The sequence below is a fragment of the Pseudoglutamicibacter albus genome (genome assembly GCF_022346425.1).
Taxonomy (GTDB): domain Bacteria; phylum Actinomycetota; class Actinomycetes; order Actinomycetales; family Micrococcaceae; genus Pseudoglutamicibacter; species Pseudoglutamicibacter albus.
This window is the reverse complement of record NZ_JAKRCW010000004.1, coordinates 57,672-164,791: the sequence shown is the minus strand read 5'-3', so window position 1 is coordinate 164,791 and position 107,120 is coordinate 57,672. Positions and strand designations below refer to the sequence as shown.

Annotated in this window: 94 protein-coding genes, 5 tRNA genes, 2 rRNA genes and 1 riboswitch (1 of these 102 only partly in view); of the genes, 63 read left to right on the top strand and 38 right to left on the bottom strand. The window is 59.7% G+C overall.

What is annotated here, in order from left to right; genetic code table 11:
* The 9 genes from MHJ63_RS04260 to MHJ63_RS04220 form a co-directional block, all read left to right on the top strand.
* Nucleotides 1–741: ribosomal RNA gene (locus MHJ63_RS04260) — 23S ribosomal RNA — on the top strand; the annotation flags it as partial.
* Nucleotides 742–941: 200 nt separating this feature from the next.
* A 5S ribosomal RNA gene (rrf, locus tag MHJ63_RS04255) occupies nt 942–1,058 on the top strand.
* Between the two features lie 244 nt (nt 1,059–1,302).
* The gene (locus MHJ63_RS04250; protein ID WP_239446247.1) at nt 1,303–1,791 is read left to right on the top strand and encodes an SRPBCC family protein; all 489 of its coding nucleotides are present in this window, start codon (nt 1,303–1,305) and stop codon (nt 1,789–1,791) included.
* 99 nt (nt 1,792–1,890) lie between these two features.
* Nucleotides 1,891–1,964 (top strand) — tRNA-Pro (locus MHJ63_RS04245).
* Nucleotides 1,965–2,169: 205 nt separating this feature from the next.
* Complete coding sequence (locus MHJ63_RS04240; RefSeq protein ID WP_239446246.1) at nt 2,170–3,855, top strand: FAD-binding dehydrogenase; 1,686 nt, start codon at nt 2,170–2,172, stop codon at nt 3,853–3,855.
* An 89-nt stretch (nt 3,856–3,944) separates the two neighbouring features.
* Nucleotides 3,945–4,820 (top strand): DsbA family protein, encoded by an 876-nt coding sequence (locus tag MHJ63_RS04235; protein WP_239446245.1) that lies wholly within the window; start codon nt 3,945–3,947, stop codon nt 4,818–4,820.
* A gap of 85 nt (nt 4,821–4,905) precedes the next feature.
* Nucleotides 4,906–4,979: transfer RNA gene (locus MHJ63_RS04230), tRNA-Thr, on the top strand.
* 31 nt (nt 4,980–5,010) lie between these two features.
* A tRNA-Val gene (locus tag MHJ63_RS04225) sits at nt 5,011–5,084 on the top strand.
* Between the two features lie 246 nt (nt 5,085–5,330).
* Complete coding sequence (locus tag MHJ63_RS04220) at nt 5,331–7,481, top strand: threonine/serine exporter family protein (protein ID WP_239446244.1); 2,151 nt, start codon at nt 5,331–5,333, stop codon at nt 7,479–7,481.
* A gap of 5 nt (nt 7,482–7,486) precedes the next feature.
* On the opposite strand, the gene MHJ63_RS04215 is transcribed toward MHJ63_RS04220, so the two are convergent.
* A complete protein-coding gene (locus tag MHJ63_RS04215) occupies nt 7,487–8,344 on the bottom strand; it encodes a uracil-DNA glycosylase (RefSeq protein ID WP_083285504.1) in 858 nt (285 codons plus the stop codon).
* A 148-nt stretch (nt 8,345–8,492) separates the two neighbouring features.
* Between MHJ63_RS04215 and MHJ63_RS04210 the strand changes: the two genes are divergently transcribed.
* The 3 genes from MHJ63_RS04210 to groL all read left to right on the top strand — a co-directional run bounded on the left by MHJ63_RS04210 (nt 8,493) and on the right by groL (nt 11,451).
* Nucleotides 8,493–8,852 carry a DUF3263 domain-containing protein gene (locus tag MHJ63_RS04210; protein ID WP_052048267.1) on the top strand — a complete coding sequence of 120 codons (360 nt, stop codon included), beginning with the start codon at nt 8,493–8,495 and terminating at the stop codon, nt 8,850–8,852.
* A gap of 7 nt (nt 8,853–8,859) precedes the next feature.
* Nucleotides 8,860–9,600, top strand: coding sequence for a LytR C-terminal domain-containing protein (locus MHJ63_RS04205; RefSeq protein ID WP_239446242.1), 741 nt, complete (start codon nt 8,860–8,862; stop codon nt 9,598–9,600).
* 225 nt (nt 9,601–9,825) lie between these two features.
* Nucleotides 9,826–11,451 (top strand): chaperonin GroEL, encoded by a 1,626-nt coding sequence (groL, locus tag MHJ63_RS04200; RefSeq protein ID WP_035754847.1) that lies wholly within the window; start codon nt 9,826–9,828, stop codon nt 11,449–11,451.
* A gap of 119 nt (nt 11,452–11,570) precedes the next feature.
* Here groL and MHJ63_RS04195 read toward each other — a convergent pair whose 3' ends face one another.
* From MHJ63_RS04195 to MHJ63_RS04165, 7 genes are all read right to left on the bottom strand, one after another.
* On the bottom strand, nt 11,571–12,584 hold the full coding sequence (locus MHJ63_RS04195; protein ID WP_239446241.1) for a permease prefix domain 1-containing protein: 1,014 nt from the start codon (nt 12,582–12,584) through the stop codon (nt 11,571–11,573).
* On the bottom strand, nt 12,581–12,916 hold the full coding sequence (locus MHJ63_RS04190) for a PadR family transcriptional regulator (RefSeq protein WP_070490108.1): 336 nt from the start codon (nt 12,914–12,916) through the stop codon (nt 12,581–12,583). Before MHJ63_RS04190 ends, MHJ63_RS04195 begins: the two co-directional genes overlap by 4 nt.
* A gap of 140 nt (nt 12,917–13,056) precedes the next feature.
* Nucleotides 13,057–13,995, bottom strand: coding sequence for a DUF4031 domain-containing protein (locus tag MHJ63_RS04185; RefSeq protein WP_070490106.1), 939 nt, complete (start codon nt 13,993–13,995; stop codon nt 13,057–13,059).
* A 75-nt stretch (nt 13,996–14,070) separates the two neighbouring features.
* Entirely contained in the window at nt 14,071–14,361 is a 291-nt protein-coding gene (locus MHJ63_RS04180; RefSeq protein ID WP_070490148.1) for a WXG100 family type VII secretion target, read from the bottom strand.
* Between the two features lie 212 nt (nt 14,362–14,573).
* On the bottom strand, nt 14,574–16,199 hold the full coding sequence (locus tag MHJ63_RS04175; RefSeq protein WP_338110373.1) for a sensor histidine kinase: 1,626 nt from the start codon (nt 16,197–16,199) through the stop codon (nt 14,574–14,576).
* An 11-nt stretch (nt 16,200–16,210) separates the two neighbouring features.
* The gene (locus MHJ63_RS04170; RefSeq protein WP_035754860.1) at nt 16,211–16,918 is read right to left on the bottom strand and encodes a response regulator transcription factor; all 708 of its coding nucleotides are present in this window, start codon (nt 16,916–16,918) and stop codon (nt 16,211–16,213) included.
* A gap of 141 nt (nt 16,919–17,059) precedes the next feature.
* On the bottom strand, nt 17,060–17,431 hold the full coding sequence (locus MHJ63_RS04165; protein WP_035754862.1) for a hypothetical protein: 372 nt from the start codon (nt 17,429–17,431) through the stop codon (nt 17,060–17,062).
* A 98-nt stretch (nt 17,432–17,529) separates the two neighbouring features.
* Here MHJ63_RS04165 and MHJ63_RS04160 point away from each other — a divergent pair, with 98 nt between their 5' ends.
* Nucleotides 17,530–18,165: a DUF3027 domain-containing protein gene (locus MHJ63_RS04160; protein WP_052048268.1), complete on the top strand. Its 636-nt coding sequence runs from the start codon at nt 17,530–17,532 to the stop codon at nt 18,163–18,165.
* A 133-nt stretch (nt 18,166–18,298) separates the two neighbouring features.
* Here MHJ63_RS04160 and serC read toward each other — a convergent pair whose 3' ends face one another.
* Together serC and MHJ63_RS04150 are read right to left on the bottom strand one after the other, a co-directional pair.
* Complete coding sequence (gene serC, locus MHJ63_RS04155; RefSeq protein ID WP_218078861.1) at nt 18,299–19,384, bottom strand: phosphoserine transaminase; 1,086 nt, start codon at nt 19,382–19,384, stop codon at nt 18,299–18,301.
* 154 nt (nt 19,385–19,538) lie between these two features.
* Nucleotides 19,539–19,901: a hypothetical protein gene (locus MHJ63_RS04150; RefSeq protein ID WP_035754866.1), complete on the bottom strand. Its 363-nt coding sequence runs from the start codon at nt 19,899–19,901 to the stop codon at nt 19,539–19,541.
* Between the two features lie 223 nt (nt 19,902–20,124).
* Between MHJ63_RS04150 and MHJ63_RS04145 the strand changes: the two genes are divergently transcribed.
* The 3 genes from MHJ63_RS04145 (at nt 20,125) to MHJ63_RS04135 (ending at nt 23,369) form a co-directional block, all read left to right on the top strand.
* On the top strand, nt 20,125–20,799 hold the full coding sequence (locus MHJ63_RS04145; protein ID WP_035754968.1) for a metal-dependent transcriptional regulator: 675 nt from the start codon (nt 20,125–20,127) through the stop codon (nt 20,797–20,799).
* 304 nt (nt 20,800–21,103) lie between these two features.
* Nucleotides 21,104–22,156 carry a M23 family metallopeptidase gene (locus MHJ63_RS04140; RefSeq protein ID WP_176744714.1) on the top strand — a complete coding sequence of 351 codons (1,053 nt, stop codon included), beginning with the start codon at nt 21,104–21,106 and terminating at the stop codon, nt 22,154–22,156.
* A gap of 129 nt (nt 22,157–22,285) precedes the next feature.
* Nucleotides 22,286–22,427: riboswitch (cyclic di-AMP (ydaO/yuaA leader) on the top strand.
* Between the two features lie 6 nt (nt 22,428–22,433).
* The gene (locus tag MHJ63_RS04135) at nt 22,434–23,369 is read left to right on the top strand and encodes a C40 family peptidase (protein ID WP_035754868.1); all 936 of its coding nucleotides are present in this window, start codon (nt 22,434–22,436) and stop codon (nt 23,367–23,369) included.
* A 176-nt stretch (nt 23,370–23,545) separates the two neighbouring features.
* Here MHJ63_RS04135 and MHJ63_RS04130 read toward each other — a convergent pair whose 3' ends face one another.
* On the bottom strand, nt 23,546–23,998 hold the full coding sequence (locus MHJ63_RS04130) for an NUDIX hydrolase (RefSeq protein ID WP_232219245.1): 453 nt from the start codon (nt 23,996–23,998) through the stop codon (nt 23,546–23,548).
* Nucleotides 23,999–24,030: 32 nt separating this feature from the next.
* Between MHJ63_RS04130 and MHJ63_RS04125 the strand changes: the two genes are divergently transcribed.
* Nucleotides 24,031–25,260: an ROK family transcriptional regulator gene (locus MHJ63_RS04125; protein ID WP_070507682.1), complete on the top strand. Its 1,230-nt coding sequence runs from the start codon at nt 24,031–24,033 to the stop codon at nt 25,258–25,260.
* A gap of 101 nt (nt 25,261–25,361) precedes the next feature.
* Here MHJ63_RS04125 and MHJ63_RS04120 read toward each other — a convergent pair.
* Nucleotides 25,362–25,435 (bottom strand) — tRNA-Arg (locus MHJ63_RS04120).
* 61 nt (nt 25,436–25,496) lie between these two features.
* Nucleotides 25,497–26,096 (bottom strand): hypothetical protein, encoded by a 600-nt coding sequence (locus MHJ63_RS04115; protein ID WP_070507680.1) that lies wholly within the window; start codon nt 26,094–26,096, stop codon nt 25,497–25,499.
* 117 nt (nt 26,097–26,213) lie between these two features.
* Between MHJ63_RS04115 and pcrA the strand changes: the two genes are divergently transcribed.
* From pcrA to MHJ63_RS04095, 4 genes are all read left to right on the top strand, one after another.
* Entirely contained in the window at nt 26,214–28,703 is a 2,490-nt protein-coding gene (gene pcrA / locus MHJ63_RS04110) for a DNA helicase PcrA (RefSeq protein WP_239446240.1), read from the top strand.
* A 213-nt stretch (nt 28,704–28,916) separates the two neighbouring features.
* Nucleotides 28,917–30,080 (top strand): ADP-forming succinate--CoA ligase subunit beta, encoded by a 1,164-nt coding sequence (sucC, locus tag MHJ63_RS04105; protein WP_035754873.1) that lies wholly within the window; start codon nt 28,917–28,919, stop codon nt 30,078–30,080.
* 22 nt (nt 30,081–30,102) lie between these two features.
* Nucleotides 30,103–31,002, top strand: a complete 900-nt coding sequence (gene sucD, locus MHJ63_RS04100; protein WP_239446239.1) for a succinate--CoA ligase subunit alpha — start codon at nt 30,103–30,105, stop codon at nt 31,000–31,002.
* A gap of 294 nt (nt 31,003–31,296) precedes the next feature.
* Nucleotides 31,297–32,754 carry an MFS transporter gene (locus MHJ63_RS04095; RefSeq protein WP_239446238.1) on the top strand — a complete coding sequence of 486 codons (1,458 nt, stop codon included), beginning with the start codon at nt 31,297–31,299 and terminating at the stop codon, nt 32,752–32,754.
* A 90-nt stretch (nt 32,755–32,844) separates the two neighbouring features.
* On the opposite strand, the gene MHJ63_RS04090 is transcribed toward MHJ63_RS04095, so the two are convergent.
* Nucleotides 32,845–33,420: a nuclear transport factor 2 family protein gene (locus tag MHJ63_RS04090; RefSeq protein ID WP_239446237.1), complete on the bottom strand. Its 576-nt coding sequence runs from the start codon at nt 33,418–33,420 to the stop codon at nt 32,845–32,847.
* Nucleotides 33,417–34,931 (bottom strand): PAS domain-containing sensor histidine kinase, encoded by a 1,515-nt coding sequence (locus tag MHJ63_RS04085; protein ID WP_239446236.1) that lies wholly within the window; start codon nt 34,929–34,931, stop codon nt 33,417–33,419. Before MHJ63_RS04085 ends, MHJ63_RS04090 begins: the two co-directional genes overlap by 4 nt.
* A 178-nt stretch (nt 34,932–35,109) precedes the next feature.
* Here MHJ63_RS04085 and MHJ63_RS04080 point away from each other — a divergent pair, with 178 nt between their 5' ends.
* The 6 genes from MHJ63_RS04080 to MHJ63_RS10030 are packed head-to-tail and all read left to right on the top strand — an operon-like array spanning nt 35,110 to nt 40,220.
* Nucleotides 35,110–36,282, top strand: coding sequence for an acyl-CoA dehydrogenase family protein (locus MHJ63_RS04080; protein WP_239446235.1), 1,173 nt, complete (start codon nt 35,110–35,112; stop codon nt 36,280–36,282).
* A 26-nt stretch (nt 36,283–36,308) separates the two neighbouring features.
* Entirely contained in the window at nt 36,309–36,659 is a 351-nt protein-coding gene (locus MHJ63_RS04075; protein WP_239446234.1) for a hypothetical protein, read from the top strand.
* A 29-nt stretch (nt 36,660–36,688) separates the two neighbouring features.
* Entirely contained in the window at nt 36,689–37,966 is a 1,278-nt protein-coding gene (locus tag MHJ63_RS04070) for an aromatic ring-hydroxylating oxygenase subunit alpha (RefSeq protein ID WP_239446233.1), read from the top strand.
* A complete protein-coding gene (locus MHJ63_RS04065; RefSeq protein WP_239446232.1) occupies nt 37,959–38,450 on the top strand; it encodes an aromatic-ring-hydroxylating dioxygenase subunit beta in 492 nt (163 codons plus the stop codon). Before MHJ63_RS04070 ends, MHJ63_RS04065 begins: the two co-directional genes overlap by 8 nt.
* Before the next feature lie 8 nt (nt 38,451–38,458).
* Entirely contained in the window at nt 38,459–39,220 is a 762-nt protein-coding gene (locus tag MHJ63_RS04060; RefSeq protein WP_239446231.1) for an SDR family NAD(P)-dependent oxidoreductase, read from the top strand.
* A gap of 49 nt (nt 39,221–39,269) precedes the next feature.
* Entirely contained in the window at nt 39,270–40,220 is a 951-nt protein-coding gene (locus tag MHJ63_RS10030; RefSeq protein WP_239446230.1) for a PDR/VanB family oxidoreductase, read from the top strand.
* Nucleotides 40,221–40,322: 102 nt separating this feature from the next.
* On the opposite strand, the gene MHJ63_RS04050 is transcribed toward MHJ63_RS10030, so the two are convergent.
* The 3 genes from MHJ63_RS04050 to MHJ63_RS04040 are packed head-to-tail and all read right to left on the bottom strand — an operon-like array spanning nt 40,323 to nt 42,653.
* Nucleotides 40,323–41,021 carry a response regulator transcription factor gene (locus MHJ63_RS04050; protein WP_239446229.1) on the bottom strand — a complete coding sequence of 233 codons (699 nt, stop codon included), beginning with the start codon at nt 41,019–41,021 and terminating at the stop codon, nt 40,323–40,325.
* On the bottom strand, nt 41,011–41,343 hold the full coding sequence (locus MHJ63_RS04045; RefSeq protein WP_239446228.1) for a hypothetical protein: 333 nt from the start codon (nt 41,341–41,343) through the stop codon (nt 41,011–41,013). Before MHJ63_RS04045 ends, MHJ63_RS04050 begins: the two co-directional genes overlap by 11 nt.
* On the bottom strand, nt 41,340–42,653 hold the full coding sequence (locus MHJ63_RS04040; protein WP_239446227.1) for an amidase family protein: 1,314 nt from the start codon (nt 42,651–42,653) through the stop codon (nt 41,340–41,342). Before MHJ63_RS04040 ends, MHJ63_RS04045 begins: the two co-directional genes overlap by 4 nt.
* Nucleotides 42,654–42,884: 231 nt before the next feature.
* Between MHJ63_RS04040 and MHJ63_RS04035 the strand changes: the two genes are divergently transcribed.
* Complete coding sequence (locus MHJ63_RS04035) at nt 42,885–44,087, top strand: flavin reductase family protein (RefSeq protein ID WP_239446226.1); 1,203 nt, start codon at nt 42,885–42,887, stop codon at nt 44,085–44,087.
* Nucleotides 44,088–44,205: 118 nt separating this feature from the next.
* Nucleotides 44,206–45,519, top strand: coding sequence for an MFS transporter (locus tag MHJ63_RS04030; RefSeq protein WP_239446225.1), 1,314 nt, complete (start codon nt 44,206–44,208; stop codon nt 45,517–45,519).
* Between the two features lie 91 nt (nt 45,520–45,610).
* Here the strand turns inward: MHJ63_RS04030 and MHJ63_RS04025 are convergent, their stop codons facing one another.
* The 4 genes from MHJ63_RS04025 to MHJ63_RS04010 all read right to left on the bottom strand — a co-directional run bounded on the left by MHJ63_RS04025 (nt 45,611) and on the right by MHJ63_RS04010 (nt 50,168).
* Nucleotides 45,611–46,753 (bottom strand): bifunctional 2-methylcitrate synthase/citrate synthase, encoded by a 1,143-nt coding sequence (locus MHJ63_RS04025; RefSeq protein ID WP_239446224.1) that lies wholly within the window; start codon nt 46,751–46,753, stop codon nt 45,611–45,613.
* Between the two features lie 56 nt (nt 46,754–46,809).
* Complete coding sequence (prpB, locus tag MHJ63_RS04020; protein WP_239446223.1) at nt 46,810–47,721, bottom strand: methylisocitrate lyase; 912 nt, start codon at nt 47,719–47,721, stop codon at nt 46,810–46,812.
* Nucleotides 47,722–47,723: 2 nt separating this feature from the next.
* A complete protein-coding gene (locus MHJ63_RS04015) occupies nt 47,724–49,256 on the bottom strand; it encodes an MmgE/PrpD family protein (protein ID WP_239446222.1) in 1,533 nt (510 codons plus the stop codon).
* A gap of 195 nt (nt 49,257–49,451) precedes the next feature.
* Complete coding sequence (locus MHJ63_RS04010) at nt 49,452–50,168, bottom strand: GntR family transcriptional regulator (protein WP_035754882.1); 717 nt, start codon at nt 50,166–50,168, stop codon at nt 49,452–49,454.
* 273 nt (nt 50,169–50,441) lie between these two features.
* Here MHJ63_RS04010 and MHJ63_RS04005 point away from each other — a divergent pair, with 273 nt between their 5' ends.
* Nucleotides 50,442–52,361, top strand: coding sequence for a propionyl-CoA synthetase (locus MHJ63_RS04005; RefSeq protein WP_239446220.1), 1,920 nt, complete (start codon nt 50,442–50,444; stop codon nt 52,359–52,361).
* 166 nt (nt 52,362–52,527) lie between these two features.
* Here the strand turns inward: MHJ63_RS04005 and MHJ63_RS04000 are convergent, their stop codons facing one another.
* Complete coding sequence (locus MHJ63_RS04000) at nt 52,528–53,202, bottom strand: biliverdin-producing heme oxygenase (protein ID WP_070490076.1); 675 nt, start codon at nt 53,200–53,202, stop codon at nt 52,528–52,530.
* Between the two features lie 233 nt (nt 53,203–53,435).
* Between MHJ63_RS04000 and MHJ63_RS03995 the strand changes: the two genes are divergently transcribed.
* From MHJ63_RS03995 to MHJ63_RS03980, 4 genes are all read left to right on the top strand, one after another.
* Nucleotides 53,436–55,742, top strand: coding sequence for an HtaA domain-containing protein (locus MHJ63_RS03995; protein ID WP_239446219.1), 2,307 nt, complete (start codon nt 53,436–53,438; stop codon nt 55,740–55,742).
* 154 nt (nt 55,743–55,896) lie between these two features.
* The gene (locus MHJ63_RS03990; protein ID WP_070507663.1) at nt 55,897–57,048 is read left to right on the top strand and encodes a heme/hemin ABC transporter substrate-binding protein; all 1,152 of its coding nucleotides are present in this window, start codon (nt 55,897–55,899) and stop codon (nt 57,046–57,048) included.
* Nucleotides 57,045–58,106, top strand: coding sequence for a FecCD family ABC transporter permease (locus MHJ63_RS03985; RefSeq protein WP_070490068.1), 1,062 nt, complete (start codon nt 57,045–57,047; stop codon nt 58,104–58,106). The genes MHJ63_RS03990 and MHJ63_RS03985 overlap by 4 nt, the downstream gene beginning before the upstream one ends.
* On the top strand, nt 58,103–58,957 hold the full coding sequence (locus MHJ63_RS03980; RefSeq protein WP_070490066.1) for a heme ABC transporter ATP-binding protein: 855 nt from the start codon (nt 58,103–58,105) through the stop codon (nt 58,955–58,957). Before MHJ63_RS03985 ends, MHJ63_RS03980 begins: the two co-directional genes overlap by 4 nt.
* 14 nt (nt 58,958–58,971) lie before the next feature.
* Here the strand turns inward: MHJ63_RS03980 and MHJ63_RS03975 are convergent, their stop codons facing one another.
* The 3 genes from MHJ63_RS03975 to MHJ63_RS03965 all read right to left on the bottom strand — a co-directional run bounded on the left by MHJ63_RS03975 (nt 58,972) and on the right by MHJ63_RS03965 (nt 64,929).
* On the bottom strand, nt 58,972–62,385 hold the full coding sequence (locus MHJ63_RS03975) for a DEAD/DEAH box helicase (RefSeq protein WP_239446218.1): 3,414 nt from the start codon (nt 62,383–62,385) through the stop codon (nt 58,972–58,974).
* Nucleotides 62,386–62,469: 84 nt separating this feature from the next.
* The gene (locus MHJ63_RS03970; RefSeq protein WP_420876131.1) at nt 62,470–63,654 is read right to left on the bottom strand and encodes a VIT1/CCC1 transporter family protein; all 1,185 of its coding nucleotides are present in this window, start codon (nt 63,652–63,654) and stop codon (nt 62,470–62,472) included.
* 78 nt (nt 63,655–63,732) lie between these two features.
* Nucleotides 63,733–64,929 carry an inositol monophosphatase family protein gene (locus MHJ63_RS03965; RefSeq protein ID WP_239446217.1) on the bottom strand — a complete coding sequence of 399 codons (1,197 nt, stop codon included), beginning with the start codon at nt 64,927–64,929 and terminating at the stop codon, nt 63,733–63,735.
* A 118-nt stretch (nt 64,930–65,047) separates the two neighbouring features.
* On the opposite strand from MHJ63_RS03965, the gene MHJ63_RS03960 reads away from it, so the two are divergent.
* Both MHJ63_RS03960 and MHJ63_RS03955 read left to right on the top strand, forming a co-directional pair.
* Nucleotides 65,048–66,139 carry an App1 family protein gene (locus tag MHJ63_RS03960; protein WP_035754892.1) on the top strand — a complete coding sequence of 364 codons (1,092 nt, stop codon included), beginning with the start codon at nt 65,048–65,050 and terminating at the stop codon, nt 66,137–66,139.
* A 113-nt stretch (nt 66,140–66,252) separates the two neighbouring features.
* Nucleotides 66,253–66,717 (top strand): acyl-CoA thioesterase, encoded by a 465-nt coding sequence (locus MHJ63_RS03955; protein ID WP_239446216.1) that lies wholly within the window; start codon nt 66,253–66,255, stop codon nt 66,715–66,717.
* A gap of 82 nt (nt 66,718–66,799) precedes the next feature.
* Here the strand turns inward: MHJ63_RS03955 and MHJ63_RS03950 are convergent, their stop codons facing one another.
* From MHJ63_RS03950 to MHJ63_RS03940, 3 genes are all read right to left on the bottom strand, one after another.
* Nucleotides 66,800–67,420 (bottom strand): isochorismatase family protein, encoded by a 621-nt coding sequence (locus MHJ63_RS03950; protein ID WP_070490060.1) that lies wholly within the window; start codon nt 67,418–67,420, stop codon nt 66,800–66,802.
* 71 nt (nt 67,421–67,491) lie between these two features.
* The gene (locus MHJ63_RS03945) at nt 67,492–67,887 is read right to left on the bottom strand and encodes a hypothetical protein (RefSeq protein ID WP_070490058.1); all 396 of its coding nucleotides are present in this window, start codon (nt 67,885–67,887) and stop codon (nt 67,492–67,494) included.
* Between the two features lie 74 nt (nt 67,888–67,961).
* Nucleotides 67,962–69,155: a YihY/virulence factor BrkB family protein gene (locus MHJ63_RS03940; protein WP_070490056.1), complete on the bottom strand. Its 1,194-nt coding sequence runs from the start codon at nt 69,153–69,155 to the stop codon at nt 67,962–67,964.
* Between the two features lie 205 nt (nt 69,156–69,360).
* Here MHJ63_RS03940 and MHJ63_RS03935 point away from each other — a divergent pair, with 205 nt between their 5' ends.
* The 4 genes from MHJ63_RS03935 to MHJ63_RS03920 all read left to right on the top strand — a co-directional run bounded on the left by MHJ63_RS03935 (nt 69,361) and on the right by MHJ63_RS03920 (nt 75,583).
* Entirely contained in the window at nt 69,361–70,806 is a 1,446-nt protein-coding gene (locus MHJ63_RS03935; protein WP_239446215.1) for a cell division protein PerM, read from the top strand.
* 19 nt (nt 70,807–70,825) lie between these two features.
* The gene (gene purN / locus MHJ63_RS03930; protein WP_070490055.1) at nt 70,826–71,419 is read left to right on the top strand and encodes a phosphoribosylglycinamide formyltransferase; all 594 of its coding nucleotides are present in this window, start codon (nt 70,826–70,828) and stop codon (nt 71,417–71,419) included.
* A 99-nt stretch (nt 71,420–71,518) separates the two neighbouring features.
* Entirely contained in the window at nt 71,519–73,195 is a 1,677-nt protein-coding gene (gene purH, locus MHJ63_RS03925; protein ID WP_239446214.1) for a bifunctional phosphoribosylaminoimidazolecarboxamide formyltransferase/IMP cyclohydrolase, read from the top strand.
* Nucleotides 73,196–73,360: 165 nt separating this feature from the next.
* Nucleotides 73,361–75,583, top strand: coding sequence for an NADP-dependent isocitrate dehydrogenase (locus MHJ63_RS03920; RefSeq protein ID WP_070490049.1), 2,223 nt, complete (start codon nt 73,361–73,363; stop codon nt 75,581–75,583).
* A 113-nt stretch (nt 75,584–75,696) separates the two neighbouring features.
* On the opposite strand, the gene MHJ63_RS03915 is transcribed toward MHJ63_RS03920, so the two are convergent.
* Nucleotides 75,697–76,218 carry a gamma carbonic anhydrase family protein gene (locus MHJ63_RS03915; protein ID WP_070490047.1) on the bottom strand — a complete coding sequence of 174 codons (522 nt, stop codon included), beginning with the start codon at nt 76,216–76,218 and terminating at the stop codon, nt 75,697–75,699.
* 45 nt (nt 76,219–76,263) lie between these two features.
* Nucleotides 76,264–77,202, bottom strand: a complete 939-nt coding sequence (locus MHJ63_RS03910) for an HNH endonuclease family protein (protein ID WP_239446213.1) — start codon at nt 77,200–77,202, stop codon at nt 76,264–76,266.
* A 54-nt stretch (nt 77,203–77,256) separates the two neighbouring features.
* Between MHJ63_RS03910 and MHJ63_RS03905 the strand changes: the two genes are divergently transcribed.
* Nucleotides 77,257–78,402 (top strand): methyltransferase domain-containing protein, encoded by a 1,146-nt coding sequence (locus MHJ63_RS03905; protein WP_239446211.1) that lies wholly within the window; start codon nt 77,257–77,259, stop codon nt 78,400–78,402.
* 82 nt (nt 78,403–78,484) lie between these two features.
* Here the strand turns inward: MHJ63_RS03905 and purU are convergent, their stop codons facing one another.
* On the bottom strand, nt 78,485–79,363 hold the full coding sequence (purU, locus tag MHJ63_RS03900; RefSeq protein WP_052048275.1) for a formyltetrahydrofolate deformylase: 879 nt from the start codon (nt 79,361–79,363) through the stop codon (nt 78,485–78,487).
* Between the two features lie 202 nt (nt 79,364–79,565).
* Between purU and glyA the strand changes: the two genes are divergently transcribed.
* Both glyA and MHJ63_RS03890 read left to right on the top strand, forming a co-directional pair.
* The gene (gene glyA / locus MHJ63_RS03895) at nt 79,566–80,855 is read left to right on the top strand and encodes a serine hydroxymethyltransferase (protein ID WP_239446209.1); all 1,290 of its coding nucleotides are present in this window, start codon (nt 79,566–79,568) and stop codon (nt 80,853–80,855) included.
* A gap of 8 nt (nt 80,856–80,863) precedes the next feature.
* Nucleotides 80,864–81,748 (top strand): bifunctional methylenetetrahydrofolate dehydrogenase/methenyltetrahydrofolate cyclohydrolase, encoded by an 885-nt coding sequence (locus MHJ63_RS03890; protein ID WP_070490039.1) that lies wholly within the window; start codon nt 80,864–80,866, stop codon nt 81,746–81,748.
* Nucleotides 81,749–81,878: 130 nt separating this feature from the next.
* On the opposite strand, the gene MHJ63_RS03885 is transcribed toward MHJ63_RS03890, so the two are convergent.
* Both MHJ63_RS03885 and MHJ63_RS03880 read right to left on the bottom strand, forming a co-directional pair.
* The gene (locus tag MHJ63_RS03885) at nt 81,879–83,336 is read right to left on the bottom strand and encodes a catalase (RefSeq protein ID WP_035754910.1); all 1,458 of its coding nucleotides are present in this window, start codon (nt 83,334–83,336) and stop codon (nt 81,879–81,881) included.
* Between the two features lie 43 nt (nt 83,337–83,379).
* Nucleotides 83,380–83,838, bottom strand: a complete 459-nt coding sequence (locus tag MHJ63_RS03880; RefSeq protein WP_052048276.1) for a Fur family transcriptional regulator — start codon at nt 83,836–83,838, stop codon at nt 83,380–83,382.
* Between the two features lie 134 nt (nt 83,839–83,972).
* Here MHJ63_RS03880 and MHJ63_RS03875 point away from each other — a divergent pair, with 134 nt between their 5' ends.
* From MHJ63_RS03875 to MHJ63_RS03850, 6 genes are all read left to right on the top strand, one after another.
* A complete protein-coding gene (locus MHJ63_RS03875) occupies nt 83,973–84,965 on the top strand; it encodes an ABC transporter ATP-binding protein (RefSeq protein ID WP_083285499.1) in 993 nt (330 codons plus the stop codon).
* The gene (locus tag MHJ63_RS03870) at nt 84,958–86,874 is read left to right on the top strand and encodes an ABC transporter permease (protein ID WP_239446208.1); all 1,917 of its coding nucleotides are present in this window, start codon (nt 84,958–84,960) and stop codon (nt 86,872–86,874) included. The genes MHJ63_RS03875 and MHJ63_RS03870 overlap by 8 nt, the downstream gene beginning before the upstream one ends.
* Nucleotides 86,875–86,941: 67 nt before the next feature.
* A complete protein-coding gene (locus MHJ63_RS03865) occupies nt 86,942–87,496 on the top strand; it encodes a hypothetical protein (RefSeq protein WP_239446207.1) in 555 nt (184 codons plus the stop codon).
* A gap of 105 nt (nt 87,497–87,601) precedes the next feature.
* Nucleotides 87,602–88,408: an exodeoxyribonuclease III gene (locus tag MHJ63_RS03860; protein ID WP_239446206.1), complete on the top strand. Its 807-nt coding sequence runs from the start codon at nt 87,602–87,604 to the stop codon at nt 88,406–88,408.
* A 75-nt stretch (nt 88,409–88,483) separates the two neighbouring features.
* On the top strand, nt 88,484–89,557 hold the full coding sequence (gene trpS, locus MHJ63_RS03855; RefSeq protein ID WP_275435893.1) for a tryptophan--tRNA ligase: 1,074 nt from the start codon (nt 88,484–88,486) through the stop codon (nt 89,555–89,557).
* A 53-nt stretch (nt 89,558–89,610) separates the two neighbouring features.
* Nucleotides 89,611–90,222 carry a 2'-5' RNA ligase family protein gene (locus MHJ63_RS03850; RefSeq protein WP_239446205.1) on the top strand — a complete coding sequence of 204 codons (612 nt, stop codon included), beginning with the start codon at nt 89,611–89,613 and terminating at the stop codon, nt 90,220–90,222.
* A 90-nt stretch (nt 90,223–90,312) separates the two neighbouring features.
* Here the strand turns inward: MHJ63_RS03850 and MHJ63_RS03845 are convergent, their stop codons facing one another.
* Genes MHJ63_RS03845 through sdhC form a run of 4 tightly spaced genes read right to left on the bottom strand, consistent with a single transcriptional unit; the run spans nt 90,313 to nt 93,758 of the window.
* The gene (locus tag MHJ63_RS03845) at nt 90,313–91,089 is read right to left on the bottom strand and encodes a succinate dehydrogenase iron-sulfur subunit (protein ID WP_070490029.1); all 777 of its coding nucleotides are present in this window, start codon (nt 91,087–91,089) and stop codon (nt 90,313–90,315) included.
* On the bottom strand, nt 91,089–92,876 hold the full coding sequence (sdhA, locus tag MHJ63_RS03840; RefSeq protein ID WP_070490026.1) for a succinate dehydrogenase flavoprotein subunit: 1,788 nt from the start codon (nt 92,874–92,876) through the stop codon (nt 91,089–91,091). The genes MHJ63_RS03845 and sdhA overlap by 1 nt, the downstream gene beginning before the upstream one ends.
* Nucleotides 92,877–92,910: 34 nt before the next feature.
* Nucleotides 92,911–93,363: a succinate dehydrogenase hydrophobic membrane anchor subunit gene (locus MHJ63_RS03835; protein WP_035754922.1), complete on the bottom strand. Its 453-nt coding sequence runs from the start codon at nt 93,361–93,363 to the stop codon at nt 92,911–92,913.
* Nucleotides 93,364–93,365: 2 nt separating this feature from the next.
* Nucleotides 93,366–93,758 (bottom strand): succinate dehydrogenase, cytochrome b556 subunit, encoded by a 393-nt coding sequence (gene sdhC, locus MHJ63_RS03830; protein WP_083289317.1) that lies wholly within the window; start codon nt 93,756–93,758, stop codon nt 93,366–93,368.
* Between the two features lie 278 nt (nt 93,759–94,036).
* On the opposite strand from sdhC, the gene MHJ63_RS03825 reads away from it, so the two are divergent.
* From MHJ63_RS03825 to ilvA, 14 genes are all read left to right on the top strand, one after another.
* Nucleotides 94,037–95,167 (top strand): mannose-1-phosphate guanylyltransferase, encoded by a 1,131-nt coding sequence (locus tag MHJ63_RS03825; RefSeq protein WP_070490024.1) that lies wholly within the window; start codon nt 94,037–94,039, stop codon nt 95,165–95,167.
* Nucleotides 95,168–95,215: 48 nt separating this feature from the next.
* Complete coding sequence (locus MHJ63_RS03820; RefSeq protein ID WP_035754925.1) at nt 95,216–96,415, top strand: amidohydrolase; 1,200 nt, start codon at nt 95,216–95,218, stop codon at nt 96,413–96,415.
* A gap of 29 nt (nt 96,416–96,444) precedes the next feature.
* Nucleotides 96,445–97,245 carry a DedA family protein gene (locus tag MHJ63_RS03815; RefSeq protein ID WP_239446204.1) on the top strand — a complete coding sequence of 267 codons (801 nt, stop codon included), beginning with the start codon at nt 96,445–96,447 and terminating at the stop codon, nt 97,243–97,245.
* Entirely contained in the window at nt 97,235–97,654 is a 420-nt protein-coding gene (locus MHJ63_RS03810) for a MazG nucleotide pyrophosphohydrolase domain-containing protein (RefSeq protein ID WP_052048280.1), read from the top strand. The genes MHJ63_RS03815 and MHJ63_RS03810 overlap by 11 nt, the downstream gene beginning before the upstream one ends.
* Nucleotides 97,655–97,734: 80 nt before the next feature.
* Nucleotides 97,735–99,015, top strand: coding sequence for a phosphopyruvate hydratase (gene eno, locus MHJ63_RS03805; RefSeq protein ID WP_035754927.1), 1,281 nt, complete (start codon nt 97,735–97,737; stop codon nt 99,013–99,015).
* 184 nt (nt 99,016–99,199) lie between these two features.
* Entirely contained in the window at nt 99,200–100,345 is a 1,146-nt protein-coding gene (locus MHJ63_RS03800; protein ID WP_239446203.1) for a septum formation initiator family protein, read from the top strand.
* 55 nt (nt 100,346–100,400) lie between these two features.
* The gene (locus tag MHJ63_RS03795) at nt 100,401–101,129 is read left to right on the top strand and encodes a DUF501 domain-containing protein (protein ID WP_052048282.1); all 729 of its coding nucleotides are present in this window, start codon (nt 100,401–100,403) and stop codon (nt 101,127–101,129) included.
* Entirely contained in the window at nt 101,130–102,080 is a 951-nt protein-coding gene (locus MHJ63_RS03790; RefSeq protein WP_070490012.1) for a Ppx/GppA phosphatase family protein, read from the top strand. It begins immediately after the preceding gene.
* Between the two features lie 47 nt (nt 102,081–102,127).
* Nucleotides 102,128–103,516, top strand: coding sequence for an NAD(P)/FAD-dependent oxidoreductase (locus tag MHJ63_RS03785; protein ID WP_035754932.1), 1,389 nt, complete (start codon nt 102,128–102,130; stop codon nt 103,514–103,516).
* A gap of 62 nt (nt 103,517–103,578) precedes the next feature.
* Nucleotides 103,579–103,651: transfer RNA gene (locus MHJ63_RS03780), tRNA-Leu, on the top strand.
* Nucleotide 103,652: 1 nt separating this feature from the next.
* Nucleotides 103,653–104,303 carry a peptidyl-tRNA hydrolase gene (locus MHJ63_RS10025; RefSeq protein ID WP_239446202.1) on the top strand — a complete coding sequence of 217 codons (651 nt, stop codon included), beginning with the start codon at nt 103,653–103,655 and terminating at the stop codon, nt 104,301–104,303.
* 120 nt (nt 104,304–104,423) lie between these two features.
* Nucleotides 104,424–105,428 (top strand): Bax inhibitor-1/YccA family protein, encoded by a 1,005-nt coding sequence (locus MHJ63_RS03770; protein WP_239446201.1) that lies wholly within the window; start codon nt 104,424–104,426, stop codon nt 105,426–105,428.
* A gap of 240 nt (nt 105,429–105,668) precedes the next feature.
* A complete protein-coding gene (locus tag MHJ63_RS03765; RefSeq protein ID WP_239446200.1) occupies nt 105,669–106,874 on the top strand; it encodes an AI-2E family transporter in 1,206 nt (401 codons plus the stop codon).
* A gap of 155 nt (nt 106,875–107,029) precedes the next feature.
* Nucleotides 107,030–107,120: the beginning of a threonine ammonia-lyase gene (gene ilvA, locus MHJ63_RS03760; RefSeq protein WP_035755019.1), read on the top strand. Its footprint extends 1,169 nt past the window's final position; 91 of the gene's 1,260 nt are visible here — the first part of the coding sequence; it begins with the start codon at nt 107,030–107,032; its stop codon lies beyond the right edge, outside the window.

The window sequence follows — 107,120 nt, the reverse complement described above, 5'->3', positions numbered from 1 at the left end:
CGTATCACTCTGACCGTATCGGATGTCTAACCTCGGCCCGTGATCCGGGTCAGGGACAGTGCCTGATGGGTAGTTTAACTGGGGCGGTTGCCTCCTAAATGGTAACGGAGGCGCCCAAAGGTTCCCTCAGCCTGGTTGGCAATCAGGTGTCGAGTGTAAGTGCACAAGGGAGCTTGACTGCGAGACTGACAGGTCAAGCAGGGACGAAAGTCGGGACTAGTGATCCGGCAGTGGCTTGTGGAAGCGCTGTCGCTCAACGGATAAAAGGTACCTCGGGGATAACAGGCTGATCTTGCCCAAGAGTCCATATCGACGGCATGGTTTGGCACCTCGATGTCGGCTCGTCGCATCCTGGGGCTGGAGTCGGTCCCAAGGGTTGGGCTGTTCGCCCATTAAAGCGGCACGCGAGCTGGGTTTAGAACGTCGTGAGACAGTTCGGTCCCTATCCTCTGCGCGCGTAGGAAATGTGAGAAGGGCTGTCCCTAGTACGAGAGGACCGGGACGGACGAACCTCTGGTATGTCAGTTGTACCGCCAGGTGCACCGCTGATTAGCTACGTTCGGGAAGGATAACCGCTGAAAGCATCTAAGCGGGAAGCCTGCTTCAAGATAACATTTCCAACCAAACATTGCTTTGGGAGAGGCCCCCAGCTAGACCACTGGGTTGATAGGCAGGAAGTGTACGCACGGACCATAGACGTGTTCAGCTGACCTGTACTAATAGGCCGATCACTTACACACAACACCAACATCCTCACTATTGAGGGGTTCGCGTCCACTAAGCGGTCACCACACCACAAACCCACCCCCACACACAGCACCACAACTGCTGTCGTGAAAGGGGGGCGAGGCGACACACCGATAACCACATACAGACACCACACACGTACACGTAACAGATTTCCCCGGCCAAGTAGCCACGCTGGTTAGGGGTGAGAGAGTTACGGCGGTTATAGCGTGGGGGAAACGCCCGGTCCCATCCCGAACCCGGAAGCTAAGCCCCACAGCGCCGATGGTACTGCAACCGGGAGGTTGTGGGAGAGTAGGACACCGCCGAACACACTATAGAAAGGATGTTGGTCCCGAAGCTCCCAACCCCCACCAAAGGGGGTTAGGTCGCAGCATCGGGACCAACACCCATTTAGACCACAAAACCAGGGATAACAGAAGAAGCACGGGTAGCTGCTGAGTGCCACAAGTGAACAGCGCCGTGTTAGGCCGCACTACGACAGTGCTATCTCAAGCCTCACGTCATCAGACCCCGGTAGCATCCCTACGGAAGCCGGCTCTATAGACTGAATCCATGACTGACATGCCGCTGTTCAGCCACGCACCACAAGACAAACCTGAAACCGACGCGCAACAGCCAAGCACGCTGGTACGCGTCGAAGCGATCGTTCCCGTAGACATCCTGAACGCGTGCGAAGGCCTCGTCGACTACACAGACCTCTGGTGGCCCCGCAACCAACGCTTGAGCACAGACCCGGAAGCCCAACTTATCTGGGACGAAAACAGCCTCTTTGAAATCGACGAACAAGGCAACGTCCACCTATGGGGACACAACCACGGAAGCGAACCACCGCTAAAGATCAGCATCCTGCTCGAAAACGAAGCGTTCCCACACCACATCGCAACCTTCACATTTACGCCACACGGAGTCCAAACAACACGCGTCGATATCCGTGCAGAAGCACCCCGGGCAAACCACCGGATCACGAGCAGCATCTGGCGGGACGTACTCCAAAGCTATTCAACCTTCATGGGCAACCGGGAGCGAGCTCAACGAACTTAGAATGACTGCATGCTGACAACTCAGGGCGTGTGACGTTACACGTGAAATCTCGATTATGTTCCTCAGATGCCTTGATGTAAGGTGTGAAGGTCTCGTCACCGGGGTGTGGCGCAGTTTGGTAGCGCGCGTCGTTCGGGACGACGAGGTCGCAGGTTCAAATCCTGTCACCCCGACGCAGAGGTTCTGGCCTGGAGCAAAAGCTCCAGGCCTCAACTGTTTAACCGGCTCTGCCTAGCTCTAGTGACGCTTACCCCCTTAACGTTCTGCTGGCCGTTAACCCTCTATTGAGCGGTTATGCCTAGTCGGGCCGCTTAATCTCAGATACTGTTACTCGAAAGCATGCCCGTAACAACGAATGATTCAACGAGAGCAGTATTCATGGACGCAGACCTCATTGTTGTAGGTGCAGGGCTGGCGGGACTCGTCGCTGCGAGAGAAGCGATTCGGGGCGGACTCTCAGTAGCTGTCCTGGATCAAGAGAACCGACAGAACCTCGGGGGCCAGGCGTTCTGGTCGTTCGGCGGAATGTTCCTGATCGATACACCACAACAGCGCCACCTAGGCGTCAAGGACTCGGCTGAGCTTGCGCACTCAGACTGGAGCGGAACCGCCGGCTTCGACCGACTCGATGACTCGGATGGGCTTGCCCAAGACCGGTGGGCGAAACGGTGGGCCTATGAATACGTCGAATTCGCTGCAGGGGAGAAAGCCTCATACCTGGCTGAACACGGCATCAAGTTCACGCCGGTTGTCGGTTGGGCTGAACGCGGAGGAACATCAGCGGACGGGCACGGAAACTCCGTGCCGCGCTTCCATGTCCCTTGGGGGACAGGCACCGGCATCGTGAAGCCATTCATCAACTTCGCACTGCAAGCAGAGAAAGACGGCAAACTCCGGTTCCACTTCCGCCACCGCGTTACCGGGCTTGTGACTGAAAGCGGGCGCGTCGTCGGTGTAGAAGGCGACGTCCTCGAGAACTCGGCGCGAGACCGCGGACGCAGCTCGACTCGTACGCGCACTGGAGGGTTCACAATCACCGCGCCTGCCGTCGTGATGGCGACCGGCGGTATCGGAGCCAACACCGAACTGGTACGTGCCAACTGGCCCGAACGCCTCGGGTCTGCGCCACGGAACATGATCTGCGGGGTTCCGGACTACGTCGACGGATCAGGCCTGATCGCAGCAGAAGCCGCGGGTGCACGATGGGTCAATAAAGACCGCATGTGGCACTACACGGAGGGGATCATCAACTATGATCCGGTGTGGCCGCACCACGGTATCCGGATCCTGCCGGGCCCAACGCCGCTGTGGTTCGATGCGCGCGGCAGAAGGCTCCCGCACCCTAACCTGCCCGGATATGACACCCTCGAGACCCTCAAGTACCTGCGCACAACGGAAGATATTAAGGACTATGAGCATTCGTGGTTCATCGTCAACGAACGGATCCTCGCGAAAGAATTCGCGCTCTCCGGCTCCGAACAAAACCCGGACATCACATCGGGGAAGATGGCCAGAGTGCTCGCCTCACGCTTGTCTTCCGGAATCTCCGGACCGGTGCGGCGCTTCCAACGCCAAGGCCAGGACTTCTTGACCGCCGAAACCCTAGAGAAGCTCGTGCCGCAAATGAATCAGTTGGTCGGGGAAGAGCTCATCGACGGCGATGAGCTGCGGGCGCAGATTCAGGCACGCGACCTGCAGATCGACAACCCGTTCTCGAAAGACGCCCAAATCCAGGGGATCCACAACTCCCGGGCTTTCCGCGGCGACCGGATGATCCGCACCACCAAGCCGCACAAGCTCCTCGACCCAGCGGCGGGGCCGCTTGTTGCGGTGCGGCTTCACATCCTCACACGCAAATCGCTAGGCGGCCTGCAGACAGACCTGGCATCACGGGTTATCGGAAGCGACGGCGAGGTCTTGCCGGGGCTTTGGGCGGCTGGCGAAGCCGCTGGCTTCGGCGGTGGAGGCGTGCACGGTTATCGAGCGCTCGAAGGCACGTTCCTGGGTGGTGCGGTGTTCTCGGGCCTACTAGCGGGCCGCTCACTCGTTGAAACGCTACATTGAGCTTGGGCTAAGCCCGGGCACGTATAATGTTTGAATTGAGTGCCGTGTAGGCAATACACAAAACCGATTCAATAAGGACGTTACTGAGCATGGCAAAGAATCCACCGCGTTCCTCGAATAATCAGGACCGTGTTCAGGCCGCCCGTGAACAAGCGGAGCAGCAGCGCATCGCAACGCAGAAGGCGCAGCGCCGCCGCGCTAACCTCATCAAGGCCGCTATTGCCGCTACCGTGCTGATCGTTGTCGCGGTAGCCGTGGTGATCATCATCGCCCTCAAGAACCAGGACGAAGAGCAGCATTCGGAAAGCTCATACCCTAAGACCGGTAACGAATACGGCGGTGTGGTGTTCACGAGCCCGAGCGAAGCGAAAGAATTCAACCTCAGCGGCACAGTCAAACGCCCGGAAGGGGACCCGCCTGCTCCTGCAGAGGACGTCAACATTAGTGGGGCTGACGCGAACGCTAAACCGGTTCAGGTGATCGTTTACGCTGACCCTGCGTGCCCGCACTGCTTCGAATTCGAGAGAGCTTTTGGCCCGCTGTTGAACCAGAAGCTTGAAGCGGGCGAGATCACGTTGGAACAGCGCATGGTCCCGTACCTGGACCGTGGCTCACCAAGCAACTACTCCTCGCGTGCCGTCAACATGCTCGCGTGTGTGGCTGACGCTAAGCCGGAGGCATACAACGCTGTTCTCAACGACGTGTTCGAGACACACATGAACCAGGGCGAGCTGAAGAACCAGGAGCTCATCGATCTTGCCAAGAAGCACGGCGTTGAAGGCAAGATTGACAGCTGCGTCACCGAAGGTCGCTTCCGCCCATGGATCGCAAACGCCGACCACCAGGCACGTAAAGATGGTGTGCGCGGCACCCCGAGCGTCTTTGTGAACGGCGAACGGTGGGATGGCGAAAAGGAACCAAGCTTCGAGAACTGGCTCCAGACCAAGATCGATAACGCCAAGTAGACACCTGCACGTGGCAAGCGAGTGTGTGTTTAGCCGGGGAATGTCGTAAGATTGGTTATCGTGCCTGAACGCACGGGCACGGTAAGCCTCCTTAGCTCAGCTGGCCAGAGCAACTGTCTTGTAAACAGTAGGTCGCCGGTTCGAATCCGGCAGGGGGCTCGAGGATATTACCGTAAAGGAATATCGTCTAGGATCCTTAGCTCAGCTGGTTAGAGCGTTCGCTTCACACGCGAGAGGTCGCTGGTTCGAGTCCAGTAGGATCCACTTAAAAGCCCCGAGTTCACTCACGAACTCGGGGCTTTTCCTGATATTTACGTGCACGAAATGCGTGCGTACGCGCCACGTCCTAAAGTGGTGAGAGGCGCAATACGCAACGTATGCAACAAAATGTGCACAGCAAGAACACTCAGGTGCACAATAAGACCGCATCAAAAAGACCGTGGGACGGCGACACGCATGAGGCTCGCTCTATTCTGCCGCGGCATCAATAGGTGAGGGGGAGACACCCGCATGTCTAACAGTCAGAACCCACGCCAACCCCAAAACGGCCGCGACAACAAGAACGTCCCCTCCTCGAACATGCCCTCCTCAAGGCCGCACCAAACAGGCAACGGGCCTTCCAGACAGTATCCGAGCACCTTCGACCTGAACATTCCACTGCCTGCCGTACCACCGCCATCTATACGCGGCATCCGAGCAGAGCACGAGGAACATTACAGCGAAGAAACTCACCTCGTAACCCGCGACGATGCCTGTGAAGAGGCAACGGACCCTACCCACGACTCAACCCACCGCGCCGACACATCGGCGACCTCCGTCTGGACCGTAGCGCAACGCCAAGGCTCCATTCTCCGTTCGCTTGAGGCCGCCCAAATCTCTGAAGAACAAACCCCCGCCGCAGGCACGGGCAACAACACAGACACCAGCAACAACACAGGCAGCGGCAACCCGACAGGCACCGCATCGCTCGGCACAGCCACCCCGGCAGACGCCCCGCAACCGCGCGGTATTTCACAACAGCACGGTGTCTCACAACAGCGCGGTGCCCTTGAAACGCATGGTCTCTCTCAGCCACACAAGAAGCGGGGCTCCCGCGGGCTCCGCGTGCCGCATCGCCGCGGGAAACCAGACGGTACAAAACCAGACGGCACGAACACTGACGCCCCAAGAACAACAGCCGAGAATCCGCACGGACGGAAGCACAAAACCAAGCCGCACTCGCCAGAACAGCACGCTGTAACAGCCCCACTCGTGCGGGGGCTGCGTGGCATGATCCAGGGTGAAGCACCAGCAACAACCACGTTCAACATTGTTGATAGGCTCATCGGCTCACCCTTTGAACAAGCTGCCGCCCGTACCGACCCGCAAGCTGAGGCGGAAAAGGAAGCCGAAAACGTACGACGCGCAATGCGGTTCGCGCTCGACATCGCCGAACTCATGCTGCGGTGGGGTTCCGGCGCGCAAGAAGTTGAGACCGCGGTCATCGCGGTAACCGCCTCGTGCGGGCTGCGGCACGTGGACATGGACATCACGAACCAGTCGATCCACCTCAACTGGACCCCACCAGAAGGCATGCCGGTCTCCGTGATGCGGGTGGTGCGTTCCTTCTCCGACAACTACAAGTCGCTTGCCGCACTGCACCAACTGGTCTCCGACATCTCCGCGGGCCGTGTGGAAATGGAAGCGGCCCAAGCGCGCATGCGTGCAATCCGCCGGTACAGGCACCCGTACTCGGCGAAGGTCACGTTCATCGGAAGTCTCGCGTTCGCGACCCTCTTCGTGGTCTTCATCGGCGGTGGTTGGCGCGCCGCAACCGCGGTGTTCTTCACCCAGGCGTTCATCACGACCGTCACCAGGCTCAACATCAAATGGCGAGTCCCGGAATTCTTCAACGTCGCATCCAGTACGCTGCTGGCGACCATCATCGCGCTCGTGCTCTATAACTACGAGATCATCAACAACCCCGAAATGGTGGTTGCCGGTGGGCTCATGCTGATCCTGCCCGCCGGCCGGTTCGTCTCCGCAGTGCAAGATGCGATCTACGGGTTTCCGCTCACCGCGGTCTCCAGACTGTTCTCAGCGCTCATCATCTACGCGGCGATCATCACCGGCGTCATGGCCGGCGCCTATGTTGCGGGCTTCTTCAACCTCAGCGAAATCGACCTCGCCCGGCCCCCTGCAGGCAACAACCTCCCGTTCTGGGTGCTCGCGCTACTCGCGGTCTTCGCAGTCCTGAGCGGGGCCGTCATCCAGCAGGTCGCGCCACGGCACCTCATCGCCATCGCGCTCGTTGTGCTCGCCGGCTACTCGACGTTCTGGATCTTCGCTAACACCCTCAACGTGGGGCCACGCGCAACCCCTGCGGTCGCCGCGACAGTCATGGGCCTGCTTGCACGCTTACTAGCTCAACGGCTTAACATTCCATCGCTGATCCTGATCGTCCCATCAGTGATCATCATTCTTCCCGGACTTGCGATCTTCCGCTCCATGTACGCGATGGTTCAACAAGCAGAAGGTATCTCCACGTCGATCGCAGGCATGGTCGTCTCGTTCTCGATCATCATGGCTATCGCCGTGGGTGCCGCGTTCGGTGACCTCCTAGCACGCCCCTTCACCTCCGCACATAACCGAGCAACCAAGCAGCGCTTCCGCCGCCGCTAACGCCGCTACACGGTCCAGTCGATGGGGTCATACCCCATCGAGACCAGGGCCTGATTCGCGCGTGAAAAAGGACGCGAACCGAAAAAGCCGCGACGGGCCGACAACGGCGAAGGGTGCGCGCTCTTGATCACCGGATGCTCCTGAAGCATGGGCTCGAAACTTTGGGCATGCCGGCCCCACAGTATGCAAACAGGAGCGCCCGCGCCGTATTGCCCCTGCGTCTGTTGCCCAGATCCGTAATGACCAGATCCGTAACGACCAGGTCCGTGCTGACCAGATCCTTGCCGACGTGCCCCGCGCCGACCCAGCTCCGACACGATCGCGCCCGTGACCTCGTGCCAACCGCAACGCGAATGAGAGCCAGCCTCGCCACGAGTCACCGTCAGCGAGGAGTTCAACAGCATCACGCCCTGAGCCAGCCACCGCGAAAGATCACCGTGCGCGGCCGGGGCGAGCCCCACATCGTCAGCAAGCTCACGGTAAATATTCACCAAGCTACGGGGAAGCGGCCGCACTGACGCATCACACGCGAAAGCTAGGCCGATCGGATGCCCCTCAGTCGGGTAAGGGTCCTGCCCAATAATCAGGACCCGGACGTCCTCCGGGGGAATAGACAAAGCACGGAACACATGTTGCGGAGCCGGCAGAATACGCTCGCCCGCGGCAAGGCGGGCAGCCAACTCGTCCCCCACACGCCCCAGCTGCGGACCCAAGCCAGCCAAAACATCACACCAGGCCGGTGCGACACCCCAGCTCAGCCACCGTTCACGCCAGCGCGGGAACCAACTGGAGGGATCAGCGGAGACCTCCGCGCTCGTCGGGACGATTACAGCAGGTAACGCATCAGCCGGTAATGCACTCATAAATCAATGCTGGCATGTGCGACGGTTAGAATGAAACACGCACCGCGGCGAAACTAGACGGCCACACCAGACGGACAAGCCCGAGGGGTAGGCCAGAAGGCTAGGCCAGAAGCGGGCCGCCGCATAGCACACCAAGCAAAGGAGCGCAGTGGCTGAAACACCTCAACCCCGGCACTCCTTGACCGAACCCAACTTGACCGATCCCAATCTTGAGTCAGAAGACTCTCCAGCGGGGGAGACCGCAGCGGGGGATGAAACCCTCCCCGAACTGCATCGCGGGATCCTCGACTTTGAGAAGAAGACCTATAAATATAGTGGCGCCAAAGAAGACGCGATCCGCGCCAACTTTGGACTCACAGCAACGCAGTACTACCAGATCCTCAATGGGCTCATCGACCAGCCAGTAGCCCGCCGCTATGCGCCCTACGTGGTGGAGCGGCTACAACAACAACGAGCCGCGCGCACGGCCGCCGCCGGCAACACCCGGGCAACGAGTATGGAGGGATAGGACAACCATGGCCAATCGATACCCCACCGACGAATTCGACTCAGTGCCCGAGACATCCAAACGGGTTGGCGCTCACAGGAACTGGGTTGAATTCCCGTCCCCAACTAAGCGGTTGCGGCCGCTTCTGATCGTTGGAGCGTTCGTGCTGGTGGTGGGGCTCGTGATGTACATCGTTGTGAGGCCGTGGGCCGCCGAAGCATTCGGCGACTTCAAAAAAGACGAGAAACAAACCGAGCAACCTCAAGCCTCGCCATCCACAACAGAAGAGGCGAGCGCAAGCGATACGGAATCTGAGGAACCGAGCCCGAGCGAGTCTGACACGGAAGGCTCGGGTGCCGACGGCGCTGAATCTGGAAGCGCGGACTCTGGAGGCTCCAGCTCTGAAGAAGCCGAAAGCGAAGAATCGAGCGAGTCGCCGGAGAGCAGCGGATCACCAAGTGAGGACGAGGAAAGTAGCGAGCCGGCTCGTGAAGATCGTGATGTGCCGTTGGCGGTCTATAACTCGACCAACCGTAACGGGATGGCGCGCGGTGCAGCCAACTACCTGACCCAGCAGGGCTTCCAGCCAAGAGTTGCTGGGCAGTGGAGCCGCCCCGAGAGCACGAGCCTCGTGTACTACAAGAATGAAGCTGACGCGCAGGTCGCAGCGAAGGTCGCTCGGAGCCTGGGGATCTCCGGGACGTATCAGCACCAGAACATCCCGAGCGACATCACCGTGGTGCTCGGAGCGGACTACACGCCTCGCTAGATTGCGCTGTGGGCGCACGCAAACGCATCTATCTTGCACTCTCGTGGTCAGAGTGCCAACATGGTATTAGCACTCGAGCGCGCTGACTGCCAGAAATGGTGGTTGTGTGTTTCGAGACCACTCGAGGACGTGAGGGGCGCTACGCCCCGTACCGTCGCGGGCGCGACCTTGAGATGGGACAGAAATGCTTTCACTAGACGTTTCCGGAAAGGAACATCTGAATCCATGGCAAAGACCATTGCATTCGACGAGGAAGCACGCCGCGGACTCGAATCCGGCCTCAACCAGCTGGCCGACGCAGTCAAGGTAACCCTCGGCCCACGCGGTCGCAACGTTGTTCTGGAGAAGAAGTGGGGCGCACCCACCATCACCAACGACGGCGTCTCCATCGCAAAGGAAATCGAACTCGAAGACCCATACGAGAAGATCGGCGCGGAGCTCGTCAAGGAAGTCGCTAAGAAGACTGACGACGTAGCAGGCGACGGCACGACCACCGCTACCGTCCTCGCCCAGGCTCTCGTGAAGGAAGGCCTTCGCAACGTAGCCGCTGGCGCTGACCCGATCGCTATCCGCCGCGGCATCGAGAAAGCTGTTGACGCGGTTACCGAGCAGCTGCTCGGCTCCGCTAAGGAGATCGAAACCAAGGAAGAGATCGCAGCAACCGCATCGATCTCCGCAGGAGATAAGCAGATCGGTGAACTGATCGCTGAAGCCCTCGACAAGGTGGGCAAGGAAGGCGTCATCACCGTCGAGGAGTCCAACACTTTCGGGCTCGACCTCGAACTTACCGAAGGTATGCGCTTCGATAAGGGCTTCATCTCTGCATACTTCGTCTCCGATGCCGAGCGTCAGGAGACCGTGCTTGAAGACCCATACATCTTGATCGTCAACTCGAAGATCTCCGCGGTCAAGGACATCGTCCCTGTCCTGGAGAAGGTCATGCAGTCCGGCAAGCCGCTGCTGATCATCGCCGAAGACGTCGAGGGCGAGCCGCTGGCAACCCTAGTTGTCAACAAGCTGCGCGGTACCTTCAAGTCCGTTGCCGTCAAGGCCCCAGGTTTCGGTGACCGCCGCAAGGCGATGCTCGCCGACATCGCGATCCTGACCGGCGGCCAGGTCATTTCCGAAGAAGTAGGCCTCTCGCTGGAGAACACGACGCTGGACATGCTGGGTACCGCCCGCAAGGTTGTTGTCACCAAGGACGAAACCACGATCGTCGAGGGCGCAGGCTCCGCCGAGGAGATCGCCGGCCGCGTTGCACAGTTGCGCGCCGAGCTGGACGCTACCGAATCCGACTACGACCGCGAGAAGCTCCAGGAGCGCCTCGCGAAGCTCGCAGGTGGCGTGGCTGTTCTCAAGGCAGGTGCCGCAACTGAGGTTGAGCTTAAGGAACGCAAGCACCGCATCGAAGACGCCGTCCGTAACGCAAAGGCAGCCGTCGACGAGGGTATCGTCCCAGGCGGTGGCGTCGCGTTGATCCAGGCAGGCGAGAAGGCGTTCGCTGGCCTCAACCTGGAAGGCGACGAAGCAACCGGCGCGAACATCGTCAAGGTCGCTATCGAGGCACCACTCAAGCAGATCGCTATCAACGCAGGCATGGAGCCAGGCGTTGTGGTTGATAAGGTCCGCGGTCTCGAGCCAGGCTTCGGCCTCAACGCCGCAACCGGCGAGTACGTCAACCTGCTCGAAGACGGCGTGAACGACCCAGTCAAGGTGACCCGCTCTGCACTGCAGAACGCGGCATCCATCGCTGGTCTGTTCCTCACCACCGAAGCCGTTGTCGCCGACATCCCTGAGAAGGCTCCAGAGATGCCAGGCGCTGACCAAATGGGCGGCATGGGCATGATGTAATGCCCGACTAACCGTGCGGTTCACCCGAACCAGCGGAACAGGGTAGCTCCTAGAACGGGGCAACCTACAGAACACAGTTGAGGCCCCGAACACGAAGCGTGTTCGGGGCCTCAACTGTTTCACCTTGGCTCTACTTTCACCTCTGCTCTAGAAGAGATGAGCGCGGCGATCAGCCCGAACAGGACACCTGCGATAGGCCAGATCACCCAAGCCGTGCTCCACGCGTCGAACGCGAACGCCCACACAAGGAAGACCAAAGTGGCAAAGCACCAGTAAGGGCCGGCGATCCGGTCGATCTTGCGGCGGGCCTCCAACTTCTCCGGCGCGTAGTCGCGCGTTGAGGTTAACTGGTTATAGGCGCTACGTTCAATCCCGCCGATAGTCAGGAAGCCAACACCAATACCAGTGAGTGGGAAGAGGATCATCAAACCGACCTGATGGAAGCGTTCAGGGGTTGTTGAAGCATCGGCTTCCGCGCCGCAAATAGCCATTGCAGCTACCGCCAGAATGATGAGCGCCACGCCAGCGCCCATCAAGAAGCTAGTGCGCGTTGAACGTTGCTTCTTCTCTCTTTCGTATGCGAGCAGAACATTCGGTTCAAGATCAACTGAGTCGAACTCGTTGAGACTGACTCCATTACGGGAAGAGCCAGATACGAAGAACAGGGCAACACCGATCGCCACGGAAACGAACAGGCCAGCCAAACCGACAGACAGTGGAGATAACGGGCCGGTATTCGTGAAGAACGCACCGCGCGGTGAATCATTGGCTATGCCGAACGTAGCGATGAAACCGCACCCCAGCAGGATGAGGAAGACCCCTACCGCGACGAAGCGAGCGGTGCGGCGGCGCTGACGTAAGAAGTTCTCAGCGTCCACTTTCGAAAGGTGTACCGAAGATTCTCGGGAGGTTTCGAATTCGGTGCGGATCCCCAGCTCATCAGCGAGTTCGTCCAGGTTGCCGAACTGCGTGATGACCTTACCCACGGCTTCGTTGTCGCTTGCCCCAGAATTACGAAGTTCTGTGTACCGGTCTTCGCACATCTGTAGCAGTTCGGATCGGGCCCGCCTGACCTCACGGGAATCAGGCAGTGCATTGAACATGTTTTCGATGTAGCTCTGGATTGCGTTCATGATAGCTCCTCATTCCTGATGAAAAGACTGACCATCTCGACGGTGGCAAGCCACTCTTGGCACCGTGCCAGGTAAAAGCTGTGGCCATCGTCGGTGATTCGGTAGTAGGTGCGGGGGCGGCCGGTCTCCGAAGCCCCTTTGAAGGATTCGAGAGAACCTGCGTTCTCTAGCCTGCGCATGGCCGAATACAGCGTGGTCTCCTTGATGCTGTAGCGCCCGGCTGCCCGGTTTTCGATGTGCTTGGATATCGCGTATCCGTATGAAGGTTCATCCCAGACGCATTCGAGAACAAGAATGTCGATCACGCCGCGGATGACATCTCCGCTGATCATGTCATCTCCGTTCCTCGTGTCTGATGTCTCACATCTGATCCTACACGTGACGTACTATGTCTGCCATAGTATGAGGGGTAAATTTTAGGGCGGACCAAGGAAAAGTCTCCTGATCCGCCCTCGTTGCGGTAGCGGTCTAGCTAATGATGGATGTTCAAGCGGGCCAGCTCTCCAGCGATATTAGACCTTGCTTTAGCTTCCCAGTTCTGTACCGCGAAATCCGTGATGTAGAGCTGCGGTGTTGCCAGCATTCCCTTCAAAATACGGGTTCGTCCCGCAACGAAATCCTCGTCAGGAACGTGCGCGTATTCGTTGCGGACATCCAAAACATAGCGCTGATAACCGGCGTGGGGGCGCGCCAGAACAGACAAATCCGCATCCAGCAACACGCTCACTCCTGCATCAACCTCGCCCCGCCCCTGAACTGCCTCCCGAGCGTAAGCGGCGTGATCAGCGGTTGCCAGGATCGCGCGATAAACACGGTGCACAACATCATGCTCCACGACACCCTGGAGCTGTTGAGCCGCTAATTCGGCTGATGCGTGTTCGTCCTCGCCAGGTTTGCCCTCGTAGACCGCGTCATGCCACCACGCGGCCAAACGCGCGGTACGCACGGCGGTTCGGCCACCGTGCATATCATCCATACCGGAAGATGTTGCGATCGTGTTGATGCTGGCGAGCACCTGATTCAAATGCCGCAGGTCGTGATAGCGGCGGTGCGGTTCCTTCCACCGCTCAAGCAACCCACGGCACAACCCTGCCTGCCCCGGCAAGAGGCGCTCGAATTCGCTCGCCAGGCGGGTTTCAATACGCTCGATGCGATCACGTGCTGGAACGCGCAAGCCTGAGTCACGCAACCTCCTAGTCAGCTCAGCAGCTGAGACTGGGACCGCGCCCAGTGCGATGAGGGAATCATAGACTCGCAGTGGGACGTCGTAATGGTCATGGTCGAAAGCCTGCTGAGGAAGACCCGCGCGCTGCGCAAACGCGTGAAGCTCCTCCAAAGACGTATCTGACACCACATGTGAAAAGTGGGTTCCGTGGGCCGGCCACACGGGAGGATCAATCAGAATCGTCATGCACCCCAGCCTAGAGGGCGCCGCCCGAGGTTGGCGGCACCACCGCGGCCGGGATACCTTCAGCGTGATGCAAGGCTACTGAGCGAACAAACTCATATTCGCCTGCTCAACCTGGTCATACTGTTCAGACGCACGCGTGAGAGCAACGGAAATCTGAGACAGTGACTCTTCAACGCGGGCCTGGGTGGCCCGCCACTGCGCAACGATGTTTTGAAAGTTAGCGGACGCCGAACCGCTCCACGTGCCCTGCAGTTCAGTGAGCGAAGCACGCATGCTATCGACCTCAGCACGTACACGTTCCGCGGTAGCCAAAACAGCTGCCGACTTCTGCCGCATGAGTCCAGTATCGGTTGCGAACATTGCCATGGTGAAAACCTCCACAAATCGGAATGGTGTTGATTCAGGTCCGTTCTTGGCCCTGGTCACCACGTTATGAAAACACCGACTCGACTCGGTCGCATCACCAAAAGATGTGGACAAGTACGGGAGTCTGAGCCCCTGTGAATAACGGGACGGCGCAGTTGGCGCTTCTGCAACCCTCACCCCGCTGCAACCCTCACACTACTGTTCCGAAGCTTCTAACTCTCTGGGGGAGGTGGCGGCATCAAGCGACCAGAAACCCCAGGCACGGCGTCGTTGCCGCTGTCATCCGGTCGGTCGCTGTCACCCAGGTTGCCGGTGTCACCCAGGTTGCCGCTGTCGTCGTCAGTGTCGTCATCGCTGTCGTCGTAGCTGTCTTCCATCTCTGAAAGCTCAATCCTCGGCAAGCGCAACTCGAGTGTGGCCCCACCACCGGGGGTATCAGTGATCACGACGCTGCCGTCGTGCTGCTTAGCGATCGCCGCAACAATCGCCAGACCCAAACCGGTGCCTCCGGTCTCACGGTCCCGGGACTCATCACCGCGATAGAACCGCTCAAAAATACGGTGAGCATCCTCCGGCTTAATACCTGGGCCATGATCCACGATCGCAAGAACCACGACGTCATGCCCCTCAACCACCGAACGGGAACCCACTGCAACCTCAATCGGGGAACCCTCCGGCGTATACCGCATCGCGTTCGTCATGAGGTTCACCAAAACCTGACGCAGCTTCGCCTCATCACCGCGCGTCGGCGCAGAAACAGGAGGCTCGCCATCGATCCCTACCAAACTGATGGTCCGATCAGGTGCGCTCACGCGGGCATCAGCCACCGCATCGTGCGCAAGAATCAGCAAATCTACTTCCTGCGATTCCAGCGGGCGTTCTTCATCCAGGCGAGCCAGCGTCAACAAGTCCTCAACCAACTGAGTCATCCGCTTAGCTTCAGACTCGACCCGGCCCATCGCCTGATCCAACGGCTCACCAACAGGGATGCCGCCGTGACGATACAGTTCCGAATAGCCGCGGATCGTCACCAACGGCGTTCGTAACTCGTGCGAGGCGTCCTGGATGAAGCGCCGCATCTTCTCCTCGGAAACCTGCTGTGCCTTGAACGCGGACTCAATCCGGGACAACATGACGTTCAAAGACTCCGAAAGGCTACCGACTTCGGTCTCCAGCGGGTACTTGGGCACACGCAATGACAAGTCACCGCCAGCGATCTTCGCGGCGGTCCGCTCAACATCGGACAACGGCTTGAAGGCCCGCGTTGTGATGACGTAGCCCACCAGCGACATCACCATGGTCGCGAGCGTGCCAGCAACCAAGATTGAGGCCGTCGCCTGCTCAACCGTGCGCACTGTATCCCGTAACGGCCACGCAATCACCATGGTGCCTGGACGGTCCGAACGCATCACGGCCTTGACACGCCAACCACGCGAGGTCGGGTCGGTGCCAGCCACCGTGAAAGGGCGCCGGTCATGCTCATGCACAACTTCAGCGGTGACCGAGGGGAGCGCTGGCTGATCCACCGTCCCGACACCCTTCGTCAGAACAGCCTCGCCGTTCTCGTCATACAGCTGACCAAAGAACGTCAACGCGTTCGGTGAAGTACCCGTCACCCGGTCCGAACCTGTACGTAACGCAACCTCGAGGCCCGTCTGCAGCTCACCTATGTTGGTTGCTAAGTCACGGTCCACCCGCTCCATCAACGCCGCTTGGGTTGTCTGCGCGGTGCCCCACGCCGTCACAGCGATGCCGGCCATCATGAGGCCAGCCATCATCGCAACGAGCTTAGACCGAAGCGAAATGCGGCGAAGAGTACGGCGAAACCAGTCCAGCAAAGAGGTAGAACCTATCGCTTTTCAGGGGTGCGCAACAAATAGCCGACACCCCGCTTGGTGTGAATCAGTGGCTCCCAATCATGCGGAGCATCCACCTTGCGGCGTAGATATGAAATATAGGATTCGACGATCGAGGCGTCACCGTTGAAGTCGTACTCCCATACGTGATCCAGAATCTGGGCTTTCGAAAGCACACGGTTCGGGTTCATCATGAGATAACGCAACAGCTTGAACTCGGTAGGGGAGAGGTCGATGGTCTCGCCACGGCGGCGAACCTCGTGCGCGTCATCATCAAGCTCAAGATCAGCCACCCTTAGGATCTCGTTCTCCATCTCAGGCTGGGTACGGCGCAACACGGCACGGATGCGGGCAACTACCTCATCCAGCGAGAACGGTTTGGTCACGTAGTCGTCACCACCGACCGTGAGCCCCGTGACTTTATCGCTCGTGTCATCACGCGCCGTCAAAAACACGACAGGGAAGTGCCGGCCTGTTTCACGTAGGCGACGCGTCACCTCGAAGCCATCAAGGTCAGGCAACATGACGTCCATGACCGCAAGGTCAGGTTCCTCGCGCTCTACCGCGGCGAGAGCCTCCTGGCCGGTGCCCGCCGCAACCACGTCAAAACCAGCGAAACGCAATGAGGTAGCAAGGAGCTCACGAATGTTTGGCTCGTCATCAACAACGAGCAACTTAGCTTCAGATGCGTTGGGTTTCATGGGCTTATTATGGCGCCGGAAGCTGGATGTTTGCTGAACGGTAGCAGGACGCCAGCCAGATGCTTGCTGGATGAAGAAGTGACCGCGTTAGGAATGCTGCAAGGAGTGAAGCGCGGCCGATGCTAGGGCGCTAGCGCATCGTTATTCTTCAGGATGTGAGTGCGCAACGCGGCGGTTCGCGCGGGAGCGTTCAACGGCACCCCACACAATCAGGATCATGACGCCAGCGAAAGCGGTAGGCAGGCCCCATAAACCAACCGCAGTGAAGTAACGGCCAAAGCCAAGACCTAAGAAGTAGTCGACCAAGATGCCGAGCAGAGCGAACAAGCTGACCACGCCGGCGATCGCCGTCATAACTAGGACGGCCGTCCACACTGGGCGGCTCGCTGTCTTCACATCGGCGGCTTGTTCGGGGGAATCCAGCGGTGCCTGAGCGTCCTCGGTGAATACTTCACCTGCGCCCTCGGCGGGGCTTTCGTGGCTAGAGTCTTGGCCAAAATTCTGCTGCGTCATCAGTGCAATGGTAGCGCTAAACGATGTCGTAGGCTTAAAAGTCAAGAACGTTGTGCACACGCGGCCATCCGGATCCCGTGTGACGCTAAGGAGGAAACGTGGCCCGTAAACCGAAACTCGATTCGGTGCTGGCGGAAGCCAAAACGCAGGCCCGCGACGCGTTGCTTGAACACGAGCCTGAAACGGTTGTGGGCGAACACCTGGAGGCGGTCGCGGAAGATTCCCGCGTGGTGACCCACTATTTTGAATGCACCCAGGACGGCTATGTGGGTTGGCGTTGGTACGTGACGTTGACCCGTCCACCCCGCGGGAAGACCCCCACCGTCAATGAGTCTGGCTTGGTTCCTGGCGACGGGGCTCTTTTGGCGCCGGATTGGGTTCCGTGGGAAGAACGGATGCGCGCGTATAAAGAGGAGCAAGCCGCTAAGCGGGAAGCCGAAGAGGCTGAAGAGCAAACGCGACACGGGGCTGAGGCCGATGAAGGCGCCAGCGAAACTGGAGACGACGCGGATGATGCTCCACGCCGCGCACACAGTGATGTGGCCGATGCGGAAGTTGAGGCAGAAGAAGACTCAGCTGCTGAAGACGCGACCGGCGATGCGGACGTTGAAGAAGACCTTACGGGCAAGGCAGCCGGTGGTGCTCCAGGGAACCGTGCGGCTCGTCGCGAAGCGTTGCAGCGTCGTCGCCGGCGCCGTCGCCGCCGTGGCCACCGGAGCAACAAGAAAAGCTAGGCACCAGGTTTTCGGTACCCGTGAACGGTAACGCGGGACACTGAACCAATAGCTGCAGTGTTAAACGTTGTTGGGACGAGGAAGATCCTCGCCCCAACAACGTTTAAATCCTAAAAAGGTTAGCTACCTCGGGTTAGCGGTTCTCCAGGATGAAGTCGATGGCTCGGGTGAGCTTACGGACATCCTCTGGCTCAACGTTGACGAACGTAGCGATACGCAGCTGGTTGCGTCCCAGCTTGCGGTACGGTTCCGTGTCAACAATGCCGTTGGCGCGCAGAGCCTTAGCGAGCCAGGCTGCGTCGACAGAATCATCGAAGTCGATGGTGCAGATCACCTGCGAACGGTCCTGAGCCCGTTCAACGAACGCGTTCGCGAGGCTGTGGGAATCAGCCCAGTCGTAGATGATCTGGCTTGACTCAGCGGTGCGGGCCGTAGCCCAATCCAAGCCGCCGTTCTCATTCATCCACTTCAGCTGAGCATCGAAAGACACCAACGTTGGAAGCGAAGGCGTGTTATAGGTCTGGTTCTTCGCCGAGTTATCCACGGCCGTCTTGAGGTTCAGGAACGCGGGAACCCAACGGCCAGACTCAGCGATCCGCTCCACACGATCGAGCGCGCGGGGCGACATGATCGCAACCCACAGGCCGCCATCGGAACCGAAGTTCTTCTGCAGCGAGAAGTAGTAGACGTCAGTTTCCTTGACATCCACCGGCAAGCCACCGGCCGCGGACGTGCCATCAACAAGCAGCAGCGCGTCCTCTGAGATCCCTGCCGGACGCTTCACTCCAGCCGCGGCACCAGTTGAGGTTTCGTTATGAGGCCACGCGTACACATCGGCGTCCGAGGCCTGAGCCTCCGGGACCGTACCGGGCTCCGACTCGATCACCTCAGAATCCTCCAGGAACGGCGCCGCCTGGGTAGCGGAAGCGAACTTGCCACCGAACTCCCCGAACACCAAATGCTGGGCCTTACGCTCAACCAAACCGAACACGGCGGCATCCCAAAACGCGGTAGCGCCACCGAGCCCCAACACCACCTGGTAGCCCTCAGGGATAGAGAAGAGCTGCGCGACACCCTCCTGGACCGACTTCACAAGGTTCTTCACCGGCGCCTGCCGGTGCGACGTCCCCAATAGGTCCTTATGATCAACAATGGCCTGAACCTGAGCATCACGCACCTTGGACGGGCCAGCGCCGAAACGGCCATCAACAGGAATCATGTCTGCAGGGATGCGGGGAAACTCGCTCACTCATACTCCTAGCTCGGGAACGTCAGTTTCGATTGGCAGCCGAAACCGTGTTCCTTCAGTCTCTCGCATCCCAGCTGGATTCCCCGGGTTCTGGTCAGCTTTATGACTCAGGCCGCTTCATGTCTCAGGCAGGTTGATCAGCGCCCGATGCGGTGTCCGGCTTGGTGACTTTATGTACAACAGCTAAAAGACCCCATAGCCCAGCGCTGAGGATTCCCAGGGTTGCTGTGGCCCAGTGAGGGACAGTCTCAGCGGCTGTGAGGACAAAACCAACCGCCAGCACCGAAAACACGGACGCGGCAACACCCACGGCAAAACCTCGTGTGGGGGAGTTGCGGGCAACCTCCGCTATGGCGAAGACTCCCGCCAACACTGCGCCGGCGGCGGCCGCCACGGCCACTAAAGGCAAGCCGTTCGCTCCAGTGAAAATGGAACCGAAAGCACAGCAGGCAGCGATGAAGATTTTCAGTCCGGTCGAATATTCCATCTCTTTCTCCACCTCCACACTGGGTTTAGTTCATTTAACGACATCGGAAACGAAAACGAAAGCACTGCTGGGAAGCGGAAACGGACTAGGGTTTAATACATGAGAGCCCCGCGGGGCCTGGTGGCGGGTTGGAGACGCTCACCATTGCCTGTGAGGTAACGCCACCACATGCGTGTGGGCAAACGTGTGTGGTGGGCTAATGCATAAGGAGCAGTTGCACGGCATGTCTGAACTCATCGATACAACAGAGATGTATCTGCGCACGGTTTTGGAACTTCAAGAAGAAGGCATCCCACCCATGCGTGCGCGCATCGCTGAACGTTTAGGCCACTCCGGCCCGACTGTGTCCCAAACCGTTGCCCGCATGGAACGCGACGGCCTCCTACTGCTGGACGAGCACCGGCATCTCACCTTCACCCCACTGGGCCGCGAACGCGCGATCTCCGTGATGCGTAAACACCGGCTCGCCGAACGGCTGTTAGCTGACGTGATCGGCCTTGACTGGGAATTCGTGCATGAAGAAGCGTGCCGTTGGGAGCACGTCATGAGTGACCGTGTGGAAGAACGCATCGCAGAAATCCTCGATGACCCATCCGTTTCCCCATACGGAATCCGCATCCCAGAAGCAACAGATCAAGGCGAGCCGCACATCTCAGGGACCAACCTGGAGAAAGCCGTCGCAGACTCCGGCACATATAAAGGGGAGGTCCTGGCGCTCGCCGAAACCCTCCAAGTTGACCCGGTCCTACTGGGACAACTGCGTGACGGCGGCATCAAACCGCAAGCACGCATCAGCGCAGACACCAAAGAGGATTACATTGTGGTGCGCGTCGATGGCGTGGAAGGTGCTTTAGAGCTTCCACCGGAAGTTTCAGCACACATTTTCGTAGCACAGTAGCTTCACAGCTCGCTGCTATAACGGCCGGGTAACGTCACACTTAATACTTCGGGTGATACCGGTCTGCTGGTGGCGAAGCGCTTGCATAAGCGTGGTCTAAATCGGCGCAGGCTTCCCGCTTTGTTATCAAATTGTAACTTTTGCCGAAAATCGTTACGATGATGAGCCAGGGGGAAGTCCTAAATTCACCCCCGCAAACCTCCTCAAGGGAAAAGGTGAGTGCTGCATGCATCAGCAGGCCATGCTGACGCCGACCAGGCGCCGGGCGCGCCGCGCAGCGATACCGGTTAAAAAAGCGCCCATCATGAAATCAAACGAGGCGCGCCGCTTCACAGGCTCGTCCCGCTACGGGTTCACCCCAAAGAGAGCCGCGCTGGAAGCATTCGAAGCGCGCGCACTGCAAGCCATGTTCGACGCTGAGGCGGAAGCTCCGCGCCCCGTCCGCGCCATGGCAGTCACCCGGGTGCACAGCACTCCCGCGCGGAACAGCAGCACGCCAACGCGCACTACTTCAGGCGCGCCAAAGCGCGTTACGCCAAGCACGCCAGAACGCGTCGCGCCTGGGCATCTCGCACGGCCCCGCGGCGCAGTACCTGCTGCATCGAACATCCGCGACTTTGAACCCCGCAGCGCACGCCGCTCTAAGAACGCACGCGCAGCCCGCAAGCTGAACGACTACAGCGGCGCAATCGGCAACATTCCGCAACGCGCCGCAGTGGCCGCAGCGTCCGCCGGCCTGGTCGCACTGTTGGTTATGCCAAACCACAGCGCACAGAAGAACAGTGAACTCAGCGTAGAGCGAACAGCGCAAACGCTTCCAAAGGTCGGTGACGTCACCGCACCGACCGTGCCGCAGACCTTCGCGCACGTACAGGCTCAGGCCGTGGCTCCGGAGACCCTGGCGGAAATCCTTGAAGCTGCCGGTGGTGCCAGCAACCTGACCACCGAACAGCGGCAGGGACTCTTGTCCCACCCTGTCAACCCAGTCCGCATCACGTCGCCATTCGGTAACCGCCCGGACCCATGGGGTAGCGGCCGCATCGTTGGCCACGTAGGTCAGGACTATGCGACCAGCTGCGGCCAGCCGGTATATGCAACCGGACCGGGAACCGTGGTTCAGGCTGAATCTGCAGGCCACTCTGGCATGCGCGTAACGATTGATCACGGTTACGGCCTTGAAACGGCGTACAGCCACAACACTTCCTTCAAGGTGAAGGTAGGCGACAAGGTGGATACCGGCGATGTGATCGCATTGGCCGGCAGCACAGGCAACTCAACGGCTTGCCACGTGCACTACGAAGTCATTGTCGACGGAGAATTCACTAACCCAGCCAGCTGGGTTGGCAGGCCAGAATAGGGCTCTTGTAGCCCTGTGATCACAAACCCGTGATCAAAATGTGACAATTCAATAACGATGCAGTATTGTTATGAAAGTCGGGTAGAGACATCGACTCGACAACAGCTCGGAGCCGAACACTGCCCCGGGCTTAAGCAAACCGAACACTCATAGGCAGTGGCGGGGGAACCAAACTTTGGGGCTAAGACGCTCCTAGGGGTAAAGCGGGAAACCGCCGAGAGACTCCCTCTCGAACCCGACAGCTCACTCCGCAGGCACAGGGAGAGGTAATTTAGAAGTGACCAAGCGTATTGACAAGGGACGCCACCGCGCGGCCGTATCCGCTAGCTCATTCGAGGTTCTTAGCCGTGCAGTTGCGTCCAACGCAGGTGCAATGGGTCGCCAGGCAGCAGTCGTTGCTGCAGCGAGCGGTCTCGTTGTAACCCTCGGCGTAACCGGCGCGAACGCCAGCAAGCAGGACGAAGCAGCAGCAACCCCTGAAGCGAACAAGACCCTCAACATCGAGCGCACCTCGGCTGTCAAGCCAGCTGACGTCGCTGCGGTCAAGGCACAGGGCAAGTCTGCTCCAGTCGCAACTGTCAAGGTAAAGGCAACCCCAGCCCCAGTTGTTGAGGAAGAAGCCCCAAGCACCGAAGAGACTCAGTCCTCGGCTAGCCAGGCCAACAACACTCAGGATTCGGCAAACCAGTCCCGTAACAGCCAGGCTGCATCCAACCAGACCTCGGCATCCCAGACTCGCGACGAGAACGGCCTGACTGAAGCTGACTACGCGGCACAGACCACCGCCAACGGCAGCACCGCAGCTCCAGCCGCACCAGCTCCTGCACCTAAGGCCACCAAGGCAGACGACTCGACCCCGAAGCCTTCCTCCGGCATCGCAGCAACCGCACTTTCCTACCAGGGTGCGCCATACGTTTGGGGCGGCAACACCCCAGCTGGCTGGGACTGCTCCGGCTTTGTCCGCTACGTCTACGCACAGCACGGCATCAACCTGCAGGGCCGCTCGACCCACGCGATGCTCGCATCCGGTCAGCTCAAGCGCGTATCCAACCCGCAGCCGGGCGACCTCGTATTCCAGAACGGCAACAACCACGTTGCTATCTACATCGGTAACGGCAAGGTCATCGGCGCCCAGAACCCTAAGGTTGGCACCGTGATTCGCCCAGCTAACTCGCCATACGGCCCACTCAGCGGCTACTACCGCGTAGGCTAAGAGGCTCAAGCTGAACGGCCCACGAAGCTATAACAGCGAAGGCCGTAACAATACCTAAACGAGAAGGGGCGGAACCTGAAAAAGGTTCCGTCCCTTCCGGCGTTTAAACCAAAAATCTAGGCGCTGCCCTCAACCGACGTTCACGTGCATCGAAGGTGAAGGTGGAGGGCTCGTCCCTAGCTGTTAACAATCCGTGGAAGAACATGCTCACGCAAAAGAGGAGCAATGCTCATATCTTCAAGCGCTTCGGCCGGATCCCGCCACGCGATCTCCGCGAGCTCCGCATCCGCACACACCGAGCCATCGACATCTTCGACATAATCAACATCAAACAAATAAGCTATCAATGGAGTATTTGCTTCATTCGCGGCCCAGCCTTGCCACACACCCCGGTGTGTAAACCTAGACTGGGGGAGGAACAAGCCGATCTCTTCGCTCAGCTCCCTAACTGCAGCCTCAACAGGTTGCTCGCCGGGTTCAGGCTTACCGCCAGGCTGCATCCACTTAGACGTACCCTTTTTACGAACTAAAAGGATCCGCCCGGACGTGTCAAGTACCCGGACGGCTGAAACAGTGATTGGCTTGTTAATAGAATCTTGATGTGTCGATGTCATATGAGTCGATGCCATGGCCACACGGGCATGAAGGAGAATGGTTTCTAATGAGTCCAGCGAACGGTCAGAGCCGCATTGCGGACTTTAACCAGGCTATGGTCCTAGCCGCCATCCGCGCTACCGACGAAGGTGTGTCGCGGGTAGAACTCGCAGAAAGCACAGGCTTATCCGCGCAAACCATCTCCAACGTGGTGCGCCGGCTCATCAATGACGGCTGGGCCCAAGAATCCGGCCGTGTGATCCACGGCCCGGGCAAGCCCCGCACCAAGCTACAGCTCGTACCGGACCGGTGCATCGCCGTCGGGATCCACGTAGATTTCTCCGCAGTCGAGTTGGTGCTCATCAACCTCCATGGTGAGGTCCTCACACAGCGCCGGGACCCTTTCGGGGAGAACTGGGCTTCCGTGGACGTGCAGGTGGCTGAAGTACAGCAGCACATTGCCGAAATGCTGGAGGCAACCGGCTTCGGGATGGACAAGCTACTCGGCGTGGGAATCGCATCCTCCGGTTACATCAACACAGAGACCGGCGTGATGTACCACCCGTACATCTGGGACGACGGTTACGCGATCGTTGAACCCCTCAAAGATGCACTCAACTGCCCGGTCTACCTCGTCCGAGACATGGTTGCCGCGACCGTAGCGGAGCGTTGGGTGGGGATCGGGCGTACAGATTCGCACTTCATGACCGTCTATGTTGGTGCAGGGCTCGGCGCCGGGTTCGTCTCTGACCACCACGTGGTGGTGGGACACCGCGGAAACGCCGGGGACTTCACCCACCTGGAAGTGCCATACACCCAAGAAGAGACCTGCCCTAAATGTGGGGCTAACAACTGCCTCTACATCAACCTTGAACCCCCAGCGTTGAAGCGGCTGTTCGCATCTGAAGGTGCCGAGCTGCCAGAGTTGGAAGGGATCCCACCGTATGCGGAAGCAGAGGTTCTGTTGGCGCAGATCACTGACGCCTCGAACGACTCGGAAGCCGTGAAACGTGTACGGGAGCACCTTTCAAAGCTGATCGGCGACTGCGTTGGCAAGATTGTAGGCCTGCTCGATCAAGACAAGGTAGTTGTTTCTGGGCCGCTGTGGGAACACGTCCGCAAAGACTACGGGGAAGGCGTAGCCGAACAAGTCCGATCCCGCGCCGAAGGCGTAGTCGGGGCGCCGGTTGAAGTTGTGCCGACCGAGCTCGGCCCAGGGATCGCCCCACTAGGTGCTGCTTGTGTAGTGCTCGATGCGGGACTCATGCCACGCTGCACGTTCACCGCAAAACGGTAAACAGGCAAACGCGCTGAGCGGTGCAAGCGGTTGCGGAATCGGTCGCGCCAACAGTCGCGCCACTTCTCAGTGCCGTTGTTGTCGGCGCTGCGACTATCTAGTGCCCCTGGCGGGATTCGAACCCACGGCCTTCCCTTTAGGAGAGGGACGCTCTATCCATCTGAGCTACAGAGGCTTACGTGTTCGTACGCATCGTGATGCACGGAAGCGACAACACGCCTTGTTCATTCTAGCGCCTACTGCGCGCCATCATAGTTCGGGTCATTCCAGCGTTTACGGAATTCGGTGATGAACCACACCACCGGCAGCACGATGACGCAGGCGGCGATGACGGCTAACAGTACCCAACGGATGAGGCCGATCACGGCGGTCGCGGTCACCAGTGTGGACCCTGTTGCTGAGAGCATTTCGTCGATCATGATGTGGCTTGCGATGCTGACCGGAATGAATGCGAGGCATGCCCAGATCAGTGTCTGCTTGAGGGCTTTGTTCGCAGGCCCCACGAGTGCCGCTACGGCGGCGCCTGCAGCAGCTGCGAAAACAGTGAACAGTGTGCCTGCTGCCATGTGTGCGCCCGAGAGCAACACGTGGTGGTCCTTGTTCATCGCAGAACGGATGCCATCCACGGTTGCCGTATCAAACCAGAACAAATGATCAGGTAGGACCACTCCGACAGCCTGATGCAGTTGCGGCAAGGTGTTCCCGTGGAAATACCACGTCAGTACGGCGGCGGCCACGACGAGCGCGATCACAAACGAACGCGGGCTCATGTTGTTGCGCGTGTCGTTGGGGTCAGCGCCATGAGGGCTGTGGTTCGCGGCAGAACGCTGGGGCACAGGGGCATTCTTACGGGCAGGGGAATGGCTCGGGCGACGACGTTTACGGGACATGCTTTCTATTATGGGCGACGCCGGGGGCGAAGGCTCAGTCCGCATCATTAGACTAGAAGCGCTATGGATGCCCTCTTCGATCCTTTCGGTTCCTCCCACTCCACCCGTTCCGCGCAACAGCCCGCGCAACGCGTATCGCCTGATGCGCTCGTGGACGGCCTGAATCCGCAACAAAAAGCCGCGGTCCTCCACCGGGGTGCGCCGCTGCTGATCGTGGCGGGCGCCGGCTCCGGGAAGACGCGCGTGCTGACCCACCGCATCGCGCACCTTCTCGCTACAGGTGAGGCACGCCCCGGTGAGATCCTCGCGATCACATTCACCAACAAGGCTGCAGCGGAGATGAGGGAGCGCGTCGGGCAGATCGTGGGGGAGCGGGCACAGAACATGTGGATCTCCACATTCCACTCCACAGCGGTGCGCATCCTGCGTAGGGAAGCCACGGCGTTGGGTATGAAGTCCAGCTTCAGCATCTATGACGCCCAGGATTCACTGCGGCTGATCACGATGATCGCTAAAGGCCTGGAACTGGACCCTAAACGGTTCGCGCCGAAGGCTCTACAGAACAAGATTTCCGCACTCAAGAACGAGCTCGTGGATCCAGAGGATTACGCGGGCATGATCCAGCAGAACAACCCGTTCGAAAAAGCGGTCTCCCAGGTTTATACCGAATACGCAGCGCGCCTCAAACAAGCCAACGCATTCGATTTCGATGACCTGCTGACACAACTGGTGTACCTGATGCGGGCGTTCCCCGAGATCCGTGATTCCTACCGCCGCCGGTTCCGCCACATCCTGGTCGATGAGTATCAGGACACCAACCACGCCCAGTACGCGTTCATCCGCGAACTCACCGCAGGCGAGTCCCCAGTTGAGGGCGCTGAACTGACCGTTGTGGGTGATACCGATCAGTCGATCTACGCGTTCCGCGGCGCCGACATCCGCAACATCCGGGACTTCGAAGAAGACTTCCCCGATGCGGTGACCATCAAACTGGAACAGAACTACCGCTCAACCCAGAACATCCTGGGTGCTGCGAACGCCGTGATCTCCCACAATTCACAACGGCAAGATAAATCCTTGTGGACCGCGTTGGGTGACGGCGAGAAAATCGTCGGCTACGTCGCCGAATCCGAACAAGCAGAGGCGAAGTTCATTGCCGATGAGATCCTGCGGCTCTCCGACGAAGACGGCATCCGCCCCGGCGACGTCGCGATCTTCTACCGCACCAACGCCCAATCCCGTTCGATCGAAGAACAACTCATGCGGGTAGACATCCGCTACACCGTAGTAGGCGGCACACGCTTCTATGACCGCAAAGAGATCCGCGACGCGATCGCCTACCTCCGGGTTCTGGTCAACACCGCAGACGACATATCGCTACGCCGCATCCTCAACGAACCGAAACGAGGAATCGGGGACCGCGCCGAAGGCGCTGTAGCGGCGCTCGCCGAACGCGACCGCATCCCATTCTGGGAGGCGCTCTTGCGGGCCGATGAAGCACCCGGGATAGCGACCCGCTCACTCAACCAGGTACGTGCCTTCACCGAGATGATGCAGCAACTCATCACCGTCGCGGAAGGCTCCGGCCCCACCGCCGCCCTCGAAGCGGTACTCGAACAGACCGGCTACCTGCACACCCTGCGGACCTCATCCGACCCGCAAGATGAATCCCGCGTAGAAAACCTCGCAGAACTCGTCGCCGTAGTGAGGGACTTCGAAAAGGAACACCCAGAAGACGGCCTCGCAGAGTTCCTCGAACAGGTCTCCCTGGTAGCCGACGCCGACTCGATCCCGGACCAACCCGACGACTCCGAAGGGGCCGCGCTCGCCGCCGCGGAAGGCCAGGTCACCCTCATGACCCTGCACACCGCGAAAGGCCTCGAATTCCCGGTTGTGTTCCTCACTGGGATGGAACACGGGATCTTCCCGCATCAGCGCTCCCTCACAGACCCCAAAGAGCTCGAAGAAGAACGCCGGCTCGCATACGTCGGCATCACCCGAGCCCGCCAGCGGCTCTATGTTACGCGCGCCGAATACCGTTCGATGTGGGGCCAAGCCCAATACAATCCGGCCAGCCAATTCCTCGAAGAAATCCCTGACGAACTCCTCGACTGGCAACGCGAAGGCACGACCCGCACGCCCGTCGGCGGAACCGGTTTCGCAACCAGCCGCTACAGCAACCGTTGGGGCTCCGACACCGCAAGCTGGGCAGTGCCAGGAGCCGGCCGCAACCGCGGCCGCATGAGTGGGGACCCAGAACCACACACCCTACGTACAGGCCCAGTGTCAAGCGGAAAACAAGCCGCGGTAGGCCCCTCCGTGACCAACTCCGGGCGGCCATACGAGCCGCGGGCCGCATCGGGCGCAAACCCCTCCGGCGACGGCGAAATCCTCGAACTCACGCCAGGCGAGAAGGTCATCCACGCGACCTTCGGAAACGGCACGGTCAAAGCCGTTGCGGGGCAAGGCCCTAAGACCGTGGCGACCGTAGTGTTCGACACCGCAGGAGAGAAACGACTCCTGCTGCGCTACGCGCCACTGAGCAAAGCCTAAGCCAGCGAAAACACCCTATTGTGAGGCGCATCACCACCGGGCTGAACAAGGCGGCCGGCACGCGGTATCCTGAAGAGTGGTGGCGCACGCCGTAGCGCCAAGCAAGGCCACGCCGGTCTTGCACCATCGGCTCACGAATCTAACAAGATCACGGATCCTGAGGTTCTGTGTGTCGATGCCGAAACACACTTCTTATAGGAAGAGGACAACACCGTGGACCTGTTTGAATACCAGGCGCGCGACCTGTTCGAAAAGCACGGCGTACCCGTGCTCGCCGGTACAGTCGCGACCACCCCTGAGGAAGCCAAGGCCGCAGCCGAAAAGATGGGCGGCGTCACCGTCGTCAAGGCTCAGGTCAAGGTGGGTGGCCGAGGTAAGGCTGGCGGCGTCAAGGTCGCAAAGAACGCCGACGAAGCCTACGAGCACGCCAAGGCAATCCTGGGCATGGACATCAAGGGTCACACCGTCCACCGCGTCATGATCGCCCAGGGCGCGAACATCGCCTCCGAATACTACTTCTCGATCCTCCTGGACCGTGCAAACCGCAACTACCTGGCAATGTGCTCGGTTGAGGGCGGCATGGAAATTGAGCAGCTCGCTGTAGAGCGCCCAGAAGCCCTCGCGAAGGTTCCAGTCGACCCGACCAAGGGCATCGACGAAGCCAAGGCACAGGAGATCGTTGAGAAGGCCAACTTCGACGCTGAAACCGCCGCCAAGGTCGTTCCAGTCATCCAGAAGCTCTGGGACGTCTTCGTGAAGGAAGACGCAACCCTCGTTGAGGTCAACCCGCTCGTATCCGACGCTGACGGCAACGTTCTCGCACTCGACGGCAAGGTCTCCCTCGATGACAACGCAGAGTTCCGCCAGCCAGAACACGCAGACCTCGTCGACGAGAAGGCTGAAGACCCACTCGAAGCGAAAGCCAAGGAACTCGGCCTGAACTACGTCAAGCTCGACGGCCAGGTAGGCATCATCGGTAACGGTGCCGGCCTCGTCATGTCCACCCTCGACGTCGTCGCCTACGCAGGCGAGAACCACGGCGGCATGAAACCAGCTAACTTCCTCGACATCGGTGGCGGCGCCTCCGCAGAGGTCATGGCTAACGGCCTCGACGTGATCCTCAACGACGAACAGGTCAAGTCCGTGTTCGTCAACGTCTTCGGCGGCATCACCGCGTGCGACGCTGTAGCATCCGGCATCGTGAAGGCCCTCGAAATCCTGGGCGACAAGGCAACCAAGCCACTGGTTGTCCGCCTGGACGGAAACAACGTTGAAGAAGGCCGCCGCATCTTGTCGGAGGCTAACCACCCGCTCGTGACCATGGCCACGGGCATGGACGAAGGCGCCGACAAGGCAGCCGAGCTGGCCAACGCCTGAGAAAAGGGAACTGAGAAAACTCATGTCGATCTTCATTAACAAGGACTCCAAGGTCATCGTCCAGGGCATCACCGGCTCCGAGGGCGCAAAGCACACCGCACGCATGCTCGCCGCAGGCACCAACATCGTCGGCGGTGTCAACGCGCGCAAGGCCGGCCAGGTCGTGACCCACGGTGACAAGGAAATCACCGTCTACGGCACCGTCAAGGAAGCAATGGAAGAGACCGGCGCGGACGTCTCCATCGCGTTCGTCCCACCGGCATTCTGCAAGGACGCAGCCGAGGAAGCCATCGAGGCTGAAATCGGTCTGCTGGTTGTCATCACCGAGGGCATCCCGGTACAGGACTCCGCAGAGTTCTACAACCTCTCCCTGACCAAGCTGGGCGAAGACGGTAAGCCGAAGACCCGCATCATCGGCCCTAACTGCCCAGGCATCATCACCCCAGGCGAATCGCTCGTGGGCATCACCCCGGCTAACATCACCGGCGCAGGCGGTGTTGGCCTGGTATCGAAGTCCGGTACCCTCACCTACCAGATGATGTACGAGCTGCGTGACCTCGGCTTCACCACCGCAATCGGTATCGGTGGCGACCCAGTCATCGGCACCACCCACATCGACGCCCTCGAAGCGTTCGAGAACGACCCAGACACCAAGGCGATCGTCATGATCGGTGAAATCGGTGGTGACGCTGAAGAGCGCGCTGCAGAGTTCATCAAGGAGAACGTGACCAAGCCAGTTGTCGGCTACGTCGCAGGCTTCACCGCCCCAGAGGGTAAGACGATGGGCCACGCAGGCGCGATCGTTTCCGGCTCCTCCGGCACCGCGCAGGCCAAGAAGGAAGCCCTCGAGGCCGCCGGCGTCAAGGTCGGCAAGACCCCATCCGAGGCAGCACGCCTGCTCCGCGAGGTCTACCCAGGCTAAGGACGTGTTCTGAGCGCAGCGTGCACGCGCTGACACTCGAACCCTCCACATAAACGTGTTGGTCCCGCACACTTTCTGAGTGTGCGGGACCAACGGGTTTAACCCTTGGAAGGGGAGGGTTTCTCTCTCTTTCCAAGGGTGCTGGTGCACGTAGTGCAGGGTTCAGAGCTCTACCAATGTAGGCCGTCAGTGTGGTAGGGCGCTGAACAACTGACTTGACCTGAATGGTTCCTATTGACTTCATGTGTTTGAGTGCAACGGTCTAAAGGTTTCTCTCATTGTGAGACACGTCACATGTCCGTAGGTTTTCATGCATGCGGCCTTCTCCGCACGTCACTTTGTATCCCGGACCACGAGGGACAAACAATGAGTAAAACGAACCCCAATATCATGAAGACCCACACCCCCTTCAACGGGGATAAAGGCAGTGGGCGAGCATGGCTACTCACCATCATGCTGGTGATTTTCCAAATTATCGCTTTTGCAGATAAGGCCGTGCTTGGTCTTGTAGCACCGTATGCGATTCCAGACCTAGGCATTACTTCAGTCCAATTCGGATTCATTGGTAGCGCGTTTTTCTTCCTCTACGCGATTGCATCGGTTGTAGCCGGTATCGCTGCGTCACGTTATTCAGCCAAATGGATTTTGTTCATTCTGGGTGTCATTTGGGCTGTGACACAGTTCCCGATGTGGCTCGGTGGGGGCGCACTTGTGCTTCTGATTACACGCATCATTCTGGGCGCGGGCGAAGGCCCTGCCACGGCGATGTCACTCACCTTTGTGCATGGGTGGTTTAAGCCTGAGCAGCGTGCACTGCCTTCAAATATGGTAGCGGTTGGTTCGACTTTGGGGCCAGTTATTGCCGCGCCGGTTCTAACTTTGATCATCGTCGGTTGGGGCTGGCGTTGGGCATTCGGAATCCTCGGCTTCGTGGGAATCGCTTGGCTCATTGCCTGGGCGATCATGGCGAAAGACGGCCCATACTCAAACACGAATATTCAAAAGACCAAAGAAACCCGCCCAACCGGCGACGAAGTCGACACCAAAGACATCGACGAACAAGCTCCCGTTTCCATCTGGAAAGCTCTTCTGAGCCTGACGTTTATCGCAGCTGTCATGGGTGGCGCTTCGAACTTCTTTGTTCAGGGCTTCCTGACAACATGGTTGCCTCAGTACCTCAACGGTGTGATTGGCCTAGACTTAGCGCAGGTTGGCGCAGTCACGATGTTGCCATGGATGTTGGGCGCAGCAGTTCTTTTGGTGCTTGGATTGATGGGGCACAAGATGATGAAGCGTGGCCGCAACGTACATCAGTCGATTGCAATGCCTTTCGGTATTTCCGCAGTGATCGCTGGCATAGCCTTCTTGTTGGTGCAGACTTCCACCGGTGCTGGCGCTATCGCCTTCCTCACTATTGGTGCTGGCTTCAGCTTGATTTACCCAATGACCGCCTCTGCTGTTGGATTCGCCGTGGGACCGAAGCAACGCCCAATTCTGATGGCAACCTTGGGAGGCGTGTCTTCTGTCGGAGCTATCTTCTCACCGACCTTGGTGGGCTGGCTCATGGATAAGGCTGGCTACCAGCCCGCTCCGAAGGGGGAACCTGTGCCACCTGCAATGGTTGATGCCATGGCAACAGGTATGCATCAAGCACTTACGATCACCGGCATTCTGCTGTTGATCGGCGGTACAATGTGTATCCTCTTCTTGCGACCTGAGAGGCTTGCTGCCAAGCTACGCAAAGCTGCTTGAGACTGAAATAAATGCTTGAGGGCGATCACCATAATTGGTGATCGCCCTCGAATAATTCTCGGTGTGTGGGCAACGGTCTCGGGGGGGGTATTAGCCCTTCGAGGAAGGATCTTCGGACATCAGGACGGAGTAATTGGCGTAGTTGCTTGCAAAGTGTGCAGGTAGTGGGGCAACGAACACATTCTCGGTACGGGTTCGGGTGATTTTCCATTCGTCACCTTCGAGCCGGAAAGCATTGAAGAGACGAGAAGAGCGAAGCAAAGCCGTTCCGTCTTCGTAAAGCCATGGTTGCATATGGATCCAGTGAGCCTCGGCCGTATTGCCCTTGACCGCGATTCGTTCGGTCGTGAGATAGTGAGCGTTGAGGCATAAAGCAGGGCTGTTTTCTGGGGCCCAGAACCGCCCGAAATGCGCCCGAATCTCATCGTGGCCTTGTGCTAGACCAAATTGCCCTTCGTAGTATTCACCGACGCCTTCCCACGTGGCGTCTTTGGTATAGAGCTCCATGATTTTTTCGATGCGTTCGGAGTCGTTTGAAACTTCAGGGTCGGGACAAGGGGTATCGCACAGCATCATGTAACGGGCCTGAATCTTGCGAATCTGCTGTTCTGCAGTGAGCTCGAAGACTTTTTCTTCCAGCTGTGCAATGCGTTCCTCAATATTCATGTTTGTTTTCCTTTCGAAAGTTGCGGACATTGTGGGTCTGCTGCGATCTGCGCTTGAGGCAATTCCATGCGAGCGATGGTGCCTTGGGGTTCCCGCAGTGTGTATTTGATGCAACCGCGATGGCGGTCCATGATCTGTTCAGAGACGATGAGTCCGATGCCAGCGCCGCCATCTTTCGCGCTAAATGCGCCGCGTGCAAGGCTGTCCTCAGCGTTGCGTTTGAGACCACGGCCGTAATCACCGATATTGCACCAGACGGTTGAACCTTCGAGCCCGGTCGATATCGTGATGGTTTTCTTCTGCACGGCGGGATGAGAGACCTCTTCGAGCGCGTTGAAACACAAGTTGAGTACAACCTGGCCAACAAGGGTCCTATCCACCTCGACAGGTAACTCTGCCTGTGTCAGCTCAACGTGTACAACGATGTTCAGATCCCGCGCTTTTAGCCTCACAAAGTACAGGCTCTCCTCGACCACTTCGTTGAAGTCGACCCTCGTAATGCTGCTCTCGATGCGTTTGACGTAATTGCGGGCGGACGTGACGATGCTTGAAGCGCGCTCAAGTTGTTTCTGGATCTGGTGTAGACCGTTGCGCACATCTTGTAACGGTTGATTAGTAGGTAGACGGTATGGGAGGGCAGTCGCGTAATTTCGTGCAGCGGAGAGCGGTTGGCCGAGTTCGTGGGACAGCAGGAGAGCCATGTCGCCCATCGCTTTGTAGCGGCTTTGATAATGCAACTGCGCCTGGTGATATTCACGTTCCTCTTCGAGCCGTTTTGAAGCGGTCCAGTCCCGAAGAATTACCAGTTTTGATACGAGCCCGTCATGTTGGTAGTTCTCTAGGAAACCCTTGAGGTACTTATCTGAGCCATCGTATGTTTCGACTTGAAGGAATAACTCAGTTGGCGATTCAGAATGCTCCAGGTCATCCTGCACACTGGGAAGCTCCAGCTTCGGTTTGCATACGCCTATTTCCCAAATTCTTCGTCCGATGAGTTGCTCAACAGGTAGGCCCAGAACCTCGAAAGTGGTAGGGGAGCAATGATCAATGCGATATTCGTCATCGAGAAGGAGGGTGGCTGCCCCGGTAAAAGCGAGCACTCGGTTGAGGGATGCGCTGGTTAGGTCTGGAGTGGCTGATTCCTGGTTGCTCTCATTCAGGATGTTGAACTGCACCATGATCACTGGTCCAGAATCGAATTCGACCGCTGTCGCCTCGGCATCGGTCAAAAACGGCCGTCCGTCTTTGCTGAGGTATTTCCACTGACGACGCGAGGAACCTCTGTCGACTGCTTCTTGAAGCCAGCCAACTCCGATAGCGCGGCGAAAGTTCTTCTCAGGACTACTCATGTGGTGGGCCTTGAGCGGGAGGAGCTCTTCGAGGGTGAAACCGAAAATCTCGCATGCTGCTTCATTGGCCCAGAGAATCGACTTGGTTTGGGCGTCATGAATCAAAATGCCAGTCCGGTTGGCTTGGCCCATCGTTCTGAAATCACTGTCAGTTGGCAGCATCTGCCCTCCCGGGTGTGGTTGTCTCGATTTCTATCAGCTTTCTGTTGTGCACCCTATAGGGGATGCCTTTACATGCTTGAGAGAACATCCCACTGTTGGTGTCCTTGCACGTTCCATAATCTGGAGGTCAACGAAGCAATGTGAGCTAGATCTCTTTTCAAGGAATGGAGTCAATAGGATGCCGAACGATTTCCTAGTCGACACCCAAGTTGCTGAACCAGCAGGGGAAGCTCGGGAAGCGGCTTTTGAATACGCTCTTAAGGTTCTAGAACAGCGACGCAATGAATTCTCTGAGCAGGGTTATGTTCCTAAAGACTTCATTCGCCTTCTGAAGAAGGCTGGTATCTACCGGGCCGCTACACCTGAGCGTTTCGGCGGGGAGCCAATGCCGCCGGCTGACTTCATGCGACGTATTGAACGTATTTCGAGCGTTGACCCGGCAACAGGATGGGTAGCGAGCTTCGGTTCGTCGCTGGTCTATCTGGCGGCCTTGCCAGAGGATACGCAAGCGAAAATCTATGCGAACGGCCCAGATGTCTGCTATTCCGGTGGCTTATTCCCTATGCAGGAAGCCGAGAACGAAGCAGGTGGCTACCGTGTGACCGGTGTCTGGCAGTTCGCTAGCGGTTGCAAAGGCGCAGACATTGTGGGTGTAGGCCTGAAGGGCGGGCCACAGTCTCAAGGGCGTCCGCTTACTGCTTTGCTCAATCCGGATGATGTGGAAATCGTGGACAACTGGGACGTCGCTGGAATGCGTGCCACGGGTTCGCATGCGATCAAGGTTGATGAAAAGTTCGTGCCGACCTCCATGACTTTTGTTCGCGGAGGCGAGCCGCAGATCGACGAGCCTCTCTACCGCTATCCGTCTCTTGCCTACGCTGCGCAGGTGCTATCCGTAGTTACGTTGGGCTCGGCCCGTGGTGCGCTCGACTTTTGCCGCGAAAGCGGAGCCGCCAAAACATCGATCGCTGGTGGCAACGCAAAGGGTGAACGCCCTACGTTCCAAGACGGATATGCACGTGCTGAAGCGCGTCTTGAAGCAGCCCGAGCCTACTTTTTCGACATGACAGAGAAGGTATGGGCTGACGTTACTGCAGGAAGAGAAGTTAGCCAAGAGACAGTCACGCTACTGCGGCTAGCTACCACCCACGCGGCACATGAAGCTCGCGAGGTCATCCTCGCAGCTTTTGATCTCTCAGGTACTGGGGCTATCTACAACTCGCACCCCCTGCAGCGCTTCTTACAAGACGGTTTGGTTCCGGCTCAGCATGCGATGTTGCAAGCGAACACTTACCAAGCTGCTGGGGCACTCCTTCTGGGATTCGACGCACCGATCCCAAGCTTCCCGTAAAGAACTAGTTGGAAATGAGGTTAGGCATGACCATGCGAGTCCTTTTCTGCTTCGGAAATAACCAGAATTTTTTCGACCTGCCAAAGGCTGAGATTGGCCCTGTATGGGAAGCGACCCAGCAACTACTGACTCAAATTAGCAAGACGGAAGGAATTAACGTCATCGGCACATTCGATGATGACTCCTTCATGGTGGGGCCGTCGTCGACGTGGCCGTGGACCTTCTACGTCATGGCTGATGCCGAATCAGCTGACGCAGTCAAAGCCGCATGCAACCTTTTGCGCACGATCCAAGTTGGCGAACATGCCCTATGGCGTTACTTCAAAGTTGAGGCACGGATGGGCCGTGAACTTACGATCCGCGACGACGTCAACTAAGACAACATTCATATCTGAAGGAGGAACAAGTGGAGAACGTTGATGCTGAGACTACCGACTACGCATCGCTGGTCGGTGAAGATCGCGTTGCTGGGCAACTCTACACTGACCCGGAAATCTTCAAAGAGGAAATGGAACGCATCTTCTATCGCACCTGGGTCTGGGTGGCGCACGAGAGTGAGATCCCAGAGAAGGGGTCGTTTAAGACAACCTATGTCGGCGACCAGCCTGTAATCGTTTCCCGTGACCGCAAGGGCAACTTCAACACTTTGCTGAACCGTTGCCGTCACCGTGGTGCTACGGTGTGTGACCAGCGTTCAGGTAAGGCTAACGGTTTCACCTGCCCGTACCACAACTGGTCTTATACTCTTGACGGCCGTTTGCGTGGTGTTCCATACCCAGACGGGTACGAAGGCGTCCTCGATAAGAAGGACTTTCCGCTTCAGAAGCTGCGTACCGAGAGCTACCTGGGGATGATATGGGCGACGTTCAACGAGGACGCTGAACCTCTTGAAGACTTCTTGGGTGACGCCAAGATTTGGATGGAACGCTTCTTCAAACAGACCAACGGTTTCCCTGCGAAAGTTATTGGCACCCATAAGTTCCGTTTCAAAGGAAACTGGAAGATCCAGCTTGAGAACACGACGGATGGATACCACTTCCCGATGGTCCACAAGTCTTGGATGGCGTCCGTCGATGCCGAAACGGCGAACATGATGTCCTTCATGGATGACCCACGTTCAGTAACCCACGCATTGGGAAACGGGCACAGCGTTGCCATCATGGCTTCGGACCACGCTGATCTCGATGTCGATGACGGCACCGAAGAGATTCAGCCGCGCTTCCAGCACCTCGTTGATGAGCTTGAAGAAGCAGGCGAAAGCCCCGAGCGTATCCGCCGCTACATGCGCTCGATGCACGGTTCCGGTTTCAATCTCAACACGTTCCCAAACGTTGCGATGTCTTCGTCTTTCTTCCGTGTATTGATTCCTATCTCGGCCGACGAAACAGAGATTTGGCACATGGCTATTGGCATGGACGGCGGGCCAGAAAACATCAACCGTGAGCGGCTCCGTATTCATGAACACTTCCAAGGGCCGTTCGGTTTCGGTAGCCCGGACGATGCAGAAGGCTGGGATCGTGTCCAGATTGGTGCACGGGGTAACCCGAACATGCCAATCATGGTCAACCGCGGTGAAGGGCGCGAGAGCATGAGTGAAGAAGGATGGCCAACCTCTCACGTTACCGATGAGACGGGTATGCGTGAGTCCTACGCGATGTGGAAGAAGATGATGCAGAATGACTAACTCGATTCTGAACGACCCGCGGGTCCAGCGCGCTATTGAGCTCATTTGGCATGAAGCAACTTTGCTCGATGACAAGCATTATGAGGCTTGGCAGGAACTATTCACCGAGGATGCAATCTATGTTGTTCCGATCGATCCGGAGACTGACGATTTCGAGACGAACCTCAACATGATCTACGACGACCAAAGGATGCGTAAGTTGCGTGTTGAGCGGCTTGTCCAGGGTTTTTCTCCCTCCGCGGTGGCAGCGGCGCGTACCGTTCGCGTGTTGTCGCGTTTTACTGTCAAGGAGATCTCCGAGAACGAGGTAACGCTACGTTCGGCTCAGATCATTAACGCGTTCAAACGTGAGAGTTTCACCACGCTCGGCGCTGATGTTGAACACCGCATTGTTTTAGATGGCGACGAGGCGAAAATTAAGCTCAAGGTTGTTCGACTCGTCGACAGTGAAGATGCTGTGAGCGCATCCGGATATCTCGTCTAAGGGGGACCATGGCACGCGATGAAGTATCAAGGGAACAGATTGCCATCGTCACGGGGGCTGGCGGCGGCATGGGGAAAAGTATTTCCAGAGTACTCCATGCCGATGGCATGAAAGTGTTGCTGACCGATATCAACGAGGACAGCATTCGAGAGTTCGCCGAGGAGTTATGTCCTCAAGGGGAAACCGCGTGGGCTCTTCAGCAAGATGCTTCACAAAAATCGGAGGCTGAACATGTGCTCGCCGAATGTACCGCGCGGTGGGGGACCCCGACCGTTCTCGTAAATAACGCTGCAGTGACTCAAACGGCGGACCCATTGACCATTTCACAGGAGGACTTCGACCGTGTAGTCCGGATCAATACGGATTCAGTCTTCTTCGGCTGTCAGGTGATAGGTCAAGCTATGGCTGAAGCTGGCTACGGCAGGATCGTCAACATGGGGTCACTCGCTGGGCTGAATGGTGGTACCGCAACCGGTGTGCACTACGCAGCCTCGAAGGGAGCGATTGGGACGATTACCAAGATCTTTGCAAAGCAATACGCGGCGCAGGGGGTGACCGTCAACCAGATCGTTCCAGGCCCCCATGACCTTCCGATCGTGTACGAAACCGTCCCAGAAGACAAACTGGAGGGAGTCATCGCATCGATCCCGGTTGGCAAGCTGGGGAGCCCTGACTTCATCGGTCAAACCATTGCGTTATTGGCTTCCGAGGAGGCCTACTTCGTTACGGGTGCCTCGTGGGATATCAACGGTGGTCTTTACGTCAGATGATCCCCAAGCGTCTCAGTCAGTCGTAGTGTGAGGATAGTAGGAGTAACAAGTGGCGTTAATCGACGTTAAAGTTACAAAAATCGTGGACGAAGCCCCTAACGTCAAGTCGTTTTGGCTCGAGCGGGAAGACGGAACGCCGCTAGGTCCGTATGTTCCAGGAGCACATATTGATGTTGAAGGCCCCACCGCCATCACACGTCAGTACTCGCTCTTTAGCACTCCAGAAGCCGGTGATAGTTTCGCAATTGCCGTCAAACGGGAAGAAGAGTCTCGTGGGGGTTCGGAGGCATTGCATGGCCTCAAGGTCGGCGATACCTTGCGAATTAGCGAACCTCGCAATCTTCTCAATATCGCCGAAGAGGCAGATTTCCATGTCTTGGTAGCTGCGGGAATCGGCATTACCCCGATGTTGAGCATGGCTCGCTATATGGATGTTCACGACATCCCGTTTCATCTTCACTACTTTGCCCGTAGTGAGGAAGAAGCGAGTTTCTTGCCTTTATTGACTGACCGTTGCCCCGAGAAACTCAGCGCGCATCTCGGTCTGGCTCGTCATGATCAGGATGGGGTGCTTGAGGAAGCTATCGAGAAGGCCCCTGAAGGCACTCACGTCTATGTTTGTGGCCCGGAAGGGTTCATGGACAAAGTCGTCGCCATTGCGGAACCACTCGTAGGCGAGAACTCAGTGCATCTGGAGAACTTCAAAGCTCAAGAACAGCCAGCTGCGTCCGAGAATTCGGCCTTCGTGGTTGAGCTTGAAGGTGAAGAATACGAGATCCCGGCCGATCGCAGCATCGTATCTGTGCTTGAAGAAAACGGAATCGATGTTGAAACGTCCTGTGAAGAAGGCATCTGCGGAACATGCATCATGCAAGTTCTCTGCGGTGAGCCAGAGCACCGGGACAATGTCCTGACGAAAAGTGAAAAAGAAAGCGGGGAGCTCATCGCGATCTGCGTTTCGCGTAGTAAGTCATCCAAGCTCGAGCTGGATTGGGATTAGTCACTGAGGCCCAGAGACACAAACTAAAATTTGTGGGACCAACAGCTGAAACTGCAGTTCAGATTGTTGGTCCCACAATTCGTATTTCTAACAGGGGCTGTTCTAGCTTGCTAGTGGATAAACCGCAGACTCGAGATTCGCGCGCAGAATGTCCCGAATCAATGTCTGAATGGTCGCAGACCCCGTTTTATGTGTGATGCGAGCTCGGTGCACATCGACAGTCTTGGTACTGAGGCCGAGCTTGCGAGCGATATTTTTGCTCGGGATTCCTTCGATCACTAGAGACAAAATCTCCCGTTCACGATGGGTCAACACGCCGATGCGATCAGTGACATCCTTTCGTAACGCGTGACCATTGAATCGTTCACAAGCCAGAGGGATCGAAGATTGCACACGTTCCAACAACTCTTGCGGGTTGTACGGCTTTTCAAGGAAGTCAGTAGCTCCCGCTCGTAGCACGGATACAGACAAAGGGATATCTCCGTGAGCAGAAACAAAAATAATGACGGCGTGAGGAGCGATTCGGTTGAGTTCTTGCTGTAGCTTCGGGCCACTCATATGCGGCATTCGAACATCCAAGATGATGCACGCTGGGGCGCTACCGTCGTATGCATTTAGCAACTCCTGAGCGCTTCCGCACAAGATCGGAGATAAACCGATGCTGCCTAGCAGCCACTGCGCAGACTCACGCACAGCTGGGTCATCATCAACAACAAAGACCGAGACGTCCTCCTCTGTAACTGCTGACCCGACTGAAACCGAACGTTCGAGCAATTTGTCAGCGAGAGGATTAGTTGTCATCAGACGTTGCATCTCCGTCTTCGTCAAAGGCTGCGTCGGCTGTCCAGTAGTTCATGCCGAAAGCGCTGACGTGGTGTTGCCATGGGGTCAGCCTACGGAGCGAAGGCTCTTCTCGACGTACTGATTCGTCGGCTGCTTCAGGTCCGTCGGCTTGGACTGTCCAGTGGACCCAGTTGACCTCGCGCCCAAACTCGTCATGAACAAAGAGATCTACGTGATGCCAGCCGTAGTTGAACGTGTCCTCGTAGCAGGTGAGGAAGGTTCGGGCATGGTTGAGTGGTCGTGGAGACTTGCGAACCGGTTCAGTTGAAGTGTTCGTCATAGCGATTCATTCCCTCCGTAGTACTCTATGAGTTTTTGTTCGAGCAGTTGCCCGATTGCGAATAGTTCAGCCTCATCACCGGGCAGGCTGATTAGTTGGAGCCCTAGGGGCAGTCCGCTTTCGTTGCGCGCGCCAGGAACAGTCAGTGCAGGATAGCCGAGTGCTTGCCAGGGCCGACTAAGAACTGGGTCGCCGGTGCTTTCGAGGCCGTAAGGGGCAGAATCCTGTGCAGCTGGGCCCAGGATGACCGTCCCAGGTTTGAGTTGAGCTTTGAATAGTTCATCAGTACGGCGGGTACGGGACAAGGCGTTCCAGTATTGCTGATTGTTGATGCCACGACCGGTAGTGAGCAAAGTGCGAAATTGTGGGCTGATTTCTTCCGGGAAGTCGTTTAGTAGGTGCCCATGTTTTTGGTGTGCCTCATAAGCCATGATGATGGGATGGTCCTGAACCAGGGTGGCCACATGATCTAGCAGGTCGAAAGGCGACGAGACAACACCGAAAGCGGCCAATTGGTCAGTTGCGGTACCGATGGCCCCAGACATGGGGGATGCGATGTCAGCGACATCTGAACCAGGCCACGTCAATACAGTGGCGTGGCTGATCTCTGTGGACAGGTCACGCCCTAAAAATGCAGATGTGGCGATGCGTAGATCTTCGGTTGTTTGAGTTAATAGGCCGAGGCTGTCGAGCGATTTTGCCATGCCGTCGACGCCAGTGGGATCAACGTCTTTCCTTGCCAACACAAAACCGGCTGTGCCGCAGTATGCCGCCGGGCGCGTTACCGAGCCAGCTGTTTGTGTGCCAAGCGCTAGCGGGACAGTTCCTGCCGCGACTGCTGCCGCTGAACCGCTCGAAGAGCCCCCAGGGGTATGTTCCGTGTTAGCTGGGTTGCGTGTTTTCGATGGTTTGAAGAAACCGAACTCGGTGGTGGTGGTCTTTCCGAGAACGATGGCGCCTAGACTTTCGAAGCGCTCTACACAGGCCGCTGTTGAAGACTTGTTAGCCGAATCCGTCGTAGGGGAACCACTGCGCGTTGGCATGCCGGCAACATCAATGAGATCTTTCACCCCGAAGGAAACGCCTGCTAGTGGCCCATCCGGTGAAGCACTGACCGAGTCAGGGGCCGATTCGTCGATGAGAACCCATGCTTGTAGCTCTTCTTCTCGTGCTTGAACGGCAGCGAGGTCGTCTGCAATGAACCGCTGAGCTTTTGCGGCATCAGCCTGGACAGCGGTGACTCGTTCAGCAATTGAAGGTACAGGTGTGGATTTCACGGTTTCGTTCCCTCGTAGCTCTCCATAGCTCAAATAACTTACATGTGTCCCCGGTCACAATTCTTGGCGACTTGTTCGCTATTTGAAAGTAAAGGTTTCCCCTCTATGGGTGAAAGGAAGGGTTGGCTAGCTTGCATATGTGAACGGTATGTGGCCTGGGTCACTCATATGACGGTAGGCCTTATTGCCCTCGCTAGACCTCTCGTGTCACTAGTGACTCAGAATTCAAAGATTCTGGTCAAGACAGTGGGAAAGGACCTTATTGTGACTCCGGAAGAGACTCCTCTCATTGACCCGCTCGTGTTTCGAGAAGTGATGGGTCATTATCCGACCGGCGTAGCGGTGGTGACGGGCATCGCCGAAGACGGTGAAGAGCTCGCATTGGTAGTAGGGACGTTTAGTTCTGTATCTCTTGATCCACCGCTTGTGTCATTCATGCCAATGAAGACGTCGAAGACGTTTGAGAAATTACGCAATCTGAAAACGATGTGCATCAATATCCTGGGGGAGGAGCAGGAAGACCTGGTCACAACCATCGCCCGCCGGTGGGAAAACAAGTATCACGGTGTGGACTCATTCCGTTCGCCGGCAGGCAATCCAGTTTTGGCGGGAAGCGTGGCCTGGGTTGATGTTGAAACTGACAATATCGTCGAAGCAGGCGATCACTGGATTGTTCTTTGCAGGGTCTTGGACCTTGCCGTGGTTAACGCGGGCTCACCACTGTTGTTTTTTCAGGGCGGTTACGGTGGCTTCTTGAGCACGTCACTGGCGGCACGTACCGATAAAGAGTTTGCGGACCTACTCGAGGAAGTCGAATCTACGCGAGGCATCCTCGAAGGGTTAGCAAGCGGAATCGGTTGCCAGGTGACCCTCTACCGCGCTGTAAGTCGTGATGAATTCGCCCAGGTGCTCTCCGCTACCGGCCCCGGAGTTGACCGGTCAGGAGGGGTTGGGCGGCGTCTTCCGATCGTCCCTCCCATCGGCGATACCTATATGTATGCCCAACCTGAGAGTGAACAGGAACGGTGGATCGCTAAAGCGCGGGGAGTCAGTGATGAAACTAAGGAAGTGTTCCGGCAGCGGATGGATTTTGTCCGCCGGCACGGTTATCTGGTCGCCTTCTTGCCTGACGACAATGAAGCGGCATATGACGACGTCAACGAAGCCACACGCCAGTATGCGCAAGGCCGTATGACACCAGCTGAGGAGCGCCGAGTTCGGGAGACAATCTTCAACTCCTCCGTAGATTACGAGCTCCGCGACATCGACCCGCACACTGCATACAGGATCGGCTCCATGGTTTTTCCTGTGCAAAGCCCAGAAGGAGGAGTGGAATACACACTCCGGCTCTCCCAATTCCCGGGACCTCGGCTGGGGCATCGAGTGCTCGACTGGATCGAACGAGGCAAGAGCGCAGTCAACCTCATCGAAAGCCTGATCGGCTTCTCACAAACACAACAGTCATAACTCGTTCGGAGTCTTTATCCGTTAACCCGAATCCGCAAACACTGGTAGTCGGAAGCGGTTCGAGGAGAAAACAATCGTGGGACAAGAGAGCTCGTTTCATAGAAAGTAGTCGTTAGTCATGAGCAAACAAGTAATGACTGCGGCCCACACCCCGCCGCAAGCTGAACCTCGCCAGGCCAGTACCACCAAATACGTTGTTGCTTCCCTGATTGGTAACTCACTTGAGTGGTATGACTTCTTCCTCTATGCGACTGCCTCGGCTGTGGTGTTCAACGTCCTCATGTTCCCTGCAGGTACAGACCCGCTAGTAGGTGCGCTTGGGGCATACGTTGGGCTAGCGGTTGGGTTTGTTGCTCGGCCGTTGGGCGGGGTAATTTTTGGGCATATCGGCGATAAAGTCTCGCGTAAAACCTCGCTCATCATCACGCTTGGGGTCATGGGGCTGGCCTCAACAGCGATGGGTCTGCTGCCAACGTATGCATCCATCGGTGCCGCAGCACCCATCATCTTGGTGTTGCTTCGTGTCGCGCAAGGGGTCGCTGCTGGCGGGGAATGGGGAGGCGCAGTACTCCTGATCAGTGAGAACTCTTCCCAGAAACGTAGAGGGATGCTCGCGGCTTTCAGCCAAAGCGGTGTGAGCCTCGGTTTCGTAACGTCGGCGCTAGCCTTTTATGCAGTCAAACAGCTACCTGAAGAACAATTTCTAACATGGGGCTGGCGCCTTCCGTTTTTGTTCAGCATCGTGCTGCTTTTCGTGGGCATCTATATTCGTAAGGGCCTTCCGGATGAAACTGTTGATGAGGCCGAGTCAGCGAGCAGTGATAACGAACGCATCCCGATGATCGAGGCTTTCCGGCGTTTCCCTGGCCAAATGCTCACCGCGATGGGCATGCGCATCGCCGAGAACGGCGGCTCCTATATCTTTATGACCTTCTCCGTTGTTTATGGCAAGCACGTTGGGGTAGATGACAGCTTGATCTTGCTGATTCTGGCGATCACTATGACGCTGTGTTTCTTCTCTTTCGTTTTCTTCGGCCATTTATCTGACGTGCTCGGCCGGCGTCGTGTCTACGCTTTCGGTGCGATAGGCATGATGATTGTTGCGGCTCCGTTCTTTTCTCTCTTGGAGACCGGTTCGATGCCGCTGATGTTGTTGGGGTTCGTTCTTGCTTTGGGTGTTTGCCACGGAGCAATGATTGGTACCCAGCCTTCACTCTTCCACGAACTGTTCCCGGCAGAGGTTCGGTATTCGGCGATCTCAATTGCACACGAAGTGGCTTCCGTTTTCGCCGGTGGCATTGCTCCGCTGATAGCGACAGCGCTGTTGCTCAAATTCGATTCCCCGCTACCTATCGTGATTTATCTGATCGGCATGTGCCTGATCACTCTGGTCTCGGTGGTTGCGTCCCGCAAGTATTCGGAAGAAACCTGAGGACAAACCGTCGGTGAACGGTGGATAACATCTAAGGGCGGCCAGACGATCAATCGTCTGGCCGCCCTGTTCTTGGCTAGAAACTAGCTACCTACCCTTCGATGTGGCGTTCGGCTGGGCCGTCGTATGCGGACAGCGGGCGGATCAATGCGTTGTTGGCGCGCTGCTCCATGATGTGTGCCGTCCAGCCCATGATGCGGGAGCACACGAAGATCGGGGTGAACATCGGGATGTCGAAACCCATGAGCCAATACGTTGGGCCCGCCGGGTAGTCGAGGTTCGGTTTGATGCCCTTCGCCTCATCCATCGACTTCTCCAACCCTCGATACAAGCCGAGCAGCTCGTGGCGGTCATAGTAATCCAGCATCCGGAACAACGCATCCTGCATGGTCGGTACACGCGAGTCGCCGTTCTTGTAGACACGGTGGCCAAAGCCCATGATTTTCTTTTTCTGAGCCAACGCATCATCCATCCAGGCCTTCGCACGGGCCTCCGCTGCCTCAGCCGACTCATCGGCCCTGATCCCGAGCTCCTCGAACGTGTGCATCACAGCCTCGTTCGCGCCGCCATGCAGCGGGCCCTTGAGCGCGCCGATCGCGCCACCCACAGCCGAATGCAGATCAGACAACGTGGACGTGATCACGCGCGCGGTGAACGTGGATGCGTTGAACGAATGCTCTGCATACAAGATCATCGAAACACGGAACGCATCCACAACCTCCTCCGCAGCTTCCTCACCGAAGGCCATCCACAGGAAGTTCTGCGAATAATCCAGGTCCTCACGCGGTTCCACAAGCTCAAGCCCGCGACGGCGGCGCTGGTCATAACAAACCACCGCAGGCATCAGAGCGAACAACTCCTGTGCCTTACGCAACTCAGCCTCAGGCGAGTTGTCCTCACCGTCTGGATGCGACGCGCCAATCACAGCGGCGGCGGCATGGCACACATCCATCGGGTGACACGTGGTCGGCAACTCATCAATCACGCGCTTGAGCTCCTTACTCAGCGCGCGGCCGGAACGCTCACGGCGAGTGAACTCCGCGAGCTGCTCCTCGCTCGGCAAGTCACCGTTCCACAGCAGTAGAGCGACTTGTTCAACGGAGCACTTCGCGGCCAGCTCCTGAACCGGGTAACCGCGGTAGAGAAGCGAGTTCGTTTCTGCGTTGACCTTGGAAATCGCGGTGGTGTCTGCGACAACGCCGGCAAGGCCCTTATAAATAGTTTGCTCAGTCATGACGCCTCCTTTAAGGCTTGGTTCGATGCCGTGAAAGCACCGATGCGGGGTCGGCTTTAGGTCAGCGGCTTGCCGGGGACTTCGAAATTGAACACGCCAGTGTCGAACTGGTTGTAGGCGTTGTAGTCAACAAGCTCGTACAACCGCGCGCGTGTAAGCATGTTGTCAACCTCTGATTCCTGGGTGCCTTGCGTACGAATCGCGCTGAGCACGCGTTCGATGGCGCCCATCGCTTGCCGCTGCAGCGTCACCGGATAGATGATCATGGACACGCCCGCGTCCTGAAGCTGCTGCTTGGTGAACAGCTGGGACTTACCGAATTCGGTCATGTTCGCAAGCACCGGAACATCAAGGTTGGAAGCCATCGCCTCGAACTCGGCGAGGTCCGCCATCGCTTCAGGAAAGATTGCGTCAGCGCCAGCATCAGCGAGCTTCTGAGCGCGTTCCAGGGCCGCGTCGAATCCGTCTACGCCGCGGATGTCGGTGCGTGCCATGATCACAAAGTTACTGTCCCGGCGGGCCTCGACTGCGGCACGGATCCGCTTGACCGCGGTCTCCTCGTCGACCACGCTTTTCCCATCGAGGTGACCACAACGCTTCGGGTTGAACTGATCCTCGATGTGGCAACCAGCCAAGCCTGCGTTCTCAAGCTCCTGGATGGTGCGGGCCACGTTCATCGGTTCACCGAAACCGGTGTCAGCATCAACCAGGCACGGCAGGTCCGTGGTTCGAGCGATCTGGCCTGCACGGGTCGCAACCTCAGTCAGGGTAGTGAGCCCAATATCCGGCAGCCCGAGCTCGTTAGCGAGCACCCCACCAGAAATATAGACGCCCTCGAAACCCTGCTCCTGGATGAGCTTGGTAGACAACGGGGTGAACGCGCCCGGGAACTGAGCCACCTCATCGGCCGCTAGCGCCTCACGGAACGCAACACGCTTTTCTTCGGCAGTGACGTTGGAATACAGCATTCTTAGAACACACCCTTCTGCGCTTCTTCAAGGTCAACGCTGGCCTCGATGTTGAGCTGATCCAGCTCGCCCACACCGAGTTCAGGCAAACGCTGAACCGCATCCAGGAAACGCTCGATCTCCTCCGGAGCGACCTTGCCTTCAGCCAGTGTGCGGAACTTGTTGATGTACTGCTCGCGAGCGAACGGACGAGCACCCAACGGATGAGCGTCAGCAACAGCGATCTCGTCAGCGATCACCGTGCCGTCCTTCAGGGTGATCTCAACCGAGCCGCCAAACGCCTTCTCCTCCAGATCCAGCGAGTGATAGCGGCGAGTCCATTCAGGGTCTTCTTCGGTGGTGACCTTGTGCCACAGCTCCACGGTGTCCGGGCGCTGAGCGCGCTCCGGTGCGTAGGAATCCACGTGATGCCACGCACCATCCTGCAACGCGACCGTGAAAATGTATGGGATCGAGTGGTCCAGGGTCTCCCGGGATGCCTTCGGATCGTACTTCTGCGGGTCATTCGCGCCCGAGCCGATCACGTAGTGGGTATGGTGCGAGGTCTTGATCAGAACCGACTCGACGTTAGCTGGGTCGGTGGCCTCAGGGTGTTCCTTGTTGAGCTTGCGCGCCAAATCGATCCACGCCTGCGCCTGGTATTCAGCGGAGTGTTCCTTGGTGTATGTGTCCAGTATGGCTCGCTTGGCTTCACCTGCCGCTGGAAGCGGGACGGTGTATTCGGCCTCCGGGCCGGAAAGTAGCCACGCGATCACGCCATCTTCGCCCTCATAGATCGGGACAGGGGAGGTCTGGCCGCGCATCGCACGATCCACCGCCTCAACCGCCATCTTGCCCGCGAACGCTGGCGCGTGGGCCTTCCATGTTGAAATCTCACCCTTACGGGACTGGCGGGTCTGCGTGGTGGTGTGCAGAGCCTGGCCGATCGCCTGGAAGATCGTCTCGGCATCCAAGCCGAGCAAAGTACCGATGCCGGCAGCGGATGCCGGGCCGACGTGGGCGATGTGGTCGATCTTGTGCTCGTGCAAGCAGATTCCCTTGACGAGGTTCACGTGGACCTCGTAGCCGGTCGCGATGCCGCGGATGAGGTCCTTACCGCTTGCCCCGGTGTGCTGGGCTACCGCGAGGATCGGCGGGATGTTGTCACCCGGGTGGGAATATTCGGCGGCGAGGAACGTGTCGTGGTAGTCGAGGTCACGCACGGCCACGCCGTTGGCCCACGCCGCCCAGTCAGGGGAGACGGCAGCGTTGTCCTCTGGCGCACCGAAGATGAGCGCGCCCTTGCCCGTGTAGCCACCGTCCGGGGTCACGCGGTGGGTGAGGGCCTGCCCGCGCGCCGAGACGATCGGGCCGCGGTTCAGCGACGCGATAGCTACGGAGGCGTTGTCGATGATCCGGTTGATGATCATCTCGGTGACCTCGTCATCGACCTCGACCGGGTCAGTTGCAACGAGCGCGAGCTTATAAGCCAGCTGCTCTTCGTGCGGCAGGTGCTCTGCCGATGGGTAGGTTCGTACCGTGTGGTTGACAGTCACGTTGTGCCTTCCTTCTGGGCGGTCGTGGCCGCGTGGTTGGGTTCTCAGTTCTACGTTCGATATTCAGTTCTGCTGCGTGGCTTACTCTGGATCGCGCCGCTTACGCTGAGGCGCGGTGCTTATGATGCTGCCCGGTGTTCACGATGCGGCGAGGTGCTTATGATGCTGCCCGGTGTTCACGATGCGGCGAGGTGCTTATGATGCTGCACTGAGGTGCCGTTTTTCTTCGGCTTGATGGGTTAGCTCTTTGGATGCCAGCGCGTTCTTGAGCGCATTGGATAGGTGGACGCGCGTGGTTGCGATCGCTAGTTGTGGTGAGCCGGACGCGATGGCCTCTGAGATGGCTCGGTGTTCGTTCGCGGCTGCGATGAGGCGATCGGGATTCGATGTGGATAGCCTGCGGACCCGGGCGAGCCGCAAGCGCACGCTTGCCTGGGCTTGAGTTAGATAAGGGTTGTCGGCCGCGTGGTCGATCGCGGCATCCAGCTGGTCGATGAGCTCGTAATAGCCCGGGTGGGCGGTGTGCTCAGCGCTGAGCTTTTGCGCGGTGTCAGCGAAGCTCTGCGCCAGCTCCGTGAACGTTGCAGCGCTAACACCCGCCGCCGTGTTCGCGCGTTGCGCGGCGTTGACGTGCTCTGCTGCGAGGGCAGCTGCTCGGGTGTCAAGCACGTCGCGTAGGTCATAGAGCTTGCGTACGTCATCTTCTGAGATGTGTGAGACGGCGAATCCGCGCCCGCCAGCGGGTTCCGCTAGGCCGTCTGCTACGAGGCGGGAGATCGCCTCGCGAACCGGTGTGCGGGATATACCGAGGCGCTCCGAGAGATCGACCTCGCCGAGGACTGCGCCTGGCCGTAGCCGCCATTGGGTGATGTCAGCGCGTAGTTTCCGGTAGGCGCGTTCGCTGGCTCGCATCGCGTCTCCCTTCCATTGAGAGTCCCGGTTCCAGTGAGTGTCCCGGCAGAGCGCTCCTGAGCGCCCCATGCTCGATTGTATACACAACTAAATGCTTGATGCGAGGAATCAAAGAAGTCTCCTGGATTTTCAGATTTATGTATACATAACTATTGATTTGCTTCACTCCGAGGGCTAGCGTGTGATTCACGCCACAGCCTGTGAGGTTGATCTTCGCGGGGTCTGTGACAACTGATCAGCAATCAGCAAACAGGCGAGTTGGGGAGAGGCATCATGACGGGAGAAAACTACCGCGAGGTATATGAACGCAGCATCAATGATCCGGAGGGCTTCTGGCTTGAGGCGGCCAGCGGCATCGACTGGGTCAGCCCACCGAATAAGGCGCTCGATGACTCGAACCCGCCGTTCTATAAGTGGTTTCCCGGCGCCGAACTGAACACGTGCTACAACGCCGTGGACCGTCACGTGGAGAATGGCCGCGGGGATCAGGCCGCGATCATTTATGACTCCGCGGTACTCGGCAAACAGGAGACGATCACGTACCAAGAGCTCCTTGAGCGTGTATCCGTGTTCGCAGGCGCTCTGCGCGACCAAGGTGTGGGCAAAGGAGATCGGGTCATGATCTACATGCCGATGGTCCCTGAGGCTTTGATCGCGATGTTGGCGACCGCTCGCCTCGGCGCCGTACACATCGGCGTCTTCGGCGGCTTTGCCGCCCGGGAGCTTGCCAGCCGCATCGACGACGGCACACCAAAGGTTGTGGTGACGACCTCCGGCGGTATTGAGCCTTCGCGCCGCATCGAATACATCCCGATCATCGAAGAGGGTATGAGCATCGCCGAGCACAAGCCGACTAGCGTGATTGTCTATGAACGCGACGGTTTCCATACCACTGTCGCGGAGGCTCGCGAGCGCGCCGCTGAGAGCAGGGGAGCGGCATGGATTTCATGGGACGATGCGGTAGCTGCCGCCCAGCCGGCTGACCCGGTCACCGTCAAGGCCACTGATCCGCTCTATATCCTCTACACCTCCGGAACCACGGGCAAACCGAAAGGTGTTGTGCGCGATAACGGCGGATACGCGGTAGCCGGTGTGTGGTCGATGAAGAACGTCTATAACATCAACCCTGGCGATGTTTCGTGGACCGCATCGGATGTTGGCTGGGTTGTGGGTCACACCTACATCGTGTACGCGCCGCTGCTTGCGGGCGCAACCACGATCGTCTACGAAGGCAAGCCGGTCGGAACCCCGGATGCCGGCGCTTTCTGGCGGGTTGTGTCTGAGCATAAAGCGAAGATCCTGTTCACCGCACCGACCGCGTTGCGCGCTATCCGGAAGATGGATCCGGACGGTGAGCTGAGTAAGAAATACGATCTCTCCTCGATGGAAACACTGTTCGCGGCAGGGGAGCGGCTGGACCCCGAAACCTATACGTGGGCCTCTGAACTGCTGAACGTCCCCGTGATCGATAACTGGTGGCAGACCGAAACCGGTTGGCCTATCTGCGCGAATCTGCGTGGGCTTGACCCAATGCCGGTCAAAGCCGGATCCCCAACCGTCCCGGTGCCCGGCTATAACGTGCAGGTGTTGGACCCGATCGGTGAACCGATGCCGGCAGGTCAGGAAGGCAACCTGGTGATCAAGCTACCGATGCCTCCAGGTACGTTGCAGACCTTGTGGGGTAACGATGAACGTTTCAGGTCCGCCTATCTGGACGCCTTCCCTGGCTTTTATGCGACCGGGGATTCGGGCATGGTCGATGAGGACGGCTACGTTTTCGTGATGGGCCGCACCGATGACGTCATCAACGTCTCTGGCCACCGGCTCTCCACCGGCCAAATGGAGCAGGTGGTAGCGGAGCATCCGGCGGTGGCTGAGTGCGCGGTGATTGGCGTTGCGGACCCGCTGAAAGGCCAGCGCCCTTCCGGTTATGTGATCCTCAAGCACGGCGTTGAGATCGATGAGCAGCAACTGCGCGAGGAGATAGTCGCCTTGGTGCGCAAGGAGATCGGCCCGGTGGCTGACTTCAAGCATGTTGCTGTGGTTGAGGCGCTTCCAAAGACTCGCTCGGGCAAGATTCTGCGCAAAACGATGCGGCAGATGGCCGACGGCGAAGACTACGTAGTGCCCTCCACCATCGAGGACGATTCGATCCTGGAGGCGCTTCATGAGGTGCTGACCCGCAAGAGCTAGGCAGGGGCAGAGGGTAGGGCCTCGCTGGGGCAGGCGCTAGGCTCAGCGGGGCAGAGAATGAGGGCCCGGAAGGGCGAAGGAAACGGCCTCGTGTGTCAACTGATGCGTTCAGTTGGCACACGAGGCCGTTTGACGTCGTGGCGCAGGTTTGCGAGAGGAGATGCGCTTAGACGTAGAGGTCTTTGTTGTCGCTGAGAGGAGCGCCCAGCTCAACAAAGAGGTTTCGGTTGAGTGCGAAGCCTAGGCGGGCTTCGTCAACGATTTCGGCCTGGTTCGCTTGTTGAGCGAAGTGATCCAGGTGGATTCGGTACGTGTCTTTGTAGATTTTCGGTTTATCGATGGTGGGGAACTTCCACATCGTGAGCAGTTCGCTCGGAATGTTGTAGTGGCGTGCCACGAGAGCGCCGATCGCTTGGCCGCCGGACAGATCGCCAAGGTAGCGCAGGTAGTGGTGTGCGATGAGCCGCTCAGGGGAGGCCATAGCGCCGACTTCGTGGATGCGCTGGGTGTAGAGCATCACGGCCGTGGTGAGGTCCGGCATCTGGATGCCGAGGTATTCGGTCAAGCCAGCTAGATCGTTGCGGATTGACTCGCTGCGTTCAAGTGCAGGGTCGAGCAATTGCCGGACACTGGACTCGCACCGCCATCTAGCGCAGGCCTTTTCAAGTGCCCTATAGAGCGGCTGATATTGAGCGAGCAGCCGCACGTAGTCCTCAGCAGAGAGCTTGCCTTCCATGAGGTTCTGGATGAACGAAGAGTGTTCCGCCGCGGTATGTTCAGCACGCGTTGCTGATTTCAGTTGTGCTGCGAAAGACGGTGCTTGGGTGGGTGGAGCAGTCATCGGTCTATCTTTCAGGAATCAGTGGCCTTGCGAATCAGTAGATCGCTTTTCTAAGGTCAACCTAACCATGCGATCTCGAGTTACGCAAGGGGTGTCTTGCGTTATTAGATAAATTAAGTTTAGGCTTGCCTGTGTTGCTTGACGGTGGCTGTGGGCACCACCCGAAATCACGACATCTCCGCATCTGCACCCGACGCCATTGGGGTGCCCATCAAGCAAGGATCGTAAAAGCTATGAAGCAGAAAACCACCCGTAAGCGAAGCGTGAGGAGGGTTCTGGGTACGATGCTGTCCTTCGCGCTGGCTGGCGCGATGGCATCGGTTCCAGTTGCCACTGCCCACGCGGACACCGGCTCTGCGGCAGAAACAAAGCCCACCATTACGGTGACACCTGCACCCGCTGAGGGCGGCGAAGTTACCGTTACCGGCAAGAACTTCTACCGAGGCGACGATAAGGGCGCCGCAACAGCAGGAATCTATCTGGGCTACGGCCCATCCGACGCCGCGGGCTTCTACCAAGGCGGGAGTCAGAATCCCGTATGGATCGCAGCTGGGAAGAAAGACGAAGACACCGCACGTGGACGCACCGCTCCGCTAAACGCTGACGGCTCGTTCACAGTCAAAGTCGACGTCCCCGCGCAGTCGCAGCAAAACCTCTCCTTCTTTACCTCCAAGGGCCACGGCAAGGGCATGAGGGACACTAGCCAGGACGCTAAAGCCCCCATTACCTACCTGGAAAAGGCCGAGCCTCAACCGGAGCGGCCTCAGCCTGAGAAGCCTGAACCTGAGCAGCCGGAGCCTCAGCCTGAGAAGCCAGCTCCACAGCCTCAGCCTGAGAAACCTCAGCCTCAGCCGAAACCTCAGCCAACGCCTGAACAGCCGAAGCCCGAACAACCGCAGCCAAAGCCAGCGCAGCCAAAGCCAGAGCAGACAAAGCCAAAGCCACGCGCGGCGAAGAAGCAAGCCGGCAAGGGCGGCCAGCTCGAGTGGGGCGTCAAAGAAAGCTTCCGTAAATACGTTGTGGGACGTATCGCTAAAGGTTCCGTCGTAACCGGTGGTGGTGCGGCACAGAAGCCAAACAACGGCACCTTCACCTTCCCCAACGGTAAGGGCGCATATAAGAATGGCAAGGGAACCGTGACCTTCGATGGCACTGTGACTTTCAAGGGACACGGCGGCCAGATGAACCTCACGATGTCTAAGTTCGCGGTCAACTTCACTTCCGGCACCACCGCACAGCTCATCATGACTGTCAAGGCGCCAAAGACCTCTGTCACGGAGGCTGTGGACTTGAAGAACGCGCGCGTTGCGAACCTCACGTTCCCCAAGAACGCCCTGAAGGTCAAGAACGGAAAACTCAGCCTTGCTAACGCTCGAGCGAAGTTGACCAAAGACGGCGCTGTAGCCATGGCTGGGTTCTACGAACCAGGAACCGAGATGGACTCGGTATCTATCAAGGCCGCATTGATCACGGGAAACAAGCCGGCACCTCTGCCTGCACCGCAGAAGCCAAAACCTGCGCCAAAGCCTGCGCCAGAAAAGACAAAGCCGGCACCTCTGCCTGCACCAGACAAGCCTAAGCCTGCGCCAGAGAAGCCGAAGCCGGGACCTAAACCAGCTCCGCAGAAGCCAAGCGTTGACGTGCAGACCCCAGGTTCACAGGGCCTGCAGGTGCAGGGCACCCAAACCCAGGGTGCTCAGGCCCAGGGGTCTGACACTCAAGGCTCTGGCGCTCAAGGTACTGACACTCAAGGCGCTGAGGCTGGCCAGGGTAAGAGCCCAGCAGCACCGATTTGCCGCATCGAGAAGACCCCTGGAACCCCGGGCGCTTCAACTCTTTCCTGGGGTGTTAAGAGTTCCTTCCGGAACTACGTCACCGGCGGTATCGCTAAGGGATCCATCTCTGCCGGCAACGGCGCGGCCCGCACCGCGAACGGGTTCACATGGGGCGCAGGTTCTGGAACTCTCACCTCCAACTCTGGAACCGTGTCCTTCCCCGGCAGCGTCCACTTCACCGGCCACAAGGGCATCCTCGACACCACCATCTCCGGGCTGCGCGTCAAGGTCACGGGACCTGGCAAGGGCCAGTTGATCGCAAACGTGAAGTCGCAGTCGATGGAAGGTAAAGACCTGTCCGGCAGCAACATCGTGTTCGCAACCCTCTCCTTCAGCGGCGATGCCTCCAAAGGCATCAAGAACGCGACGGTAACCCTCACTAAGGAAGGCGCGGCAGGGTTCGCGGGCTTCTACGATGCCGGCCTGGTGCTGGATCCACTCACCGTGACCGTGGGGTCTGCAGGCACGGTTGAAAAGGAGATCTGCACCGACCCAGTAACCGGTGAGGTTGTCTCCCCAGACGGAACCAACACACCGGGTGCAGGTAACGGCCCTGCAGGTGCAGGCTCCGCGTCCGGTGCTTCCGGCGGACAGCTTGCCGCTACCGGCTTCGGCAACGCCACCTTGGCGGGGACCGCAGGCATCCTGGCCCTCATCGGGCTGGTGCTCATGCGGGGCGTGCGCCGTAAAGACTCCGCTGCATAATCACGCCTCCTGGCGTAATTCTGCCCACTCATGCAGCGGAAACCGCGTGTGGTTGTAGCTCCTCCAACGGGCTACAACCACACGCCCTCCTTCATTTCTAACGTCCTCACTCCGACGTGCTCTTAACGTCGTGACAATGTAAAGCGATGGGATCATGACTCACAGCTCGCCCTTCGAGAAGACACCTTCCCGCACCACCCGTGTGGCCTTGTTCGGGGCAACGGGGCTAACACTTATCAGCTTGCTCGCAGGGTGCACGTCAGCGCCGTCCACAGCCGAATCGCCGAGCCCGCACGCAACAGCAACGGCGTCCAGCTCAGGTGAATCCAGCGGTAAAGATAGCAGCGCAAACGCGGCGGATGCACTGAAACTCACTGGCCCTGCCGAGGCACGCGACATCCCGGATATGAAACCGGTTCTATCCGGAGTGAAACCGGCGCTACCCACCACAGTGACCGATGCGCACGGTAAGGAAATCACGGTCACATCAGCCAAGAAAGTGCTTGCGTTGGATCTCAACGGAACCCTGACAGACACGATGGTCGGGCTGGGTTTGCACGACCGGCTGATCGGGCGCTCAAACTCCGATACGAGCGCGCTACTCAAAGACCTCCCCGTTGTCACCAAAGACGGTCACGACACCAACGTTGAGGCGATCCTGAACCTCAAACCGGACCTCATCATCACCACCGAAAACATCGGTGGGGCCGAGTCCTACCGCCAACTGGAAAACGCGGGAATCACAGTGGTGAGGCTCGAACCAGCCACCAGCATCGAGGGGATCCCGGACGGAATCCGCGCGGTAGGAAAAGTGTTCGGCGTGCCAGAAGCAGCAGAAAAACTCGCCAAAGAAACCAAGAAGAACCTCGATGAAGCGGCCGAATACGTCAAAGAACTGCGGTCTAAGACCCCGCGGGCACCGCGCGCCGCCGTGCTGTATGTGCGCGGAACTGGGGGAGTGTTCTTCATCCTCGGCAACGAACATGGCGCTTCCGACATCGTTGAGGCGCTCGGCCTGCAAGATACGGCACGGGAGAACAACATCGAAGGCGTGAAACCCGCTAACGCGGAAGCGCTTTTGAACCTCAACCCGGAGATTGTCTTCGCGATGAAACGCGGGATCGAATCCGCAGGTGGAATGGATGGTTTCCTCAAGCGCCCAGGTATGGCCGCAACAGTGGCGGGCAAGAATAAACGCATCATCACTGCGGCTGATGGCCAGCTTTTATCTTTCGGGCCACGCACACACGAGAACCTTAAAGCGCTCGCAGAAGCCGTATATCAGGACGGACAAGCCAAGAAATGACCCAGACCGTGGCGAGCAACCGTAGCGCGAGGGCACGCGCGGCTTGGCTCACCGGCATCGTACTGACCATTGCCGTGGTGTGTGTTCTGCTGATCTCGTCCGCGGCTGGCCAGTACGCGACAACACCCATAGAAGTCCTCAGTTCAATCAAGAGAGTCGCGTTCGATGGGGCCGAACCCACCGACAACCCGACCGACGCCGCGCTGTGGACGATCCGGTTCCCGAGAGCCCTGCTCGCAGCGGTCATCGGGGCGAGCCTCGCGTTAGCCGGCACCGTGATGCAAGGCATCTTCGCCAACCCGCTAGCTGAACCAAGCGTTGTAGGCGTCAGCGCCGGCGCGAGCGTCGGCGCGTGCCTCGCCATCGTCTTCGGATACACATCGACTGGCTCCTGGGTCCTGCCAGTCAGCGCATTCATCGGCGCGATGATCGCCACCGCATGCGTGTGGATGCTCGCCAAAGGCTCGGGTAAGGTCCTGGTACTCACGCTCGTGTTGACCGGTATCGCGATCAACGCAATCGGCGGGGCACTCACCAGCTTCCTGGTGTACCTGGGGGACACAAGCTCGCGCGAAGAAATCATCTTCTGGCAAATGGGATCCCTCGCCGCGGCCCGCTGGGAGCAAGTAGGCGTGTGCCTCGCCGTGCTCGCCGTGACAGCCCTATGCATCTGGCTCTATAGGAACAGGCTCGACGTTCTGGCACTCGGGGACGCCGCCGCCCACGGAACCGGAATCAACGTCGAACGGCTACGGTTCATCAGCGTGATCCTCGTCTGCATCCTGACCGGAACCGCGGTCGCGTTCTCCGGGATGATCGGATTCGTGGGGCTCGTCGTCCCCCACGCTCTACGGCTCATAGTGGGGCCCTCCCATAAATACCTCGTCCCGCTATCCCTCCTGGGTGGGGCAACCCTGCTTGGACTCGCCGACACCGCGGCCCGCACACTGATCCCGCTCAGCGACATCCCCGTCGGCGTCTTCACCGCACTCGTAGGCGGACCCGTCTTCATCGTCTTGCTGCGCGGAACCCTCAAAAAAGGAGGCATCAGGTCATGAACGCGCTCGAAGCCGAAGACCTGAACATCACCATCAACGGCGCAACGCTGCTCGACTCCGTAACAGTGTCTGTGCGGCAAGGAGCCGTGACCGGGATCATCGGCCCGAACGGAGCAGGGAAATCGACACTGCTGGCCGCGCTCGCCGGCTTCACCCACCCACGCCGAGGGGTAGTTCGGGTCAATGGGGTAGACATACACACGATCCCGCACCTGGAACTAGCCCAACAGCGTGCCGTCATGAACCAGAACTCGGATGTCGCCTTCCCTTACACGATCCGGGAAATAGTGGAGATGGGGCGCACCCCGTGGGGAACCAACCCAGCCAACAGCACAGCCGTTGAGCAAGCGATCGAGCTGACTGGGCTCAGCCACCTGCTCGATCGTGAAATCACGACCCTTTCGGGCGGGGAGCGCCAACGAACCGCGTTTGCGCGGGTCATCGCCCAGGCTTTCCCGATGTGCGCGGGCCGGGTCCTCTTGCTCGATGAACCCACCGCTGCGATGGACGTCGCCTACGCCGAACACACCCTGGCACTGACTCAAGAGTTCGCCGCCCAAGGTTCCGCAGTTGTGGTGGTGATCCACGACCTCGACGCCGCCGCATCCTACGCAGATGACCTCATCGTGCTCGACCAAGGCAGGGTCCGCGCCGCCGGAGCCACGGCGGAAGTCTGTGACGCGCGGCTGTTGAGCTCGGTCTACCGGACCTCACTCGAAGTGTTCGAAGCCGCCGGCCGCACACGCATCAGCCCCGTACGGCCCTGCCGGTTCCTGAAACCACGCGACACCCACAGTGTTAGCCACAACAGCGGCAGCGGCAACAACAGCGCCGGAATCACGGAAAGCTAAGCGCGAGGTGGGGCCTATTCGGCGAGCAGTTCGCGGATGTCGTCCGCGCTGAGCGCGGAACCGAATCCGTCGCCGCCGTCCATGACGGATGTGATGAGCTCGCGTTTGGCATCCTGCAGAGCCACGACCTTCTCTTCGATGGTTCCAGCAGAGACCATGCGGTACACCATGACGTTGCGGGTCTGTCCGATGCGGTGGGCACGGTCCACCGCCTGAGCCTCCGCGGCCGGGTTCCACCACGGATCCATGAGGAAGATGTAGTCAGCCTCCGTGAGGTTCAGCCCGAAACCGCCGGCCTTGAGCGAGATCAAGAACACCGGGGCCTCGCCGTCCTTGAACTCTTGGATTGCCTCTTCACGGTTGCGGGTAGCGCCATCCAGGTATGCGTAGTCGATCCCCGCCTCATCGAGTCGGGCACCAGCGCGTTTGAGGAAGGACGTGAACTGGGAGAACACCAGCGCACGGTGGCCTTCAGCCAGGAGCGAGTTCAGGTAGTCCAACAGAGTATCCAGCTTGGCTGAACCGACATCGGCGAACTCTTCCTCATCCACCAACGCGGGATCCAACGCCATGAGGCGCAACGTGGTGAGCGAGGTGAAGATCGTGAAACGGTTCCGGTTGATGTCCTCCACCAGATGCAGAACCTTCTGCCGCTCACGCTGCAGCCGCGTGTCATAGATCCGGCGGTGCTCATCCGAAAGGTCGATCGCCAGAACCTGCTCTTGCTTGCTCGGCAGGTCCGTCATCACTTCAGTCTTGGTGCGCCGCAGCATGAACGGACGCACCCTGCGGCGCAACCGCTCCAACGGCTCAACAGCACCCATCCGTTCGATGGGACGGCCAAACACTTCAGCGAACTTACTCGAGGACGGGAACAACCCAGGGGAAGTGATCGCCAGCAGCGCCCACAACTCCATAAGGTTGTTCTCAAGCGGAGTACCCGTGATCGCGAACTTCACACGAGCCTTCAACTCACGCGCCGTCTGGTGTGCCTTCGTGGATTTATTCTTCACGAACTGCGCCTCATCCAGGATCAGCGCCGCCCATTCCACGTCGTGATAAACATCCGAATCCAGACGGAACAGCGTATAGGAGGTCACCACCACATCGTTGTGCGCGGCGACCTCAGCCAGCGACTGAGCCGCTTTCGCCTGCGTATCCCGCACCCCGGCAACCCTCACGCCCGGGGCGAACCGGCGCAACTCAGCCAGCCAGTTAGGAACCACCGAGGTCGGCGCGACCACCAAAACCGGGCCGGCGCCGCCCATCAAGGCGGTGTGCGCGCTAGCATCCGATGCGGCGGCTGAGGCTGTGTCTGCAGCGTCCGATGCGGCAGGCAGGTCGGGTGCGCTCTGCTCCTCGCGCGTCCATGCTTCGCGCATGTGGACTAACAAGGTGATGATCTGCAGTGTTTTACCCAGGCCCATGTCATCAGCCAGGATCCCGCCGAGACCCTGCCGCCACAGCGAAGCGAGCCAACGGAAACCATCCACCTGATACGGGCGCAACGTGGCATCGACAGTGTCAGGGACCGGGGTTTCACTCGCTTTCTCCGAACCCGTCGCTAGACCGGAGATGGCCGCATACCAGGAATCCGGGCCGGACACCTCAGTCGCTAAACCGGCCAGCTCGTCCCACAGGTTCACTTGATAGCGGGTGATCCGCAACGGGTCTTTCGGGTTCTCTTTCAGCATGTTCGCTTCCTCGATGAGGCTGCGAAGCTGGTGGAAGAGCGGCTGATCAAGCGAGACGTAGGTCTTATCCGACATCAGCATGCGCTTCTGCCCGGCGGAGAGCGCCCGCAGAATATCGGCATAAGGGATCCGGCGGTCACCCACCGTGATCATCAAACCTAGATCAAACCAGTCGTTCTTATCCGACTCAACCGTGGTCACCGTGAGCTCGGGGGCCTCGGTAAGTTCCTTATAGACAGGACGCCTACCCACATCGAGCACCCGCACGTGCGGGGTCCGTTCCAAAGCAGGCAGGCCGCGGCGGACGAAGTCTACGGTGGCAAGCCCCTCGAGCGTATGCGAAACCAGGCCGCCGTTACTGCGATGGGGCTCGAGCTCATCCCAGCCGTGATTGACCAAAACCTTCAGCGCCGCGGAACGCAACTGCCCCTCAGCCTGCACATCGCGGGCGTAATCATCGAGTCCAGCGGCACCGTAATCGATCTCCGAATCGACGACCACCACATCGTCCGGTTGATACGTCGCAACAACAACCAACGACGGGGGAGTGATCTGCGGCAACGAAACCGAACCATCACGGGACACAAAAGAAACGCGGCGACCCAAACGCTGATACAGGCCCGAGAAGAACTGCCGCTGTTCACCAGCGGGGACCGTGATGGTCGACGGGCGGCGCACCAAGAAACGAGTCTCCGGCTCCAACGTGTGCTCCACCGGGGCGATCTCTATGGTGTGGCCATCCTCAGCCAACGCCCACACACCATGCCGACCCACACTGCCCGCCACGACGTCCTCACCTAGCGCGATAGTACGGGAGCCGATGTCCATCGTCGGAGTTAGCTCGAGACCCTCATCGCTGCGCTGCGCATCGAAATACACGCGGCCGGCATCAACCAGCTCGATACCGGAGATTTCACTGGAACCCACGAGTTCGATCCCCAGCTCGTGAGCCTCCTCAAGCAAGGAAAACACCAAGCCGGAGGCGAAATCATCGAAAATGAGCCAGTCGTTATCCTCGCCGAAATACAGCTCCCCATTAGCCCTATACAGAGGAACCAACTGACAGAACCACCGGTGCTGCTCCGGATCCAACGGCAAACCATAGGTCTTGAAAGAAATCGTGTTCCACCGCAAAGCAGAACGAATCCAACGGCCCTGCGGGTTACGGATCACAGGGCGGATCGCCAACGTGAACCGGCTACGCACACCACGCGCACCCACAGCCTTCGGGTTCTGCCCCGCGCCATACTGGCGCCTCGAGGCATCCCGGGAATCACGCAACTCAAACTGCAAACCCAGCGGCTGAATATCCTCAGGTTTCTGACCGTCACGGCCAGCACGCCCGCTCTCCACAATCCGGTACAGAGCCTGCTCCCACTCGGCGTCAACAGGCTGCAGAGCCTCCTCCGCCTCCCGCTCATCCTTCGCCTTCATATGGCGGGCATTCGAATCGATCAACACAGCGGCAGCATGCTTACAACCCGGCTCCTCGTCCGCGCTGCAGGTCATCTCACCAATCAAGAACCCAGACTGATCCGCAACCAACGTGACATGCGCGCGAGCCTCAACATCGTCATCGACCACTGTGCCAGTCAGCACCAACGCATCCGAATCCCACGAAAGCTCAGACAACTTACCCGCATCAACCAGCATTTTCCCGCGGGTAAAAGAGCCACCACCGACCTTCTTCAGGACCTCACGGGCATCAACCAAAGGAAACTTCGCAGAACTCATCACCGCATAGTTTCTCATCCTGAGGCAGGTGTCATGAAATCGGGGACGTCATGCCGAGGGGTTCTGCACCGCGTGTGGCGGGTTCTATAAGGCGACGGTGCCGAAAGCCAGACCCAGCCCGTAGGTCACAGCTGCGGCGCCCAGGCCGATGAACAGTTGCCGGAACCCACGCGATACCGGGGGAGAACCGGAGATCAGCCCCACAAAGCCCCCCGTGATGAGCAGAGCAGCGCTGACAAGCACGGTAGCCACGAGCACGGCGCCGAGGCCGGATATACCGAAGATGTAAGGGAGGATCGGGATGATCGCACCGATCGAAAACATCACGAAGGACGATGTCGCCGCACCCCACGCGCTGCCGTGCCCGTCGAGCTCCTCATCACCTGGCAGGGAACGCTCCTCATGCGGCAACGGCAGAGACGTAGACGGGTCGCAGTCGCAATCGAAGCGGCCCATGCGTTCAGCGGCGCGATGCTCAGCAGCGGCCTGGGACATTCCTCGTGCCAGATACACCAGCACAAGCTCGTTCTCGTCAATATCTAGGTGTGGGGCGGCATGCAAGGTTGCGTGCGTTGGCCGGGAGGCATCCAAAAGTTCCCGCTGGGAACGAATCGAAACGAACTCGCCAGCACCCATCGACAACGCGCCCGCGAGCAGGCCCGCGATACCCGTAAACATCACGATCGACGGCGCAACACCGGTCGCGCCGATACCTAACACGAGCGCGAAGTTAGACACCAAACCATCGTTAGCACCGAACACCGCGGCACGGAAATTACCCGAAAGCCGCATCCGGCCCTCTGTGGCGAGCCCGCGCACAACCTCCTCATGCACCAACTCGTCCGCGGCCATCTTGTCTGGAACATCCGAATCCTTCGCATACGGGTTATTGCCCTCGGCACGCTGGACCAACGCCAAAACGAAAATCGAACCGAAATGCGTAGCCAAAAAACGCAGAAGCGACCGCTGGACCGAAGGCCGCGACGGCTTAGCGTGCTCACCTAAAAGCTCACGCCAATGATCAGCGTGACGCTCCTCAGCTGCGGCGAGCCCCTTCAGAATGCGGGCATCCTCCGGGGACTTCACTTTCGCGGCGAGCGCCTCATAGATCGCGCCCTCCGTCAACTCATCAGCCAAATAGCGGCGCCAACGGCGGATCTGTGCGGGTGTTGGCTCCGGTCGTTGGGAATCCGGGCGCTGGGCTGGAGAGTTATCGTTGGGGTTTTGGGTGGGGGAGGGGCGGGCAGGCGAAGACGATGAGGTACTCACGGGCACCAGTTTAGAAAAACTTTCGACGCCGGTGCCGGGCAAAAAGTTATGCCACCTTTAATTCTCCGGAAGTTTCCGTTAGTCGTTTGGAAGCGTCCGGGCGATCATCTGGTTGAGGATCTTCCGCGCGGTCGGAACGCTCGCGCCGTTCGCATGCACCAGGAACATCGGCGCATCCAGAACACTGCCGCCGGAACCGGAGTCCGTGTCGCTGGCGCGTCGGGAACTGGAGTCCGCGTCGCTGGTAGAGGCAGCGCCGGAACAGGCGCTTGTGCCAGGGCCTGCGCCGCGGCTGAGCAGGGCAACGGGAGCTGAGGAAGGCCCCGGAATACCAGCGCGGCGGCCACCATAAAGCCACGTGGCCCCCGAACCCACTGCGATCAAAGCCGCGGCAGCGATATCCCACGGTTTCACGGCCGGGCCGAGCACTGCATCATGCACCCCCGAGGCCAGTCTGCACACATCCACCGTGGTGCACACATGTCGGCGCACCGTCGCGAAGGCCTGCACAAGGTCAGAAAACTCGCGTGCCGCATCGGGCGAGACCTCGAGGGCTTCAGGATGCGGGTGATCCGTGACCAGCGCGCATAACGATTCAGCACCGCGGCCAGAAGACGCGCATGGAACCCAAGCGTCCGCGCCGCCTGCAGAGTCAAAGGTGCGCTGCTGAAAGTCACGTTGCTGAGAGACCACGACCCCGTCCGCGCCGATCCACGCGCGCCACATACGCTCCAATGCAGGCGCGCGCACAACCCCGGCCACCGGGACACCATCCACGACCGCGGCAACCGAAATCCCAAAATCCGGGAGGCCGTGAACAAAATTACTCGTCCCGTCGATCGGGTCAATAACCCAGCACACCACTCCTGCGGCGGGAACGCCGGCCTTGTCGACATCGGCGCCGGCCCCGCTGTCGGTACCCGGTCCGCCCTCACCAGCGCCATCCTCGCCAACGCCATCCTCACCAGCGCCTTCTTCGCCGAGGAACACGGCCTGCGGGGTCCGCTCGCGCAGGAACTCAACCAGCCGGGCTTCAGTCACGATGTCCGTTTGAGTCACCACATCGTGCGCCGAAGACTTCTGCTGCGCACTCACACCGGCACGCCACGCAGCCTCAACATCCGCCGCCACAGCCGCAACCGCATCCACCGCGATATCCCGCAAACGCTCAGGCTCTCCGACCCCGAGCCGCGCGACCACCGCCTCAGCTCCAGGCCACACGCGACCCTTTACCGCATCGAGCCCCTCCAGCGCATCAAAGTCATCCGAACTCATAACTTCAGCCTAACCAAGAACACACAAACCAAATGCCAGCCGCCGCCACCTGAAACCACTGCCGTGTGAGGGACGCCGCACCCTCCGTGACCGTGCCACATGAGAAACTAGTTGCGTGATGAAAGACGGTAAAAAACAGCACACCAAACGAGCCCATAAAGAGTTCGCTCTCGCGCTTGAAGACCGTTGGCAAGACTTCCGCCTCAAAATGTCCCAACGCCGTGGAGACAAAGTCGCCGTCGTCCCATACCGCGGCTACGGCCGCAGCGGAGAAAACGGGTGGGTGCGCGTATTCGCACGAGTTGTCATGGCGAAACCCGGGTCACGGCTTGAAGACCTCCACCTGCCCGCAGTCGTTGAAGAAGGCGTGCGTGGATGGCGTCACTTCATCTCACCCACCGTCGCGGAATACCCCGTCACAATCCGCATCAACGGCGCAACCTATGACGTGTACTCAGACCGCGGCGGCGTGATCGACGAACGCCTCGCCGTGAACCTCGAACCCGGCTGGCACCACGTAGAATTCATCGTCGATGACTCCGAACCCGTCAGCGGGCACGTGTTCATGGTCAACGAGAAACAAAAACACGGGATCATCTGCGACGTGGACGACACCGTTGTAGTCACGATGCTCCCGCGCCCACTACTCGCGGCATGGAACTCCTTCGTCATCGACGAACACGCACGCGTACCAACCCCAGGCATGGCAGTGTTCCTCGACCGCTTCGCCACCGCACACCCCGGCGCACCCACGCTCTACCTCTCCACGGGCGCGTGGAACACAAACCGGGCACTCAGCCGCTTCATGGCCCGCAACCTATTCCCCGACGGCCCGCTACTGCTCACCGACTGGGGGCCAGTCGAAGGCCGCTGGTTCCGCTCCGGCATCCAACACAAAGTAGACAACCTACGCCGCCTCGCCAGAGAATTCCCCGACATCTCCTGGCTACTGGTCGGCGACGACGGCCAAAAAGACCCCAACATTTACGCCGAATTCGCCCGCCGCTACCCAGACAACGTGTCCGCGATCGTGATCCGCCAACTCACCCCATCGGAAGCCGCGCTCGCCGGCGGGCGTAACGCCGCCATCATGAACACGACCCCGGGTGTCCCGTGGGTCTATGAACCCGATGGTGGGCGCATCGCCGCCCGGCTGGCCGCCTTGGGCCTCATGCCAGAAGCCCCCGACGCGCTCCATCCGGACCACTAGCCCCGGCGCCAGAACAGGTGCTGAAACCAGCGCGAAGCCCGCGCTGAAATCAGCGCCGAAATCGGCGCCAGATCTTGCGTCGAAACAAGCCCCCAAGCAGGAAGGACAGCCACGTGAGCCGCCAAACCGTCTCTGTGCCACTACGGTGGGCAGACATGGACGCCTACGGGCACATCAACAACGCCAACCAGATCCGCCTCATGGAAGAAGCCCGCGTCGCCGGCTTCGGCGTCCCCGGCGGAACCGGCTCACCAGTAGGCCGCGAAGGCAAAAACGACCTGTTCGAAAACGTCGGCGAGGGCATCATGATCCTCGTCGTCGAACACACCATCCGCTACCTAGCGCAACTTCCATACCGCGACGTACCCGCCGCCGTGGACATCTGGATCTCCGACATCAAACCCGCAACCTTCACCGTCAACTACGAAATCCGCGACGGCCACGACGGAACCCTCTGCTCACGCGCCAAAACTCTCATGGCGCTCGCCGAGGGCGAGACGGGGCGCCTCATGAGAATCCCGGCCGAGATCCGCGAAGCCATGCAGGCATTCACAGACGAGAGCCGGGACAACGAATAAGCCGCGCCCAACACACCGTCAATTCGATGCGCTTAACGCACGGTGTGTTCCGCACGCTTAACGCACAGTTCCTTCGGCGCGCTTAACGCACGACGGTCGCGCCGGCCTCCTCGAGGGAGGCCAGTGCCGCTTCCGCCGCGTCAGCGTCCACGTAAGCGGTGTGCTGGTTGAGCACGGTGACGGTGAAACCGTTGGCTAGGGCGTCGCGCGCAGAGGCCAGAACGCAGTGGTCGGTTGCGATCCCTACAACATCAAGCTTGGTGATGTCCTCCTCTTTGAGGATCTCGGCGAGGCCGCTGCCGTCATCGGATACACCCTCGAAAGCCGAGTAGGCGGGGCTTCCCATGCCTTTACGGACCTCAAGCTCGATGCGCGAGGCATCAAGATTCGGGTGATATGCCGCGCCCTCGGTGTTGGCTACACAGTGGACTGGCCACGTGGTGGTCCAGTTCGGTTCCTCACCAGCTGGAGCGAAATGGCCGCCATTATCGCCTTCCGGTGAATGCCAATCCCGTGATGCCGCGATCAGATGATAGTCGTGGCCCGGAGCTGTCAGCGAGTTGATGGACGCCGCAACCGCGGCTCCGCCATCACACCCCAAGGCACCACCTTCAGCGAAGTCGTTCTGCACATCCACAATCAGTAGCGCGCGGCCATTCGCGGCGCCCTCGCGGCTCTGGCCAGCAACGTTGTCAGCTACCATCGTTTTCCTTCTTTCCGGTAAAAGGACGCCCAGTGAAGGGACGTCTCCTAGGCGGGAACCCAGTTCGCGCCTTACTTAGCTGAGAGTGCCGCGACCTTTTTCTGGGCTGCTTTGTGGGCGCGGGCGGCCTTGCGTTCCTCACGCTTGGCCGCCACTTTCGCTTCGCTGCGCTTGGAGCCGCCGAAGAGCAACGCGCTGAGACCGGATGCCGCGGTCACGATCGCCACGGCCTCCTCTGCACCCACCTTCTTGGCGAGTGGATGCGAGTAGCCGAACGCGCCAAGATAGATCCCCAGTAACACAAGCGCGCGTGGCCAGCCGACCTTCTTGACCCAAATGAAGGTAGCGAAGATGCCGCAGACCGCCAACACGGCGCCGCCAAGCGGACGGTTCTTGGTGCGGCGGGCAACCTCGAAGCCGCCCACGAGTCCGGTAGTCGTCAAGAGTGGAGTAGTCAGATTAGCCATAAGGCTCTCCTTATGTGTGGAAAAGCGTCGAGAAGACAAGCCGGGGCGGTGCCGTTCTGCACCGCCGCCTGGCGTTAGTTGGAATCGTCCTTACCGGAGGTTTCTTCCGGTTCCGGCGGGGTGTGGGAAGCCTGGCGGATCATGCTCAACACGGCAACCACGCCACCGAAGCCCGCGAGTGCTTTCAGACGCCTCTTCTTACGTTTAGGGTCCATCGGCTCAGGACCAATCGGGTTGGTCATCAAACGCAACTTACGGCCTTCGAACACGTCCTTGGCGTAGGCCTTTTCCTTCTTCTTGATCCCAGAAACCGAGCGAGGCGGAAGCAAGACCTGTTCCTCAGCGATCAGGCCCGCGGTGAGCTGGCGTGCACGCTGAGCCTCAACATCGACCTCCGCACCCAAGACCAGTACGCAGTTGATGATCCAGATCCACATCAGACCAGCGATAGCACCACCGATGGAGCCGTAGGTCTTGTTGTAGTTAGCGAAGTTGGAGAGGTACCACGCGAAACCGGCGGTCGCCAACGCCATCGTGACCAGCGCGAACGTGGCACCTAGGGTGACCCAACGGATCTGCGGGCGGCGCACGTTCGGGGTGAAGTTATACAGCAGGCCGATCATGACGATCGCAACCAGGATAAGAACCGGCCATTTCAGGATGTTCCATGCGGTCACGGCCTCAGCGCCTAGACCGATCCAGCTGCCGATCATGGACGCGAAGTCACCGGAGACCAGCAGCAACAGGATGCAGATCACCGAACCGAACAGCAACGCGAGGGTGATGAGGTACATCTGGATGCGCAAGAACATTGGGGCGCGGCCCTCTTCAACGCCGTAGACGGTGTTGATCGAGCGGGAGAACGCGTTGACGTAGTTCGAGGACGTCCACACGGCACCGAGGACACCGATGACGAAGAACAACCCAGCGCCGCCGCCTTCAGTCAGGCTCGTGATGGGTTCTTCGAGGACTTTCGCCATCTCCGGGGAGCCGACGTCCTGAACGGTGTCGAGTAGCAGTTTGGTGGTCTCTTCGCCCTGGCCGAACAAGCCCAGCGTGGAGACGAGGGCGAGCAGTGCCGGGAACATCGCGAACACTGTCCTGTAGGTCAGGGAAGCGGCCATGTCCATGCCGCCGTCGCGTGTGAACTCGCGTAGTGCTCTACCGAAAATGTATTTCCATCCGGCTGCCGGAATTGGTCCGGCTTTGTCCATGCGTTCCTCGATCGCTTCTTTCGCGTCGGGGTCTGCCGTGATGCTTCTCTCCACGGTGGGGGCCTTCCTGATGGATGTTATTCATCTAGAGCCTAACCATCTCACAGATCGGATGCCACACTTTGGAGTTTTTGGGGCTCAAGGGTGGGCGATTTCGCCGCGCCTGCGTGTGGTGTGGGTTCTAAGATGGCACGATCGGTGGTGAAGCATGCGGCGTGGCCGTGGATGCTGAAGTGAGTTTGTTGAGGGATGTTGCAGGATGCCTACGGATTTTAAGGATTCGCGCGACGCCGGCGGAGCCGGGGACGCTGAAACGTCATCTGAGGCCGGTAGTCCACGTGATGCTGAGGCGGCGGCAGCCGGTGAGGGTGCGGCGGAGCAGCTCGTGTATGGGGTAGGGGATGAGCGTGTTTCTTTGACGACCCGCACCCGCGAGGCTCTGTACCGTTTCCGCGTGGGCTTGCAGGAGGGCATGCCGCTTCCGTTGGTGATCCAGGGCGGTATTGAGGCGATCCAGGTGTATGTTCTGGGTTTGCTTGTTGTTGCGCTTCCGGTGGCTGGCGCCGCGATGTCTGGTGGCTGGTTGGGCGCGGATGTCAGCGAGGTCGCTCGTGTCACGGGGCGGTGGTGGCTGTTGGGGCATGGGGTTCCGTTGGTGCGTTCCGAGGCCGCTATTGGCGGGGCTGGCACGATGTGGTTCTTGCCTCTAGGTTTTGTTGTGTTGCCTGGCTGGTTGGCGTGGCGTGCTGGGCGGCGGTTGGCGCGGGCCTCGTGGTCTGATCAGTTGTGGCAGGCGATGCTGGGTTCGCTTCTGGTGTACGGGGTGCTCGGGATTGTGACGACGTGGTGGGCGTCCTCTGAGCTGATTGCTTCGCCGTGGTGGGGCGCGTTGTTGATTCCGTTGGTGATTCACGGGCTCGGTTTGATTGGTGGCGCGTGGCGTGAGGCGGGTTCGTTTGGCCGGTTGATTGGTTTTAATGCGGCGGAGCGGGTGCTTCACCATTCGCAGTATCAGCGGTGGGCTGGCTCGTATGTGTGGGCTGTGGTTCGCGCTGGTTTTGTGGGGCTTGTGATGGCTGTGGGGTTGGCTTCGGCGGCGTTCACGGTGCAGTTGGTGCTGCATTGGGTTGATGTGATCAACACTGTGATGCGCCTGAATCCGGGCCTGTGGGGTGGTGCCGCGTTGATGTTGCTGCAGCTTGTGTTTGTGCCGAACATGGTGATGTACACGCTGGCTTATGTCAGTGGTGGCGGGTTCGCGTTGGGTAGCACCACCTCGATTTCTGCGTTTGGTTCGTTCGGGACGGATATGCCTCCGTTGCCGGTTTTGGGGATGTTGCCGGATGGCCCGCAGGTGTGGGTTGTGGCTATCCCGGTGCTTGCTGGTGTTGTTGCCGGCTGGTGGTTTATGCGTGAGGGCGAGAACCATTTGGAGGAGTGGTTGACTCTTCGTTTTTCGCAGCGCTGGATTGGTGTGACGTTGTCTTCGCTCATGTTGGGTTTGTTGGTGGGCGCGGTCTCTGCAGTGGGTTTCGTGGTGTTGGCTCTGTTGTCTTCTGGCACGTTGGGGCTGGGTATTTTCACGTGGATCGGGCCGCACGTGTGGGTTTCGGCTGGCTTGTTGGTTGCGGAGATCGGCGTGGGCGCTGTGCTCGGTAATGTTGCTGCGCCATTGTTTGAGCGTGACCCGGTTTTGGATGACTGAGTCTAGGTAGGGTTTGGGTATGCGTGCTGTTGTTCTGCTTTCTGGGTCTGGTACGAATTTTCAGGCTGTTGTTGATGCGGTTTCTGCTGGCCGGTTGACGGGTGTGGAGATTGTCGCGGTGGGTACGGATCAGCCGGGGGCGGCTGGTTTGCATCGGGCTGATGTTTTGGGTGCTGAAACGTTTGTGGTGGACCCTCGGGATTACGATGCGCGTGCTGGCTGGGATGCGGCGTTGGCTTCTGCGGTGGCTGGTTTTTCCCCGGATGTGGTGGTGTGTTCGGGGTTTATGCGGATTCTGGGGGCGGCGTTTCTGGAGCGTTTCGGGGATAGGACGGTGAATACGCATCCGGCGTTGCTGCCGTCTTTCCCTGGTGCTCACGGTGTGCGGGACGCGTTGGCTTATGGGGTCAAGGTCACCGGCTGTACTGTGCACTGGGTTGATGCTGGGGTGGATACGGGCCCGATCATCGCTCAGCGTGCCGTTGAGGTGCGGGATGGTGAATCCCAGGATGAGCTGCATGAGCGGATCAAGGTTCAGGAGCGTTCTGCGTTGATTGAGGTTTTGCAGGGCTTGGCTGATGGCGTGATCAGCTTCCCTCACGCGTACGCCTGACGCGTAGACTGGGTGTGCCTGCCGTTTCGCGGCGGGCGCTTTCTGGTGCGCACGTGTAGTGCGTCTTGTTCCGCGATTTCTCCTGAGGAGCCTTTTCTCGTGACCGTTCAGGATTCCACGCCCACGACTGTTCCGATTAAGCGTGCACTGATCTCTGTATATGACAAGACCGGTTTGGAAGATCTAGCCCGCGGCCTGCATGAGGCCGGCGTTGCGATTGTCTCTACCGGTTCTACTGCTGGCCGTATCGCTGATGCGGGCATCCCGGTGACTGAGGTCTCTGAGGTGACGGGGTTCCAGGAATGCCTTGAAGGCCGTGTGAAGACGCTGCATCCGCGGGTTCACGCCGGTATTCTGGCGGACCGCCGTAAGGATGATCATGTTCAGCAGCTCAAGGATATGGAGATTGAGCCGTTTGATCTGGTGGTTGTGAACCTGTACCCGTTCGTTGAGACGGTGCGTTCGGGCGCTGACCAGGACGCGGTGATTGAGCAGATCGACATCGGCGGCCCGTCGATGGTGCGTGCGGCAGCTAAGAACCATCCTTCGGTTGCTGTGGTGGTCAACCCTGAGTTCTATGGCCAGGTGGTTGAGGCGGCCCGTGGTGAGGGCTTCGACCTGGCGACCCGCCGTCGTCTGGCTTCGCTGGCTTTCGCTCACACTGCCGCTTATGACAATGCGGTTGCCGCGTGGACTGCGGCGCAGTTCGGTGATCCCGAGGCCGCGGAGGCCCCGGTCTTCCCGCCGTATGCGGGTTTGTCGCTTGAGCGTGCTGAGGTTCTGCGTTACGGCGAGAACCCGCACCAGCCGGCAGCGCTGTATGTTGATCACGCGGCTTCCCCGGGTATTGCTCAGGCTGAGCAGTTGCACGGTAAGGCGATGAGCTACAACAACTATCAGGACGCGGACGCGGCAGTGCGTGCCGCCTATGACTTCGATGAGCCTGCCGTTGCCGTGATTAAGCACGCGAATCCGTGCGGCATCGCGGTCGCGACCCCGGGGGCTGAGGACCCGATCGCTGATGCGCACCGTAAGGCCCACGCAACCGATCCGTTGTCTGCTTTCGGTGGCGTGATCGCGGCTAACCGCCCTGTCACAGCGGGTATGGCGCGCACGGTTTCTGAGATCTTCACCGAGGTTGTTGTCGCCCCAGGCTTCGAGGACGAGGCCGTTGAGATCCTTTCGAAGAAAAAGAACATCCGCCTGTTGAGCCTGCCTGAGGGCTTCACGCAGGACACGGTCTCGATCCGCCAGATTTCCGGCGGCGCACTGCTCCAGACCACCGATCAGCTCGATGCCCCAGGTGATGACCCGCAGACCTGGACCCTGGCCGCAGGTGAACCAGCCGATGAGAAGACCTTGGCTGATCTCGCATTCGCGTGGCGTGCCCTGCGTTCGGCTAAGTCGAACGCGATCCTGCTCGCCAACGACGGCGCCGCGGTCGGCATCGGGATGGGCCAGGTCAACCGCGTGGATTCCTGCCGGCTCGCGGTCGAACGTGCCAACACCCTCGGTGTCACAGTCGCATCCGACGTCAACGCCGCAGGCGGTGCTGAGGCCGACGCCAACGCACAGTCGGAGGAACGCGCACGCGGTGCCGTGGCCGCATCGGACGCTTTCTTCCCGTTCGCTGACGGCCCGGAGGTCCTGATCAACGCCGGTGTGCGCGCGATCGTCCAACCGGGAGGATCGGTGCGTGACCAAGACACGATCGACGCGGCGAACAAAGCCGGCGTGACGATGTACTTCACCGGCGAACGCCACTTCTTCCACTAAAGAAGCCAGCTAGAGAGGCCGGTGTGGTTGATTGCTCGTGAACGCGTGTTCGGCAATAAACCTCACCGGCCTTCTTGCGACCATCTAGAATAGAAGCGAGTGTGCCCTGCCAAGCTCAGGGCACAAGTCAACTCATCAGCGACTGTTGAGGGAGAACGCCACCACATGGCAAAAATCATCTATACACACACTGACGAAGCGCCGATGCTGGCCACGCACTCGTTCCTGCCGATGGTTGAGGCTTTCGCCTCCCAAGCGGACGTGCCGATGGAGACCCGCGATATTTCGCTGGCTGGCCGCATCATCGCAACGTTTTCTCACTTGCTCCCGGAAAACCAGCGCATCAACGATGCACTGGCCGAGCTGGGCGAGATGACCCAGAGCCCGGACGCGAACATCGTGAAGCTACCGAACATTTCGGCTTCTGTTCCACAGCTAAAGGCAGCCGTTGCTGAGCTGCAGGGGCAGGGCTATGACCTGCCGGACTTCCCAGATGAGCCAAAGACTGACGAAGAGCGCGAGATCCGTGAGCTCTACGGCAAGGTCATGGGTTCGGCCGTGAACCCGGTTCTGCGTGAGGGTAACTCTGACCGCCGCGCACCGCAGTCGGTCAAGAGCTACGCGAAGAAGAACCCACACTCGATGGGTGAGTGGACTAAAGAATCCAAGACCAACGTCGCGACGATGGGCAAGAACGACTTCGCGTCCAACGAGAAGTCCGTTGTCCTGGAGAAAGACGACGAACTCACCATCCGCTTCACCCCTGCCGGTGGCGAGGCTAAGGTTCTCAAGCCTGCGTTCAAGGTGCTTGAAGGCGAGGTTGTTGACGGTACCTTCATGTCTGTGAAGGCGCTCGATGCGTTCCTCAAGGAACAGGTTGCACGCGCTAAGGATGAAGGCATCCTGTTCTCCGCGCACCTCAAGGCGACCATGATGAAGGTCTCCGACCCGATCATCTTTGGCCGCGTTGTGCGCGCATACTTCGCTGACCTGTTCGCCAAGTACGGCGAGAAGCTCGCTGAAGCCGGTTTGTCCCCGAACAACGGCCTGGCCTCGATCATCTCCGGCTTGGATTCCCTCGACTCCGAGACGGCCGAAGGCGTCAAGGCTGAGATCGAGAAGGCCTACAACGAAGGCCCAGCGATCGCGATGGTCGATTCCTCGCGCGGGATCACCAACCTGCACGTCCCATCGGACATCATCGTTGACGCATCCATGCCAGCGATGATCCGCACCTCCGGCCAGATGTGGAACGCGGACGATAAGACCCAGGACACCCTGGCGATCATCCCAGACTCCTCCTACGCGGGCGTCTACCAGACCGTGATCGAGGACTGCCGCGCCAACGGTGCATTCGACCCAGCAACCATGGGTACCGTCCCGAACGTCGGCCTCATGGCCCAGAAGGCCGAAGAGTACGGTTCGCACGACAAGACCTTCCAGCTTGAGGAAGACGGCACAGTTGAGGTCGTCAACTCCGCGGGCGACGTCCTGATCTCCCACGAGGTTGAGGCCGGCGACATCTGGCGTGCATGCCAGACCAAGGACCTGCCGATCCGCAACTGGGTTGAGCTCGCAGTTGAGCGCTCCCGCCAGTCCGGTATGCCAGTTGTGTTCTGGCTCGATGAGAACCGCGCACACGATGCGAACCTCATCGAGAAGGTCAACACCTACCTCAAGGACCTCGACACCGACGGCCTGGACATCCGCATCCTCGCCCCGAAGGAAGCAACCCAGTTCTCGGTGGACCGCATCCGCAAGGGTGAGGACACCATCTCGGTGACCGGTAACGTCCTACGTGACTACCTGACCGATCTGTTCCCGATCCTCGAGCTCGGCACGTCTGCGAAGATGCTCTCGATCGTCCCGTTGCTCGCTGGCGGTGGCCTGTTCGAGACCGGCGCTGGCGGTTCCGCACCGAAGCACGTCCAGCAGCTCGTTGAAGAGAACCACCTGCGTTGGGACTCCCTCGGCGAGTTCCTCGCTTTGGCTGAATCCTTCGAGAAGTTCGGCCGCCAGACCGAGACCCCAGCAGCTGAGGTTCTCGGCCGCGCACTCGACGCAGCGACCGGCACGTTCCTGGATGAGAACAAGTCCCCATCCCGCAAGGTAGGCGAGCTCGACAACCGCGGCTCCCACTACTACCTGGTCCGCTACTGGGCTGAAGAGCTCGCCAAGCAGACCGAGGACGCACGCCTCGCGGAGGTCTTCGCACCTGTTGCGAAGGCACTGGTTGAGAAGGAAGAGCAGATCATCTCCGAGCTCAACGGCGCACAGGGTGTGGCTGTTGAGCTGGGTGGCTACTACCGCCCAGACGAGAAGAAGGTCTCCGAGATCATGCGGCCATCCGCAACCCTCAACGAGATCATCGACGGTCTCAAAGCTTAAGTTTCTCGCTGATACAGCGAACGGGCGGCGTGACCACATGGTCACGCCGCCCGTGTGTTTAAACGTCAGTGTGTTTAAGTTCCAGTGTGTTTGTGTGGCAGCGCCGCAGTGCTTTAGCTGCTTAGCGCTGCTGCGTGGCGGCGAGCCAGGCCGACGTAGGTTTCAGCGGACGTTGAGAGTGCAGCGACTTCCTCGTCGGTCAGTTCGCGGCGAACCTTCGCAGGAGCCCCGGCGACCAGCGAGCGCGGAGGGACCTCCATACCCTCCAGAACCAGCGCGCCAGCGGCGATGAGCGACTGCTCGCCGATGACCGCGCCGTTCATGATGGTCGCCGACATCCCGATGAGCGTGCCATCACCCACCGTGCAGCCGTGCACCACTGCGGCGTGGCCGACCGTAACGTCATCGCCGAGCGTGCACGGGTACTCAGGGTCAGCGTGGACCACCACGTTATCCTGCAGGTTGGTGCGGGCGCCGATGCGGATCGGCGCGGAATCCCCACGGACTGATACCCCATAGAACGCCGAAGAGTCTTCTGCTAAAACTGCATCGCCACTTACCGTGGCGGTTGGGGCTAGGAATGCGGCAGCGCCCACGTCAGGGGTGCCGTTATCGAGTGCAATGATGTGTGCCATGTAGCAAGCCTACTGACGCAGGCCCACTCTTGCATCCAAAGCCGTTCAGTCTTGTTTCCAGGAGCTCGGCATCTCTGGAGCATCCTGGGGATCGAACCCTTCGGTGGGCACGGTTTGGTCGGGGCAGCGTTTCAGGACCTGTTTCATCGCGTCCTTTTCAGCCTGGGTGACCCACAGTTTATAGCGGGACTTCACGGCGATCTGGCGGGCCACCATCGGGCACCTGTAGGCCTTATTGGGTGGGAGCCAGCTTGCGGCGTCGCGGTCAGATTTCTGCTGGTTGAGTGGCCCGGAGACCGCTAGCAGGTTCAGCGGGTCATTCGCGAGCAAGATCCGTTCGCGTTTGCTCAAGTTCTGGGCGCCCTTCTGCCACGCGTCAGATAACGCTACGACATGGTCGATCTGGACCGCCTCGGAGGTGCGGGGGCCGCGCTGAAAGTTGATCATGTCGCCCGAATACGGGTCACGTAGGACACCTTTTTCGACGCCGCAGCGGCCTTGTTGGGTGATATCGCTCAGGTCTCGCTTGAGGATGTCGTCGCGGGTGCGGCAACCGTTACGGTCGGTATCGAGCCACGCCCGCCCGAAAGACTCTTTACGGTTATAGCCGGTCTTAGGTGCGCGGCCCTTGACCTCGAGGGTCTCCAGGACCGCTGCCGCATTATGAGACCGCGCGGGATCAGTGGCTTTATTGTCACCCGGCGCGGTTTGGGACGGCGCTGTTTTGGAAGGCGCGGTTTTGGAAGGCGCCGGCGTGGAGGGTGCGGTCGCGCTGGGCTTGCTTTCACCCGGCGCGGTTTCATTCGGTGCGGTTGAACTACCGTTGATGGAGAGCTTGCCGATCACGAAAATCAAGAGCGCAGTCACAGCAAGGGCCATGAGTTTGTTAAACGTTTTCTTGAATTTTCGTGAGGCGCCAGACTTTCGTTGCATACCGAGCATCATCCACCAACCCGCGCTCGCGCCGCGAGTTCGGCTCGCCATGCACGCGTATGTGAAGCATCACGCAACGGGATCTACCGCCATAATGGATGCATCATGCAGTGCGATTATTACGATGCGGGAGTGTGTTTATCCTGCACGCTCATTCAACAGCCCTACGCCCAACAGGTTGAACTCAAACAGAGCCAGGCTCAAACGTTGCTCGAGCCGTACGGGCCAACGGCCTGGCTTGAACCGTTCACTGGGCCTGAGCAGGGCTACCGCACCCGCATCAAAATGGTGGTGGGCGGAACCTATCGACGCCCGACTTTCGGGATTCTGGACCGGGAGCGCCGCGGTGTGGACTTGCGCGAATGCAGGGTGATCCACCCGGAACTGACCCGCATGTTCGGGCTGATCCACTCGCTCATCCGCATCAGCAAGCTCGCCCCGTATTCCGTCCCCGAGCGCGCCGGAGAGCTCAAACAAGTCCACATGACGTTGAACGAGGCCGGGCAGATCATGCTGCGCTTCGTGATGCGCTCCCGCGCCGGCGTCAAAGCCTTGCGGCCGAACCTGGCAGGATTCCTCGAAAGAGCCCCGCACATCGTGACCGTGACAGCCAACATGTTGCCGGATCACGTCGCGCTCGCCGAGGGAGAAGAAGAAATCCATCTAGCCGGTGAAACCACGTTCCCGCTCACGATCAGCCGCCTGCCGTTGCGGGTTCGTCCGCAAGGGTTTGTGCAGACTAATCAGGCGGTTGCCGAGGGGCTTTATGCCCAGGCGGGGGAGTGGATCGCAGCAGCCTCGCCGGACAGCCATGCAGGGCCGCCGGAGACCGTGTGGGATCTGTATGCGGGCGTCGGCGGTTTCGGGTTCACAGCGGCCCAGGCCGGGGCCGGGCACGTGATCGGCGTTGAGACCTCTGTCGAGGCGGTCGCTGCCGGCAACGCCGCGGCAGCCGAACAGGGAATCAGCGAGGTCGAGTTCATCGCGGCTGATGCGACGCAGTGGGTTCGCGAGAAACCTGCGCCAGAGCTCATCATCGTCAATCCGCCTCGGCGCGGACTAGGTCCAGACCTGCCCGTGTGGCTCAACGAATGCGAAGCCGAGAGCATCATCTATTCGAGTTGCAACCCCACCACGCTCGCCCGTGACCTCGCCGCGATGAGCAACTGGAGCATCGAGCAGGCGCGCTTGTTCGACATGTTCCCTCAAACCCCGCACATGGAGGTCATCGCGCTGCTACGCAGGGCTTAGGGCAACACTGCCTAACCGAGCCCTCCGGCGCGGTCGAAAATAAACAGTCGAAAATAAACAGTTCAGTCGAAAACAACTGTGCCTAATCGAAGACAACCGTGCGGTGGCCGTCCAGGAGCACGCGATGCTGGGCGTGCCACCGTACCGCGCGCGCGAGCGTCTGTGCCTCGGTAGCGCTACCTTGCTGCACGAGTTCTTCCGGGGTGCGGTCGTGACGCACCGGGGTCACGGCCTGGTCGATGATCGGGCCTTCGTCGAGGTCGCTGGTCACATAGTGCGCGGTGGCGCCGATGAGTTTGACACCGCGGGCATGCGCCTGGTGGTACGGCCGGGCCCCCTTGAAGGAGGGCAGGAACGAGTGGTGGATGTTGATCGCCCGGCCAGATAGTTCGTTGCAGAGCTCATCGGAGAGGATCTGCATGTAACGGGCGAGCACCACGAGGTCGATCTCGTGCTCAGCAACAAGCTCACGCAGCTTCGCCTCGGCGTCTGCCTTGGTGTCTTTCGTGACTGGGATGTGCGTGAACGGTACGCCATAAAACTCAGCGAGCGGCTTCAACGCGGTGTGGTTGGAGACAATGAGCGGCACCTCGATCGGCAGGTAGCCTGCGTGCTGGCGGCTCAACAACTCTTCGAGCGCGTGCGGGGCCTTTGAACACATGATGAGGGTCCGCAGTGGCGCGTCCGCGTCCCACACCTTCAAATCCATCTGGAACTGCTGAGCGACCGCGCGGAGATGAGCCTCGACATCCACGGTGGGCAGACACACGTCCGCTTCAATCCGCATGAAGAACGTGCCGGTCTGGTCAGAACCGTACTGCTGGGATTCCACGATGTTGCCGCCGGCTTGAAACAGCGCCCCGGTCACGTGGTGGACGATGCCCGGCTGGTCTGGGCAGGACAAGCTCACCACAATACGGTGGCTGCTGTTGACATCGCGGTGGCTAGTTTTGCGCTCCATAGGGTTCACGATAGCGGGGGCTTGCGGTGGGGTTGCTATTCGTTGAGTTGGTGCGTCGAGTTATGTTCGGTGTCTGATGGGTGTTCACGGGCTAGAATGGAGGCGTCCGCCGTGTGTTCACTCGACACCTCACGTGCCGGGTGCCGCGGCATCGCTGTTGCCGAACACCAACGAGCGCTAAGCGCTGCACAGGAGAGGCCCCGTGTCACAGACTTCCGATGTCACTAATCAGCCGCTTGCTGAGGTTGACCCCGAAATCGCTGCCCTGATCGATCAGGAATTGGGGCGTCAGCGCGACACCCTGGAAATGATCGCTTCTGAGAACTTCGCTCCGCGCGGTGTTTTGGAGGCTCAGGGCTCGGTTCTGACGAATAAGTATGCCGAAGGTTATCCGGGGCGCCGCTATTACGGCGGCTGCGAATACGTGGATCAGGTTGAAGACCTGGCGCGGGACCGCGTCAAGGCCCTGTTCGGCGCGGGTTTCGCCAACGTTCAGCCGCACTCGGGAGCTTCCGCCAACGCCGCCGCGTTGGCGGCGATGATCAACCCAGGCGACACGATGCTGGGCCTTTCGCTCGCTCACGGCGGCCACTTGACGCACGGCATGAAGCTCAACTTCTCCGGCAAGCTCTACAACGTTGCCGCTTACGAAGTAGACCCGGAGACGTTCCGCATCGACATGGATAAGGTGCGTGAGCAGGCTCTTGAGGCCCGCCCGAACGTGATCGTTGCTGGCTGGTCGGCGTACCCTCGCCAGCTGGATTTCGAGGCCTTCCGTTCGATCGCCGACGAGGTTGGCGCGCTTCTGTGGGTGGACATGGCGCACTTCGCTGGCCTGGTGGCGGCTGGCTTGCACCCGAACCCGGTGCCCGTAGCTGATGTGACGACCTCGACCGTTCACAAGACGCTCGCCGGCCCACGCTCGGGCGTGATCTTGTCCAACACCGCTGAGATGTCCAAGAAGATCAACTCCGCAGTGTTCCCTGGCCAGCAGGGCGGCCCGCTCATGCACGCGATCGCCGGTAAGGCTGTTGCGTTCAAGGTTGCCGCTTCTGAGGAGTTCAAGAACCGCCAGGAGCGCACGCTGAGCGGTGCCAAGATCCTCGCCGAACGGCTGACCGCCAAGGACGTTGCCGATACCGGTGTTTCGGTTCTGACCGGCGGCACCGACGTCCACTTGGTCCTGGTTGACCTGCGCGAATCCGAGCTCGATGGCCAGCAGGGCGAAGACCTGCTGCACGAGGTCGGCATCACGGTCAACCGCAACTCAGTCCCGTGGGATCCACGCCCGCCGATGGTGACCTCCGGTCTGCGCATCGGCACCCCGGCTCTGGCGACCCGCGGCTTTGGCGACAAGGAGTTCACCGAGGTCGCTGACATCATCGCGGTTGCTTTGCGTGACGGCAAGAACGCTGATGTTGATGCGTTGCGTGCCCGCGTGGATAAGCTCGCCGCTGACTTCCCGCTCTATCCTGGCCACGAGAACTGGTAAGGGGAGTCATGACGGCAGTAAAGCTTGATGGGCGCGCGGCGTCCAAGGCGATCAAGGAAGAGCTCGCTGAGCGTATCGAGGCGCTCAAGGAACAGGGTGTGACCCCGGGGATCGCTACGGTCCTGGTGGGCGCTGACCCTGCCTCGCAACTGTATGTGGGGATGAAGCACAAGCAGTCGGTTGCTTTGGGCATGAACTCGATCATGCGTGAACTACCTGCGGATGCGACCCAGGAAGACGTCGAGGCTCTGATCGATGAGCTCAACGCGGACGAGTCCTGCCACGGCTACATCGTTCAGTTGCCGTTGCCGAAGCACCTGGACACGGATGCGATCTTGGAGAGGATCGATCCGAAGAAGGACGCGGATGGCCTGCACCCAACGAATCTCGGCAAGCTGGTGCTCAACGTCAATGACCCGATCGACACCCCGTTGCCGTGCACCCCGCGCGGTGTGATCGAGCTTTTGACTCGCAACGGTGTTGAGATCGCCGGCAAGCACGTGGTCGTTGTGGGACGCGGCGTCACGATCGGCCGCCCGATCGGCCTGTTGCTGACCCGCCGCGAACACAACGCGACCGTGACCCTGACCCACACCGGAACCAAGGACATGAGCGAGCACTTGCGTCAGGCCGACATCGTGGTGGCCGGCGCCGGTGTGAAGCACATGATCAAGGCTGAAGACATCAAGCCGGGTGCCGCGGTGCTCGATGTCGGGGTCACCCGCGAACCGGACCCTGAGGGCGGCCGCGATAAGGTCTATGGCGACGTCGACCCGGCGGTTGAAGAGGTAGCAGGTTACCTTTCGCCGAATCCGGGTGGTGTGGGCCCGATGACGGTTGCGTTGCTCATGACCAACGTTGTTGAAGCCGCGGAGCGCTCCCTCAAGAAGTAGAGAACACATCAAGAGGGGGAATCGAGCCGGCTAGCGGAACGAAACCTCGCTTGATACGCGAAGTGGGGGCGTCCAAACAGTTTGAACTGTTTGGACGCCCCCACTCGTTTAAGCGGTAGGCCGCGTCAGCTTACTTGCGGACGTTGCCTTCGATGCGCTGGCCGACTTCTTCGTCGATGTTCTTCCAGTACTCGATCGCGTTGGAGAGGACTGGCTCTACAACGTCGGCGAGTGCGCCGGATACGGTCTCGACCAGGCGGTCACGGGCCGCGTCGTCGAAGACGTTGCGGACCAGGTCGTGTGCCTGCGAGAAGTCGTCGTCGTCCTTGCGGAGTGTGTAGGCCGCGCGGGTCAGGTCGCCGTCAGCTTCCCAACCGTTGTCGACCGGGCCCTCTTCATCCGACCACGAGTCACCGAAGGAGTTCGGGGCGTAAACGGAGCGAGCACCGGTGTGCTCGTACCACATGTTGCCCTCGAAGTTGTAGGTGTGGACGTCGTTGATTGGACGGTTGACAGGTAGCTGCTGGAAGTTGGTGCCGATACGGTAGCGCTGTGCATCCGCGTAGGCGAAGTTACGGCCCAGCAGCATTTTGTCTGGGGAGTTACCGGTACCTGGAACCATGTTCGCTGGGGAGAAAGCAGCCTGCTCGATCTCAGCGAAGAAGTTCTCAGGGTTGCGGTTCAGCGTGAAGGTACCGACCTTGTGGCGAGGGTAGTCACCCAGCGGCCAGATCTTGGTGAGGTCGAATGGGTTCAGACGGTAGGTCTTAGCCTCTTCGTACGGCATGATCTGAACGTGCATGTCCCACTTCGGGTAGTCGCCGTTCTTGATTGCCTCGAACAGGTCGCGGCGGTGAGCCTCGGCGTCGGTACCTGCCAGGTGCTCTGCTTCCTCGTTGGTGAGGCCCTCAACACCCTGCTGGGAAAGGAAGTGGTAGCGAACCCAGAAGCGCTCGCCTTCAGCGTTGACCCACAGGTAGGTGTGGGAGCCGTAGCCGTTCATGTGGCGGTAGCTCTTAGGGATACCGCGGTCACCCATGAGGTAGGAGACCTGGTGTGCGGTCTCTGGGTTCTGGGTCCAGAAGTCCCACTGCATCGTGTTGTCGCGCAAGCCGTTTTCAGGCAGGCGTTTCTGCGAACGGATGAAGTGTGGGAACTTCATTGGGTCGCGCACAAAGAAGACTGGGGTGTTGTTACCGACGAGGTCGAAGTTGCCCTCTTCGGTGTAGAACTTGAGCGCGAAGCCGCGAACGTCACGCCACGTGTCTGGGGAGCCGAGCTCACCAGCAACCGTGGAGAAACGAGCCAGCATCGGGGTCTTCTTGCCAGGCTGCAGGAAGTCAGCCTTGGTCCACTTCGAAACGTCCTCGGTGACCTCGAGCTCACCGAATGCGCCGGAACCCTTTGCGTGTGGGCGGCGCTCTGGAACGTTCATGCGGTTGAAGTGTGCCAGCGTCTCGACCAGGTGGTGGTCGTGCAGGACGATCGGGCCGTCCTGACCAACGGTCAGCGAGTTGCGGTCGCTGACCGCGGGGATGCCGGCTTGGGTGGTTGAACCAGTGCCGTGGGGCTTGGTGTTCTCAGCCATGTTGCTCCTTTACTTGGATGAGATTGAAACTTTGTGGACGACCTTATGCTTCTTTGCAGTCCTCGCAAAGACCGCGGTAGAGAACCTCCGCCACGTCAATGTCGATGCCGTGGGTGTGTGAAGGTTCAAGGCACGGGGCGTGCCCGAGGGCACACTCCACGTCCTCAAGTCTGCCGCATTTCACGCACTGAACATGGTGATGGTTATCCCCGGTCTCCACCTCATACAGGGTGGGGGAGTTAGGGACTTCCACGCGCCGTAACAGCCTCACGTTCGTGAGGTCATGCAGGATCATGTGCGTGGTTGAAAGCGCTAACTGGGGTAGAGCTTCCGATGCGTACTTGTGGATCTGTTCTGCCGACGCATGGGATGACGCGGCTGTTGCTCGCATCACCGCCATCCGTTGCTTGGTGACACGGCGATTATGCGCTTTGAGCGTGTCCGCCCATGAGCGTTCACGGTCGTCAACAGGTGAAGCCGCCGTGATCGGTCCGAGTGTCATGCAACACACTCTAACAAATTATTCCGAACAATTCAGAATAAGAAATGAACTCTTGGCGTCTCGGTAACAGCGTGGTGAGCGATGAGGCGGGGTGTTCGTTGCGACCGTGGGCACACCTTATGTAGTGTCATGGTGTGGCACACGACTCAAAAGCCCATTCTGGGGTACCTGCACCATCTCCTCAAACACCTTCTTCTAATGACGCGCCAACGGTTCTGCGCGCGCGTTCGCTAACCAAGAAGTTTGGGGATTTCACAGCCGTCAACGGCATTGACTTTGACGTCGCCGCAGGCGAATCCTTTGGCCTGTTAGGCCCCAACGGCGCAGGCAAGTCCACGACCATGAACATGATCGGCGGCGTCTCAACCCGCACATCGGGCGAGCTCAGCATCCTCGGGATGGACCCGAGCGAAGAAGGTCCACGCCTGCGTGCCCACCTCGGCGTCGTGCCGCAGCAAGACAACCTCGACGAAGAGCTCACCGTCCGCGACAACCTCTACATCTACGGCCGCTACTTCGGGATGAAACGCCGCGAAATCGTGCCGCGCATCAAAGACCTGCTCGCGTTTGCGCAACTTGAGGAAAAGGCCGCCAACCGCGTCGACCAGCTCTCAGGCGGTATGAAGCGCCGCCTGACCATCGCGCGCTCGCTCATCAACGATCCAGCCGTGCTACTGCTCGACGAGCCAACCACTGGCCTCGACCCACAGGCCCGTCACATCCTGTGGGACCGCCTCTACCGGCTCAAAGAACGCGGCACGACGCTCATCATCACGACCCACTTCATGGATGAGGCCGAGCAACTCGCAGACCGGCTCATCGTGGTCGATGGCGGCGAGATCAAAGCTGAAGGTTCGCCGTCCGCGCTTGTGCGCGAGTACGCGACTCGCGAAGTCGCAGAGATGCGTTTCGGCTCCGACAAGAACGCTGCGGCGGCCGAGGTCCTGAATAAAGACGGCTTCCGAACCGAAACGCTGGCCGACCGCGTGCTTGTCTACGCCGACGACGGCGAGGCCGCGGTTGCCCGCGCTGTGAGCTTGGGGCTGCGCCCCGTATCGACGCTGGCCCGCCGCGCATCGCTTGAAGACGTGTTCCTGATCCTGACAGGACGGTCCCTCATTGACTGACCCTCATAACGCACACGTAATCGACGCCTCAGCAACAGGCGCCGACGTCCTCGTCCGCCGCGAGCCGATCTCCGGGCCCACGGAGCAAGGCGACCGCTCCGCACGGAAGGTCTCCCGCGCAGGCTCCTGGTACTTCGCGGAGTACCTCTTCCGCGGGATGCGCCGCTACATCGACGTGATCCTCGCGGACTCCGTCGGCACCCCTCTCATGTACCTCGTCACGATGGGCGTGGGCCTCGGTGCCGTCCTGACGAATAATCAGACGAGCTTCGATGGCGTCCCGTACATCACCTTCATCGCCGGCGCGCTCGCCGCGACCATGGCGGTCGGCATCGCGATGGAGGAAATGACCTTCCCAGTGATGGGCGGGTTCAAATGGAACCGAACCTATTACGGGCCGCAGGTCACCCCGATCACGCCGCAACAGATCGCCCGGGGCACGGTGATCGCTGTCTCTATACGCGTGGTTGCGCAGACCCTACTGTTGCTCCTGATCCTCGCGGCCTTCGGCGTCATCCACAGCCTGAGCGCCGTCCTGGTGATCGTGTTTTCGACGATCGCAGCACTCGCTTTCGGCTTGCCGTGTATGGCGTTCGCGGCGGGTATTTTCCAGGAGCGCGGCCAGTTCTCGGTCATCATGCGCTTCATCGTCACGCCGATGTTCCTGTTTTCGGGAACGTTCTACCCGCTCGAGCACCTGCCGATCTACCTGCAGTGGATCGGCTGGATCTCACCCATCTGGCATGCAACCGAGCTGAACCGGTGGGCGATCTACGGGCACGAGGTTGAGCCGTGGATGTTCCCGGTCCACCTCGGCGTCATGATCGTGGTCGCCGTGATCGCGTTCCTGATCGCCCAGACCCGCTATTACCGCCGTTTGCGCGGCGAAAAAGTCAAGACGCGCGTGTGGGGTGCCCGCGCCGCCAAGAAGACGATGGCGAGCGTGAGCCCCGCTGACACCTCGGGTGAAGCAGGCGATCCGTACGCGGTCGGTTACGGAAGCCAGGGCACCGGTTCCGCCGATGCGCAGAATGCGCATGAAGACTCCGCACCTTCCGCCCCGGCAGCTGCCCAGGCCCAGGGCACAGCACAAGCCGCGCTTTCGCAAGCTAGCAAGCCACGGCGTCGTTGGCTATCTAACCTGTATGGCCGCAACGCTAAAGCGGTCATGGAACGTTCGTGGATGGCGACCAAGAACTCCACGTGGATCGTGATCGTGACCGGCTTTGCGGAGCCGGTGCTGTATCTCGCCTCGCTCGGTTTCGGCCTCGGCGTGGTCATCAGCGGGGTCGAAGGCCCAGGCGGGCAGACGATGAGCTACGCGGCATACATCGCGCCGGGCTTGCTCGCGGTTTCAGCGATGAACGGTGCCCTCATGGACACCAACAACATGTTCTTCAAGCTGCGCTACGCGAAGCTGTACCGGGTCATGCTCAACACCTCGCTCGGCCCGATGGACGTTGCGATCGGTGAAATTACGATGGCGATGATCCGCGGGTTCATCTATTCGCTCGGCTTCTACCTCATTGCCGCGGCGGCGGGCCTCGTGGAGTGGGGTAGTGGCCTGCTCATGATCCCGGCAGCGGTGCTGATCGCGTTCGGATTCGCGGCAGTGTTCATGGCCATCACCACGTGGTTCACCCGATTCCAGCACCTCGACTGGCTCAACATGATCGTCCAGCCGCTGACCCTGTTTTCCGCGACCTTCTTCCCGCTGGACGTGTACCCGCAAGCCGTACAGGCCGTCATCGCGTCGCTACCGCTGTGGCACGGCGTCGACCTGCTGCGCATGCTTGCGACCTCGACCTTCACCATCGACATCCTGTGGCACGTTCTGTACTTCGTTGTCATGGCGGTCGCAGGGCTGACGGTCGCGACGATGCGGTTCAAGAAGATGTTCCTCACCTAACGAGTGAGCTGGACACAACACGTGAGCGGGGACGTGGGCGGCTGAGGCATCTGGGATAATGGACATCATGTCTGAACTCCCTTCGTCTAATAAACAGGCCAACGCGCGCGCTCGGAACGTCGCTCGCCCGCTCGGCATGGCCCCCTGGATGATGGCCGTGCTGACGTTCGCGCTCATCGTTGCCATCATCTTCGCCGCGAACTCCAACCAGGTTGTCGGCTGGATCGTCGTGATCATCACCGGCCTGTGGCTTTTGCTCGTTGCTGGCGTGTTCTTGACCCTGCGCGCCGGTGCCCGGGCCGTGGGACGTAGGTGGGATAAAACGAACGCGAACCTCGCCGCGAAACTCTCCAACGACGCGAGCCCAGACAGCACCCGCCCAGGCGTGATCAGTGAAGCCGAAATGAACCACGAGATGAAGCTTGATCACTCCTTCAAGATCGTCCAGGTCCAATACGGCGTGGTTATGGACAACCTCGGCAAAGACGACGAACAAGCCAAAGACATGGTCAACCGCGCTCTGGACACCATCAACATCACCGCGACCAACGCACGCGACATGATCAAGCAGCGCCGCAAAGACCGCCACACCAGCACAGTCGAAGGCGAGATCATCGACTAACACTGGGCGGCAGGCCCGCACTGAACCCGCATCCAGCCCGCAGCGAACCTGCGCCGAATGCGCGCTATACACGCACAGGAAACCGATCAAGCTAAAGGTATTTGAGTGTCTGAGAACGTATTGCGAGTAGCATCCTTCAACGTCAACGGAATCCGCGCCGCCGCCCGCCGCGGATTTGATGAGTGGCTCGAGGACCGCGGCGTAGACATCCTCGCGCTCCAGGAAGTGCGCGCACCCGATGCGATCGTTGAGAAACACTTCGAAGGAAGCGACTGGCACGTTCTGCACGCAGAAGCCGCAGATAAGGGCCGTGCTGGCGTGCTCATCGCCTCGAAACGGGAGCCGGATGCGACCCGCATTGGAATCGGTGAACCATACTTTGAGACCTCCGGCCGCTGGGTCGAAGCCGACTACACCATCAACGGCCGTAAGCTCACCGTCGTCTCCGCATATGTTCACTCTGGCGAGGTGGACACCCCACGCCAGGACGATAAATACAAGTTCCTCGACACGATGCTCGTGCGCATGCCGGAACTGGCAAAGCAGGCAGACGACGTGCTGATCGTGGGCGATCTCAACGTGGGACACACCGAACTTGACATCAAGAACTGGAAGGGCAACGTCAAGAACGCCGGCTTCCTCCCGGAAGAGCGCGCCTACTTCGATAAGTTCTTCGGCGAGATCGGCTACAAGGATGTCGCCCGCGAACTCGCAGGGGACGTTCCGGGACCGTACACGTGGTGGTCCTACCGCGGGAAGGCCTTCGACAACGACGCCGGCTGGCGCATCGACTACCACATGGCCACGCCAGAGCTTGCCGGCCGCGCGATCGAAGCGCGAGTGGACCGCGCCGAATCCTACGACAAGCGAGTATCAGACCACTCCGCACTCGTCATCGATTACAGCATCTAGCGCGCCGGCTGCACTAAGCGTAGCCTCCAGCACACACGGCAACAGCGCATACACCCGAAGGACATCAGCATCACCATGAGCACCGAAGCGACCGAAACCGAAACAGCGACTGAAACAACTGAGGCAACCGAAACGCCGCACCGTCCGCGCATCCTGTCAGGGATGCAGCCATCTGCGGACTCCCTGCACCTCGGTAACTACCTCGGTGCGCTCGTGCAGTTCGTGAAGCTCCAGCACGATGCGGATGCCTTCTATTTTGTTCCGGACCTGCACTCGATCACCTCCCCAGACGGCTCAACCAACCTTGCTCAGCGCACCCGCACGACCGCCGCGCAGTACATCGCAGGCGGGGTGGACGTCGACAAAGCCACGCTGTTCATCCAGTCCCACATCCCAGAGCACGCCGAACTCAACTGGGTTCTGCAGTGCATCACCGGTTTCGGTGAGGCCTCCCGCATGACCCAGTTCAAAGACAAATCGAGCCGCTACGGCGCCGACTCAACCAACGTCGGCCTGTTCACCTACCCGTCGCTCATGGCGGCCGACATCCTGCTGTACAAGGCAGATCAGGTGCCGGTCGGCGACGACCAGACCCAGCACGTCGAGCTGACCCGCACGCTCGCGCAACGCTTCAACCATCGCTTCGGCGAGGTGTTCGTGGTTCCGAAGGCCGTCAACCCACCCAACGGTGCGCGCATCTATGATCTGCAGGAGCCGACGTCGAAGATGTCGAAGTCCGGGGCGTCACCGAACGGCCGTATCGACATCCTGGACGCACCCAAGACGATCGCTAAGCGCATCAAGTCCGCGGTAACTGACACCGGGACTGAGGTGTCCTTCGACCGCGAATCCAAGCCGGGCGTATCCAACCTGCTCTCGATCCTCTCCGCCGTGACCGAGAAGCCGATCGATACCCTCGTTGCCGAATACGAAGGCAAGATGTACGGTCACCTCAAGGTCGATGTTGCCGACGCCGTGGTCGCAGCGCTCGAGCCGGTACGCGAACGCACGCTGGAACTGCTGGACGACCCAGCCGAACTCGACCGGCTGCTCGCCGTTGGTGCCGCGAAGGCCCGCGCCGTGGCTCAAGAGACCCTCAAAGAGGTCTACGACGCGGTAGGTTTCCTGCCACCTGCACGCCTGAACTAACGCGGCAACTGTTATTACGCGAAGGTGTGAGAATGCCACGGTAAGGTTCAACTATGGGTACCGAACGCTATGAGCACGGCACACACGAGGAAAGTGCGCGCACTCTTGCTACGAGCACGCAGCTAAGCGCAGGCCAGATGGCAGGCGCGATAGGCGAGGGCCGGTCCTTTCTTGGCATCGTGATCCCCGTCGAGGGCGAGTACGCCCGCAAGGTGTCTGCGACCCGTGCCGCCACCGGTGACCCGTACGCGTACATCCCTCCTCACATCACGCTGATGTCGGGGGTCCCGTTACCTGACCCGGCCGAGGCCATAGCGCATATCCGCAATGTCGTTTCGGCGTTCTCTCCGTTCCCGTTGAGGTTCGCAGGTACAGACACGTTCTATCCGGTCTCGCCGGTGACCTATCTGCGCGTTGCGGAAGGGGAGCGGGAACTCACCGAACTGCATGAACGCCTCCATTCAGGCCCGCTCGATGCGAAGCCTGCCTACCCGTTTGTGCCGCATCTGACCCTGGCCCAGGAGGTAGCGCCGGAGCGGCTTGCGCAGGTGCGCCGCGAATGGGAGGACGTCTCATTCAACATGTCCGCCCACGGCGTCACGGTGCATGTGGGCGATGGCGCTGGGTCCTGGACCCAGATCGAGGAACTTGCCTTCAGCGGATGACCGTTAAACGTGTGCGGGCCGGAAAGGGACATTCCCTTTCCGGCCCGCACACGTTTGAGGGGCTCAGCCCTACGCGTTCATCCTGTCACCTTAGATTGTGCGGTTCAGGATTGCGCGCTTGACCTCAGCGATAGCCTTCGTCACCTGAATGCCGCGTGGGCATGCCTCGGTGCAGTTGAAGGTTGTGCGGCAACGCCATACGCCTTCCTTATCGTTGAGAACCTCAAGACGCATATCCCCGGCCTCGTCACGTGAGTCGAAGATGAAGCGGTGGGCGTTCACAACTGCTGCAGGGCCGAAGTACTGGCCGTCGGTCCAGAAGATCGGGCACGAAGTGGTGCATGCAGCACACAGGATGCACTTGGTCGTGTCATCGAAGCGTGCGCGCTCTTCCTGGGACTGCAGGCGCTCACGCGTTGGAGCGTTGCCTTTGGTCACGAGGAACGGCATGACTTCACGGTAGGACTGGAAGAACGGTTCCATGTCCACGATGAGGTCCTTCTCGACTGGCAGGCCCTTGATCGGCTCAACGGTGATTGGCTTGGAGGTATCCAAGTCCTTGAGCAGGGTCTTGCAAGCCAGACGGTTGCGACCGTTGATGCGCATAGCATCGGAGCCGCAAATACCGTGTGCGCAGGAACGACGGAACGAAAGCGAACCGTCCTGATCCCACTTGGCTTGATGCAGGGCATCCAGAACACGGTCGGTGCCGTACATGGTGAGCTTGAACTCATCCCAGCGAGCCTCGTCGGAGACCTCCGGGTTGTAGCGGCGGACCTTCAGGGTGATATCGAACTGCTCGATTTCGCCGGAATCGGAGCCAGCAACCTCAATCTTGGATGCTGGTTCAGCAACGTTGGTAGACATCAGTACTTACGCTCCATTGGTTCGTAGCGGGTGAAGACAACCGGCTTGGTATCGAAACGCAGGCCGCGAGTGCCGTCAATGTTGGCGGACTCGTCCTTGTAGATCATGGAGTGCTTCATGAAGTTCTCGTCGTCACGGTTCGGGTAGTCCTCGTGGTAGTGGCCACCGCGGGATTCGTGACGGTGCATAGCAGCAACAGTCATGACCTCGGCAAGGTCGAGCAGGAAGCCGAGCTCGATCGCTTCGAGCAGGTCCAGGTTGAAGCGCTTGCCCTTGTCCTGGATACCTACCGACTTGTAGCGCTCACGCAGAGCCTCGATGTCATCGAGGGCCTGCTTCATGGAGGCTTGAGAACGGAACACCTGCATGTTGGTGTCCATGGTCTGCTGCAGTTCTGCACGGATGTGTGCAACGCGCTCCGGGCCGTCGTTGTGCAGAGCGTGGTTGATCTGCTCTTCGACAAACGCGGTCGGGTTCTCTGGGACGGCAACGAACTCGGCATCGCGAGCGTAAGCTGCCGCGTTGATACCGGAACGCTTACCGAACACGTTGATGTCCAGAAGCGAGTTGGTGCCCAAACGGTTGGAGCCGTGGACGGAAACGCAAGCGACCTCACCTGCGGCGTAGAGGCCCGGCACGATCGTGTCGTTATCCTGGAGAACCTCGCCCTTGACGTTGGTTGGGATACCACCCATGACGTAATGAGCGGTCGGGAAGACCGGCACTGGCTCTGTGTAAGGCTCAACACCGAGGTAGGTGCGTGCGAACTCGGTGATGTCCGGGAGCTTCTCGTCGATGTGGGACGGCTCGAGGTGGGTCAGGTCGAGCAGGACGTAGTCCTTCTTCGGGCCGGCACCGCGGCCTTCGCGAACTTCCTGAGCCATCGAACGCGCCACGATGTCACGTGGTGCGAGGTCCTTAATGGTTGGTGCATAACGCTCCATAAAGCGCTCACCGTCACCGTTACGCAGCACGCCACCTTCACCGCGGGCAGCCTCGGAAAGGAGGATGCCGAGGCCTGCGAGGCCGGTTGGGTGGAACTGGACGAACTCCATGTCCTCAAGCGGCAGGCCTGCGCGGAACGCGATCGCCATGCCGTCACCGGTGAGGGTGTGAGCGTTCGAGGTGGTCTTGAAGATCTTGCCTGCACCGCCGGTTGCGAAGACAACCGACTTAGCCTGGAAGACCTCGATCTCACCAGTTGCCAGATCGTAGGTCACCACACCTGCAACGCGCTTCTGCTTGTAGGCGGTGCCGTCCTCACGGGTTGCGTCCTCTTCGGTCAGCAACAGGTCAAGAACATATACCTCGTTGAAGAACTCGACGTTGTGCTTAACGCAGTTTTGGTAGAGGGTCTGCAGAATCATGTGACCCGTGCGGTCAGCGGCGTAGCATGCACGGCGGACCGGGGCCTTGCCGTGGTCGCGGGTGTGGCCACCGAAGCGACGCTGGTCAATCTTGCCCTCTGGGGTGCGGTTGAACGGGAGACCCATCTGCTCAAGGTCGATCACCGCGTCAATGGCCTCTTTAGCCATGATCTCTGCGGCATCCTGGTCAACCAGGTAGTCGCCACCCTTAATGGTGTCGAACGTGTGCCATTCCCAGTTGTCCTCTTCAACGTTGGCCAACGCTGCACACATACCGCCCTGAGCGGCACCGGTGTGAGAACGGGTTGGGTAGAGCTTAGTCAAGACCGCGGTGTGTGCACGCTGACCAGCCTCGATGGCTGCGCGCATGCCGGCGCCGCCGGCACCGACGATCACGACGTCGTACTGATGTACCTGCATTCGTGTTTTCCTTTTCGAAACGTCAGGGGGCTACTCAGGCGCCGCACACGGCGAGAGTCGAGCCAGGGATGCATGGATCAAAGGTGAAGATGACCAAGGTGCCGAGGATCACCGTGAAGATCGAGGCGATGTAGAGGATCGTCTTGAGCCAGAAACGGGTGCGATCCTTCTCAGCGTAGTCATTGATGATGGTGCGAACACCGTTGGTGCCATGCAACATTGCCAGCCACAGCATCGTCAGGTCCCAGAACTGCCACAGCGGGTTAGCCCACTTACCGGCAACGAAACCGAAATCGATAGCGGCTACACCGTCGCCCACCAGCAGGTTGGTGATGAGGTGGCCGAAGATCAGTACGATCAGGACCACGCCCGAGAAGCGCATGAACAGCCACGCCATCATCTCGAAGTTGTTGCGAGACTTACGTGACCGGTTGTACTTCGGGTCAATTCGTGGGGAACGGGGAGCTTCAATCTGTGCAGTAGCCATGATTAGTTACCCCCAAAGAAGTGGCTGAACACGAGGGCCAAGTGACGTGCAGCGAATGCGGCGACGGTCACGACCCACAGGACGATGACGCCCCAGAAGAGGCCGCGCTGGATCTTGGTGCCCTGCTTCAGGAAGTCAACCAAGATCAAGCGGACACCGTTGAAGGCGTGGAACACGATCGCGGCGACTAGCGCGAGCTCACCGAGAGCCATGATCGGGTTCTTGTACGCGCCAATCACGGCGTCGTATGCGCCTGGGTCAATGCGAACCAGGGCGGTGTCCAGAACGTGGACGAGCAAAAAGAAGAAAATAACGACACCGGTAACGCGGTGTCCCACCCATGACCACATGCCTTCACGGCCGCGATACAGGGTGCCAGAAGATGTCTTCGACACTGATCTACCTCCAAGACCACCGGGCGTATGTGCCACTTTGGGCACAATTTCGGGTGCGCGCCGATGTCAGCGTTCCTATCTAGACTAATGCACTTTGAGTTTGCGTGCCGAGTGCTTGGCCGCCAGTGTGATCTGCGACCCTTAAATATGTCGGTTGCTTCATGGGCGCATGTCATCTGGGTGAAATATGCACGCCAAAGCTTTCCTAATACTTTGGTCTACTTCGACTCATCCTTCGGTAGGACGCCGGTCACATCATCTCGGGTAGTGTGATGCAAATGATGAAGAATAAAGGGTTTTCGGGCGATGTCATGGAACGCTTTTACGGCGTCATCCCTGCAGGCGGGACGGGCACTAGGCTTTGGCCGCTCTCTCGTGCAGCAGCCCCTAAGTTCCTGCATGACCTCACAGGCTCCGGAACAACGCTGATCCGCTCGACGTACGAGCGTCTCTTGCCTTTGATGAATGACCGTGTCCTGGTCGTCACAGGCCGCGCACATGGAGACGCGGTGCGCCGGCAGATCACTGAGCTTAAAGAGCATGACCTCGTGTTGGAGCCTGAACCGAAGGATTCGGCTGCCGCGATCGGTTTGGCGGCAGCGATCCTCAATAAGTGCGACCCGGACATCATCATGGGATCGTTCGCGGCCGATCAGGTGATCACTCCGGAAGAACAGTTCCGTGAGGCAGTCACTGAAGCGGTGCATATCGCCGCGACCGGCAAGATCGTCACGATCGGCATTACACCTACCTACGCTGCAACCGGTTTCGGTTATATCCGCACCGGCGGCAAGCTCGATATCCCTGGTGCACCGAGCGGCCGGAAAGTCATCGAATTCGTTGAGAAGCCAGGCGGGGCCGCAGCACAGCGCTACCTGGCCAGCGGTAGCTACCTCTGGAACGCCGGAATGTTCGTGGCCCCGGTGGGGCTCATGCTCCAGCACCTACGGGAAAACGAGCCAGCGCTTGCCGCAGGGCTTGAAGAGATCGCTGACGCGTGGGGAACTGAGCGTCAAGAGCGGGTCCTCAACGAGGTGTGGCCGGGCCTACCTAAAACCGCGATCGACTACGCGGTCGCCGAGCCTGCCGCGCTAGCCGGTGATGTTGCGGTGGTCCCAGGCGAATTCACGTGGGACGACGTCGGCGACTTCGCCGCCCTGGGCCGGCTCAACCCTGCCGAGGATGACACACGCGTGAAAGTCCTGGGCCACGGAAGCCGCGTCTACGTCGATGACTCCTCCGGCATCGTGGTTTCTGATACGAACCGCGTGATCGCGTTGATCGGCGTTGAAGACGTTGTCGTGGTCGATACTCCGGACGCGCTTCTGGTGACCACAAAGTCCCATGCACAGCAGGTTAAGGATGCAGTTAACGCGTTGAAAGCTCACGGTCAAACGGACGTACTCTGAATCTAGAGGCACCTACTCTGATTGAGAGACAAAGAGGAGAGATACGCCGTGACATCTCAAAGGCCCGCCCCTGATACCGCTGAGCACATCGAGGACCTGTTCGATACCCTCGTCGCATTCCGCCGTGAAGTCCACGCTGACCCGGAGCTCTCTTTCGAAGAATTCCGTACCACAGACCGGATCGTAGAAGCGCTTGAAAAAGCCGGGCTGGAGCCGGTCCGCCTCCAAGACACCGGCGCCTACGTCGATATCGGGGAGGGGCCTTTCGCGATCGGTTTACGCGCCGACATCGACGCGCTACCCGTCACGGAAGTGACAGGCCTGGAGTTTGCATCCCAGAACAAGGGCGTGGCACACGCGTGCGGCCACGACGTCCACACCACGGTGATGCTCGGCGTTGCGCTGGTTCTGCACCGCCTGAACACCGAAGGCAGACTCAACGCCCGGGTTCGGGTGATCTTCCAGCCTGCTGAAGAGAAAATGCCAGGCGGGGCTAAGAAGGTCATCAAGCAAGGCGTAATCGATCCGTTGCCGCGGCTTGCGGCCCTGCATTGCGAACCCCGTATCCTCGCCGGCCGCGTCGGCACCCGCATCGGCGCGATCACCTCGGCATCTGACACGATCCGTATCCGCCTGCACGGGCGCGGCGGTCACACCTCCCGCCCGCACCTGACCGAAGACCTCATATACGCGATGGCGCAGATCGCGCTCGGCGTTCCGGCGGTCCTAAGCCGCCGCATCGACGTCCGCTCGGCCGTATCGGTTGTGTGGGGCCAGATCAACGCAGGTAACGCTCCGAACGCGATTCCGGCGTTCGGAACCCTATCCGGCACGATGCGTTGCCTCGACGCTTCAGCTTGGGATCAGGCAGGAGAGCTGCTGGATCAGGTCATCAAGCAGGTTGCAGCCCCCTACAACGTCGAGGTCGAGCTCGAACACATCCGCGGAGTCCCGCCGGTTGTCAACGCGGAAACCGAAACCGCGCTCATCGAAGAAGCCGCGCGCCAAGAGATAGGCGGCGAGGCCATCGAGCTCATGCCGCAATCGATGGGTGGCGAAGACTTCGCGTGGATGACGATGCGCAAGCCAGGCGTACTGATGCGCCTGGGTACGCGCAGGCCAGGCGGGCCAGTGTATGACCTCCATCAGGGCGACTATGACCCGGATGAATCCGCGATCAAGACCGGCGTTGCCGTCATGACGCGCGCCGCGCTACTCGCGGCAGAGGAAGCCGCACACAAACAGTAAACACACTGAAAAGGGAAGAGCATGACGAGATGAGCCTCACCGGTCTAGTCATCGCCACAAAACTCGGCGAGACCATGGACATGATCAACGACTGGATCCTGCACGCCGCCACCGCATGGTGGGTGTTGCCCGTGGTTTTCATCATGTCTGTGATCGACGGGTTCTTCCCAGTGGTGCCTTCAGAGTCTTTGCTCGTTGGCTTGTCCTCGGTGTGGGCCTCTCAAGGCTTCTTGCCTGTCATGGTGCTCGCGTTAGTGGGTGCAATGGGTGCGTTCATCGGCGATCAGATCGCGTACTCGTTAGGCCGAGCCGTGGGCAGGCAAGGGTTCAAGTGGATGCGCAGGCCCGCGGTCGCGAAAATGCTCGTGACCGCAGAGAAACAGCTCGAAAAACGCGGTGGCGTGCTCATCTTCACGGCCCGATACGTGCCAATCGGCCGCGTTGCCGTGAACTTCACCGCCGGGGCCACCGGATATTCACGTAAAACGTTCATGCTGTTTGACGCGATCGGTTGCCTCATGTGGGGCGCATACTCCGTGCTGATCGGGACCGTGGCCGGCCAGTGGATGGAATCGAACCGCCTGCTCGGGATCATCATCTCCATCTGCATCGCGATGGTGCTCGGGTGGATCCTGGACCGCATCGTCCACCGCGTGATCTGGCGCGTGAACCCTGAGTGGGAAGAAACCGAGCCGAAACCGAAAATCCCGCGCCGCGAAGTCCACAGGGACCCAACCCAGCAGCAGGCCGAGCCGCGCGAACCGAAGCAAGCAGAGTCGCGTGAGCAGAAGCAGGCAGAGCGCAATCCGAAAGATCCAGATGAATCCTGATGACGAGAAGGTGACGGCCGCGCTTGAACGTGCCCGCGGCATCGTGCGTTTGCTGCGTAGCGAGTGCGGGTGGACCTCCGCGCTGACTCCACAAAAACTGGCTCCGTACCTGATTGAAGAGGCGCACGAAGTCCACGATGCGGTGGCTAGCGAGGCCCCGGATGCTGACTTGGTGTCCGAGCTGGGGGATGTACTGTTCCAAATCCTGCTCCACGCGGAGCTGGGCAGGGAGCGCGGCGCGTTTGATCTTGATGACATCGCTGATGCGCTCAGTGAGAAGCTGCTGCGCCGCAACACTCACCTGTTCAACGCAGACGGTTCGATGCGCTCGGATCCGCAACGTAGCGCGGAAGCCGCGGAAGCCGCGTGGGCGGAAGCGAAACGGAAAGAGAAATCGGCCCCAAGCTAACGGGCGGATACCATAGGAAGCGACGAGCGGCGCCATCACAAAGCCACGCGCCGTTGAATCATCAAAAGGAGCACAAACCAATGCCTCTGATTGACGCCGTTCACGCGCGCCAGGTCATCGATTCCCGCGGTAACCCAACTGTTGAAGCTGAAGTTCTTCTCACGGACGGCTCGCTGGGCCGTGCGATTGTGCCCTCCGGAGCATCCACCGGTGAGTTTGAAGCGGTAGAGCTCCGCGACGGCGACAAGAGCCGGTACCTCGGCAAAGGCGTCACCAAGGCCGTGGATAACGTCATCGACGTCATCGGTCCAGAACTGCAGGGCCTCGTTGCAACCGATCAGCGTGACATCGACCAGATCATGCTCGACCTGGACGGAACCAACAACAAGTCCAAGCTCGGCGCTAACGCACTGCTCGGTGTATCGCTCGCGGCAGCACACGCCGCTTCCGAGTCCTCGAACCTCCCGCTGTATAAGTACCTCGGCGGCCCGAACGCACACGTCCTGCCAGTCCCAATGATGAACATCCTCAACGGCGGATCCCACGCTGACTCCGATGTCGATATTCAGGAGTTCATGATCGCTCCGATCTCTGCCCCAACCTTCTCTGAAGCGTTGCGTATGGGCATTGAGGTGTACCACTCACTCAAGGCTGTTCTGAACGAAAAGGGCCTCTCGACCGGCCTCGGCGATGAGGGCGGCTTCGCCCCGAACCTGCCAAGCAACCGCACCGCGCTCGATCTGATTGTCACCGCGATCGAGAAAGCCGGCTACACGCCAGGTGCTGACGTAGCGCTTGCACTCGACGTGGCTTCATCTGAGTTCTACAAGGACGGCGTCTACGTCTTCGAGGGTGAAAACCGCACCGCGGAGCAAATGGCCGACTACTATGCCGAACTCGTTGAGGCGTACCCGCTCGTCTCCATCGAAGACCCGCTATATGAAGACGACTGGGCAGGCTGGAAGAACCTGACCGAACGCCTGGGTGATAAGGTCCAGCTGGTCGGGGACGACCTGTTCGTGACCAACCCAGAACGCCTCGAACGCGGCATCAAAGACGACACCGCGAACGCGCTGCTCGTGAAGGTCAACCAGATCGGTACCCTCACCGAAACCCTGGACGCGATCACGATGGCGCAGCGTGCAGGTTATGCATGCATGATCTCCCACCGCTCAGGCGAGACCGAGGACGTCACGATCGCCGACCTCGCGGTCGCTACCAACGCAGGCCAGATCAAGACCGGCGCCCCGGCCCGCTCCGACCGCGTCGCTAAGTACAACCACCTGCTACGCATCGAAGAAGAACTCGGCGAAGCCGCATCATACGCCGGCGCATCCGCGTTCCCACGTTTCAAGGCCTGATGCACGGCGAGGTTAGCCCGCAGGCCCGCCTCAGCTGAGTAGGATAGGAAACCACCGAAGCCTCACGCTTCGGTGGTTTCCTGCTTTCTCACCCCAGCTGGGTTGGCCCAGGAATGAAGGTGGGGGGAGCCTCGCCTGGGAGCAGGCAAAGACTGGATGGATTGAGCGCCGAGAGGATGTGTCAATGAGCCCGCGACGCCCACGCGTTCCGCATGCGCACAGTGCACAGCAGGCGCGTAAATCCGAAGAAGCCCTGCGCCGTGCGCAACAGCGTGAACACGAGCTAGAACAACAACGCGCGCAACAGCGAGAACAAGAGCTCCAGCAAGAGCGCGAGCAACAACTGAGGCAAGATCGTGAGCGCGAACGCCAACGCGCCGAAGGTCAGCCACAGGGCTCTGCATCACCTACGAAGGACACGTTCTCAGCGACCGCTAAAGGCGGAGAAAAAGGCCAGCCGCGGGTTGAAGCCCAAGCGGGAAACAGTGCTAGCCAGCGTCGTTTAGCGAAGAAGCAACGCCGCCTAGAGAAAACCGAACGCCGCCGTGCACAACGCGAGCATGCGCAGAAACTCGCGGAAGCCCGAGCCCAAGACACCGAAGAACGTAAAGCGCGATTCCACGCCCGCCAACAGCAAGCCAGGCAGGATCCATCCCAGCAGGGCCAATCTCAACAGAGTCAAGCAAAGCAAGGGCGGGCTAAGCAAGAGCGCGAGTCACTGGCTGAGCCGCCGACGAAACCCGGCCGCGGTCTCCGAGCGGCAGCGATTCGACGCCGCAAAGCCCGCATCAACGATCGCCTCACGGAACGCGCAGCACTTCAAGGCGCAATCCGATCGACGGGCAAGCGCACCCCAGCCGAGAAGAACAAGCCAGCCCCACAACAGCCCGTTCCGGCTAAAAGCTTGTCGATGCGCGTCATCGTGCTCACCATCGTCATCGCGATCTCGGTGGTAACAGTGTTCCCAGCGCTCACAACCCTTGGCCAGCAGACCGCCGAACTCAACAAAGCCCGCGCGGACATCGCGAAGGCAAAAGCGGAACAAGAACGGCTCACCCGCGAGCTCAAACGCTGGGATGACCCGGAATACATTAGGCAACAGTCCCGCAACCGGCTCAATGTGTATGCGCCGGGGGAGAAGCTCTACGTCCCGGTGGGTAAGCCTGCTAAAAAGAAGCTCGCCTCAACCAACCACCCGAGCGGCTACCGCCAAGGGCTGCCGTGGGTCGAAGGGCTGTGGGATTCCACCGTGTCGCTAGCCGTCAACCCGACCACGCGCTTCCAGGACTCAGAGAAAAATGCTCAAGAGCCCGAAGGTGAAAAAGACTGAGTAGAAGTTGATCGGTGCAGGTATCGATAGGCGCGGCACCGAGTGAGGAGAAGACATGACGACCCCCGCAGCAGAGGCGCTCAATAGCGAACAGCGGGTCCCCACCGAGAAGGACGTTGACACCGTTTCGCGTCAGCTTGGCCGGCCCGCTCGTGACATCGTGGAGATCGGCGCTCGCTGCGTGTGCGGTAATCCTCTCGTGGCAACCACCGCGCCTCGTCTCAGCTCCGGTATCCCGTTCCCCACGACCTACTATTTGACGCATCCGGTCGCGACCTCGGCGTGCTCACGTGTTGAGGCTGAAGGCCTCATGGTCACAATGAACGAACAACTTTCTAAAGACCCTGAGCTCGCGAAAGCCTACGCCGCGGCGCACGAACACTATCTTGCGGTGCGGGATGCGATCGGTAAGCGCTCCGGCGTGGGTGAGGTCCCTGAGATCGCGGGAGTATCCGCGGGCGGGATGCCGGACCGCGTCAAATGTATTCACGTGCTGGTGGGGCATTCGCTGGCAGCTGGCCCGGGGACCAATCCGCTCGGCGACCAAGCTCTCGAAGCGATCGCTCAGTGGTGGCGCCCCGATGTCTGTTCGTGCCAAGGCGCGTGGGACACCGAAGGTCCCGCGCCATCGAAAGACAAGTCCCGCCACGTGCGCACCCAAGCGGGTGACCCGGAGAAGAAGCGACTTGAACGAGCCGCCAAACGCGCGGCAGACGAGGCTAGCGACAACAGCAAGGCCGGCAGCAGCGCGGCCGATGGCACGAACCAGGCGGAGGGTAACTAGATGCGTGCTGCCGTCATCGACTGTGGAACGAACTCCGTCCGACTCCTGATTGCTGATATGACGGTCACTGACGGCGAGATCGAACTCACCGACTGTGTACGCACGATGGAGGTTGTGCGGCTCGGGGAGGGCGTGGACTCTCACGGCCGGGTCTCGGCAGAGGCCCTAGGCAGGCTTGCGAAAGCCCTCGATGGTTTCGCGGCCACGATCAAACGGTTCCAGCCGGAGCAGACCACGTTCGTGGCTACCTCAGCTACCCGGGATGCCGCCAACGCTGAGGAGGTGCACGATGTGGTGCGCCATCATCTCGGGGTCGAGCCGCGCGTCATCACGGGCGAGGAGGAGGCTCGCTTCTCGTTCACGGGCGCGGTCTCTGCGGTCGATGTGGCTCCGGTTGAGAATGTTTTGGTCCTGGACCTTGGGGGAGGGTCCACCGAGTTCGTGACCGGGCGCGGCGGCGAGGTGACTGCTGAAGTATCAACGCAGATGGGTGCGGTCCGTTACGCCGAGCGTTTCATGCATTCTGATCCGCCATCAGAGGAACAGAAAGAAGAACTCGCTCAGGCCGTCGGGGAGGTCCTGGCGGGGATCTCAGACACGATTGATTTCAGCTCGGTTGACAGGCTCGTGGGTGTCGCCGGTACCGTGACCACGGTGCTCGCTCACGCGCTCGACCTGCCTTCGTATGTCCCAGAACGCATCACCGGCGCCGCGATCCCCGTCCCGTTGGCGATCGCAGTGTGTGGCGAACTCGCATCGTTCTCTAAGAAGCGGCTCGCTGACCTGCCGTACATGCACCCTGGCCGGGTCGACATCATGACCGGTGGCGCGATGATCCTCAAAACGATCCTTGAAACCATCCAGGAACGCACCGGCGGGCGCGTCAAAGAGCTCGCGGCGAGTGAAAACGACATTCTTGACGGCGTTGCGATCGATCTCATGCGCCGCTGAGTGCCGCGTGAAGTTTGACAATCGCAGATCAGGCATAGAATGGAACTATGCCTAGCTCACAGCAACTGTCCCAACGCCCACGTACTCTTGTTGTTGGGGGTGGATACCTCGGTCTTTACGTTGCTAAGAACCTGCAGAAGAAGGTTCGTGCACTTGGCGGCGTCGTCACCGTTGTCGATCCGCTTCCATACATGACCTATCAGCCGTTCCTCCCGGAAGTTATGGGTGGATCGATCGAGCCACGCCACATCACGGTGCCTCACGCACGTTGGCTTCGTCACAGCGAGCTCGTGCGCGGCTCGGTAGTCCGCATCGACCATCAGGCGAAGGAAGCACTCGTCAAGGATGACAACGGTGAAGAGTTCACCATCCCTTACCAGGATGTAGTCCTCGCCGCTGGTGCGATCACCAAGACGTTCCCGATCCCGGGCCTTGCTGATGCCGGCATCGGGGTGAAGCGTGTGGAGGAAGCGATCTATTTGCGCGACCACGTGCAGGAACGCATCCAGTTCGCTGACAATACCGATGACCCGGTGGCGCGTAAGCGTGCGCTGCGTGTTGTTGTTGTGGGTGGTGGCTTCAACGGTGTTGAAACCATCTCCGAATTGCACGATGCGGCGGTTCTTGCCGCTAAGCGTTGCAACAACATCACACCGGCAGACCTTGACTTCCAGCTCGTTGAAGCGATGGGCAAGATCATGCCTGAGGTCCAGGAGGACTCCGCTAAGTGGGTTGTTGAGCACCTTCGCGACCGCGGTATCACCGTGCGCCTGAACACATCGCTCTCTGATGCGACCGACCGCCACCTCAAGCTCGTCTCGATGCCAGGTGGGGACCCAGTCGATGAGTTCGACGTCGACACCCTGATCTGGACCGCGGGCGTTCAAGCCAACCCGATGATCCGCGAAACCGACCTCAACGTTGAGCAGCGCGGCCGCCTGACCGTCGATGCAACGCTGCGTTGCGTTGATGCTGACGGCAACGTCATCGAAGGCGCATGGGGCGCAGGCGACATCGCGGCAGTCCCGGACCTCTCCGGTGGCGGCCTCCCAGACGGCACGTGCGTTCCGAACGCTCAGCACGCCGTCCGCCAGGCTCCTGTCCTGGCAAGCAACCTGCTGGCTGAACGCTACGGCCAGGGCGAGATTAAGGAATACAAGCACACCAACCTCGGTGCTGTTGCCGGCCTCGGCTACGGCAAGGGTGTCGCTAAGATCATCAAGTTCCCGATGCACGGCTTCCTCGCTTGGGCTGCTCACCGCGGCTACCACGGCATGGCGATGCCAACCATCGAACGTAAAATCCGCGTGTTCAGCGGCTGGATCAACCAGCTCATCGCTGGCCGCGACGTGTGGGGTCTGCGTAACGTGAACCGTCCGTTCGACGAGTTCCGTAAAGCAGCTTCCCCTAAGAAGAAAGCTGATGCTTCTAAGTAATTCTCATAGCGAGGCATAAGCCTCGCGCGTGCTCAGCGTCTAGCATGGCGCTGAGCACGCAAGCCCCCATAGCCCAATGGCAGAGGCAGAGGACTTAAAATCCTTTCAGTCTGGGTTCGAGTCCCAGTGGGGGCACGTGCCAGCTGTTGAACTGATTCAGCCGATCGCGGTCTTGAAAGACCCGGAGGCTTTAGCGACCCACGAAGATACGTGTCTTGCCGCGGCGCTCGCTTCCATCACAGCGTGGCTTGCTTTCCCGGATGACCCGATGTGGGGCCCGTGGCTTCACGGGCCCGACGGCCGGGGCGGCGGTCAAGGCAAAAGCGTGCGACGGGGCAAACCGAAAGACTTCCGTGCGCTTGAGAACGCCGGAGCGGTCATGGTGAGCGTCGGGACTGCTCAAGCGGCGGCGCTGGCCCCTACTGAATATCCGCTGACCGGCCGCATGAAGCAGCTGCAGGTTTCTGGGACCGAATTCGAACACGCCGGCGAGCCAACCGTTTACGGTGAGATGAATTCGCCGAAAATTCTGCACATCGGTATCGATACCGTATTGGGGATGTCCACGGGTAAAGCGGCCGCTCAGTCCGCCCACGCAGGGCTGACATGGGCGATGCGGTTGAGCCATGACGAGCTTGAAGACTGGATTGAACACGGCTTCCCGTCCACGCTCATCCCGCTTGATCGCGATGGTTGGCGCACCACGGCAACGAACGCGACAGTGGTGATCCGTGATGCCGGGCACACCGAGATCACACCGGGTTCGGTGACCGCGGTCGCCTGGTGAGCGAATGCATACAGGGCAGGCGACCCTGTAAGATGGTTCACAGTTCCTTGGACGCGTGAAACGTCGCCAGGTGATCTGTGCGTGTTCGCGCCGCCCTAAGAAAAAAGAGGTAGAAAATTAATGGCTTTCCGCAGTAGCAACCCGGTTTTCAAAGAAGGAAACTTCCGCGAGAAGATGCGCAACGGTGAAGGCGCCGAAGCGATCCACGCGCCGTCAGCTGCAGATCTTGACCGTATGTATGGTGCGCCTTCGGCACAGCCGGGCCAGCAGCCTCCGCAGCCACCGCAGGGTTATCAGGCCCCGCAGGGTAACCAGCCGCCGCAACCGCCAATGGGTTACCAGCCACAGCAGGGCTATCAGCAGCCTGACTACGCTGCTGGCGATCTGAGCGTCCAGCATGGTCACGGTGGCCAGGGCGAGCGCATGGTCATGGGCGATGTGCTCAACAAGATGACCATCTTGCTCGGCCTGATCGTTGCTTCCGGCGCGGTTGCTTGGTTCATCGTGATGGGTACCGTCCGTGGCGCTATGAGCGGGGCGGGCGTAGGCGCACTCGGTGGCGCAATCATCCCTATGGTGGTTATCGCGGCGATCGGTGCTTTCGTGATCGCGATGATCAACCAGTTCAAGCGCGTCACCTCGCCGGCCTTGTCTGTTATTTACGCGGTCCTTGAAGGTTTCGTGTTGGGTGCGATCTCCGCGATCGCTGAAGTCGCTTACCCAGGTATCGCTCTGCAGGCCGTTCTCGGCACGATCCTCGTGTTCGCTGTCACCTTGGGCCTGTACCGCTCGGGTAAGTACCGCACCTCGCCACGCATGACCCGCATCGTGATGGTTGCGGCGATGGCTTACCTCGCGTTCTCCCTGGTCAACCTCGGTGTTGTTGTTTTCGCTGGCACCTCGATGCGTACCGGCGTGTTCGGTATGCTGATCGGCCTGTTCGCGGTGCTGCTCGCTACCTACTTCTTGGTCATGGACTTCGAGTTCATTCAGGGCGCGATCGAGCAGGGCGCACCGAAGCACGTTGCATGGACCGCGGCGTTCGGTCTGACGGTCACGCTCGTGTGGATCTACATCGAGGTCCTGCGTCTGCTGATGATCATCCGCGAAATGGTGGACCGCTAAACGCAGGACACCACAGCTGGGCACGCTCAGCGCATAAACCTCAAGCCACGGTATGCCAAAACATTTGTTTTGGCATACCGTGTTTTTATGCCCAGATCATCACCGAACCGTCTCCGCAAGGCGGGGGCGAGGTTTTCAGAAAAGCTCCGTAGCGTCCGCAACTCTATAGAGCAGCGCCGCGCGGAACTTAAAGCGGAGCAGGAACAGCCAGAGCGAGAGCCTGAACAGCCAGATGTAGCGGTGCCTAGCGATATCCCGCAACCGCTCAAGGTCACCGCGGGGTATGCGTGGCGCATCGGCGTCATTATTGTGGTGACGGTCATGATTCTGTGGGGCCTCAGCCGTGTAGCGGTGGTTCTGATCCCGGTGATGATCGCCGCACTACTGGCCGGCCTGTTGAGCCCTTTGAAGAAGCTGCTTGTGAAACTGCGGTTTCCAAACGGGCTGGCGACCTTCGGAGCGCTACTGATCTTCGCGGGCCTGCTCACTGGAGTTGTGTGGCTCGTGGTCGCGACCATGGCGCAAGGCGCTGAAAGGTTGTGGGCCGAGGCGATCGACGGCATCAACTCGATCCGCACTTGGTTGGCGACGGGCCCACTCAAGATCACGGATACACAAATCACGGACTGGGCCCAGGAGATGCTGCAGCGCCTGCAAGCGAATTCGCAGGATGTACTCAAGCAGGCCGCATCAGTGGGCACCACCGTGACCCATTTCCTCACGGGCCTCCTATTGACGATCTTCGCGCTGATCTTCTTCCTGCTGGATGGTCCGAAGATCTGGAAGTGGGTTGTCGGTCTTTTCCCTCGCCACACCCGTGCTGCCGCTGATGGGGCTGGCCGCTGTGGCTGGGCGTCACTGATTTCTTATATCCGCGTCCAGGTTGTGGTCGCGTTGATCGACGGTTTCGGCATCGGGCTGGGCGCCTACATCCTCAACGTTCCGTTGGCACCACAGCTGGGTGTGCTGGTGTTCCTGGGTGCGTTCATCCCGATCGTCGGTGCGTTCCTGACCGGCGCTGTCGCCGTGCTGATCGCGCTTGTAGCCCAAGGCTGGGTCGTCGCGCTGATCATGCTCGGTGTCGTGCTGCTGGTGCAACAGGTTGAATCCCATGTGTTGCAGCCGCTGATCATGGGCCGCGCAGTGAGCCTTCACCCGCTCGCTGTGGTGTTGGTGGTTGCGTGCGGCACGTTCCTGTGGGGCATCGCTGGAGCGCTGTTCTCGGTTCCTCTGGTGGCCATCATCAATAGCGTCGGCAAGTATCTCGCCGCGAAGGAATGGGAGCGAGACCCCGCGGTTGCCCACCACCGTAATAATTCCAGGCAGAGTGACGTAAAAGCGAGCCACGAGCCAACAGATACATATGATGAACAAGAGCCCCGTCTCACCCCGCGCCCAGCTGATACCGCAGCCGAGCGGGACGGTGACGAGCAACAAAAACCATAGCTGCGCGGCAAAACTCAAAGCGCAGTGACCGCTGGAAACCTCAGCAACCAGGAGAAACTAAAGTAGTGACGAGAAACAGAGTAGTGACAGAGCAGGCACGTCAAGACGAATCGTCCACTCCTACAGAACCCACTCCCACCGAAGCGGCACCGACGATTCCTCGCGAAGACCCCACACGTAATCTTCCGGTGACGCTTGCTGATATTCGCCGTGCGGCTGAGGTGCTCGATGGCGTGGTTGAGAAAA

Excerpts from the sequence above, each read along its gene's own strand:
- MHJ63_RS04095 (WP_239446238.1), top strand. The coding sequence starts at position 31,297 with ATGTCCGTAGGTTTTCATGCATGCGGCCTTCTCCGCACGTCACTTTGT.
- prpB (WP_239446223.1), bottom strand. The coding sequence starts at position 47,721 with ATGCTGTATTCCAACGTCACTGCCGAAGAAAAGCGTGTTGCGTTCCGT.
- MHJ63_RS03960 (WP_035754892.1), top strand. The coding sequence starts at position 65,048 with ATGAAAGACGGTAAAAAACAGCACACCAAACGAGCCCATAAAGAGTTC.
- MHJ63_RS04030 (WP_239446225.1), top strand. The coding sequence starts at position 44,206 with ATGAGCAAACAAGTAATGACTGCGGCCCACACCCCGCCGCAAGCTGAA.
- MHJ63_RS04180 (WP_070490148.1), bottom strand. The coding sequence starts at position 14,361 with ATGGCAATGTTCGCAACCGATACTGGACTCATGCGGCAGAAGTCGGCA.
- MHJ63_RS03905 (WP_239446211.1), top strand. The coding sequence starts at position 77,257 with ATGCAGTGCGATTATTACGATGCGGGAGTGTGTTTATCCTGCACGCTC.
- MHJ63_RS04130 (WP_232219245.1), bottom strand. The coding sequence starts at position 23,998 with ATGGCATCGACTCATATGACATCGACACATCAAGATTCTATTAACAAG.
- MHJ63_RS03915 (WP_070490047.1), bottom strand. The coding sequence starts at position 76,218 with ATGGCACACATCATTGCACTCGATAACGGCACCCCTGACGTGGGCGCT.
- purN (WP_070490055.1), top strand. The coding sequence starts at position 70,826 with ATGCGTGCTGTTGTTCTGCTTTCTGGGTCTGGTACGAATTTTCAGGCT.
- MHJ63_RS03770 (WP_239446201.1), top strand. The coding sequence starts at position 104,424 with ATGGCTTTCCGCAGTAGCAACCCGGTTTTCAAAGAAGGAAACTTCCGC.
- MHJ63_RS04145 (WP_035754968.1), top strand. The coding sequence starts at position 20,125 with ATGTCTGAACTCATCGATACAACAGAGATGTATCTGCGCACGGTTTTG.
- MHJ63_RS04010 (WP_035754882.1), bottom strand. The coding sequence starts at position 50,168 with ATGCGAGCCAGCGAACGCGCCTACCGGAAACTACGCGCTGACATCACC.
- MHJ63_RS03880 (WP_052048276.1), bottom strand. The coding sequence starts at position 83,838 with ATGACACTCGGACCGATCACGGCGGCTTCACCTGTTGACGACCGTGAA.
- MHJ63_RS03975 (WP_239446218.1), bottom strand. The coding sequence starts at position 62,385 with ATGAGTTCTGCGAAGTTTCCTTTGGTTGATGCCCGTGAGGTCCTGAAG.
- MHJ63_RS04165 (WP_035754862.1), bottom strand. The coding sequence starts at position 17,431 with ATGACGCAGCAGAATTTTGGCCAAGACTCTAGCCACGAAAGCCCCGCC.
- MHJ63_RS04240 (WP_239446246.1), top strand. The coding sequence starts at position 2,170 with ATGGACGCAGACCTCATTGTTGTAGGTGCAGGGCTGGCGGGACTCGTC.
- MHJ63_RS03845 (WP_070490029.1), bottom strand. The coding sequence starts at position 91,089 with ATGTCTACCAACGTTGCTGAACCAGCATCCAAGATTGAGGTTGCTGGC.
- MHJ63_RS04045 (WP_239446228.1), bottom strand. The coding sequence starts at position 41,343 with ATGACGAACACTTCAACTGAACCGGTTCGCAAGTCTCCACGACCACTC.
- groL (WP_035754847.1), top strand. The coding sequence starts at position 9,826 with ATGGCAAAGACCATTGCATTCGACGAGGAAGCACGCCGCGGACTCGAA.
- MHJ63_RS04220 (WP_239446244.1), top strand. The coding sequence starts at position 5,331 with ATGTCTAACAGTCAGAACCCACGCCAACCCCAAAACGGCCGCGACAAC.
- MHJ63_RS03885 (WP_035754910.1), bottom strand. The coding sequence starts at position 83,336 with ATGGCTGAGAACACCAAGCCCCACGGCACTGGTTCAACCACCCAAGCC.
- MHJ63_RS04150 (WP_035754866.1), bottom strand. The coding sequence starts at position 19,901 with ATGGAATATTCGACCGGACTGAAAATCTTCATCGCTGCCTGCTGTGCT.
- eno (WP_035754927.1), top strand. The coding sequence starts at position 97,735 with ATGCCTCTGATTGACGCCGTTCACGCGCGCCAGGTCATCGATTCCCGC.
- serC (WP_218078861.1), bottom strand. The coding sequence starts at position 19,384 with ATGATTCCTGTTGATGGCCGTTTCGGCGCTGGCCCGTCCAAGGTGCGT.
- MHJ63_RS03810 (WP_052048280.1), top strand. The coding sequence starts at position 97,235 with ATGAATCCTGATGACGAGAAGGTGACGGCCGCGCTTGAACGTGCCCGC.
- MHJ63_RS04090 (WP_239446237.1), bottom strand. The coding sequence starts at position 33,420 with ATGAATATTGAGGAACGCATTGCACAGCTGGAAGAAAAAGTCTTCGAG.
- MHJ63_RS04170 (WP_035754860.1), bottom strand. The coding sequence starts at position 16,918 with ATGAAACCCAACGCATCTGAAGCTAAGTTGCTCGTTGTTGATGACGAG.
- MHJ63_RS04205 (WP_239446242.1), top strand. The coding sequence starts at position 8,860 with ATGGCCAATCGATACCCCACCGACGAATTCGACTCAGTGCCCGAGACA.
- MHJ63_RS03990 (WP_070507663.1), top strand. The coding sequence starts at position 55,897 with ATGACTCACAGCTCGCCCTTCGAGAAGACACCTTCCCGCACCACCCGT.
- MHJ63_RS03815 (WP_239446204.1), top strand. The coding sequence starts at position 96,445 with ATGAGCCTCACCGGTCTAGTCATCGCCACAAAACTCGGCGAGACCATG.
- MHJ63_RS04125 (WP_070507682.1), top strand. The coding sequence starts at position 24,031 with ATGAGTCCAGCGAACGGTCAGAGCCGCATTGCGGACTTTAACCAGGCT.
- MHJ63_RS03865 (WP_239446207.1), top strand. The coding sequence starts at position 86,942 with ATGTCTGAACTCCCTTCGTCTAATAAACAGGCCAACGCGCGCGCTCGG.
- MHJ63_RS03835 (WP_035754922.1), bottom strand. The coding sequence starts at position 93,363 with ATGGCTACTGCACAGATTGAAGCTCCCCGTTCCCCACGAATTGACCCG.
- MHJ63_RS04000 (WP_070490076.1), bottom strand. The coding sequence starts at position 53,202 with ATGACTGCTCCACCCACCCAAGCACCGTCTTTCGCAGCACAACTGAAA.
- trpS (WP_275435893.1), top strand. The coding sequence starts at position 88,484 with ATGAGCACCGAAGCGACCGAAACCGAAACAGCGACTGAAACAACTGAG.
- MHJ63_RS04215 (WP_083285504.1), bottom strand. The coding sequence starts at position 8,344 with ATGAGTGCATTACCGGCTGATGCGTTACCTGCTGTAATCGTCCCGACG.
- MHJ63_RS04085 (WP_239446236.1), bottom strand. The coding sequence starts at position 34,931 with ATGCTGCCAACTGACAGTGATTTCAGAACGATGGGCCAAGCCAACCGG.
- MHJ63_RS03965 (WP_239446217.1), bottom strand. The coding sequence starts at position 64,929 with ATGAGTTCGGATGACTTTGATGCGCTGGAGGGGCTCGATGCGGTAAAG.
- MHJ63_RS04235 (WP_239446245.1), top strand. The coding sequence starts at position 3,945 with ATGGCAAAGAATCCACCGCGTTCCTCGAATAATCAGGACCGTGTTCAG.
- MHJ63_RS04190 (WP_070490108.1), bottom strand. The coding sequence starts at position 12,916 with ATGATCAGCGGAGATGTCATCCGCGGCGTGATCGACATTCTTGTTCTC.
- MHJ63_RS03850 (WP_239446205.1), top strand. The coding sequence starts at position 89,611 with ATGGGTACCGAACGCTATGAGCACGGCACACACGAGGAAAGTGCGCGC.
- MHJ63_RS03920 (WP_070490049.1), top strand. The coding sequence starts at position 73,361 with ATGGCAAAAATCATCTATACACACACTGACGAAGCGCCGATGCTGGCC.
- MHJ63_RS04075 (WP_239446234.1), top strand. The coding sequence starts at position 36,309 with ATGACCATGCGAGTCCTTTTCTGCTTCGGAAATAACCAGAATTTTTTC.
- MHJ63_RS04060 (WP_239446231.1), top strand. The coding sequence starts at position 38,459 with ATGGCACGCGATGAAGTATCAAGGGAACAGATTGCCATCGTCACGGGG.
- MHJ63_RS03910 (WP_239446213.1), bottom strand. The coding sequence starts at position 77,202 with ATGGCGAGCCGAACTCGCGGCGCGAGCGCGGGTTGGTGGATGATGCTC.
- MHJ63_RS03950 (WP_070490060.1), bottom strand. The coding sequence starts at position 67,420 with ATGGTAGCTGACAACGTTGCTGGCCAGAGCCGCGAGGGCGCCGCGAAT.
- MHJ63_RS03935 (WP_239446215.1), top strand. The coding sequence starts at position 69,361 with ATGCCTACGGATTTTAAGGATTCGCGCGACGCCGGCGGAGCCGGGGAC.
- MHJ63_RS04185 (WP_070490106.1), bottom strand. The coding sequence starts at position 13,995 with ATGACGATTCTGATTGATCCTCCCGTGTGGCCGGCCCACGGAACCCAC.
- MHJ63_RS03945 (WP_070490058.1), bottom strand. The coding sequence starts at position 67,887 with ATGGCTAATCTGACTACTCCACTCTTGACGACTACCGGACTCGTGGGC.
- MHJ63_RS03785 (WP_035754932.1), top strand. The coding sequence starts at position 102,128 with ATGCCTAGCTCACAGCAACTGTCCCAACGCCCACGTACTCTTGTTGTT.
- MHJ63_RS03985 (WP_070490068.1), top strand. The coding sequence starts at position 57,045 with ATGACCCAGACCGTGGCGAGCAACCGTAGCGCGAGGGCACGCGCGGCT.
- MHJ63_RS03800 (WP_239446203.1), top strand. The coding sequence starts at position 99,200 with ATGAGCCCGCGACGCCCACGCGTTCCGCATGCGCACAGTGCACAGCAG.
- MHJ63_RS04195 (WP_239446241.1), bottom strand. The coding sequence starts at position 12,584 with ATGAACGCAATCCAGAGCTACATCGAAAACATGTTCAATGCACTGCCT.
- MHJ63_RS04140 (WP_176744714.1), top strand. The coding sequence starts at position 21,104 with ATGAAATCAAACGAGGCGCGCCGCTTCACAGGCTCGTCCCGCTACGGG.
- MHJ63_RS03825 (WP_070490024.1), top strand. The coding sequence starts at position 94,037 with ATGATGAAGAATAAAGGGTTTTCGGGCGATGTCATGGAACGCTTTTAC.
- pcrA (WP_239446240.1), top strand. The coding sequence starts at position 26,214 with ATGGATGCCCTCTTCGATCCTTTCGGTTCCTCCCACTCCACCCGTTCC.
- MHJ63_RS03980 (WP_070490066.1), top strand. The coding sequence starts at position 58,103 with ATGAACGCGCTCGAAGCCGAAGACCTGAACATCACCATCAACGGCGCA.
- sucD (WP_239446239.1), top strand. The coding sequence starts at position 30,103 with ATGTCGATCTTCATTAACAAGGACTCCAAGGTCATCGTCCAGGGCATC.
- MHJ63_RS04250 (WP_239446247.1), top strand. The coding sequence starts at position 1,303 with ATGACTGACATGCCGCTGTTCAGCCACGCACCACAAGACAAACCTGAA.
- MHJ63_RS03995 (WP_239446219.1), top strand. The coding sequence starts at position 53,436 with ATGAAGCAGAAAACCACCCGTAAGCGAAGCGTGAGGAGGGTTCTGGGT.
- MHJ63_RS03795 (WP_052048282.1), top strand. The coding sequence starts at position 100,401 with ATGACGACCCCCGCAGCAGAGGCGCTCAATAGCGAACAGCGGGTCCCC.
- MHJ63_RS04050 (WP_239446229.1), bottom strand. The coding sequence starts at position 41,021 with ATGACAACTAATCCTCTCGCTGACAAATTGCTCGAACGTTCGGTTTCA.
- MHJ63_RS04005 (WP_239446220.1), top strand. The coding sequence starts at position 50,442 with ATGACGGGAGAAAACTACCGCGAGGTATATGAACGCAGCATCAATGAT.
- MHJ63_RS04065 (WP_239446232.1), top strand. The coding sequence starts at position 37,959 with ATGACTAACTCGATTCTGAACGACCCGCGGGTCCAGCGCGCTATTGAG.
- MHJ63_RS03790 (WP_070490012.1), top strand. The coding sequence starts at position 101,130 with ATGCGTGCTGCCGTCATCGACTGTGGAACGAACTCCGTCCGACTCCTG.
- MHJ63_RS04025 (WP_239446224.1), bottom strand. The coding sequence starts at position 46,753 with ATGACTGAGCAAACTATTTATAAGGGCCTTGCCGGCGTTGTCGCAGAC.
- MHJ63_RS03890 (WP_070490039.1), top strand. The coding sequence starts at position 80,864 with ATGACGGCAGTAAAGCTTGATGGGCGCGCGGCGTCCAAGGCGATCAAG.
- purU (WP_052048275.1), bottom strand. The coding sequence starts at position 79,363 with ATGGAGCGCAAAACTAGCCACCGCGATGTCAACAGCAGCCACCGTATT.
- sdhA (WP_070490026.1), bottom strand. The coding sequence starts at position 92,876 with ATGCAGGTACATCAGTACGACGTCGTGATCGTCGGTGCCGGCGGCGCC.
- MHJ63_RS04080 (WP_239446235.1), top strand. The coding sequence starts at position 35,110 with ATGCCGAACGATTTCCTAGTCGACACCCAAGTTGCTGAACCAGCAGGG.